Source organism: Clostridium fungisolvens (assembly GCF_014193895.1).
GTDB classification, from domain to species: Bacteria; Bacillota; Clostridia; order Clostridiales; family Clostridiaceae; genus Clostridium_AR; species Clostridium_AR fungisolvens.
Genome location: NZ_BLZR01000001.1, coordinates 4959739 through 5053474 on the forward strand (window position 1 = coordinate 4959739; position 93736 = coordinate 5053474).

General features: G+C 30.3%; 86 protein-coding genes, 3 tRNA genes and 1 other RNA gene (1 of these 90 cut by a window edge). 67 read left to right on the forward strand and 23 right to left on the reverse strand.

Going from position 1 to position 93736, the window contains the following annotated elements; genetic code table 11:
- From bsdtw1_RS22000 to bsdtw1_RS22020, 5 genes are all read left to right on the forward strand, one after another.
- Nucleotides 1-371: the end of an Nramp family divalent metal transporter gene (locus bsdtw1_RS22000; protein ID WP_183279604.1), read on the forward strand. 889 nt of this gene lie to the left of the window's left edge; only the last 371 of its 1260 coding nucleotides appear in the window; its start codon lies beyond the left edge, outside the window; its stop codon occupies nt 369-371.
- Nucleotides 372-519: 148 nt separating this feature from the next.
- A tRNA-Arg gene (locus tag bsdtw1_RS22005) sits at nt 520-596 on the forward strand.
- Between the two features lie 271 nt (nt 597-867).
- Complete coding sequence (locus bsdtw1_RS22010) at nt 868-1257, forward strand: MerR family transcriptional regulator (RefSeq protein WP_183279605.1); 390 nt, start codon at nt 868-870, stop codon at nt 1255-1257.
- A gap of 93 nt (nt 1258-1350) precedes the next feature.
- Entirely contained in the window at nt 1351-1635 is a 285-nt protein-coding gene (locus bsdtw1_RS22015; RefSeq protein ID WP_183279606.1) for a hypothetical protein, read from the forward strand.
- 278 nt (nt 1636-1913) lie between these two features.
- A complete protein-coding gene (locus bsdtw1_RS22020) occupies nt 1914-3095 on the forward strand; it encodes a cation diffusion facilitator family transporter (RefSeq protein WP_183279607.1) in 1182 nt (393 codons plus the stop codon).
- Between the two features lie 71 nt (nt 3096-3166).
- On the opposite strand, the gene bsdtw1_RS22025 is transcribed toward bsdtw1_RS22020, so the two are convergent.
- Entirely contained in the window at nt 3167-3958 is a 792-nt protein-coding gene (locus bsdtw1_RS22025) for a glycoside hydrolase family 16 protein (protein WP_183279608.1), read from the reverse strand.
- A gap of 548 nt (nt 3959-4506) precedes the next feature.
- Here bsdtw1_RS22025 and bsdtw1_RS22030 point away from each other — a divergent pair.
- Nucleotides 4507-5478 carry a polysaccharide deacetylase family protein gene (locus tag bsdtw1_RS22030; RefSeq protein ID WP_244638206.1) on the forward strand — a complete coding sequence of 324 codons (972 nt, stop codon included), beginning with the start codon at nt 4507-4509 and terminating at the stop codon, nt 5476-5478.
- Between the two features lie 339 nt (nt 5479-5817).
- Nucleotides 5818-8121 (forward strand): glycosyltransferase family 39 protein, encoded by a 2304-nt coding sequence (locus bsdtw1_RS22035; RefSeq protein WP_183279610.1) that lies wholly within the window; start codon nt 5818-5820, stop codon nt 8119-8121.
- An 89-nt stretch (nt 8122-8210) separates the two neighbouring features.
- Here bsdtw1_RS22035 and bsdtw1_RS22040 read toward each other — a convergent pair whose 3' ends face one another.
- The gene (locus tag bsdtw1_RS22040) at nt 8211-8444 is read right to left on the reverse strand and encodes a DUF1259 domain-containing protein (protein ID WP_183279611.1); all 234 of its coding nucleotides are present in this window, start codon (nt 8442-8444) and stop codon (nt 8211-8213) included.
- Nucleotides 8445-8693: 249 nt separating this feature from the next.
- Here bsdtw1_RS22040 and bsdtw1_RS22045 point away from each other — a divergent pair, with 249 nt between their 5' ends.
- Nucleotides 8694-10259 (forward strand): FAD-dependent oxidoreductase, encoded by a 1566-nt coding sequence (locus tag bsdtw1_RS22045; RefSeq protein ID WP_183279612.1) that lies wholly within the window; start codon nt 8694-8696, stop codon nt 10257-10259.
- A gap of 60 nt (nt 10260-10319) precedes the next feature.
- On the opposite strand, the gene bsdtw1_RS22050 is transcribed toward bsdtw1_RS22045, so the two are convergent.
- Nucleotides 10320-11054 (reverse strand): MBL fold metallo-hydrolase, encoded by a 735-nt coding sequence (locus bsdtw1_RS22050; protein ID WP_183279613.1) that lies wholly within the window; start codon nt 11052-11054, stop codon nt 10320-10322.
- Between the two features lie 461 nt (nt 11055-11515).
- On the opposite strand from bsdtw1_RS22050, the gene bsdtw1_RS22055 reads away from it, so the two are divergent.
- From bsdtw1_RS22055 to crcB, 3 genes are all read left to right on the forward strand, one after another.
- The gene (locus bsdtw1_RS22055) at nt 11516-11884 is read left to right on the forward strand and encodes a VOC family protein (RefSeq protein ID WP_183279614.1); all 369 of its coding nucleotides are present in this window, start codon (nt 11516-11518) and stop codon (nt 11882-11884) included.
- A gap of 130 nt (nt 11885-12014) precedes the next feature.
- Complete coding sequence (locus bsdtw1_RS22060; protein WP_183279615.1) at nt 12015-12422, forward strand: bacteriohemerythrin; 408 nt, start codon at nt 12015-12017, stop codon at nt 12420-12422.
- A gap of 86 nt (nt 12423-12508) precedes the next feature.
- A complete protein-coding gene (gene crcB, locus bsdtw1_RS22065) occupies nt 12509-12883 on the forward strand; it encodes a fluoride efflux transporter CrcB (RefSeq protein WP_183279616.1) in 375 nt (124 codons plus the stop codon).
- A gap of 83 nt (nt 12884-12966) precedes the next feature.
- Here the strand turns inward: crcB and bsdtw1_RS22070 are convergent, their stop codons facing one another.
- Nucleotides 12967-13200, reverse strand: coding sequence for a DUF1292 domain-containing protein (locus bsdtw1_RS22070; protein ID WP_183279617.1), 234 nt, complete (start codon nt 13198-13200; stop codon nt 12967-12969).
- A gap of 425 nt (nt 13201-13625) precedes the next feature.
- Between bsdtw1_RS22070 and bsdtw1_RS22075 the strand changes: the two genes are divergently transcribed.
- Together bsdtw1_RS22075 and bsdtw1_RS22080 are read left to right on the forward strand one after the other, a co-directional pair.
- Complete coding sequence (locus bsdtw1_RS22075; protein WP_183279618.1) at nt 13626-13862, forward strand: hypothetical protein; 237 nt, start codon at nt 13626-13628, stop codon at nt 13860-13862.
- 392 nt (nt 13863-14254) lie between these two features.
- Entirely contained in the window at nt 14255-15403 is a 1149-nt protein-coding gene (locus tag bsdtw1_RS22080; protein ID WP_183279619.1) for a Card1-like endonuclease domain-containing protein, read from the forward strand.
- Nucleotides 15404-15497: 94 nt separating this feature from the next.
- Here the strand turns inward: bsdtw1_RS22080 and bsdtw1_RS22085 are convergent, their stop codons facing one another.
- Nucleotides 15498-16385 (reverse strand): phosphatidylserine decarboxylase, encoded by an 888-nt coding sequence (locus bsdtw1_RS22085; protein ID WP_183279620.1) that lies wholly within the window; start codon nt 16383-16385, stop codon nt 15498-15500.
- Nucleotides 16386-16632: 247 nt separating this feature from the next.
- On the opposite strand from bsdtw1_RS22085, the gene bsdtw1_RS22090 reads away from it, so the two are divergent.
- The 10 genes from bsdtw1_RS22090 (at nt 16633) to bsdtw1_RS22135 (ending at nt 29921) form a co-directional block, all read left to right on the forward strand.
- The gene (locus bsdtw1_RS22090; protein WP_183279621.1) at nt 16633-17208 is read left to right on the forward strand and encodes a TetR/AcrR family transcriptional regulator; all 576 of its coding nucleotides are present in this window, start codon (nt 16633-16635) and stop codon (nt 17206-17208) included.
- 307 nt (nt 17209-17515) lie between these two features.
- Entirely contained in the window at nt 17516-20716 is a 3201-nt protein-coding gene (locus tag bsdtw1_RS22095) for a YhgE/Pip domain-containing protein (RefSeq protein WP_183279622.1), read from the forward strand.
- A gap of 136 nt (nt 20717-20852) precedes the next feature.
- A tRNA-Arg gene (locus bsdtw1_RS22100) sits at nt 20853-20927 on the forward strand.
- 170 nt (nt 20928-21097) lie between these two features.
- Nucleotides 21098-22612, forward strand: coding sequence for a sialate O-acetylesterase (locus bsdtw1_RS22105; protein ID WP_183279623.1), 1515 nt, complete (start codon nt 21098-21100; stop codon nt 22610-22612).
- A gap of 103 nt (nt 22613-22715) precedes the next feature.
- Complete coding sequence (locus bsdtw1_RS22110) at nt 22716-24107, forward strand: glycoside hydrolase family 1 protein (RefSeq protein WP_183279624.1); 1392 nt, start codon at nt 22716-22718, stop codon at nt 24105-24107.
- 303 nt (nt 24108-24410) lie between these two features.
- Nucleotides 24411-25289: an ROK family protein gene (locus bsdtw1_RS22115; RefSeq protein ID WP_183279625.1), complete on the forward strand. Its 879-nt coding sequence runs from the start codon at nt 24411-24413 to the stop codon at nt 25287-25289.
- A 328-nt stretch (nt 25290-25617) separates the two neighbouring features.
- Nucleotides 25618-26919, forward strand: a complete 1302-nt coding sequence (locus bsdtw1_RS22120) for an ABC transporter substrate-binding protein (protein ID WP_183279626.1) — start codon at nt 25618-25620, stop codon at nt 26917-26919.
- A 163-nt stretch (nt 26920-27082) separates the two neighbouring features.
- Nucleotides 27083-27964 (forward strand): carbohydrate ABC transporter permease, encoded by an 882-nt coding sequence (locus bsdtw1_RS22125; protein ID WP_183279627.1) that lies wholly within the window; start codon nt 27083-27085, stop codon nt 27962-27964.
- Between the two features lie 54 nt (nt 27965-28018).
- Nucleotides 28019-28855, forward strand: coding sequence for a carbohydrate ABC transporter permease (locus bsdtw1_RS22130; RefSeq protein WP_183279882.1), 837 nt, complete (start codon nt 28019-28021; stop codon nt 28853-28855).
- A gap of 136 nt (nt 28856-28991) precedes the next feature.
- Nucleotides 28992-29921 (forward strand): glycoside hydrolase family 113, encoded by a 930-nt coding sequence (locus bsdtw1_RS22135; protein WP_183279628.1) that lies wholly within the window; start codon nt 28992-28994, stop codon nt 29919-29921.
- A 94-nt stretch (nt 29922-30015) separates the two neighbouring features.
- Here bsdtw1_RS22135 and bsdtw1_RS22140 read toward each other — a convergent pair whose 3' ends face one another.
- Nucleotides 30016-30726 carry a GntR family transcriptional regulator gene (locus bsdtw1_RS22140; protein WP_183279629.1) on the reverse strand — a complete coding sequence of 237 codons (711 nt, stop codon included), beginning with the start codon at nt 30724-30726 and terminating at the stop codon, nt 30016-30018.
- 355 nt (nt 30727-31081) lie between these two features.
- Between bsdtw1_RS22140 and bsdtw1_RS22145 the strand changes: the two genes are divergently transcribed.
- Nucleotides 31082-31738, forward strand: coding sequence for a hypothetical protein (locus bsdtw1_RS22145; RefSeq protein WP_183279630.1), 657 nt, complete (start codon nt 31082-31084; stop codon nt 31736-31738).
- A 162-nt stretch (nt 31739-31900) separates the two neighbouring features.
- On the opposite strand, the gene bsdtw1_RS22150 is transcribed toward bsdtw1_RS22145, so the two are convergent.
- Entirely contained in the window at nt 31901-33628 is a 1728-nt protein-coding gene (locus tag bsdtw1_RS22150) for an MFS transporter (RefSeq protein ID WP_183279631.1), read from the reverse strand.
- A 77-nt stretch (nt 33629-33705) separates the two neighbouring features.
- Complete coding sequence (locus tag bsdtw1_RS22155) at nt 33706-34236, reverse strand: TetR/AcrR family transcriptional regulator (RefSeq protein ID WP_183279632.1); 531 nt, start codon at nt 34234-34236, stop codon at nt 33706-33708.
- A 374-nt stretch (nt 34237-34610) separates the two neighbouring features.
- On the opposite strand from bsdtw1_RS22155, the gene bsdtw1_RS22160 reads away from it, so the two are divergent.
- The 3 genes from bsdtw1_RS22160 to bsdtw1_RS22170 all read left to right on the forward strand — a co-directional run bounded on the left by bsdtw1_RS22160 (nt 34611) and on the right by bsdtw1_RS22170 (nt 37796).
- The gene (locus bsdtw1_RS22160) at nt 34611-35657 is read left to right on the forward strand and encodes a phosphodiester glycosidase family protein (protein WP_183279633.1); all 1047 of its coding nucleotides are present in this window, start codon (nt 34611-34613) and stop codon (nt 35655-35657) included.
- Nucleotides 35658-35837: 180 nt separating this feature from the next.
- Nucleotides 35838-37088 carry an HlyC/CorC family transporter gene (locus bsdtw1_RS22165; protein WP_443092663.1) on the forward strand — a complete coding sequence of 417 codons (1251 nt, stop codon included), beginning with the start codon at nt 35838-35840 and terminating at the stop codon, nt 37086-37088.
- A gap of 267 nt (nt 37089-37355) precedes the next feature.
- Complete coding sequence (locus bsdtw1_RS22170; RefSeq protein WP_183279634.1) at nt 37356-37796, forward strand: nucleoside deaminase; 441 nt, start codon at nt 37356-37358, stop codon at nt 37794-37796.
- Nucleotides 37797-37852: 56 nt separating this feature from the next.
- On the opposite strand, the gene bsdtw1_RS22175 is transcribed toward bsdtw1_RS22170, so the two are convergent.
- Nucleotides 37853-38998, reverse strand: coding sequence for an aminotransferase class V-fold PLP-dependent enzyme (locus tag bsdtw1_RS22175; protein ID WP_183279635.1), 1146 nt, complete (start codon nt 38996-38998; stop codon nt 37853-37855).
- Between the two features lie 453 nt (nt 38999-39451).
- Here bsdtw1_RS22175 and bsdtw1_RS22180 point away from each other — a divergent pair, with 453 nt between their 5' ends.
- Nucleotides 39452-39952: a hypothetical protein gene (locus tag bsdtw1_RS22180; RefSeq protein WP_183279636.1), complete on the forward strand. Its 501-nt coding sequence runs from the start codon at nt 39452-39454 to the stop codon at nt 39950-39952.
- A gap of 501 nt (nt 39953-40453) precedes the next feature.
- On the opposite strand, the gene bsdtw1_RS22185 is transcribed toward bsdtw1_RS22180, so the two are convergent.
- Nucleotides 40454-41992, reverse strand: a complete 1539-nt coding sequence (locus bsdtw1_RS22185; protein WP_183279637.1) for a P-loop ATPase, Sll1717 family — start codon at nt 41990-41992, stop codon at nt 40454-40456.
- Nucleotides 41993-42352: 360 nt separating this feature from the next.
- Here bsdtw1_RS22185 and bsdtw1_RS22190 point away from each other — a divergent pair, with 360 nt between their 5' ends.
- From bsdtw1_RS22190 to galT, 6 genes are all read left to right on the forward strand, one after another.
- Nucleotides 42353-43117, forward strand: coding sequence for a transporter substrate-binding domain-containing protein (locus tag bsdtw1_RS22190; RefSeq protein WP_183279638.1), 765 nt, complete (start codon nt 42353-42355; stop codon nt 43115-43117).
- 13 nt (nt 43118-43130) lie between these two features.
- Nucleotides 43131-43775, forward strand: coding sequence for an amino acid ABC transporter permease (locus bsdtw1_RS22195; protein ID WP_183279639.1), 645 nt, complete (start codon nt 43131-43133; stop codon nt 43773-43775).
- Nucleotide 43776: 1 nt separating this feature from the next.
- Complete coding sequence (locus bsdtw1_RS22200) at nt 43777-44499, forward strand: amino acid ABC transporter ATP-binding protein (protein WP_183279640.1); 723 nt, start codon at nt 43777-43779, stop codon at nt 44497-44499.
- A gap of 235 nt (nt 44500-44734) precedes the next feature.
- Nucleotides 44735-45895 carry a galactokinase gene (locus bsdtw1_RS22205; protein ID WP_183279641.1) on the forward strand — a complete coding sequence of 387 codons (1161 nt, stop codon included), beginning with the start codon at nt 44735-44737 and terminating at the stop codon, nt 45893-45895.
- Between the two features lie 65 nt (nt 45896-45960).
- A complete protein-coding gene (galE, locus tag bsdtw1_RS22210; protein ID WP_205245295.1) occupies nt 45961-46950 on the forward strand; it encodes a UDP-glucose 4-epimerase GalE in 990 nt (329 codons plus the stop codon).
- Between the two features lie 33 nt (nt 46951-46983).
- Complete coding sequence (galT, locus tag bsdtw1_RS22215; RefSeq protein ID WP_183279643.1) at nt 46984-48495, forward strand: UDP-glucose--hexose-1-phosphate uridylyltransferase; 1512 nt, start codon at nt 46984-46986, stop codon at nt 48493-48495.
- Between the two features lie 109 nt (nt 48496-48604).
- Here the strand turns inward: galT and bsdtw1_RS22220 are convergent, their stop codons facing one another.
- Entirely contained in the window at nt 48605-50632 is a 2028-nt protein-coding gene (locus bsdtw1_RS22220; protein ID WP_183279644.1) for a M4 family metallopeptidase, read from the reverse strand.
- A gap of 525 nt (nt 50633-51157) precedes the next feature.
- Here bsdtw1_RS22220 and bsdtw1_RS22225 point away from each other — a divergent pair.
- From bsdtw1_RS22225 to ffs, 8 genes are all read left to right on the forward strand, one after another.
- Nucleotides 51158-52126: a CobW family GTP-binding protein gene (locus bsdtw1_RS22225; protein WP_183279645.1), complete on the forward strand. Its 969-nt coding sequence runs from the start codon at nt 51158-51160 to the stop codon at nt 52124-52126.
- Between the two features lie 24 nt (nt 52127-52150).
- Nucleotides 52151-52750 carry a GTP-binding protein gene (locus tag bsdtw1_RS22230; RefSeq protein WP_183279646.1) on the forward strand — a complete coding sequence of 200 codons (600 nt, stop codon included), beginning with the start codon at nt 52151-52153 and terminating at the stop codon, nt 52748-52750.
- An 11-nt stretch (nt 52751-52761) separates the two neighbouring features.
- On the forward strand, nt 52762-53664 hold the full coding sequence (locus bsdtw1_RS22235; RefSeq protein WP_244638208.1) for a permease: 903 nt from the start codon (nt 52762-52764) through the stop codon (nt 53662-53664).
- Between the two features lie 11 nt (nt 53665-53675).
- The gene (locus bsdtw1_RS22240) at nt 53676-54419 is read left to right on the forward strand and encodes a TIGR03943 family putative permease subunit (protein ID WP_183279647.1); all 744 of its coding nucleotides are present in this window, start codon (nt 53676-53678) and stop codon (nt 54417-54419) included.
- A gap of 100 nt (nt 54420-54519) precedes the next feature.
- Nucleotides 54520-54993, forward strand: coding sequence for a hypothetical protein (locus bsdtw1_RS22245; RefSeq protein WP_183279648.1), 474 nt, complete (start codon nt 54520-54522; stop codon nt 54991-54993).
- Between the two features lie 88 nt (nt 54994-55081).
- Entirely contained in the window at nt 55082-55861 is a 780-nt protein-coding gene (gene lgt, locus bsdtw1_RS22250; protein WP_183279649.1) for a prolipoprotein diacylglyceryl transferase, read from the forward strand.
- A gap of 149 nt (nt 55862-56010) precedes the next feature.
- Nucleotides 56011-56100: transfer RNA gene (locus tag bsdtw1_RS22255), tRNA-Ser, on the forward strand.
- A gap of 3 nt (nt 56101-56103) precedes the next feature.
- Nucleotides 56104-56367: signal recognition particle sRNA large type (ffs, locus tag bsdtw1_RS22260), an RNA gene on the forward strand.
- Between the two features lie 308 nt (nt 56368-56675).
- Here ffs and bsdtw1_RS22265 read toward each other — a convergent pair.
- Genes bsdtw1_RS22265 through bsdtw1_RS22280 form a run of 4 tightly spaced genes read right to left on the reverse strand, consistent with a single transcriptional unit; the run spans nt 56676 to nt 59964 of the window.
- Nucleotides 56676-57806: an ABC transporter permease gene (locus bsdtw1_RS22265; protein ID WP_183279650.1), complete on the reverse strand. Its 1131-nt coding sequence runs from the start codon at nt 57804-57806 to the stop codon at nt 56676-56678.
- A gap of 2 nt (nt 57807-57808) precedes the next feature.
- Nucleotides 57809-58594 (reverse strand): ABC transporter ATP-binding protein, encoded by a 786-nt coding sequence (locus bsdtw1_RS22270; RefSeq protein WP_183279651.1) that lies wholly within the window; start codon nt 58592-58594, stop codon nt 57809-57811.
- Between the two features lie 11 nt (nt 58595-58605).
- Nucleotides 58606-59346 carry an HlyD family secretion protein gene (locus bsdtw1_RS22275; RefSeq protein WP_183279652.1) on the reverse strand — a complete coding sequence of 247 codons (741 nt, stop codon included), beginning with the start codon at nt 59344-59346 and terminating at the stop codon, nt 58606-58608.
- Nucleotides 59347-59358: 12 nt separating this feature from the next.
- Entirely contained in the window at nt 59359-59964 is a 606-nt protein-coding gene (locus tag bsdtw1_RS22280) for a TetR/AcrR family transcriptional regulator (RefSeq protein ID WP_183279653.1), read from the reverse strand.
- 340 nt (nt 59965-60304) lie between these two features.
- Between bsdtw1_RS22280 and bsdtw1_RS22285 the strand changes: the two genes are divergently transcribed.
- The 3 genes from bsdtw1_RS22285 (at nt 60305) to bsdtw1_RS22295 (ending at nt 63087) form a co-directional block, all read left to right on the forward strand.
- Nucleotides 60305-60928 carry a DedA family protein gene (locus bsdtw1_RS22285; RefSeq protein ID WP_183279654.1) on the forward strand — a complete coding sequence of 208 codons (624 nt, stop codon included), beginning with the start codon at nt 60305-60307 and terminating at the stop codon, nt 60926-60928.
- Nucleotides 60929-60968: 40 nt separating this feature from the next.
- Nucleotides 60969-62252: a helix-turn-helix domain-containing protein gene (locus bsdtw1_RS22290; RefSeq protein ID WP_183279655.1), complete on the forward strand. Its 1284-nt coding sequence runs from the start codon at nt 60969-60971 to the stop codon at nt 62250-62252.
- Nucleotides 62253-62436: 184 nt separating this feature from the next.
- The gene (locus bsdtw1_RS22295; protein WP_371874765.1) at nt 62437-63087 is read left to right on the forward strand and encodes a superoxide dismutase; all 651 of its coding nucleotides are present in this window, start codon (nt 62437-62439) and stop codon (nt 63085-63087) included.
- Nucleotides 63088-63179: 92 nt separating this feature from the next.
- Here the strand turns inward: bsdtw1_RS22295 and bsdtw1_RS22300 are convergent, their stop codons facing one another.
- Together bsdtw1_RS22300 and bsdtw1_RS22305 are read right to left on the reverse strand one after the other, a co-directional pair.
- Nucleotides 63180-63677: a dihydrofolate reductase gene (locus bsdtw1_RS22300; RefSeq protein WP_183279656.1), complete on the reverse strand. Its 498-nt coding sequence runs from the start codon at nt 63675-63677 to the stop codon at nt 63180-63182.
- Nucleotides 63677-64468, reverse strand: a complete 792-nt coding sequence (locus bsdtw1_RS22305) for a thymidylate synthase (protein WP_183279657.1) — start codon at nt 64466-64468, stop codon at nt 63677-63679. The genes bsdtw1_RS22300 and bsdtw1_RS22305 overlap by 1 nt, the downstream gene beginning before the upstream one ends.
- Nucleotides 64469-64869: 401 nt before the next feature.
- Here bsdtw1_RS22305 and bsdtw1_RS22310 point away from each other — a divergent pair, with 401 nt between their 5' ends.
- The 4 genes from bsdtw1_RS22310 to recR all read left to right on the forward strand — a co-directional run bounded on the left by bsdtw1_RS22310 (nt 64870) and on the right by recR (nt 68774).
- Nucleotides 64870-65781: a helix-turn-helix transcriptional regulator gene (locus bsdtw1_RS22310; RefSeq protein ID WP_183279658.1), complete on the forward strand. Its 912-nt coding sequence runs from the start codon at nt 64870-64872 to the stop codon at nt 65779-65781.
- A 151-nt stretch (nt 65782-65932) separates the two neighbouring features.
- Complete coding sequence (dnaX, locus tag bsdtw1_RS22315) at nt 65933-67576, forward strand: DNA polymerase III subunit gamma/tau (RefSeq protein ID WP_183279659.1); 1644 nt, start codon at nt 65933-65935, stop codon at nt 67574-67576.
- 164 nt (nt 67577-67740) lie between these two features.
- Nucleotides 67741-68085 (forward strand): YbaB/EbfC family nucleoid-associated protein, encoded by a 345-nt coding sequence (locus bsdtw1_RS22320; protein ID WP_183279660.1) that lies wholly within the window; start codon nt 67741-67743, stop codon nt 68083-68085.
- 92 nt (nt 68086-68177) lie between these two features.
- Nucleotides 68178-68774, forward strand: coding sequence for a recombination mediator RecR (gene recR, locus bsdtw1_RS22325; RefSeq protein WP_183279661.1), 597 nt, complete (start codon nt 68178-68180; stop codon nt 68772-68774).
- Between the two features lie 151 nt (nt 68775-68925).
- Here the strand turns inward: recR and bsdtw1_RS22330 are convergent, their stop codons facing one another.
- A complete protein-coding gene (locus tag bsdtw1_RS22330; protein WP_183279662.1) occupies nt 68926-69726 on the reverse strand; it encodes a transglycosylase domain-containing protein in 801 nt (266 codons plus the stop codon).
- A 379-nt stretch (nt 69727-70105) separates the two neighbouring features.
- Here bsdtw1_RS22330 and bsdtw1_RS22335 point away from each other — a divergent pair, with 379 nt between their 5' ends.
- A complete protein-coding gene (locus bsdtw1_RS22335) occupies nt 70106-70657 on the forward strand; it encodes a DUF1003 domain-containing protein (protein ID WP_183279663.1) in 552 nt (183 codons plus the stop codon).
- A gap of 111 nt (nt 70658-70768) precedes the next feature.
- On the opposite strand, the gene bsdtw1_RS22340 is transcribed toward bsdtw1_RS22335, so the two are convergent.
- Nucleotides 70769-72040, reverse strand: coding sequence for an amidase domain-containing protein (locus tag bsdtw1_RS22340; protein ID WP_183279664.1), 1272 nt, complete (start codon nt 72038-72040; stop codon nt 70769-70771).
- Nucleotides 72041-72572: 532 nt separating this feature from the next.
- Between bsdtw1_RS22340 and bsdtw1_RS22345 the strand changes: the two genes are divergently transcribed.
- From bsdtw1_RS22345 to bsdtw1_RS22405, 13 genes are all read left to right on the forward strand, one after another.
- A complete protein-coding gene (locus tag bsdtw1_RS22345) occupies nt 72573-72839 on the forward strand; it encodes a DUF2508 family protein (RefSeq protein WP_183279665.1) in 267 nt (88 codons plus the stop codon).
- A 61-nt stretch (nt 72840-72900) separates the two neighbouring features.
- The gene (locus bsdtw1_RS22350; protein ID WP_183279666.1) at nt 72901-73158 is read left to right on the forward strand and encodes a pro-sigmaK processing inhibitor BofA family protein; all 258 of its coding nucleotides are present in this window, start codon (nt 72901-72903) and stop codon (nt 73156-73158) included.
- A 438-nt stretch (nt 73159-73596) separates the two neighbouring features.
- Nucleotides 73597-74592 (forward strand): hypothetical protein, encoded by a 996-nt coding sequence (locus tag bsdtw1_RS22355; RefSeq protein WP_183279667.1) that lies wholly within the window; start codon nt 73597-73599, stop codon nt 74590-74592.
- A gap of 281 nt (nt 74593-74873) precedes the next feature.
- A complete protein-coding gene (locus tag bsdtw1_RS22360; protein ID WP_183279668.1) occupies nt 74874-75092 on the forward strand; it encodes a hypothetical protein in 219 nt (72 codons plus the stop codon).
- A 52-nt stretch (nt 75093-75144) separates the two neighbouring features.
- Nucleotides 75145-76650 carry a carboxypeptidase M32 gene (locus tag bsdtw1_RS22365; protein WP_183279669.1) on the forward strand — a complete coding sequence of 502 codons (1506 nt, stop codon included), beginning with the start codon at nt 75145-75147 and terminating at the stop codon, nt 76648-76650.
- A gap of 289 nt (nt 76651-76939) precedes the next feature.
- Entirely contained in the window at nt 76940-77755 is an 816-nt protein-coding gene (locus bsdtw1_RS22370; RefSeq protein WP_183279670.1) for a CsxC family protein, read from the forward strand.
- An 85-nt stretch (nt 77756-77840) separates the two neighbouring features.
- The gene (locus bsdtw1_RS22375; protein WP_183279671.1) at nt 77841-78710 is read left to right on the forward strand and encodes a hypothetical protein; all 870 of its coding nucleotides are present in this window, start codon (nt 77841-77843) and stop codon (nt 78708-78710) included.
- Between the two features lie 62 nt (nt 78711-78772).
- Nucleotides 78773-78958, forward strand: coding sequence for a hypothetical protein (locus tag bsdtw1_RS22380; protein WP_183279672.1), 186 nt, complete (start codon nt 78773-78775; stop codon nt 78956-78958).
- A gap of 499 nt (nt 78959-79457) precedes the next feature.
- Nucleotides 79458-80534: a pyridoxal-phosphate-dependent aminotransferase family protein gene (locus bsdtw1_RS22385; RefSeq protein WP_183279673.1), complete on the forward strand. Its 1077-nt coding sequence runs from the start codon at nt 79458-79460 to the stop codon at nt 80532-80534.
- A gap of 30 nt (nt 80535-80564) precedes the next feature.
- Nucleotides 80565-81485 (forward strand): D-2-hydroxyacid dehydrogenase, encoded by a 921-nt coding sequence (locus bsdtw1_RS22390; RefSeq protein ID WP_183279674.1) that lies wholly within the window; start codon nt 80565-80567, stop codon nt 81483-81485.
- Nucleotides 81486-81670: 185 nt separating this feature from the next.
- Nucleotides 81671-82915: a DUF1015 domain-containing protein gene (locus tag bsdtw1_RS22395; protein WP_183279675.1), complete on the forward strand. Its 1245-nt coding sequence runs from the start codon at nt 81671-81673 to the stop codon at nt 82913-82915.
- Nucleotides 82916-83111: 196 nt separating this feature from the next.
- Nucleotides 83112-83690 (forward strand): RNA polymerase sigma factor, encoded by a 579-nt coding sequence (locus bsdtw1_RS22400; RefSeq protein ID WP_183279676.1) that lies wholly within the window; start codon nt 83112-83114, stop codon nt 83688-83690.
- Nucleotides 83665-85194, forward strand: coding sequence for a hypothetical protein (locus bsdtw1_RS22405; protein ID WP_183279677.1), 1530 nt, complete (start codon nt 83665-83667; stop codon nt 85192-85194). Before bsdtw1_RS22400 ends, bsdtw1_RS22405 begins: the two co-directional genes overlap by 26 nt.
- Before the next feature lie 196 nt (nt 85195-85390).
- Here bsdtw1_RS22405 and bsdtw1_RS22410 read toward each other — a convergent pair whose 3' ends face one another.
- On the reverse strand, nt 85391-86083 hold the full coding sequence (locus tag bsdtw1_RS22410) for a 5'-methylthioadenosine/adenosylhomocysteine nucleosidase (RefSeq protein ID WP_183279678.1): 693 nt from the start codon (nt 86081-86083) through the stop codon (nt 85391-85393).
- Nucleotides 86084-86152: 69 nt separating this feature from the next.
- On the reverse strand, nt 86153-87079 hold the full coding sequence (locus bsdtw1_RS22415) for a CPBP family intramembrane glutamic endopeptidase (RefSeq protein ID WP_183279679.1): 927 nt from the start codon (nt 87077-87079) through the stop codon (nt 86153-86155).
- 238 nt (nt 87080-87317) lie between these two features.
- Between bsdtw1_RS22415 and bsdtw1_RS22420 the strand changes: the two genes are divergently transcribed.
- On the forward strand, nt 87318-88079 hold the full coding sequence (locus tag bsdtw1_RS22420) for a tRNA threonylcarbamoyladenosine dehydratase (protein ID WP_183279680.1): 762 nt from the start codon (nt 87318-87320) through the stop codon (nt 88077-88079).
- A 145-nt stretch (nt 88080-88224) separates the two neighbouring features.
- Here the strand turns inward: bsdtw1_RS22420 and bsdtw1_RS22425 are convergent, their stop codons facing one another.
- Both bsdtw1_RS22425 and bsdtw1_RS22430 read right to left on the reverse strand, forming a co-directional pair.
- Entirely contained in the window at nt 88225-88884 is a 660-nt protein-coding gene (locus bsdtw1_RS22425) for a DUF4230 domain-containing protein (protein WP_183279681.1), read from the reverse strand.
- A 278-nt stretch (nt 88885-89162) separates the two neighbouring features.
- A complete protein-coding gene (locus bsdtw1_RS22430) occupies nt 89163-90362 on the reverse strand; it encodes a class I SAM-dependent methyltransferase (RefSeq protein ID WP_183279682.1) in 1200 nt (399 codons plus the stop codon).
- A gap of 351 nt (nt 90363-90713) precedes the next feature.
- Between bsdtw1_RS22430 and bsdtw1_RS22435 the strand changes: the two genes are divergently transcribed.
- The 3 genes from bsdtw1_RS22435 (at nt 90714) to bsdtw1_RS22445 (ending at nt 93200) form a co-directional block, all read left to right on the forward strand.
- Nucleotides 90714-91649, forward strand: coding sequence for a GNAT family N-acetyltransferase (locus bsdtw1_RS22435; protein WP_183279683.1), 936 nt, complete (start codon nt 90714-90716; stop codon nt 91647-91649).
- Nucleotides 91650-91763: 114 nt separating this feature from the next.
- Nucleotides 91764-92372, forward strand: a complete 609-nt coding sequence (locus bsdtw1_RS22440) for a deoxynucleoside kinase (protein WP_183279886.1) — start codon at nt 91764-91766, stop codon at nt 92370-92372.
- A gap of 216 nt (nt 92373-92588) precedes the next feature.
- Nucleotides 92589-93200 (forward strand): superoxide dismutase, encoded by a 612-nt coding sequence (locus tag bsdtw1_RS22445; RefSeq protein ID WP_183279684.1) that lies wholly within the window; start codon nt 92589-92591, stop codon nt 93198-93200.
- The last annotated feature ends 536 nt before the right edge of the window (nt 93201-93736 follow it).

Below are 93736 nucleotides of genomic sequence, written 5' to 3' on the forward strand. Positions count from 1 at the left end.
CATTGCTTTTTGCAGGAATATCCTCAAGTGTAACTGCAGGAATGGCTGGAGCTTCTATATTTGCAGGATTATTTGATGAACCATACGATATTCATGATAAGCACACAAAAGCAGGGGTATTAGTAACTATAATTCCAGCACTTATAATAATATTTTTTGTTTCAAATCCATTCAAAGGGTTAATATATTCGCAAATGTTATTAAGTATACAGCTTCCAATAACAATATTTACTCAAATATACCTAACATCTTCAAAGGCGGTTATGGGAGAGTACAAGAATACTAGATGGGAGAATATAGTTCTATGGGTTATAGGTGCAATAGTTGCACTACTAAATGTAGCACTTTTAATAGATACTATAATTCATTAAAGGTATACTATATTGTAGAGAGTTAATAGATAAGCTATTAATTCTCCAAATTTTTCCTTTATAGATATCAACAAAATATGTACAATAGGTTAGTATTGATTTATGTAATCCTTTGTGATAATATTATAGTGTTGTTTAAAAAGAATATGCGGCGGTAGCTCAGTTGGATAGAGTAGCTGGCTACGAACCAGTTGGTCGGGGGTTCGAATCCTCTCCGCCGCACCAGATAAAAAGCTGTAATCATTATTGATTACAGCTTTTTTTGTTATATCCAAATTATAAACTTAGTTCAGCAAACACTTTCTTTAGTGTCCATAACTTCTTAGTAGTTTCTTCATCAATTTCCTCTGCATGAATGCTGCTACCTTTAGGTGATTGGTACATACTGCTTCAGCAATAATATCTACGTCCTTACAATAAACTCCATCCTCTCAATATAATTTTTTAAAACATTACAGCATATAATTAAAAAGCAAAATGTAAAGGGGAGTTTATCATGGGGTACTCCATAAAAGAGGTGTCAGAGAAACTTAATATATCACAATATACTTTAAGGTATTATGAAAAAGAAGGATTAATACCATATTTACATCGTAATTATAGTGGAAGAAGAGTTTATTCAGATAATGATTTGATTTGGATCAAGCTTATAGGATGTATGAAAGCTACTGGAATGTCCATTGCATATATAAAAAACTATGTAGAACTTACTGTTCAAGGAAAGAGTACATTGTTAAAGCGACGTCAAATTATAATTGAGCAAAAAGAAATAATTGAGACAGAAATAAAAAAATATAGTGATTTACTAGAGGTTGTAAATATAAAATTGCAGCGGTATGATCAGATAATTAGGAATGAGCATGAAGTCAATAGCAGTGAAGAGTAGCTTGGAGAGAGAGTCTAAGCTGCTTTTTCATTAGTGATTATATCTATTACTTGTAATATAATGTAAGTATATTGTATTGATGGTGGAGATATTATGAAGTGTTTTTTATTAGGTCTAATAGTTGAAGTTATTTTAATAATCATAAGTCTAATAACTAAACAAATGTGGATATTTACAAGAGGAAGTGAAGTTGTTTTGGGATTGACTGTTCTTCTTGGTGCTGCTGCAAGTAGGGCTGCACTTGGAGATACAGAAGGGATGCCAGCATATTCTAAAGTATCTCTTGAAGAGGTAAATATGTTTGGGATAGTTAAAAAATATATTTATTTTGGGATAACTAGTACTATAGCTATAATAATATCTTATTTATTCGTGTAATAGAAATTAATATAACTAACTATGCACTATAAGAGAAAAGTTATCTATATTTAGTAGTGTGGATGTTTATGGTATAATATTTAGGTGTATTTTGATTAGACAATTGTATTTTTTATTAATTTACATGTAAGGAAACACAAGATATATAGATGTATCACTTCGAACTGAAATATATTTTTAAAATTATCACGGCTTCTGGCGAGAGAATTTAAAAATAATAAGTTTTATTACGAAGTGGTACATCCATAGCAATAAAATAATAATGGAGGTGAGTCTTAATGAAATTTATCTTTGATTTTTTGATCAAGAGATTTGTAAAGGACTATGAGAATGTTAATTCACAAAATGTCAGACAATCCTATGGTTCGCTTGGAGGGAAAGTAGGCATTATAATTAATTCTTCAATTCTTATTTTGGAACTTGTAATTGGTCTGTTCCTTAATAGTATAGCTATTACTGCTGACGCTTTTCATAACTTAACAGATGCATTATCTTCACTTATAACCATAGTCAGCTTTAAGTTATCAAATCGTCCTGCAGATGATAAACATCCTTTTGGATATGGAAGAATAGAATACCTTACAGCACTTTTATTTGCAGCTGCAATACTTGTAGTTGGGGTTGAGTTTATAAGAAGCTCAGTTTTACGTATACTTCATCCAGTAGAGGTACCTTTTAATTTAGTAAGCTTTATTTGTATGGCCTGTGCTTTGCCACTGCAGATCTTTCTTAATAGATTTACTAACTATATAGGTAATAAGATTAATTCATCAGCTTTAAAGGCTTCGGCTTTAGAATCTTTTACTGATATTTTAGTGTTGTCAATGGTTACATTATCATTACTAATAACTAGGTTTACATCTTTCCCTATAGATGGCTACGTGGGAGTAATAGTATCACTATTTATTCTTCATTCAGGCTTTGAACTTGGAAAAGAAATGCTTAATACAATAATAGGATCAGCACCTGAAAAAGAATTTGTTGATGCTTTGATAAATAGTGTAGTAAGTTACAAGCCTATTACAGGAGTGCATGATTTAGTTATTCATAACTATGGGCCAGGCAGGTATATAGCTTCTCTACATGCTGAGGTTCCACATGATGTACCTATTATGGAAATTCATGATGTTATAGATAAAGTTGAGAAAGAGATAGGACATAAAATGAACGTATATCTTTCAATACACATGGATCCAGTGAAAGTAGATAGCCCAGAGGTTATAAAACTAAAGAAGAAAGTTTTTGAGCATATAAGTAAAATAGATGGCGTATTATCTATGCATGATTTTAGAGTTGTTGGTGATTGCGAAGAAAAAACACTTATATTCGATGTTGTATTAGATAAGCCTTATTTTAGTGAAGATAAGGAAAAAGAAGTTAAGGGCAAGATAGAAAGTTCTATAGAAAATTTATATCCATCATATAAAAGCATAATTAATTTTGATAGAGAGTTCTATTAAACAAAAAGTACCTAGGATGGTAAGCTTAAGAGATAAGCTGCCTTCTAGGTACTTCTTATTTTTGTTAAATGTTATTGATATACTCTAACGTAGTCAACAAGCATTTGTGCAGGGAATGCAGTTGATGTATTTGGGTTACCTGGCCAGGTTCCGCCAACAGCTAAGTTTAAGATTATAAAAAATGGTTTATGGAACTCATCAGTGCCATTTATATTGTTAGCTATATTTGCTTCATTGAATTGAACTCCATCAACGAACCACTTTATTGAATTAGTATCCCATTGAATTGCATAAGTGTGATATTGAGTTACATCGATATTTCCTGATGGGTTTCCATAGTATGCATGACCATTATTATCCCAATGTATAGTACCATGAATAACGTTTTCAAGATTGATATGTTCCATAATATCAATTTCTCCACATGCAGGCCAACCAACTTGAGTTATATTTTGTCCAAGCATCCAAAATGCAGGCCATAGACCTTGTCCTTGAGGCATTTTTATTCTAGCCTCAACTCTTCCGTAAGTCCAGTTCTTAAGACCTTGAGTTTTTAATCTAGCTGAAGTGTAAGCTGCACCACCATAACTTTCTTTTCTAGCTTCTATGATTAGGTTTCCGTTTGCTACTCTAGCATTTTCAGATCTATTAGTATAATATTGAAGCTCGCTGTTTCCCCAACCGCCTGCACCTGTATCAAAGGTCCAGTTTGAGGTGTTAATAGAAGTTCCGTTAAATTCATCACTCCAAACTAAGGTTGAAGCAGTAGCAGCTTTCACTGTTGTTGTATTAGTATAAGGCATGAATGATGCGGTAAGTGCAAGTATAGCAGGTATAGCAAGAAATTTTCCTATTTTAGACATAGTAATCCCCCTAAATTTTAAATTTTTATTAGATTAGCTTTAAAAATATGATTGGATGATTAGTTTGTAGAATGCCCCTTATTTATAGGGCGTTAGTAAAGGTTAAATCTCCCCCTTTTTCTGCTAAGATTTTGAGAAAAGTATAAAAGATAAGTTGAATTGATTTGATAAAGTAAAAATACTTTATATGATGAGTGATTAATGTTAGATATATTGTTACGTATATTTAGAATAGAAATAGAATATGTTTGAATATTTTAAATATTATAAACTTATTATACCATAATGTGTTAATAAATCCATAGATCAACATAAAATTATTAAAAATTATTATGTATATGTTTCACTCATAACTATATTGCGATTGAGTGCTTATTAGTTTTAACAATAAGAGATGAATAAACTATAAAAATTGCTCATATTTTATATAAGCAAATATTTGAAGGTTTTCAAAGCTCCTATGTGTTTTAACAAGAGAATTTGAGAATATAAATTTAAGTATGAAGTGGCTGATCTGTATAATTATTTATGTGCTGGGGGATTGTAGATTGAAGAAAAGATACAATAAAACCAAAAGTTTAAGGAAAAGAATTAGAGCTTTATTTTTTTGTGTTCTAATTTTAATGTCATCTATAATTATTACTAATAGGTACACACAAAGCGATTCAGAAAAAACAAAAGAAGTACAATCATATAGTGAAATAAAACAAGGAAATAGAAATGAAAATTTAGTTAATGTGGTTTATGAATCTTCCAGTGATAATAATGATTTGGTTGCTAATTCAAAAAATAATAATATAAAAAGAGAAAATGGTGGAGAAGTAGTTAACTCTGTAGATGAAGATTCAAACAGTTTTGATTGTGGAAAGATACAAGATTTTCTAACAAAAAATATTAGAATAGAAGATAATAAAAAAATTGCATTTTTAACCTTTGATGATGGGCCTTCTACCACTGTTACACCAAGGATTCTAAATATCTTAAAAGAGAATAATGTAAAGGCTACATTCTTTATAGTAGGAAAGCAATTAGAGGAAGCTCCTGAAGCAAAAAATATACTTTTAGAGACTTATAAGCAAGGTAATGCTATAGCTAATCATACTTATTCACATAATTACTCAAAACTATATCCCCATGGCATAGTTGATGTAAATAACTTTATGGCTGAAGTAGAGCAAAACAACCATATACTGAAAGCTGTGTTAGGTGAAAACTTTAATACAAAAGTAATAAGATATCCTGGTGGACATGCATCTTGGAAAGGTACTGAAGGATTAGATAAGAAGCTTGAAGATAAAAACTATAAATATATAGATTGGAATGCTTTAATAGGAGATGCTGAAGGTGGTGCAAAAACGAAAGATCAGCTTATAAAAAGATATCATCAAACTTTTATAGGACAGGAAAAGGTTGTTTTATTAATGCATGACACATATGGTAAGCAAAGTACTGCAGAAGCGCTTCCATATATAATTGGTGATTTGAAAAGCAAAGGATATGAGTTTAGGACATTAAAGTAAGCTTCTTTATAATAGAGAAGACAATTGATAAATAGTATGAATCTAATGTATATGTTAAGAATTTAGATAATTACAATGCGCTAATTTAAATATATAGGGACTGCTCTAGAACGATGTTGTGTTGTTTTAGAGCAGTTTTTATTATGTATGATTTTATACTTAAATAAGTATAAAAAATGTGAAGTTTAATCACACAAACTTCACATTTTGTTTTGATATTAGTTAGACTATTAAAATTTATAATTCTAAATATAGAAATGGAAAGTAAAAATACTATGGACTGTAGGGGTGATTAAGATGACTAATCACACTGGTTAGTCAATTAAGGGAGGATTAATGATGAAAAAAATAAAGGCTACTAAAGAAACTATTGCTTTAGTTTTAATTACAATATTATCGGCAGTACTTAACTTTGGTAATTTAGGGATTGAAGGAACAGCCAATGCTTATTATGCTGCAGCTGCTAAAAGTATGACTATGAGTTTTAAAAATTTCTTCTTTGTGTCTTTTGATCCAGCAGGATTTGTAAGTATAGATAAGCCGCCTCTAGGATTTTGGCTTCAAGCTATCTCAGCTAAGATTTTTGGGTTTAGTGGATGGAGTATAATACTTCCTCAAGCCTTAGCAGGGGTAATATCTGTTGTAATAATATATCATTTAGTTAAAAGATCTTTTGGAAGTGTTGCTGGTCTTATATCGGCATTATCACTAGCAATAACACCAGTTTTTGTAGCAGTAAGCAGAAACAATTCAGTTGATAATACATTGGTTATGGTGCTTCTACTAGCATGCTGGGCATTAACAGTAGCAGCAGAGAATGGTAAGCTTAAGTATCTTATACTAAGTATGGTTCTAGTAGGTATAGGCTTTAATGTAAAGATGCTACAAGCATATATGATAGCACCTGCTTTATATATAACATATCTTCTTTCAACAGCAACTACAATTAAGAAGAGAATACTAAATTTAATAATAAGCACTTTCATATTAATGGCGGTTTCTTTATCATGGGCAGTTATTGTTGACTTAGTGCCAGCAAGCAGCAGACCATACGTTGATAGTAGTACAAATAACACAGTTATGGAACTTATAGTAGGACATAATGGGATAGAAAGAATTAGCTTAAGCAGCAATAATAATGGTAATGGTGGCGGAGCACCTAGCGGAAATGGTCAACGTCCTTCAAGACAGCAAGATGGAACTGACGCTACTTCTAGTGCAACACAAAATAATCAAAATCAAAATACATCAAACAATACAAGCAGCAATACACAATATGGAAGTGACCAAATGGCACCTGGAGGAAATGGTCAATTCACACCACCAAGCGGTGATGGAGGATTTGGTCCAGGAGGTAACATGCAAGGTGGCGGCGGTCAAATGGGTGGAGGAAGTTCAGGACTTGCAGGTAGCTTTGGAGCTCAAACACCATCTAGCATTACAAGACTATTTTCAAAAAATATACTTTCAGACCAAATAGTTTGGTTTATACCACTTGCTATATTTGGATTTATAGCAGCGGCAATTAAAGAAAAGCTAAAATTCCGTTTGGATAATACTAAAAAACAAGCTTTAGCTTTATGGGGAATGTGGTTCTTACCAGTATTTATATATTTTAGTTTTAATACAGGTACATTTCATTCATATTACTTAACAATGTTAGCACCACCAACTGCGGCTTTAGCTGGAATTGGAATAACAACTATGTGGGAACTTTATAAAGAAGGTGGATGGAAATCATGGTTCTTACCAGTTGCTTTATTAGCTAATGGTTTAGTTCAAATGCTAATGTTATATTACTTTGTTGACACATCAAATATTATAAAAATATTAGCAGCATTAGTGATAGCATTATGTTTAGGTTCATCAATAATTCTTTTAATATTAAATCTTATGAATATTGGAAAGAAAGAATTAGAACATGAATTAAACAATGAAAGACATGGTAAAATGCTTAAACTTAAAAAGATAATAGTAAGTTTAGCGGTAGTAGGACTTATGGTAACTCCTTTTGCAGGATCAGCGGCAGCTTTAGTATATCCTTTAAATAATTCATTCCCAGCAGCAGGTTTAGAACTTTTATCAGGTAGTTCAACAGGTGAAGGCCAAATGGGTGGAAACATGAAAAATAGTAAAGATTCAGCATTAGTAAGCTTCCTAGAGAAAAATAAGACTGCTAATCAAAAGTACTTACTTGTTGTATCAAATGCTAACTCAGCGTCAGATATAATAATAAGCACTGGAGAATCTGTAATGGCTATAGGAGGCTTCCTTGGAAATGATAAGTCAATAACTTTAGATCAATTTAAACAATTAGTAGCTAAAGGTGAAGTAAGATATGTAATGACTGGCGGAATGGGTGGAGGAAATTCATCAAGCAGTGAGATAATGAATTGGGTACAGCAAAATGGTAAGTTAGTTTCCTCAAGTGAATATAGTGATTCTACTCAAGGAAATGTTACGGATGATGCAGCGATATCAGACCCATCAGGAACTACTAAAGCTACAGGTGATAATAATACTTCAACTGATAGTACATCAAATCAAGATGATCAATTTAGACAAAATGGTAGAGGTTTTGGTGGAAACTCGGGAGCATTGTATGATTTAAAAGCTTATACGGATAGTGTAGGATCAAAATAAAATATATTTACTGGGAAATAAATAAAACACCTTCTATAGAAAGATAGCTTCTGTAGAAGGTGTTATCTTTTATAATTAATGATAGTTATTTACTTTCTTAAACCCCTTAGGGCATCTGCTACCTTTCTTGCAAAAGCTAGTGGATTATCTATAGATTCAAAAGAAAACAATGCAGATAGAGCTAATGGGGAATGAATTGGTCTACCTAATGTTTCTGCAGGTATGTCTCTCATGAAAGTTACAGCACATACCTTATTATTAGAAGTAAGAATTTCTGCGCCAAGAATTTTTGCAAATTCACTGCAAATATTACGTCTTTCCATAATTAATTAAATCCTCCTATATCTTTAGAAATCAAATTGTTTGCTTCTTTACTCTACATAGGAAGGTATATTATAGTATGAAAGCAATACATAAAATGTGTACAAACTATACTTTGTATTAAAATTAATTATATAAAAGACCTGTTAGGAAAATTTATGAATATGCACATAATATTTCATCTAAGGTAAAAAATAATAATTGTTTATTCAAAAAGCATATTTTAAAAAGTTATTTTCAGGAGGTCGCAAATGGAGAATATAAATGGAAAAGAATTTGATGTGTTTTCAAGTAATCATGAACCTTATTGGATTGCGTCAACAAATAAAACTAATTATCCTAAGTTAGAAGACGATATAACAGTAGATGTAGCGATAATAGGAGGAGGTATTGTTGGAATAACTACAGCTTTCCTTTTAAAAAAACAAGGATTTAAAGTTGCTATCTTAGAAGCTAACAGTATTGCACATGGTACTACTGGACATACAACTGCAAAGATAACTTCTCAGCACGGTTTAATTTATGATAAGCTAACTAATAATTTTGGAGAAGAAAAAGCAAGAAAGTATGCAGAAGCCAATGAATCAGCAATTCAATTCATCCATAATTTAGCCAAGGAGAAAAATATTGATTGTGATTTTCAGTGGAATCCCTCTTATATATACACTCAATCAGATGAGTATATAGAAAAAATTCAAAATGAAGTAAAAGCAGCTTCTAAGCTAGGAATAAAAGCAACATATCTTGACTCAGTACCATTGCCTTTTAGTATAAAGGCTGCAGTAAGATTTGATGATCAAGCACAATTCCACCCATTAAAATATCTTCTTGCATTAGCTGGTGATATACCTGGAGATGGAAGTAATATATTTGAGAATACAAAAGTAGTTGATGTTGATGATAATGAAAAATGTGTAGTAAAAACAGATGAAGGTAAAAAGGTTACTGCATGGAAGGTTATAGTAGCATCACATTTTCCTTGCTATGACGGATTAGGGTTATATTTTGCAAGGATGCATGCAGAAAAATCATATATAATAGGGGTTAAGGCTAAGGACCCATTTCCAAAAGGTATGTTTATAAGTGCAGAGAAACCAGTAAGATCTCTTCGTTCCCAAAAGTTTGAAGATGGCGAGCTCATATTAGTAGCTGGAGAGCATCATAAAACTGGAAGTGAGACAAAAACTAATATTCATTATGAAAACTTAGGGAAGTTTGCAAAAGAAAACTTTAATTTAGAAAGTATTTTATATAGATGGTCAACACAAGATTGTGTAACAGTAGATAGTGTCCCATATGTGGGATATATAAATTCAAACACTTCAAATGTTTTGGTAGCTACTGGTTTTGGTAAATGGGGCATGACTAATGGCACTGTTTCAGCCATGATTTTGACAGATTTACTTACAAAAGGTGAAAATCAATGGGCATCAGTCTATAATCCATCAAGGTTTGATATAAGCTCTGTTCCTAATATAATTTCAGATAACTTAGATGTAGCTAAAAATCTTATATCAGGTAAGCTTTCACCGGTTCCTAATGATATAGATATTAAGAATGGTGAAGCACAAGTTATAGAAATAGATGGTCAAAAGATGGGAGCATATAGAGATGAAAATGGGGGTCTTCATGTAGTTGATACAACATGTACACATATCGGTTGTGAACTTCAGTGGAATGAAGCTGAGAAGACTTGGGATTGCCCATGCCACGGTTCAAGATTCAATTATGATGGTGGCAATGTTGAAGGTCCTGCGTTTAAAAGATTGAATTACCAAGGATGTGGACGTAACAAACCAGATCCAAATATATTTTAACTAGATCTATATAGAAATAACCTATTAATAAAAAATAGTATAGGTTATTTCTATATGGCATTATAGTTGTAATTCTTGCCCTCTATGTTTTATTTCTTTAACATCTACAGGTAGTGACGCAACTTTTTCTTTAAATTTAGTTGTAGTTGCATAATCTTCACCAAAATGCATCGGAATAAATATTTTTGGAGAGAGTTCTTTTATGAAGTATTCTCCACCAACACAGTAATTGTGTTCAAGCCTTGGATCTACAGGAAATAACGCTATATCTATATTATTGGCCTTTATCTTGGATATTTCAGCCTTGAACATCTGTTCAGCCTCTTTAATATCAGATTCTTCATCATCCCACCAATACCACCAATTTAAATCACCTGAGTGAAATATGTTGGTGCCATCAACCTTAACTAAAAAAGATATTCCGAGATCTGTTGAGCCAAAAGCCTTGATTTCCACACCTTGTATATTTAATGTTTCATAAGCTGATATTATATTTATATTTTTACTATTGCTATTAGGCTGTATATCACTGCTTAACACATAGCTAATGTCTGATCTTATGCCTTCCCATTCAAGAATAACTGGATTAAAGTGATCTGCGTGGCTATGAGAGGAAAATACTATTAGTTTTTTAGATATATTTAAGTCTTCTTCACTTATAGCGCCAGTTGTTCTATTTTTTATACAACTATCAACAGTATCCTTAAAGTAATCGAAGATTAAAAGATAGTTTTCAGTTTCTACTGAAAATCCGCTATTGTAAAGATAATTTATTTTTACATTAAATTTATTCATTTATATCCCCCGTTTCATGATTTGTTAAAGATTAGCTTACAATTATTACAAATTATAGACTTTATTATAAAATACTTCAATAATCGTAATACAGTTCTTTACTTAAGAAAGTAATAATTTAATTAGTTCTATTTATAAATATGTTTAACAAATTTAAAACATAATATGAGTTGGACCATACCTTTAATGGTTATAAAAATATTATAATATATTAGCTAATAATATATTATGGAAATAAAGTTTCATACATTGAATAAAAATATTGGAACGTATAAACATTATTTTCATATTATGATGTTCATTAAATATAAATTTTATAATATAATTATAATCAGGAAAATAATTTTATAGATGAGAATTATAATTTGCATTATAAAATTCAGAGTGTCTATATTGTGGAAAATAATAATTGATTAATAAAAGGTTATTTTATAATGCTTTATTTTTAAGGAGGTTTGAATATGAATTTTAGATTTGACCATAACAACATAAATGTTTTAAATCTTGAAAAGAGCTTGGCTTTTTACGAAAAGGCCTTAGGATTAAAGGAAGTTAGAAGAAAGGTTGCTGGGGATGGAAGCTTTATATTAGTTTATTTAGGTGACGGTGTATCAAAACATACTTTAGAGCTTACTTGGCTTAGAGATTGGAAGGAACCATATAATCTAGGAGACAATGAGTTCCACCTAGCATTAAAAGTTGATGATTTTGATGCAGCTCATGCTCTTCATGAAGAGATGGGATGCATTTGTTTTGAAAATAAGTCAATGGGAATATACTTCATTAATGACCCAGATGAATATTGGATTGAGATAATTCCTACAAGATAGTAATAAAACTTCAGGCTTAGTTCAGTAAACCTGAAGTTTTATTACATTATATAGAAATTAAACTACAAAACAATGGGAATACTTATTATTGTATTTTGATTTTAGATAAAACTAAGAAAGGAGAAGATTGATGTTTGAGCTTACAAAAGAGTATGAAACAGGCATAGATAAGATAGATAAAGAGCATAGAAGATTATTTGAACTTGCTGATGAGTGCTATAATCTTCTCAAGGAAGAGGTTTGTGATAATAAGTATGAAAAGGTGAAAAAGGTTATAAATGAATTAAAAGATTATGCCAAGTTTCATTTTAACGAAGAAGAAAAGCTAATGGAAAGTGTGAGACACAAGCAAATCTTTACACATAAACTACAACATGATTATTTTATTGAAAAAGTTGATGCTATAGATATTGATGATATAGAATCTAATCAAGATCAGTATATAATTGATATATTAACATTTATAGTTGCATGGATAAGGCAACATATACTAAGTAAGGATGCTCAATACGTACATGATGTAGAGCAAAGTTTGTAGTAATTTTAATGGGAAAGATTATAGCTATTATACATGATTTGATTTTTTGTTTTATTAAATAAATTATATTTTTAAGGTGGGAAACTATGCAAAAAGTATTATATGTAGGAATAGGTGGATTTATAGGAGCTGCCTTAAGATATATCATATCAATCCATTCTCCAAAACTGTTTGGTACTACTTTACCTTATGGTACACTAATTGTAAATGTAGTGGGAGGGGTACTTATAGGTTTTATAACACAACTAAGTATTAGCACACAAATGATTTCTCCAAATCTAAAGTTATTCTTAACTACCGGTATAATGGGTGGTTTAACTACATTCTCTACCTTTAGTTATGAAACAATTAATTTGTTTTCTGAAGGTTCATATATATTGGCCATGGTCAATATATGCTTAAATCTTTTTTTAAGTCTTATTGGAGTAGTACTGGGAAAAGGAATAGCACAAAATATATAAAAGGTTTTTATATTATAAATAGATACTTTATAGATGATTTAATTTATTAGCCCAGATTATCATTAATCTGGGCTAATAAGTTATTATAGGTGAGCAGTTTGTTTTACTTGATTAATTATATCTTGGCTTTCTACTTCTTCTAAGGATTCATTCCAATGTTTATCAAACTTTATCTTATATATTTCTACACTACTTTCATCATCAACAGGACACATAAGTACATATTCAGCCGAGTTAACTAAAACTTGATCTAAAATCTTATATTCAATTTTATTTCCATTTTCATCTCTAAAACTCATGATTTTGTGTTGAGCCATAATATATTTCTCCTTTCCATTTTATTTACGCTTTTATTATTTACATAAATATAAATTATATGAGAGGTAAATAATAAAATAAGATAGTTATAAATGATTTTTATGACTTAAATTTTAATATTTAGGGAACCCTTATACTGAAACTTTAATAAATTGGTCAATAAATTTGAAAGGAGTTGAAAAACCGTTTGTTTAGACTAATTTTACATAAAATTATGTCTTATGTAGGGTGAATACATCCGAAGTTACGCCTATGGAGTGTTAGACCAGACGAAACTATATGTTTTATCGGTATATAGATCGTGCACGGTGAAGTAGGAAGTAAACATAAACTTCTATAGCTTTTATAGAGTTTTTTAGTTTACATAACGGTATATATGAATAGGAGTGTAGGAGTAAACCTTAATAAAGAATTTAGACATCTTATGAAGTATAAAAGATCACCTTTTCCAAAGGAAGATTTAGAATCAGCTTATATGGAATATGATCATTGTGAACAAAAAGAATATGATCATCACCATAATAATGATAAACAACATGAAATGTTTGAAGATTGGGGAATGAAGGAATGTATATATGCTAGTGTTGGATTGGTGGTTTCAGTAGCCTCTTTAGCTTATGTACTAACAAGGCCTCATGGAAAGAAATTTAGCATGTTTTAATAAATAATGAGAGATTAACTGCTATAGGGTTTCTTCACTATAATAGTATTTTATATTGACTAATAATTTGTATGAGAATTAGTCTTGTAACTACGATTAGTGATGGACCCTATAAATTTTATCTTAATCATTGAAAATGTATTAGTTCAAACCGAAGCTTATTTTCAAAACTCTTTTGATTTCTAAGAGTAGGACTTGAAAATATAAGTTTAAATATAAGGTGGTTCATTTATAAATGTGGATTTTAACTTAAGTTACCAAGTTGGACGTGCTATATAATAAGGACAGATAATTATTGAAACTTATAGTTGGAGGGTCTAGCTTTTAGCTGTGTATATAAGCATGATTGTATTCACAATATATATAATAAAAAGATAATTTGAGGTGATCAAGTGGAATATAATACTTTAGTAAACTTATTAGACACCCATAATGAGGCTAATATAATAGCTACTGATAGATTTAAACCTAAAGAAGTTATATTTATATATAAGCAAGTTAAAGAGCAGCAGCTTCAATTAGATATTTTGAAAAAATATTATAATAGCAAATTTCCCAGTATTACATTTACTAGTGAATCTATAGATAAATTTAATGTTGAAAGTATTAAATCAGTGCTTGAAAAATATAAAAATAAAGGGTTATTGATAAACGTAACAAGTGGAGAAAGAATATATTCGCTAACCTTGCTCTATCTTGCACAAAAGTATAATATAAAATGTATTTATTTAGATGCTGAAAATAAAAAACTCATAAGTTTTAATGATGAGGGAATCGATATAACTGGTGAAAACTTTTATGATTTAAACATAGAAGAGATTATTGAAAGTTCAGGCGGATCTATAATAGTAGATTCCACTGAAAATAACAATAAGGCAATAATAGATCAGATAACCGACTTAATATCAAATAATTTAGGTATGTGGGAGCGTTTAAAATATAGATTATATGATTCTAAGGTATTTATCCATAATCAATTAGATCCTATGACTATAAAGCTTGATATGAATTATCTTACTAAAGAAGAAATCGATATATATAATTCTATGTTAGATTTATTGAAAAAGAATAATCAAATACAATATACCTTAGAACAACACAACCACATTACGATAAAGTTTTTGAACAATCACATAAAAAGCTTTATATTCAAAAGTGGTTCTTGGTTAGAAGCATATACAAAGCGAGTAGTAGATAACATACGACAGGTAGATGAGGTTAAAAGTGGTTTGTTATTTTTTTGGGATGATGAAAAGAATAGAGTTAAAAATGAATTAGATGTAGTTGCAATAAAAAACTCTACCCTCATATGTATATCATGTAAAGATACAGCAAAATATGATGAGATTGCCCTTAATGAGCTTAATGTGTATGCAGAACAATTAGGTGGAGAGAATGTAGTTAAGATTTTAGTAGCAACAAAAGTTCCATTAAAACATTCTGTACAAGAGAGAGCTAAAGAAATGAATATTGAGTTGGTTATTTATGATGGAAATAAGAAAGTGTTTGAAGAAAAGTTAAGAAAGATAATACTAAGATAGCTATTTATATGCTAAAAGCCTCTTCTGATAGTTAAGAAGAGGCTTTTAGCTCTATATTAACTTAAAGTATACTACTTTATTAATAATATATTATCTAAAGCTTTACTCCGATAGTTTCACCCATTGTTACTTTTGTTTCGTATCCAAGAGAAGTCTGCTGTATTATATCCTGATGTACTTTAGCTACACCTTTTTTCAAAAATAATATTGTAGTAGATCCACCAAACTTAAAGTAACCTTTTTCAGACCCTTTTTCAACTTTTTTATTAGGCGTGTAACTTTGAATTATAGTTCCAACACAAGTAGCGCCTACTTCAATGTGAAGTATATCACCAAAGTTTTCAGATTTAAATAATGACCATTCTCTTTTGTTCTGGCAGAAAAGTTTTGGAACTTTCTCTAAAGCTATTGGATTTACTGAATAGTATTTACCGTCTATTTTATTGGTCTCACCACATGTTCCATAGTCAATAAAGTGGAACCTATGATAGTCTGTAGGACACAAACGAAGCAGTATACAAGTTCCACCTTCATATTCATTTGCCACATTGTCATTGCTTATCAGTTCTTTTAAAGAGTAAGTAAGTCCCTTAACTTGAACTATATTATTTAAGTCTATATTTTCAAATACAGAAAGTCTTCCATCTCCAGGGGAAACTAAAGCGTTTTTATTCATATCTATAGGACGTGCTTCCTCTGTCAACTTTCTATAGAAAAAATCATTGAAGCTTGTAAATTCAGATTGTTTTTTTATTGATAAATTAGTATCGATATTAAATTCTTCTATAAATTCATTTACTTTACCTTTACTTAATGGTGAATCGCAATAGTAACCATATACCTTGGAAAAAAGCTTTCTTTTAATAAATAACTCAGTTATGCTCTTTCCAATAGGTGATTCATAACACCATTTTAAATAATTTAATCCAGCAACTTGCTCTTCTTCATAGGTTTTTGTTTTCCTATTGTATATTTTAATCATTGTTTACCTCACCTTTTTAAATATATAATAAAGCTAGAATTATTTTCATCTAATTGTATCACATCTAGCCTTTCGGTCAACGATTTGAAGTATAATATTTGAAATAAATATTGTTAATCATAGCTAAGTATTGTATATTTAACTTAAATAAGCTTAAGATATATTGAATTAATATTCAAGTATTATTAGTTTACCTAATTTATATATTTTTATTGGCTGGTCAATAAAAATTACGGAGTGATTTAACATGAATAAAACCAAAAGAGCAATCTTTGAAGCTGCGATAAGTATCTTTTCAAAGGCTGGTTATAATGGTGCTACAATGGATGAAATAGCATTAGAAGCTGGGGTAGCTAAAGGAACCTTGTATTATCATTTTAAAAGTAAGGAAGAGATATTCAACTTTATAATAACAGAAGGCATCAATCTTATGCATGATGAAATAAGTCAGGTTAATAATATAGATGGTGATGCATTAGTTAAACTGAAAGAAGTTTGTAAAATACAGCTTTCTTTTTTGTATAGAAATAAAGAGTTTTTCAAGGTTATAATGAGTCAATTATGGGGACAAGAACTTAGACAATTAGAGCTTAGAAATCAGATTCAACGATATATATATGGTATAGAAATATATATAAAAGAGGCGGCAGATACTGGTTTAATAAGAAAAGGTGATGTTTCTTTTATGGCCTATGCGTTTTTTGGAAGCTTAATATCTGCGGCTGTATATGAAATAATAAATATAGATAAGATAAATTTAGAAAATATTATTGATAATTTAATAGATTATAATTTTAGAGGGTTACAAAAGAGTGAACTTTAGAATGGTTTTTTAGAGTTTGATATTGATTCTAAAAATAGAGAGTAAAAATTTTTTACTCTCTATTTTTTTTGCCCTTAAAAACAATTTTTTAATTGATTAATACCTAGTAAGAAAGAGCACTAGTAAATATAAGTATGTAAAGAGTGGAATAAAATTGAGGATAATAGAGATAATTAAGTATATTTTCCATAATTAGCTGATTTTATTACATAAAATGCTATAAATGGCTTTTGCAAAAGATAATTAAAAATAGTATAAATAGAACTGACCAGTCAGTACAAAAACTTATGAAAAGCGGGGTGGATGTATGAAATTTGCTAAAATTGCTTGGAAAGATATTTCTAGCATATTTAGAAACAGATTGATAAGGGTTTCTGTAATAGCAATTATCATAGTGCCTTTGTTATACAGCTTACTTTATCTAGCTGCATTTTGGGATCCTTATTCAAGATTGGATAAGCTTCCAGTAGCAGTAGTAAATCTAGATAAAGGTTCTGAGAATGATGGGAAAGCTGTAAATTATGGCGATGATGTTGTAAAGGAACTTAAGGAAAACAAAGAAGTTGGGTGGCAATTTACCACTCTACAAGAAGCTAAAGATGGATTAGAGGGAAGCAAATATTATTCTATGTTTGTAATTCCTGAAGACTTTTCTGGTAAAATAATCAGTTCAAAGGATCACAAGCCTGAATCACCAGAGATTAAGTTTGTGCCTAATGACAAAAAGAATTTTCTTGCTTCACAAATAGGAGGAAAAGTTGAACTAGCTATTCAGCAAAAAATCACATCAAATATATCAAAAGAGTTTACAAAAGTTACTTTTGATAATATGTATGAACTAAAAGATGGAATGCAACAAGCAGCAGATGGAAGTAAGAAACTTTATGATGGTATAGATACCTTAGGTAGTAATGTACCAACTATGGCAGATGGTGTCTCACAACTTAAGGATGGTTCCAATAAGTTAAGTGACGGATTAAGTCAACTTAAGAACAAGACATCAGCAATGCCAAGTGGAGTTTCAGAGCTTTATAATGGATCAAATCAAATAACAGGGGGATTAGGACAGTTAAAGGCTTCAACAGGTATACCTGCATTACTTGATGGGTCTAATCAAATAACTAATGGTTTAGGAATGCTTAATGATAAGATCAAACAAGGGCAAGAAACAGTTATAAGCTTAGGACTTAATAAACTTGATCCAAGTAAGGTTTTGAATGTAGAAAATCTTCAAAAGATCAGATCAGTAATAGCCGCAGGAAAAAAACTATCTGATGCAGATCTTTCTGTACTTAATTCTTTAAATACTTCTAGTGTTAAACTAGTAGAGAGTACAATGAGCGACATAAAGCAGTTAACTAGTGATGAAGGAATAAAAGTATTAATGAGTAAACCATCTATACAACTAGTTTTATCACAGATGGATTTCTCAAAGCCTGAAAATCAACAGGCCTTAGCAACAAGGGTACAAAATGCAGACAAACTAGTTAGTGATGCGAACTCTATACAAGTAGCCCTATTAAAATTAAAAAATAATGAACCACAATTGTTTAGTCAGTTGCAAAGTATGGATATTAATAATGAACTAAAAACAATGCCTGTAATAATAAGTTCATTAAATAATCTAAGTTCTGCAAGCAAATTGATTACAAAGAGTGATGTTGCTCTTGTACAAGGGATTCTAAATAATCCTACACAATTGAGTAATCAGTTAGCTGCAATGGATAAAACAAAGAGTGATTTAAATGGTTTAATGAATCAAATAGCTACTATGCAAAGTAATGATGCTCTAAATAATGAACTAAAAACCATAGCGGTGAAGCTTGGAACTTCAAAAGCTCAAGGAGAACAAAGTGTTCAATTATCTGCAGCAGAAAGAGATACTATGCTTCAGTACATGAGTGCAGTAAGTAATTTGACTAATGGATTTGCACAGTACAAGCCAGAACTAGATGGAATGATGACACAACTAAACTCTTATGAGCAAATGGCTAAAGATAAGATGGCAGTTGTTCAAGCTAACCCTCAATCAGCGAATGCTCTAGGTAGCTTACTTACAAACTATGATGCAACAATGGGCTTAGTAAACTCTAAATTACCTCTATTAAATGCAGTTGGTGTAGCATTACAAAAGCCTGATAATGTTTCTGCATTGTCAACTTTAATTGGTGGTATAAATAGTATACAAACAGATTTAGCAAAGAATCAGGATAACTTAGCTTTAATAAATGACTTAATAACAAGTACTCAAGACCCTAAGGTTCAAGCGTTACTTCCTAAGGTTGCAAAAATTAAGAGTGATATTGATTCTGCTAAACCACTTATAGACAAACTAAATACTCCTGAAACTTTGGCAATGCTCGAAAAAGCACCAGAGCTAGCCACTCAAGTTAAGGGGCTTCAACAAGATATAAAAAATAATGCGGATATTTTAGAAATAGCAGATAGAACCTTAACACAAGGAAATCTTGAAACTGCTCAAAATTTATTAGCATCTATTCCAGAACTAACAAACGGAGTTCAAAAATTATATGATGGATCTACTCAGGTTACTGGAGGTCTTAATACAGTAAATGGAGCGGTAAATCAGTTATATGATGGCTCAACTCAAGTTGATGGAGGATTAGGACAACTAAACGGATCAGTACCTTCATTAATAAGTGGAGTAAATCAATTAAATGATGGAGCTGGTAAGTTAAGTAACGGACTTGGAGAACTAAATGGAAAGATGCCTGAACTTAAAGATGGTGTTGTAAAACTTACAGATGGTTCAAAAGAATTATCAGACAAACTATCAGATGGTTCAAACAAGCTAAATAATAATCTAAAGAATTCAAGTGAAGAGATGGGAACATTTATATCAGAGCCAGTAAAGGTTACTACAGAAGCTATAAATACAGTTAAGGATTACGGTACTGGATTTACCCCATACTTTATCCCATTATCATTGTGGGTTGGTGCAATCATGATGTTCTTCGTAATATCACCAAAGGTTGCAGATGGAATGAATGCAGGTTCTGCTTCAAGAGTTTTGGGTAAATACTTCTCATATACTTTTATAGGATTACTACAAGCTGTGCTAGTTAGTATAGTAGTTTTATTCTTAGGATTAAAACCAAATAATTTAATAGCATACTTTGGATTTAATATATTATTATCCTTTACTTTCATAGCGATAATACAAGCATTGATATCTTTACTTGGAGATGCTGGAAGACTCCTTGCAATAGTATTGCTTATATTTAACTTAACAACTTGTGCAGGTACCTTCCCATTAGAATTAGTACCTAAATTCTTTACAGTTTTAAATCCATATCTTCCATTTACCTATGCAATAGCAGGATTAAGAGAATCTATAGCAGGTTCAGATTTCTCAGTTATAGCTCAAAGTTCTTTATTCCTATTAGCATATCTAGTAGTATTTATAATAATAGCTGTTGTATTTATAGACAGAGGAGAAAAGTTTGTAAGACTTATAGAAGGTAAAAAAGAGGAATTAGCAGCATAGTTTTAGCATTTAATAGATATAATAATGATGCTGATAAACATGATTTATCAGCATCATTTCTTACAAAAATTTCATATCTTGACTTTAAGTTTATAAAGGTTTAAAATAGGAATGTATTTTTCATACAATTTAATATGTCCTCATAGTTAAATGGATAGAACAGTCCCCTCCTAAGGGACAGATGTAGGTTCGATTCCTACTGGGGATACCAGTTTGGTATAAAAAAAGCTTAATCTTAATGATTAAGCTTTTTTTGTGTAGAAATCAATTGAACAATGGGTATATTTATATAATAAAAGTATATACTTATATTAAGGGTTATGTTATTATTATAGATGTAAAGGAAATCATTTTTTATAAAGAAGATGAGAGGTGATAATATTGGAATTTAAATTAGCTCCAATCTTTTCTGACAATATGGTTCTTCAGAGAGATTCTGAGGTTGTTATTTGGGGGAATGCTGAAAATAATGATTTAATAATAGGTAAAATATGTGGACAAGAAATTAAGACCCATGCTAAAAATGGTGAGTTTAGACTAATATTTAAAAATCTTAAAGCTGGGGGACCTTTTGATATGGATATATTATCAAAGGGCCAAGAAATAATTTTAAAAAATATTTTGATAGGTGAAGTTTGGATTGCAGGTGGACAATCTAATATGGAATTTAATTTAAAGGATTCTATAGGTGCTGAGAAAGAAATAGAGCAGGCCAATTATCCTGAGATAAGATATTATAATGTGCCGGATATAGTGTACGAAAATGGTGATGAAGTTTTACCAGAGGGATTAATAGATACAGGGTGGAGTGTAGCATCACCAGAGACAGTAGCATATTACTCAGCGGTTGCATATCATTTTGCCAAGAATCTATATAATGATTTAAAGGTTCCTATAGGAATAGTTAACTGTAATAAGGGTGGAACCTCTGCATCTAGTTGGATGAATGAAAAATACTTATCTGATGATAATGAATTATCAGAAGTATACTTAGAGCAATATAAAAAAGCTATAGAAAAACTTACAGATGAAGAAGAAGATAGATTAACAGCTGAATTCTATAAATCACAAGAGGATTATAACAAAAGAGAAGAAGAATATAAGAAAAAGTATCCTGAAAGATCCATGGCACAGCTTCATGAAGAAATAGGCAGTGTTCCATGGCCACCTCCACTTGGAAAAAAGTCATATCAAAGGCCATGTGGATTATATAAAACAAAGTTTAGAAAGATAACTCCTTTTAAAGTAAAAGGTGTTATCTGGTATCAAGGTGAAGAAGATTCAGCAAAAGCACATTTATATAAGAAGCTTTTTCATAGACTTATAAAAAGTTGGAGAGAGGACTTGGAGAACCCAGAACTTCCTTTTATATTTGTGCAACTCCCTATGTTTAATGATGAAAAACTTGATACTTGGCAGATTATTAGAGATGCGCAGCTATATACTTATAAAAATATTAAAAACACATCTATGATAGTCACTGTAGATTTAGGAGAAGCAGAAGATGTTCATCCTAAGGATAAAAAACCAGTGGGAGAAAGGCTTGCTTTAGCTGCAAGGCAAGATGTATATAAGGAAAATATAAATGGACACTCTCCTATATATAACAGTTATGAGATTATTGATAACAAGATAAAGATAGGTTTTGATTATGTATTACCTGGTGAATTGATAGCGAAGAATGATATAAAATTAAAAGGTTTCGAGATATATGATAAAAACAAAATCTTACACCCTGCAAAGGCTTATATTGAAAAAGATAAAGTTATTGTTTATAGCGAGGGAGTAAATGAACCCATAGGTGTTGCTTATGGTTGGAAGAACTATGTTGAAATAAATTTATTTAATAATATAGGATTACCTGCCTCACCTTTTAATACTTTAAGTAAATATTAATAAAGATTTTATATATTTTACTATCTATAAATAATATAGATATGGAATTACAAACACATACAACTACGTCAAAGCAAAATATAATAAGGATAGGTGATATTAATTGAAACATGAATTTCCGCAAGATTTTTGGTGGGGGGCAGCTACATCTGGGCCTCAATCAGAAGGAAGATTTAACAAAAAACATAGAAGTGTATTTGATTATTGGTATGATATAGAGCCAGAAGCTTTTTTTGATAGAGTAGGTCCTAATGTAGCCTCAAACTTTTATAATAGCTTCAGAGAAGACCTGAAACTTATGAAATCTATAGGATTTAATTCTTTTAGAACGTCTATTCAATGGACACGTCTTATAAAGGATTTTGAAACTGCAGAAATTGAAGAAGATGCAGTAAGATTTTACAATGAAATGATTGATGAATGTATAACTAATGGAATGATACCAGTTATAAATTTACATCATTTTGATCTTCCGATAGAACTTTATGAAAAGTATGGTGGTTGGGAATCAAAGCATGTAGTTGAGCTTTTTGCAAAGTACTCTAGAGTATGCTTTGATTTGTTTGGAGATAGAGTTAAACATTGGACGACTTTTAATGAGCCAATAGTTATCGTACAAGGTGAATATATAAATCAGTTTCATTATCCTAATTTAATAGATGGTAAGAAAGCTGTTCAAGTATCCTATAATTTAAATCTTGCTTCAGCAAAATCTATAGAGCAATTTAGATTAAGTAAAAATAGTAATGATGGAAAGATAGGCATAGTATTAAATCTTACTCCTGCTTATCCTAGATCAAATTCAAAAGAAGACTTAGCTGCATCAGATTTTGCAAATAAGTTCCATAATAGAATGTTTCTTGATCCAGCGGTTTTAGGATGTTTTCCAGAAGGCTTAGCCGAGATTTTTATAAAAGATGGTGTCATGTGGCAGTATACAGATGAAGAGTTAGAGCTAATAAAAAATAATACAATTGATTTTCTTGGAGTAAACTTCTATCAACCATTAAGAGTTAAAGCGGTAGAACATGAATTTGATGAAACGAAGAATGGTTGGCTTCCTGATAAATATTACGAATACTATGAAATGCCAGGAAGAAGGGTAAATCCTCATAAAAACTGGGAGATATATCCTGAAGCTATGTACGATATAGCAATTAATATAAGAGATAATTATAAAAATATCCCATGGTATGTTTCTGAAAATGGAATGGGTGTGTATGGTGAAGAAAAGTTTAAAGATGAAAATGGAATGATTTTAGATGACTATAGAATTGAATTTGTTACAGAACATCTAGAATTTCTTCATAAAGGTATACAAGAAGGATCAAGTTGTTTTGGATATCACCTTTGGACTCCTATAGATTGTTGGTCATGGATGAATGCATATAGAAATAGATATGGTTTCATATCTTTAGATTTAGCTACTCAGATTAAGACTATAAAGAAATCGGGTTATTGGTTTAAAACGGTTTCACAAAATAATGGGTTTTAGTCCATATTTTATTAGTTTACCCTAAAACTAAACTCAAAATCAGAATGTGTTACCCTAGAGATTAAAAGGTTTTTAGGGTAAATACATCTGAATATTATTTAATGTAAAAAGTAAAACTTATTCTTCTGCCATATTTTCCTCATATACATTTGGAAAGGCAAATGCATAAAAAAACTCACTGAATAAGGTCGTTTCAGTGACTTTTTTATACACATATATCTTACAGATAAGTTATAGGGAAATTGATATTTATATAATAATAAATTTTAATTAATTCATTTTTATAGAAAGGTGAGTATATATATGAGCATATTAACCTTTGATATTGGTGGTACAACCATAAAATATGGGGTGCTAGATAGAAGTGGAAATATACATGAAAAAGGTAAGTTTAATACTCCAAAAGAAGATATAGATGCATTAATCTCTGGATTAGTAGATATTAAAGAAGCTTATGAAGGTAGGTATGATTTTGAAGGAATTGCAATGAGTTGTCCAGGTGCAGTAAATGATAGTGCTGGAATGATAGGTGGAGCAAGTGCAGTTCCATGTATACATGGATTTAATATTAAAGAGAAGATAGGAAAAGCTACAGGTATAACAAACATAAGAATGGAAAACGATGCTAACTGCGCAGCTTTAGCAGAGGTATGGGTAGGTGCAGCAAAGGACAATAAAGATGTTCTATTTGTAATACTAGGATCCGGTGTAGGTGGTGCTGTAATTAAGGATAAAAAGATTCATAAAGGAGCAAATCTACATGGCGGCGAGTTTGGATATATGATAACATCGGAAGAGTATACTACTTTGAGTTCAGTAGCTACACCGGTTCATATGGCAGCTAGCTATGCAAAGGCTAAAGGAGTTAATGAAAGCTCTATTGATGGTGAGCAGGTATTTAAGCTTGCTGAGGCTGGAGATAAAATCGCTAAATACGAAGTAAAAAGATTTTATAAGAACTTGGCAATTGGAATATATAACATTCAGTATGTTTATGATCCTGAAGTTATAGTTATTGGTGGTGGTATAAGTATAAGAGAGGATCTTATAGATAATATTGAATTGGCTATGGATGAACTTATGACTGCTGTAGAAATTGCGAAAGTTAGGCCAATTGTGAGGCGATGTGAATATATGAATGATTCAAATCTAATTGGTGCAGTTTATAACTACATTAATTAAGGAAGTAGTTCAAATAATTAATATATTAATAGATATAGGTTAAGCTTAATGAATTTAAATCTATTGATAGACAGGTATTAATTAGTATGTGTTAGAAAATGTAAGATATTAATGAAGTTTGTCAAAAACATATATCCTATGATATTCAAAAGTATATATTTTTATTTATAAGTATATAGACATATATATAAATATAGTTTATAATAATTTTGTAAGATATATGTAAACGATATTAAAGGTATATTAATAAAAAATGCTATGGAATTATAATTTTAAGAGATAACTATATATTCTTGAAATTATACAAATCAAAAGGGGGAATTTAAAAATGAATAAGAAAGTTTTAGCTGTAGTTATGAGTTGTGTTTTAGCAGCTGGTATTTTTACAGGATGTGGTTCAAAAAGCGACTCAAAGAGTGGAGACAAGATAACTCTTACGATTCTTACTCAAAAGACTGATTTTGTAAACACGAAGTTCAAAGAATATGCTGAAACCTATAAGAAGGATCATCCAAATATAGAACTAAAATTTGAAGCATATACAGATTATGATGCTCAGACTCAAACAAGAATAACTTCAAACGAATATGGGGATGTATTAATGATTCCAAATACTCTTCCTATAAGTGAAAGACCTAATTATTTTGAGTCCCTTGGAAGTGAAAAAGAGTTAGCTAATAAGTACTATGGGTTAGACGGAGTTGGAGATGAATTCGGTGGTAAGATATATGGCATACCTTCAGATATGAATGTAAGTGGTATGGTTTATAATAAAAAGGTATTCAAAGATGTAGGCATCACAGTGCTTCCTAAAACTCCAGACGAGTTTTTGAGTGATATGCAAAAAATAAAAGATAAGTTACCAGAAGTTACTCCTTATTATACAAACTATAAAGATGGATGGCCATTAGTACAATGGGAGCCAGATACATTATCTGTATTTGGAAAAAATACTTATACAAATCAAGAGATGGTAAACACTGATTCTCCATTTTCACCAGGAACTCCTCATTATATAGTATATAAACTTATGTATGATTTAGCTAATAAGAAGCTTATAGAAAAAGATCCAACAACAACAGATTGGGAACAGTCTAAGACTCTTATGGCTCAAGGTAAGATAGGTGCTATGGAGCTTGGAAGCTTTGCTATAGCTCAAATACAGGCTCAAGCATCAAATGCAGATGATATAGGATATATGCCTTTCCCTTATCAAGTTAATGGTAAGACATACTCAAACCTTTCAGCAGATTACCCAATAGCTGTAAATAAGAACAGCAAACATGTTACTGAAGCAAAAGAATTCCTTACTTGGTTTGTAGAAAAATCAGGATATGCACAAGATTGTGGTACAGTACCAACATTAAAAGGAGCAGAAATGCCAAAATCATTACAAGCATTTAAAGATTTAGGTGTTGAATATTTAATGCCAGCTTCTGCAAAAGAAGGTCAAGCCGGATGGAATGATAAGATAGATAAAGCTGCTGAAGTTGGTTTATGGCAACCAGACTTCAGAAGAAGAGTAATTGAAGCAGCAATAGGAAACTCAAAAGAAACTTATGACCAAATAATGAATGATTTGAATTCTAAGTGGAAGACAGCAAGAGCAAAGGTTGTCTCAGGAAAATAATTAAATATAATAGTGCTTCAGAAATCTTATTTTATAAGATTTCTGAAGTGAATTTTTAGTAAATAGGCAATGAGTTTTTTTTATGTTTTATTAAAATAGGAGCTTTGTAGGAGGAAACTGCAAAGTTCTTGTTTTAGCAAATTATATGAAGGGGGATATATTATTGTTTAAGGTAAGTAAAATGAGTTACAATGCTCAAAAAAAGCTAATAATTGTACTATTTTCAGTTGTACCAGTGGCTCTACTATTAATATTCTGCTATTATCCTCTAGTTAGAATGTTTGAATATAGTTTTACAGATTGGAATGGAATATCAAAAGATTTTAATATTGTTTTTTTCGATAACTATAAAACTATTTTCTCTAAATCAGAATATTTTAAGGTTTTTAAAACAAGTATTTATTATTTCCTAGCTACCTTTGTACAGATGGCAATAGCTCTTTATTTTGCTACTATATTGAGCTTTAAAGTTAAATTCAAGAATTTTTTTAAGGGTGCAATATTCTTTCCATATCTTTTGAATGGTGTTGCTATAGGCTTTATATTTTTATATTTCTTCCAACCCAATGGCACCCTAGATACTATAATGAAAGCTGTTGGACTAGGGAATTACACTCAGTTATGGTTAGGGAATCCTAATATAATAAATATATCACTAGCGTTTACATCGATTTGGAGGTATATGGGGGGTAACTTTATAATATTCCTTGGAACAATACAATCAATTGATGGAGAGATATACGAAGCAGCAGAAATAGACGGTGCAAATAGATGGAGACAATTTATAAGTATAATATTACCTAACATTAAGAGGATAGTTGTACTTAATATAGTTTTAGGTATAAATGGAGCTTTAAGTGTATTTGAAATTCCTTATATAATGACTCAAGGAGCAAATGGTAGTAAGACCTTTGTTATCCAAACTCTTGATACAGGATTTAAGTATCAAAAATTAGGACTTGCTTGCTCGATGGCAATTGTTTTATTACTAATCTCTATAAGCGTAACATTAATCCAAAAGAAGTTTTTAAGTGAGGAGGACTAATCAGTGGTAAATAATAAAGCTCTAAATATAAAAACAAAGTCACCTAAAAGCGGAATGGACATAAAATATAAAATTAAATATATAGTTTCCGATGTATTTAAGTATGCAACTTTAATCTTAGGAGCAGCGATAACTATAGTACCGATATTAGTTATACTTTTCACTTCATTTAAGACAAGTACTGAATATCAAACTACAGGACCTCTTACATTGCCTTCTAGTTTTAACTTTAATAACTATATCACTGCATTTACAAGAGGAAACATGGTTACTGGCTTTAAAAATACAGCTATAATACTTGTTATATCTTTAGTTGGTAAGATACTTCTTGGAACTATGATAGCATATGTATTACATAGATTTAAGTTCAGGGGTAAAAAGGTTATCTTGGGTTTATTCCTTTTTGCAATGCTGGTTCCTACTGTATCAAATCAAGTTGTAGTGTTTAAGATAATAGCAAAGATAGGATTATTCAATAAAATTGGATCCATATTGCTACTAAATCTAGGAACTGACGTAATATCAATGTATATATTCCTACAATTCTTAGATAAAATACCTGTAGCGCTAGATGAATCAGCTATGCTAGATGGAGCGTCATACTTTACCATTTATACTAGAATAATATTACCTCTTCTAAGGCCAGCAATAGCTACGGTGGTAATACTTAGCGGAGTAGGTATCTACAATGATTTCTATACCCCATTCTTATATATGCCAGATCCAAAACTAAGAACTATCTCTACAGCCTTATTTAACTTTAAAGGTCCTATGGGATCTCAATGGGAGATAATTGCTGCGGGAATAATGATTGTAATAATACCAACATTAATCATATTTATATCCTTGCAAAAACATATTTATAATGGTGTACAAGGATCAGTAAAATAAGAATAAAACTTATTCGCCTACCAAGTTTTCCTCGTATACATTCGGAAAGGTAGACGTGTAAAAAACTTCCTGAAGAAGCTTTCTTCAGCGGCTTTTTTATATACAGATAATTATATAACTTATAGGGAGAAAGTATATGGAATATATTAAAGGCTTTACCTTTGGGTTTATGGATAAGAGTTCAGACTTATCGTCTCAGAAAGGAAAAGAATCTCTAAGGTTGCTTAAGGAAAGGACTAACATAAGTCATGTTATTCTAGCAGTCGGGGCACTCCAAGATAATCCTCAAGCAATAGATATTTATTATAATACTGAAGATACTGTAAAGGATGAAGATTTATATGAGATAATAAGCTATGCAAAAGAATTAGATTTGAAGATAATTTTGAAACCTATACTAAATTGTAGGAATGGCATATGGAGAGCTCATATAAACTTCTTTGATATCGAAGCACCTTGTGAACCAAAGTGGAGCGATTGGTTTAAAAATTATAAAGAGTTCATAATTCATTATGCTAAAATAGCTCAAAAGATGAATTGTGATATGCTTATAATCGGATGTGAAATGGTGCAAACAGAAAGAAAAGAAGAATATTGGAGAAGCCTAATATCAAAAATAAGAAAAGAATATAATGGATTAATTTCATATAATACTGATAAATATCAAGAGAGTAATTTAAAGTGGTGGGATGCTGTAGATGTAATTTCTTCTAGCGGTTATTATCCTATAGATAAGTGGGAGCAAGAACTTGATAGAATAGAAGGTATAATAAAATTGTATAATAAACCATTCTTTTTTGCAGAAGCTGGATGTCCAAGTAGGTTAGGATCTTCTTTTATACCGAATAATTGGGAGTTAAAAGGAGAAGTTAATCTTGAAGAACAGAGGGTTTTCTATAACACTATGTTTGAAAAAACTGAAAAGAGATCTTGGGTAAATGGATTTGGTTTGTGGGATTGGAAAGCCAAGCTTTATGATAAAAAAGAAGCTTTTAATGATGATGGTTATAGTGTTTTTGGGAAGCCTGCTGAAAAAGTTATATATAATTTCTATAAAAATAAATAATACGTATTAAAATTTAACTTGTTAGAGTTCATTTAGTACCCTAACAAGTTAAGTTTTTTTATCAGAGAGTTTTAGTTATAGTATTATTTTATCTTTAACGTACAATTACTGTTTCAAATGCGAAACGATCATATCTGTGGATAGATATAGAATACTCAAATGCACTACCATTTTCAAAATAGGCAACTTGTTCTACCACTGCAACAGGATCATTAGGTTCTAATTCTAAGTGTTCCTGTTCTAACTCATTTGATTTTCTAACACGTATAGTCCTATGTGAGCTCTGAACCTTTAAACCTAAATCATTTTCTATGTAGGAGTAAATTGAGTCTAAAGCATGCTGTTTTTTTAGTCCTGGTATCAACCCTATAGGCATGTAGGTGTTTTCCATAACAAAGGGATTGTTATCTAGATATCTAACGCGAAGTATACTATAAACAAATTCTTCGTTTTCTAAATTGAGTTTTGATCTAATTTCTTCATTACTTGCTATAACTTCAAATTTTAATAATTCACTTGTAACCTTTCTAGTGCTATATAATGCAGTTAATCCCCTGAATTGATTTGAAACAAGTAATTTATTCATATCAGTATTGCTTATGCTTTTTACAAAGGTACCAGAACCTCTTCTTTTTACTATCAATCCTTCTGATACCAATATATCTAAAGCTTTTTTTACAGTCATTTTACTAGCATCATATTTTTCACAAAGATCTTTTTCAAATGGTAACTGTTCATTTGCCTGAAGAGTACCTTGAACTATTTGATTTCTTATATCATTTGCTATTTGCATATATTTAGTCATATCGTTCTCCCAAATTCAAAAAATAGGTATATACTTATATTATAGCATTTTATACTTATATAATATATAGATGTTTAATAAATTTTGAAAGGACTTTAAATATAGTATTTATAGTGATTTAACTTTATTTATAAATAGTTATCTAAATATGAGGGCTATACTTTTACTTTGTAGCAAGGTGTAAATTTAAATATTTAATTTTGTATAAGTATACAATAGAGTTACTTTGCAGTGATATATAAATATAGATATTTGAAAATGAATTAGATATAATATATTTAATAAAATTAGGGTGATTTATGGTCAGAGTAAGGTAGTTTTAGACAAGTAATATTATTAATGTAATGGAGGGTATATGGGGAAAAAAGAGAAGCTATTAATTATGGCAAACATAGTAGTTGGAGTTGCTACAATTTCAGCTATAGCTACAGGTATACATAAGTATGGAAATCTATCTAAGAAGGACGCCGTTATAAATAATGTAAACATATCAACTAAAAAAGATCAAACTTTACAGCCAGATGATAAGAGTGGGGTGAAAGATAATAATACAAGCTCACAGCAGACTGATATTAAAGTTAAGGACACTTCTGTAGATACTAGTACTACTAAAAAAAATGGTGCAGATACTAGTGGAATATCACAAACTACAAGTACAACCAACACTACAAAGGCAGTGACAGGTAGTAGTAAGAATAGTAACAAAAGTAATACATCAAAATCAAGTTCAAACACAACTTCTTTAACAAATGATAATTCAAATATAACCACAAACACAGAAAGTAAGAATACTCAACCTTCTAGCAGTAATAGTACAGTTGATACTACTAAGCAAGAAGCTTCTGCTAGTACAACTGAAAGCAGTGGGCAAACAGGTAATTCAACTACACCACCGTCTGGTACTAATGGTACAAGCAGTGATTCTACTAAAAGTAGTGATACTTCAAGCAATCAAACATCCTCAAATACTGCAGACTCAGGCAAACAGGAACAATCTTCAGGTACAAATTAGAATGTACATATAAATGTTAGGACATATTTAACAGCACCAATAAAGTAAGAAAGTCTACTAAATTATTTATCTCAAAATATTTTAGTAGACTTTTATTTGTTTGTTCTAATAAGAAGTTTATTTAATGAAGGTAAAGCTTTCTATTTTGATTTCTTAAAGTTATTAATTAGAACTTACAGGTTTTGTCTTCCTTGATAATAAAAGAGTGAATATCAAGCCTAATAGCGCTATTGCAGCTGCTCCTATGAATAATTTTGCAAAGCCTTCATTTAAGGTGCTTTGGAACATATTTTCTATTGAAGACCTAATTGCATCTATTTGAGCAAGATAGTCTGATTTCCATTGGGCAACCAAGGTATCTGCAGTGACTCCTTTTGGAAGCTTACTATTTTGTAATTGTTGCTTTAGCATTGGAGAAAATTTATCTATCATTGAACCGCTGAATTGTTTTAGTACATCAGTTATTGTTGTAACATCAGCATTTTGAAGAGCTGCTAGTTGATCAGGAGATATTGATGATGAACCTCCTTGAGTCATAGAAACTGCTGTATTGCTGCCTGGGATAGTTACCTTAGGAAGTATAGTCATTAATTTAGGTGATATATTTTTCCCAGCTTCAGATATAAATCCTATAAGTATATTAGGTGATATTGCAACACCTATAGATCTTATTAGAGATAGTGTTGATTGGGCTGATGCTGTTTCGCTAGGATCAACATTTGTTTGCATTAGATAATTAAGTGGTGTTCCCATGCAGAATCCCATTCCAAGACCTATAAAAGCTAACCCAATTAGCAAAGAAATAAAAGATGGATTTTTTGCTACAATGAAAGCTAAGGTTGAACTTCCTATCAAGGTGGAGGCAAATCCCATACTAAGTACTAGCTTAGGTGAATATTTGTCTACAAGTCTTCCGCCTAATGGTGCTGAAATACCTGAGAATATAGCCATAAGAGTTACCAGATAGCCACCTGAACCAGTTTTTAGCTTTAATGCATTTTCTCCAAATTGAGGCACAAACACTATTCCCATCATACCTGCTCCAGTTATGAAAGAAATCAAAAGTGTAAGAGCAATCTCTCTATTTGTAAAGTATTTAAGGTTTAAAATGGGATCTAAAGACTTTCTTTCAACTATTATAAATATAGGAAGTAGAATTATAAATGCTAGCAGGTAAGGCCAAACTTTGGTTGAAGCTATACTGTTTTTAAAGTCGTGAAATTGTAAGTTTGTAAGTGCATACATTAATGCAAGAATTAATAAAGTCACTATAATGCTACCCAATACATCCATCTTTTTAGGTTCTTTTACAATACCTTCATCTTTTACAATTAATGCTGTTATTATTACGCCAATACATATTGGAACATTAATTAAAAATAATACACCCCAATTAGAATTACCAACTAAATTAAGTAGTGCAGAGCCAACAGTTGGTCCTAATGTAGTAGAAACACCATATATAGCTCCTACCAATCCAAGAGCAGAACCTCTTTTCTCAATTGGAAAGCTTTCGCCTATATAAGCAGTGGCTACTGGCATTATTCCTCCTCCGCCCAATGCTTGGATCACTCTTGCTGCCAAAAGAAATGAAAAGCTGCCTGCATAATTAGAAACACCACAAAGTAATGATCCTATTCCGAATAAAGCTATGCTTAAAGTGAAAACTTTCTTTTTACCATACCTGTCAGAAAATTTTCCCGCTATAGGCATAGAAACGGCATATGCAAGCGTATATATAGTTACTATCCATACACTGCTGCTAGAAGATATTGATAGTTGAGAAGCTATTACTGTTCTAGCTGGAGATACAATACCAGTGTCTAAAGCACCTATAAAAATACCTAATAGGAAGATTATGAGTAATAGTGTTCGATTGTTTTTTGCCATGAAAAACTCCTTTCTGAACTGTGTTCATTTAAAATTAAAATAAAATCATTTAGTTTAGTTCAACTAAATGATATAAATTACATTTTGATTGAGTAGTATATTTCATCAAAGGATATGTCTTTTTGTTTTACTGCAAAGGTCATAGAGTTTATTATGAGCTTAGCTAACTTTTTAGTATTTATTAAAGGTTTTATTTCTCCTTTTTCTATTGCTATATTAATTGATTTTTCTAGAGCCTCATAAATTTGATCAAATATATATTGGTGTGGGCAACCTTTAGAACCATCCGCTGTCATCATCATAAAAGTATCTATATAAGTAGATAAAAATTTATCTATATCAGAATAAATTAGAAATAATTTATCTTTTATGTGGATATCTTTATATATAAGTGAATTAGAAAGTTCAATTACCTTATCCCAGTCATTAGTTATAATTTCTATAATTAAAGCATCTTTATTAGAAAAATAATTATAAAATGTTCCTATACCTATATTGCAGGATTTAGCAATATCTCTTATATTGAAATTATTATAGCCACTATTAGTAAGAACTAATCTACCTTCTTCGGTCAATTTATCTTTAATATTGAGTAATATCTTAGGCATTTTTAGGCTCCTTTGTTTTATGAACAATGTTCACTAATAATATTATTATATTGCAAATACTATAAAATGCAATATATAAAATAAAGTTTATAAAAATTTAATTTCAAATAGGAAAAAAATAGTTTATATTTAATGTAAGTTAATTACATAAGTCTTTTATTCTTTAGACCTTTTATAATTTAATTATATTTGTGGATATATATGAGTGACACTTAGAACATAACGTGATTTAAAGAATAAAAAATACGAATTGTCGCCTGCCAGATTTTCCTCATATGCATTCGGAAAGGCAGATGCGCAAAAAAATCACTAAAGAAAATCGTTTCAGTGATTTTTTCATATATAAATTAATTATTGTGAAGAGAGGGATAAGTATGAGAAAGACTCGTACAGAAAGAAGTAAAGATAGAAAGAAGAAAAAAATATTAAAAGTGGCGAAGCATGGATTAGCGCTTTTTTCAACCAATATTGTAATAGGACTAGCATTATCAATACCATTAGTTTACTATGGGCCTTTTGAAAATATAAAAGAATTTATAGTTACAACTGCAATGACAACTCTTAGACATCAATACATAGCAACGCTCTTTCTAAGCAATGAAGAAATAAATAAAATAATGGACAAACAAAAAATAGAGGATGATGTTAATAGTGACATATCTCAAATAGCAGTACAAACTATTGCTCCAGCTGTAAGTGATGTAAGTAGTGAACAACAAAAGAATAATAATGATCCTTACAATGGAATAAAGCTAATTGATATAAGCAATGATAGATATAAAGGATATGTATTAATAATTGATGATCCTAAAAGAATAACAGTGGCTTCTTCTACTAAACTCGGAAGCAGCGGTATGAAATTAGATGAGATAATGAAGGAAGAAAAAGCTCTAGTGGGTATAAATGCAGGAGGATTTGAAGATGAGAATGGTAAGGGGAATGGCGGAAAACCTTTAGGTGTAGTAGTTCATGAAGGAAAAGTAGTATACGGAAATGAAGGAGTAGATTATTCAGTAATAGGTTTCAATAACGATGGTGTTTTAGTACTTGGAAGATATACTTTAAATCAAATAAGACAAAATAATATTATGGAAGCTGTTTCTTTTTCTCCTTTTTTAATAGTGAATGGTGAACCTACAATAAAAAGTGGAAATGGTGGATGGGGTATTGCGCCTAGAACAGCTATTGGTCAAAGAAAAGATGGGTCTGTAGTTATGCTTGCTATAGATGGACGCCAGGTTTCAAGTGTGGGAGCAACATTAAGAGATGTTCAAGATATATTGCTTCAATACGATGTTTATAATGCAGCTAATTTAGATGGAGGAGCATCCACAACTATGTATTATAAAGATAAAATAATAAATAAACCGTCATCTCTAGCTGGTCCAAGAACTTTACCTACAGCATTTATAGTTAAATAAAGATGTACCACTTCGAATTGAAATCTATTTTTAAAACTCTCACGGTTTCTGGTAAGAGAATTTAAAAATATAAATTCTAATAAGGAATAGTTTATCTATAGCAGCCAATAATAAAAAACACCTAATAAGATATAATAAGCTGTATGGGATTTCTTGTACTATATGGGAGTGTGATGATTTTTGAACTCTAGTCTTATGTGGGACTTTATAATATTAGTAATTTTATTAGCTCTTTCTAGTTTTTTTTCGGCAGCAGAGACTGCATTAATGTCTTTGAGTAAGATAAGAATAAGACATTTAGTGGAGGAAAATATAAAAGGAGCTAAGTTAGTGGAAAAACTAACAGAAGAACCTAATAAACTTTTAGGAAGTATTTTAATTGGTAATAATGTTGTGAATATAGGAGCTTCTGCTCTTGCTACAACTGTAACTGTAAGACTTGTAAAAAGTGATTGGGGGGCTGCTATAGCTACCGCAGTAATGACTATCTTAATATTAATATTTGGTGAGATAACTCCAAAGTCATTAGCTAAACAGAAGTCTGAATCTGTATCTTTACATTTAATAGGTCCTATAAGTTTAGTAGTTAATATATTAAAGCCATTTGTTTGGATATTTAATAAAATATCTCTATTGTTTATAAAAATGCTAGGTGGAGAGACTACTATCAATCAACATTTTATAACGGAAGAAGAACTTAAGACAATTGTAAATGTAAGTGAGGAAGAGGGAGTACTGGAAATTGAAGAAAAGCAGATGATATACAATGTATTTGAATTTGGGGACCTTCAAGTAAAAGATGTAATGGTACAAAGGATTGATATAATTGCAGCAAGTGTTGAAGTGACCTATGAAGAAATAATTCAAATAATAAAAGATGAACAATTCTCTAGGATACCTATATATGGTGAGACTATAGATGACATATTAGGAGTTTTAAATGTGAAAGATTTAATACTGGCTGAGGATGTGAATAATAACTTTTCAGTCAAGGATTATATGAGGACTCCTCTTTATACTTTTGAATTTAAAAAAATAACTGAACTTTTTGGTGAAATGAAAAAGACTAGAAACCATATGGCTGTAGTTCTAGATGAATATGGTGGAACCGTGGGAATTGTAACCATAGAGGATTTAGTGGAAGAAATTGTTGGTGATATTGAAGATGAATATGATGATGAAACTGATAATCCTATTGAGGTAGTAAAAGAAGATGAATATATCGTAGATGGAAGTATGAGGATAAATGATCTAAATGAATTAATAGGAACGAAGTTAGAATCTGAAGAATTTGATTCTATAGGAGGCTTTATAATAGGACAGATAGGTAAGATGCCTGAAGAAAATGAGGAAGTATCCTATCTTAATACAAGATTTGTAGTTGAAGAAGTTGAACGAAATAGAATAAAGAAGGTTAGAATCTACACTTAATAAAGAATGATGAGAAGAAAGCTAATATTTAGACTAATAATAAATAAAGACCGTGCATGAAAGGAATTGTACTTCCTGGACTATGCATGGTCTTTGGCTTTATATATGAATTTAATAAATAAATGATTATTTTAAAGGTTTGAGCTAAAATATGAGATGGATTTATGATAACATTAAATAAGTATTATCAAGGGGTTGGTGTGATATCTAATATATACAATATTTTACAACAATAATTATATTGTTTAAAGATAGGAATGATAATGAATGAACTTTATGGAAGAAGCTCTTAAAGAGGCTATTATAGCTAAAAGTCTAAACGAAGTACCAGTAGGGGCCATAATTGTTAAGGATGGAATAATAATAGGAAGAGGGCATAATTTAAGGGAAAAAAGAAAATCTCCTTTGGCTCATGCTGAGATAATTGCTATTGAAGAAGCTTCCAGGAATCTTGGGTCGTGGAGATTAAGTGGATGTGAAATGTTTGTGACCTTAGAACCTTGTGTTATGTGCGCAGGAGCTATAATACAAAGTAGAATATCAAAACTCCATATTGGAACATTTGATCCAAATGGAGGGGCTTGTGGTTCTATTATAAATTTGACCCAAAACACAAATCTAAGCTTTTTTGTACAGGTTAATTGGTGCTATGATGAGAGATGTAGTTTAATAATAAGTGATTTTTTTAAGGAGAGAAGAAATAAATGACCTAGATAAATAGAGAATTAGCCTTTACTCTATTTATCTAGGTCATTTAATATTAATCAATAATATTTACTATTTCGAATTATATTATTAAGTTTATCCACTGTAATAATAATATCTTCTAATGTATTAAAATAGTTAAAACTCAATCTAACAAGTCCATTGGGAAAAGTATTTATTAATTTATTATGAGAGGAGTTGGAAAACAGGCCTACTCCTGTATAAATTCCGTCTTCTAAGAGTTTTTCGTGAACAGTAATAGGATTGAGAGAATTAAGTTTTAATGATACTATGCAGCTTCTATCGATATTATTAGATTTTCCTATAATTTGTATATTATCTATATTTAATAATTCATTTATAAGCAAAGAAGTTAATTCGTCGGTTTTAAATTTAATGTTATCTATACCTATATTGAGTAAAAATTTTAATGCAAGGTTTAATCCATATATACCAATATAGTTTAAGGTTCCTAGTTCAAGCTTTTCATTAATAGCACCCATACTATTAGGTGGAACCTGACTATTGATGTTATTTACTGAAGACATATTATTAATAAGTTTATCACTACCAATAAAGCCTCCTATGCCTTCTGGACCAAGTAAATACTTATTTCCACTAAAAATTATCGCATCTGCATGGATGTCCTCATTGTCTATGTTAATGGTTCCAAGACTTTGAGATGCATCAACTATAAAAAATAGGTTGTATTTAGCGCAAATATCACCAATTTGTCTTAACGGTAGGATTGTCCCAGATACATTCGAAACATGAGATAGGACAACTGCTTTGGTGTGCCTATTAATTAATCTAGGAATTATTGTGGTGTCTAGTTCACCTGATTCAGTACAAGGGATTTTTGAAATATCTAAACCATTATATATCATAGAATTTATGGGTTTCATAATAACATCATTTTCAACAGATGAAACAATAACATGATCATTTTTATTAAGTATGCCCTTAAGGATCATATTAATCGCAAGTGTGGAATTTGAGGTAAATACTACATTGCCATCCTTCTTAAAGTTTACCAATCTACATAAAAGGCCTCTTGTCTCTTCTATCATGGATTTTATTTCTTCTATATATCCTATAAAGTTTCTATTTGATTCTAGCATTCTAAAATATTTAAAGATATTTTCATATAGATTAGGTACCTTTGGGTAAGAAGCGAAGGCATTATTTAAATAAATCGTTCTCATTTCATACCTCCAAACTTTATAAAGCTACTTTCATATTAAATATATTATTGAAGGTGAAGTTTTATGAGATATAGATACAACAGTTCCAAATAAAATTTATTTATCAAGAAAAATACAATTAATAATTAATAAGATTATTGGTGTATTTTTAAATAATAGGAATGGAATATCTATAGGAATAATTTTAAAAGTCAAAGGGGAAATATTTTTGGGAATATATGTAATATTTATTGAAATGCAATAAAAAGTGTACAAACTATTTATATATAAGTGCTATAATTAAAGATGTACAGTTTTTATATTAAAGTATAAACGGTACAACCAATTTTATGTTTATAAAAATGTACGAGTTATATATATGATGTGGTTTTATGGTGCGATAAATTATTTTTAAAGAAATAACTTTATATAAATTAGTACCTATTTTTGAGGATATATGGAGGGAGAAGAGATATGGAGAAGGTAGAAATGTTAGTGGGTTATGATATGAACCTATTTGCTCAAAAATTTGAGGAGAATTCTAATAAGATTTCTGGATTTATGTACAATTACTTTAAATCTACTATAGGTGATAAGGTAGCTGGAATGAATTTGGAGGAAAATGTTCTTTTTGCATGGTCATATTATTTTGTTCAAATCGCCAATGAGAATTCTGAAGTTGGAGAAAAGATAATGCAAGGTATGTTAGCTCATTTCGACTACTTGATTAATTCAAAAGATGAAGTTGAGATAAGAGGTGCAGATGGAAATAAACCAGATGAAAACAGACCTAAATATCTTCTTTTGGATGAAAGCTTTTGCTCAATTTGGTTTAAGTCTAGTATATGTTCAATGTTATCATATATATATGGACAGGATAACTTTGAAAAAGCACATAAATTTTTAGAAGAGAATTATTACAGCAAAAATGAGAGATATAGAAGTATGATGCTGAAAACTGAAGATGAAGAATAATTTTGTAAGTTATTTAGTGATAGGAAGCTGCTATACTGGATTCAGGTGTAGCAGTTTTAATTTTTGTTTCTAGCAAATTATAATGAGATTTTATTATAAGCAATAGCGAAAAACTAATTAGTATAGGTATAAAATATTCATATTATAGTATTTTTAATAATATAAATGTAGAGTTGTGAGTTATAGAGTTCCCAGGTTAACTATTAATTTACCATGCTAAGAGTAATAAAATGTAAATTGCTATTGAATAAATTAATTATGCAGTGATATAATTTAAATTGGTTTGAGGTTAAATGTAAAGTTTCCTTAGTAAATATAATATAATATAATATAATATAATTATTTTAAAATTTGGTAACAATATAAAATGTACGAGAGTATATTGTATATAGATAAAACATTGAAGGATAATAACAATTATCCTGGGACGAATGAGCCCGTTAAAATTGGGACGAAAGAGCCCGTGAAGAAAGGCACCTGCCAAGGTGCCTTTTGTTATTTCTAAATACCAAAGTTCTTTCTCAAAGCATAATGAACTATAAATTTCTCTGAAAAGTTAGGGTTGGATGAGCCCCCATCTCCATAACACCAGGTTATCTTATACTTAGGTTTTTTGATATTTCTGCTTATATTCTTCGTGTTACCTAGAACACCAAACTTATATAAGAAGTTTAAACAATTATCTATGCTAGTTATGTTTGGATAATTTGCGACATTTTTATTATAGAAATTTTTTATGGTAGCATAGTCAAAGGTTTGATATTTAAGATCTCTTATTAGATTTAGAGATTCTTGTACTACTTTAGGGTTGTTATGAATAGATAATTCGTTCTCTAATTCATTTAAAAATTTACTTGAATAGGTTGGTTTACAACTAGTAAAAAGTTGAGAGCCAAAGTATTTTGCATTAGGATAGGTATTCTTTATAATGTTTAAGTAATTTATGATATCTCTTGGTCGCCCGAAGCTATAATCCATAAGGTAATCAGAGGCTTCTTGGTGATTTATTTTTTCAGGAAAAAGTCTTCTATAAATACACTCCTTGCTCATGTTGGAAAAATCCTTTACAGAAACAGAAATTTTAGATAAAACCATATCCATTAATGGATTGTCCCAAGGATCCTTATAGTTATTCTTTGGCCAATTTAGATTTACTTCTGAATCAACAATAAGCCTATTAAGATTAGCTGAGTATAAATGAAGCATGTTTAGAATATCATCTCGAAGTAATATGAGTATACGACTATTTGAGGAGTTAGTGTTTATAAGTCTTAAGTTTATATCATTACTAACAGCAATTAATGAAAGTAATAAGTCTATATATGAAAAATCATCTTGCATATTCCGTTGAAACTCATCTAAATCGTCATATATCAATATTAGATCATAGTTTGGCAAACATTTATTTAACAAACAATCTAGTTTATTAAGTAGATTATAATACTTATTTTTTTGAAAGTTTTTAGTTATGTTATAAGCTATTTCTGCAGAAGTGTTTATTTCATTTAAGGCGGTAGGGATTTTTACTATTCCACCAAGTTTATTATTGCTGCTTTTACTATAAGAATTTACTGTAAAAATACTATCTGAATAAAGATTGCAATAAAATCGTTTTAACCTATTATGGTAAAACACTGTTTTCATATTATGTGGATTTGGTTTACCTGATAATATTAACTTACATATCTCCAGAAGGATTGTCCATTTCCAAAACGCTGAAAGTTCACTTTTAGGAAGTACTGTTTCATTTAGGTCAATTAAGCTTTGGAGATTAAAATCACTTATTTTTCTAGTGGTGCATAGATACCCATTGGTTGCATAATTTTTTTCAATATATTTAGCTAGTATTGTTTTACCAGTTCCTTTGCGTCCTGAAATTATGAATTTGTTTTTATTTGATATTATTTCATCATAATTGCTATTTATATAAAATAAGTCCAAGAAATTCTTTTCAGTGGATTCACTTTCACCATTGGCATAACCGATAAATATATCTTTAAGCTTAATATTATCATTAAAGAGATTATTATTTTTAGACAATAAAATCACCCACTAAGTTTTAATATAAACATTAATAATATTATAATACAACTTCAAAAAAATTCCAATGAATTGTTACTGACAAAATATTATGTTGTTACTATACTCTAATATATATATAAAATAGGGAAAACATTCTAAATAAATACACAAATATCAATGCAATTGCATTTATACATATATGAAAATATTACTATAAGAAAAAATGAATAAATTACTTGACCAACTTGCACTTTGTAAATATAATATTATTATGTTAAGCAAAGAATTATAAAATATTATGAAGAACAATGGCGTTCTTTGAGGGGTATTCTATACCCTTTGAAGGGCGTCTTTTAAATTATGGAGGGGGAAATAATAATGTTAAAAAAAGCATTAGCACTGCTTACTGCAGTTACGATTTTAGGGGCTACTTTTGTTGGATGTTCAAAGAAAGATGAAGGAACAAGCAAGAAATATGTCATTGCAACAGATGCTACATTTGCGCCATTTGAATATGAAAAGGACGGAAAATACATAGGAATAGATATGGAACTACTTGAGGCTATATCAAAAAGTGAAAATTTTCAATATGAATTAAAGCCAATGAATTTTAAGGGTATAATTCCTGGTATGACTTCAAATCAAATAGATGCAGCAATAGCTGCTATGAGTATAACTGATGAAAGAAAAAAATCTTTAGATTTCTCAGACCCATATTTTGATGCAGGTATTTCAATAGTAGTTAAGGCTGATAATGATAAGATAAAATCAGCAGATGATTTAAAAGGTAAAATATTTGCTGTTAAAAAAGGTACAGCTGGTGCTAAATTTGCAGAAGAAAATAAAGATAAATATGGTGCTACTATAAGATACTTTGATGATTCTCCATCAATGTTCCAAGAAGTTATAAACGGAAATGCAGACGTTACTTTTGAAGATTATCCAGTTATAGCATATAAGATTTCAACTGATTCTACACCTACTTTAAAAGTTGTTGGTGATAGATTAACTAAAGATCAATATGGGTTTGCAGTAGTTAAGGGCAAGAACAAGGAACTACTTGATAAATTCAATGCTGGATTAAAGAAGCTTAAAGAAAATGGCGAATATGATAAAATACTAGCAAAATATATCAAAAAGTAATAGGAGGCTCTAAATGGATAGTTTTTCTATAATTAAAGATAGCCTTCCAAGTTTATTAAGTGGGTTAACGGTAACTATTAAGCTTACCGTTATCTCGTTATTTTTTGCATCTATACTTGGAATAGTATTTGGTCTTTTAAATATATCTAAAAATAAGGTATTAAAGACAATAGCAGTTATTTATATTGATATAATAAGAGGTACCCCTCTTATTGTACAAGCTTTCTTTATTTACTTTGCCATTCCAGGTGCTTTGGACATAAAAATCGGAGCTGAGTTTGCTGGATGTTTGGCATTGAGCTTAAATGCCGGAGCTTATATGGCAGAAATATTTAGAGCTGGTATACAGTCTTTGGATAAAGGTCAGATGGAGGCTGCAAGAAGCTTAGGACTTCCGTATTCTAAAGCTATGACTAAGGTAATTTTACCTCAAGCCATAAAGAGAATGACTCCTGCGATAATAAATCAATTTATAATATCCTTAAAGGATACTTCAATATTATCAGTAATCGGAATAAGAGAACTTACACAAAGTGGTGAAATAATAATTGCATCTAACTTTAAGTCAACACAAATATGGGGTACAGTAGCAGTAATGTATTTCTTAATTATAACATTGCTTTCAATCATCTCTAAGAGAATAGAAAGGAGCATGTAAAATGATAAAAGTTAATGGATTAAAGAAACATTTTGGAAAGTTGGAAGTGTTAAAAGGTATTGATTTGCATGTAAGTCAAGGTGAGGTGCTTTGCCTTATAGGTCCATCTGGATCAGGAAAAAGTACACTGCTTAGATGTTTAAACAGATTAGAAGATATAGATGGCGGAAGTGTATTGATAGACGAAGAAGCTATTAGTGATTTAAAAATTGATATAAATAAGATAAGAGAAAAGATAGGAATGGTTTTTCAATCATTTAATTTATTTCCTCATTTAAGTGTAATTGATAATATTACATTGGCACCTGTTGAACTAAAAAAGATGGGTAAGGCAGAAGCTAAGAAGAAGGCCTTAGAACTTTTGGAAAAGGTAGGGCTTGCTAGTAAAGCTAATGAGTATCCTGACAATTTATCTGGTGGCCAGAAGCAAAGAGTTGCTATAGCAAGGGCTTTAGCTATGAATCCAGAGATAATGCTTTTTGATGAACCTACATCTGCGCTAGATCCAGAAATGGTTGGAGAAGTATTGCAGGTTATGAAAGAGCTAGCTAATGAAGGAATGACTATGGTAGTAGTGACTCATGAGATGGGATTTGCTAGAGAAGTTGCTGATAGAGTGATTTTTATGGATGGTGGATATATTGTTGAACAAGGCGATCCTAAAGATATTTTCTCCAATCCACAAAATGCAAGAACTAAAGATTTCTTAAATAAGGTTCTATAGAATAAAATAAAGATTTATAAAAAAAAGTGGTTTAATACTGAAGTTAATTTTAGTATTAGATCACTTTTTTGCTATATAGAAAATTATAAAACTAGGTAAAAAATGAGTAAAAAAGTATTGAAGTTTTACTAAAAAAGATATACAATTTAATCATGATAACCTTTTCGGTTAGTATTTAGAAAATAAAATTGATGTAAGTTTATATATTTTTAAATTATTATGGGAGGAATTTATAATGGTAGAAAGTTTAAGACATGACTTTAAGGCTATTTTTGAAACTGAGGAAGAGGGGGTATACTTTGCTCCAGGAAGAGTAAACCTCATTGGCGAGCATACTGATTACAATGGAGGTAATGTATTTCCTTGTGCATTAACTTTTGGGACATATGCTATTGCAAAAAAGAGATCAGATAAAAAGGTGAGAATGTATTCTAAAAACTTTGAGAATCTTGGAATAATAGAGTTTGAATTAGATGAGTTAACTTATGAGAAAGAGCATGACTGGGTTAACTATCCAAAGGGTGTTTTATGGGCATTTAGCGAAAATGGATATAAACTAGATTGTGGATTAGATGTGCTTTTTTATGGAAATATACCTAATGGTGCGGGTTTGTCTTCATCGGCATCAATTGAACTTGCTACTGCAGTAATATTAAAAGATTTATTTGCTTTTGATTTAGATATGATAGACATGGTAAAGATTGGTAAGCAGGCTGAAAATAGCTTCATAGGAGTAAACTGCGGTATAATGGATCAATTTGCTATAGGAATGGGCAAAGAAGGGTGTGCTATTCTACTAGATACCAATACATTAAAGTATGATTATGCTAAGTTAGATATAGAAGGGTCATCAATCGTAATAGCAAATACAAATAAGAGAAGAGGACTAGCTGATTCAAAGTACAATGAAAGAAGAAGCCAGTGTGAAGAAGCATTAAAAGACTTACAAGTAGAATTAGATATAAAGTCCTTAGGTGAACTTAAGGAAGAAGAATTTGAAAAATATAAACACCTAATCAAAGATGAAGTTAATATAAGAAGAGCTAAGCATGCAGTTTATGAAAATCAAAGGACATTAAGAGCTGTTGAAGCCTTAAATAATAAAGATATAGAACTATTTGGTAAGTTAATGAATGATTCACATATATCGTTAAGGGATGATTATGAAGTTACTGGAATAGAGCTTGATACATTAGTAGAACTTGCATGGGCACAAAATGGTGTTATAGGTTCAAGAATGACTGGAGCGGGTTTTGGTGGATGTACAGTAAGTATAGTAAACAATGATGCGGTAGAAGAATTTATTAATAATGTAGGTTCTAATTACAAAGATAAGATAGGATATGAAGCAACCTTTTATGTAGCTCAAATAGGCGATGGTGCTAGAAAATTATAAGGACAACTGTTAAACTATTATAGAAGTAGTAAAATTTTAACTATAATATGTAGGAGATGATTGTTGTGAGTATATTAGTTTGTGGTGGAGCAGGGTATATAGGTTCTCATTGTGTGTACGAGCTTGTTGAAAGAGGAGAAGAAGTTGTCGTTGTTGATAATCTCCAAACTGGACATAAAGAGGCTTTACATCCGGAGGCTAAGTTCTATGAAGGGGATATAAGAGATTATAGTTTTCTTGATAAGGTTTTTAAAGATAATAATATAGAAGGCGTAATTCACTTTGCAGCAAATTCACTTGTAGGTGAAAGTATGCAATTGCCTTTAAAATATTACAATAATAATGTTTATGGAACTGAAGTTTTACTTCAAGCAATGGTTGATAATGATGTAAAGAAAATAGTATTCTCGTCAACTGCAGCAGTTTATGGTGAACCAGATATAATTCCTATAACTGAGACAAATAAGACAGAACCAACTAATACTTATGGTGAGACAAAGCTTGCCATGGAGAAGATGATGAAATGGGCTGATAAAGCATATGGACTTAAGTATATAGCACTTAGATACTTTAATGTTGCAGGGGCTCATCCAAATGGGTTAATAGGAGAGGCTCATAATCCTGAAACTCATTTAATTCCACTTATATTACAAGTACCTTTAAATAAAAGAGAAAAGATAAGTATTTATGGGGAAGATTATGATACTAAGGATGGAACATGTATAAGAGATTATATCCATGTAAAAGATCTTATAGATGCACATATATTAGCCTTTAATAAGTTAAGAGATGGATGGCAAAGTGATGTTTTTAACTTAGGGAATGGCAGTGGTTTCACTGTTAAAGAAATGATAGATGCAGCTAGAAAGGTTACATCCCATTCAATACCAGCAGAAGTATGTCCAAGAAGGGCTGGAGATCCAGCAGTTCTTATTGCATCAAGTGAAAAAGCTAAAAATGTTTTAGGCTGGCAGCCTAAGTATAATAATGTTGAAGAGATAATAGCAGCTGCTTGGAAGTTCCATGAGAGTCATGTAAACGGCTTTGAGGAATAAAAAGCTACTTTAAATTATAGGGGATATGAAGAAATGGATATAAATATTTCAAAAGAGATAGAAAGACTATTAGAATATGCTATAAATAAGGAATTAATTGATTCACTGGATAGGATATATACAAGGAATAGATTAATGGAAGTATTGCAGTTGCAAGAACTTGAGTGTATTGGAGCAGGCGAAGAATTTGAAGAATTAGAGCCTATATTAGATAACATACTCACTTGGGCATTGGACAATAATATTCTAAAAGATAGTGGGTTTGTTTCTAGAGATTTATTTGATACAAAAGTTATGGGATGCCTTATAGGTAGACCTTCTGAAGTAATACAAAAGTTCTACTCTTTATATGACTTAGATAAAAAAAAGGCTACTGAATTTTTTTATAATCTGAGCATAGATTCCAATTATGTAAGAATGGATAGAATCAAAAAGAATTTGAGTTGGAAGGTAAATACTGAATATGGAGATATAGATATAACTATAAATTTATCTAAACCAGAGAAAGACCCTAAAGAAATAGCAAAAGCTAAAAGTATTCCATCAAGCTCATATCCCAAATGTCTTTTATGTAAGGAAAATGAAGGCTATGAAGGAACATTAAATCATCCAGCAAGACAAAATCATAGAATAATTCCATTAGAGCTTAATAAAGAGACGTGGTACCTTCAATATTCACCTTATATTTATTATAATGAGCATTGTATTGTATTAAAAGATAAGCATGAAGAAATGAAGTTAACAAAAAGTACATTCGTAAGATTACTACAATTTGTTGAAAGGTTTCCTCATTACTTTATAGGTTCTAATGCAGACCTGCCTATTGTAGGAGGATCCATCTTAACACATGATCATTTTCAAGGTGGAAATTATGAATTTGCAATGGCTGTAGCTCCTATCGAAAAAAGTTATACAGTTAAGGGCTTTGAAGAAATATCAATAGGAAGGGTAAAATGGCCAATGAGTGTTATTAGATTACAATCTAATAGCATAGAGAAGCTAACGAAGTTTTCTGATTATATTTTTACTAAATGGAAAAGTTATTCTGATCAGTTAGTAGATGTTATTGCATTTACAGAAAATGTACCTCATAACACAATAACTCCTATTGCTAGAAGAAGAGGAGACTTATTTGAAATTGATTTAGTGCTTAGAAATAATAGGACTTCGCAAGAGTATCCATTCGGAATCTTTCATCCACATGAAGAGCTTCATCATATAAAGAAGGAAAATATAGGACTTATAGAAGTAATGGGCTTAGCAGTACTTCCACCTAGGTTGAAGGATGAGTTGAAGGAGTTAGAAGGGTATTTAATAAATAAAGAGAAAATACAAAGTGTTCAAGAGAATTCTAATATATTTAAGCATAAAAAGTGGGCAGAAGATATAACTTGTAAATATAGTAATATAGATGATACTAATGTTGAGAAAATAATTAAACAAGAAGTTGGATTAAAGTTTATAAAGGTTCTTGAGCATGCAGGTGTATTTAAGAGAGATGAAGCAGGTTTAAAAGCTTTTGATGACTTTATAATGAATTTATAGTATTAAATACGAAATTGAATTTATTCTCCTGACAATCTTTAAAGCATATTTAAAGAAATATAGAAAAACAAAAAGGCCGCTAATGAAATCACATTAGCGGCTTTTCTTGTTAAAAAGTAGCTTTTAAATTGTATTTAGTAGCAGTGCTATAAGCACTATTATATCCAAACACTAGTATATAGTAAGTACCAGATGCTGATGGAGTATAGCTTATACTCTCAGAAGTTGTGGAACCATTAATTGATTTTGCAACTAAAGTGCCACTGTTATTATATAGGTATAAATCATAATCCTTTGGTAAGTTTGTTAGGCTTATACTTATAGGTTTTCCAGCGGTAGCACTTAATTTATAGTAATCTTTATCAGTTGATGTAGCTATATATGAACTATAGGTTGTACCAGAAGTTATAGCATAGGCTTGGCTTGTAGAGTCATTTGGTTCATATGGATCGCTTACTGATGTAGAACCTATTCCAACAGTAGTAAATGCGTTATTTACTGCTGTTACTTCTGCACTAGAAGCTCCATATAAGTCGGTTGCAGCTTTTACCAGAGCATTTCTAGCACCAAGGAAATCTGTTGATGCAGTCATATAGGTAGTTAATCCTCTATAATATATCTTAGAAGTTTTTTCACAACCAAGAGCTTGAGCAACAAGATAAGCTGCTTTATTAGTTATACCACTGTTTGTATGAACTCCACCATAATCACTTGTAGTATGAACATAGTTACTATAGGTAGCTGGTTGTCCATATAACGTAGGGTCAGCTAGACTTCTTAACGCATCGCCAGCAGTTCCAGGAGTATATACATCATCTCCTACTACCCAATCAGCTGAGTTAAACTGCCATGTTCCTCCGCTTTTAACATTATATTTATCATATGTCTCAATTAACACACCCAATACGTCTGACATTGATTCATTTAAGGCACCTGGCTCATCCTGATAGTTAAGATTAGCTGTGTATTGAGTTACTCCGTGGGTTAATTCATGACCTATTACATCTAAATCTCCACTAAGGTAGGTAAAGGTAGTACCATCACCATCACCATAAACCATTTGGTTGCCATCCCAATAAGCGTTGTTATATGCAGTATCATAATGTGTTGTTGATATTATTGACATACCATTATTATCTATACTATTTCTTCCAAGAAGATTTTTGTAAAAATCATAAACTACTCCTGCAAAATAATGAGCACTTACAGATGCCTTAAAAGCAGTTGTATTGAATGTAGAAGAACTGTTAACTACTAGAGTACCTGGTTCTACTTGTTTGTTGTTTGCAGTATAAGTCTTTATTTGACCTGCCATTGGTTTAGTTGTATCTATCATTTGATATGATGATCCAGAAAGATATAAGTTTAATGCTTTAGTGCTTCCATCCACTGCAGTTCCTGTTCCGGTAGTAGCTCCATCAAATCTTATCTTGCTTTGTTTATCAATTACATTTCCAGAGGTTACATCAATAAATACATCCCAGTTAGCTATTTCTGGGTCTAAATAATAGATGTTAACTTTGTAGGTCTCATAAGCCTTACCATCTAATACAATTACTTGTTTTTCAACAGTAGGGTCTTTGCTTAAAGAGTTAAATTTAAATTGTTTTTTTGCTATATCAATAGCTTGTTTATCTGTTATGGTTGAGGTTACCAATGACTTTGGAGAATCTATATCATTGGCTACTGATCCAGATATATTAGAAACAATACCGTCTTTGTTAAATTGAACTAATATTTCTGCACCTCTTACAGGTATACCATTCATCAATTGAGCAACCTTTACATTGGTAAATCCTAAATTATCCTTATTGATTGATAAAATCTTAAAGTTATTAGAATCACCTTTTACACCAAACAAGGCTTTGTTGTCTTCAAGAAATGTTAAAACAGACTTTTCGTCAATATTTTGTTTCTCTGAAAGTTTTCCTGAAACAAAGACATGCAGCTTTCCATCCTTTTCATTACTTTTATGAAGATCAGCTTTTAACTTTCCTTCACTTAATTTAGAAAGCTTGTCCATTATCTCTGTTTTTTTGTCATTAGTATTGATACTTGGTTCTAATGCTTTAGCCTGTGCCGCATATGTGGTAATTACTGATAAAGCTATTAGAGATGAAATAATTTTTTTCTTCATTTTAGTTCCCCCTTTTTATAGACTTGTTTATAACTCTAAATAAATGTCCCTTAAACCAGAATTATTGCCCCAAAATTCTTGGCCAGAGAATATTTAAACCACAGTAATACAATGGTTTAAGTTAACAGATTAAAGAGTTTAATTTATATTATATCTTTCGAGTAAATATATAAAGTTTCATTTTTTTGGGAATTTGGTTAAAAAAGGCGAAATATCTTTGTGGACGTAGGAAAAGCTTTAATTATCTCATATTTACAATTGTTGAATTATTTTGTTAATAAAATAATAAAATAATTAAAATAATAAAAACTATTGAATGATAACTGAGTTACATAATGTTGTTATTAGGGCTTTGTATTTAATAATATATAATTTAAAATCCATTAGATAAGTATAAATAATTATATAAGATGAATATAATTATTAAGGCAATAAAATGGGCAATTGTGGATATGTATAAATTTTAAACTTAATTTATATTTAAGACTTCTATTTCCTAAGAAATATATAAGGGGGACATTATAAATGAAGATTGACATAATTTCAGGCTTCTTAGGGTCAGGTAAGACTACATTGATAAAAAAACTCATTAGCGAACAATTATATAAGGAAAGAGTAGTAGTTATAGAAAATGAATATGGTGAAGTAGGTATAGATGGTTCTTTACTCTGTGAAAATGATATAAAAGTAAAAGAACTTATATCTGGTTGTATATGCTGTAGTATAGCTAATGATTTTGTTGAAAGTATTGATGACATATTAAAAGAGTATAATCCAGATAGATTAATCATAGAGCCATCAGGTGTAGCAAAGCTATCAAAAGTAGTATCACTTGTTAGAACACGTGGGACTATAGGAAATAAGAAAATTAATATCCAAGCTGTGGTGGTTGATATAAAAAATTTTGATATGTATATAACAAATTTTGGAGAGTTTTATACAAATCAGATAGTTAATGCTAGGACTGTAATACTCAGTAGAACTCAAAATACAAGTGATCAGGAACTTACTCATGTAGTTATGGCCATCAGAAAGATAAATCCAAGATGTTCTATAATAACAACACCGTGGGATAGATTGTCTTCTCAAAGAATACTAACCGTTTGCGAACAAAGACTAGAAGATTTAATGAGAGACTCTAATCAAGCAAGAAAAACTTTAAACGTTACGCATGTTATAAGAGATTCTAGAATAACTACCAATAGTGCTGCAAAGGATGTATTTGAAGTCTGGTCTAAAGAAATTACAGATAGGTTTAGTATTGAGCAGATCAAGATTATATTAGATAAATTAAAAGATGAGAGGGTGGTTGGACTTATTATACGGGCTAAAGGAATTATTGAATTAGATGATGATAAGTGGATTCAATTTGATTACATTCATGACTATATAAATATAAATTATATAAAAGCTAAAGATTCAAGACGAGTTTCTGTAATAGGAATTGATTTGAATATACCAATGATAGAAGAACTATTTTCTTCTCATTTATAAATTTGATTGCTCTAGGAGGGAATAATGCTAAAGAAAATTGAAGTAGAACTTATTACTGGTTTTTTGAGTGCTGGAAAAACGTCGTTTCTCCAGTCATTTATAGATATATCAAAGAAAGAAGGGTCTGAAACACTAATAATACAATGTGAGAATGGCAGAGCTCAGCTGTCTGAACAATTCTTAAACAAGAAAAAGCTTGTACTAAGGAAGTATAAAAACAATCAAGATTTAGATTATAAAAGTTTTTTAAATAATATAAACTTTCATGATCCTAAAAGGATTGTAATTGAATGCAATGGAGTCTGTAATCTAGATGAGTTTCTAATCTTCTTAAATTCGGATAATTTAAGAAAAAGAATAAAAGTTACAGGAATAATTACAGTAGTTGATTGCGTCACAATGAATATGTTTTTAAAGAATATGCCATCTATGATCCTTCCAAATCTTAGAGCTGCTGATTTAATAGTATTAAATAATTGTGATTCTGTAGGGCTAAAGAAAGCGGAAGAAATGGAACAAACATTAAAAGATATTAACCTTCATGCACATATATTAAGATGTCATAGTTCCATCAATCTTGATGAAGATGTAAGAAATTGTGCTATAATTAAAAAATTTATTTAAAGAGGATTAAAATGAATAATGTTATTGGAATAGTTCAATATTTTTCACTTATTTTTGCTAGCATATTTTTAGAGGCATTGCCATTCATAATAATTGGTGCACTAGTATCTGCCTTTATCCAAACATTCTTAGATGAGCAGCTTATAAAAAAAGTTATACCTAAGAATAAAATATTAGGTGGAATAATAGCTGCTTTGGTAGGAATGATTTTTCCGGTATGTGAATGTGCGACGGTACCAATTGGGAGAGGATTAATAAAGAAAGGAGTGCCTCTAAATGTTGCTGTAACATATATGCTTGCAACTCCTATAATAAATCCTGTTGTTTTGATGTCTACTTATTATGCCTTTAATGGAAGTATAAAAGTATTACTTTATAGAGCTGGATTTGGGCTCATAATAGCAATTACAGTTGGATATATAATAGATATATTAAATGGAGATTCAAATGTTCTATCTGAAAGAGGGGTCTTTGTAGAAGATAAATGCAATTGTGGATGTAGTGGATATCAAAGTAATAAATCGAAATTGTTAACTATTTTGAACCATTCATCCAAGGAATTATACGATATAGGAAAGTACTTCATAATTGGTGCAGCATTAGCTGCATTATGCCAAGTACTCATTCCAAGGGACAAGCTAACTATGGTAGGACAAAATATCCCTATATCAATAATTGTAATGATGCTTTTTGCATTTTTATCATCACTATGCTCAGAAGCTGATGCCTTTGTTGCAAGTACATTTTTAGGTAGCTTTAGCCTAGGTGCAGTTATGTCATTTTTGATTCTTGGCCCAATGATAGATTTAAAAAATACAGTAATGCTGTTTTCAACATTTAAGAAAAGTTTTGTATTTAAGCTGCTATTTTGCATATTTTCACTTTGTTTTATAGCTGCCTGTTTAATATATTAGGGGGTGAAGCTATGAAAAAATTTAATATCAATGAACTTATATGGTTTTTAATTTTGGTTCTTAGCTCTCTACTGTTAATGTATCTTTTAAAAACATCGAGTATAGCTAATTTTGTGCATCCTAAAATGAATAAATACTTGATTTTCGCCATAGGAGTACTTCTAGTTATAGCTTTCATACAATTTTTTAAGATATTTACTGTACCTGATAGAGGGGGAATAAGAAAGGATTATTTTATATTTATAGCTGCCATTCTCGCAATAGGATTAGCTACTAATAAGGACATGGGAACTGAGGGTATAAATTTAAAGGGAATAAAGCTTTCGACAAGGAGTTATTGGGATGTAACTGGAGATAATCATCATCATTTTGATAAGATTCCTGATGGTGTGATAGAGTTAATTGGTGAGAATTATTATTGTTATTTAGAGGATATAGAAAAGAATATGGATAAGTTTAAAGGTCGTAAGGTTTTAACAGAAGGACTTGTATATAAGAATAGTAGCATGAATAAAAATGAGTTTATAATAGCTAGAAGTGTAATGAGTTGCTGTGCAGCAGATTCTCAAATAATTGGCATAAAGATTATATCTCAATTTGATAAAACATATGATGGACAATGGGTTCGGATTAAAGGTACATTAAGTAGTACTACAGTTTATGAAGGTAATAAACTTATTGAAGTACCTATTATTAAATCTGAGAGTATTGAAGTGACTAAAAAACCTTCTAATCAATATATATATCAAAATTAAAAGTAAATATATAAATAGATGTTAATCTCAGTGACTTAATTACGATATTAAAGTAATAGAATAAATTAATTATTATAAGCGGAAATACGATGAGGTTAAGATGAGAAAAATAAAGTTTGTATGGATAGTTTTTTGTCTATTTATTATATGTTTAATATCTATAAGTCTTTATCCTGCGATACCTAGACCAGATGAAATAGTAGTTCATAAAATGCAAAAATCAATAACCATATCTAAGCAGGACAAGCGGTATAACGAGATATTAACATTAACAAATAAGAGATTTACGATCAGAAATGCTCAATCTGATATAAGTAATAGTGAAAAAGAAAGTTTTATAAAAAATAGCTCAGAGTCTTTAGAGTTTATATATAACCGACCACAATCATACAGATCCAAGAAAGGTTTTATATATTCTATAACTTATGATAGATTGTTTTTTCCTATTGAGTCTTCAGATAAAATCGAATCAACATATGTATTTTTTGGTTCATCAAATGGATATTACAATATTACAGTTAAGGATTTATTAAAAGCAGATAAGCTTGTAGACACCCTAAAAGATATAAATTAGTTCTCAAAATAATAGTTAACAGTTTTATTGTTTTTATGATAAAATTAATATAAACTTTGGCTATGTATTTTAAAGAGGAGGGGTTATAATGAATCCAGTTGCATTTAATATATTTGGACTTGATATCAGATGGTATGGTCTTTTAATTTCATTTGGAGTTCTTGCGGCTTTAACATTAGCTTATTTCACCTGCAGACTAAAAGGAACAGACTTCGATAAACTTATGGATATTTTTATCATAGCATTCCCGATGGCTATTATAGGAGCAAGATTATACTATGTAGTATTTGAATTTGATTACTATAAAAATAATTTAAATCAGATAATAAATATTAGGCAAGGTGGTCTTGCGATTCACGGAGGGGTAATTTTTGCTCTAGTTACTGCATTTATATATACCAAGGTAAAGAAGCTTGATTTTTTTGAATTTGCAGATATTGCTGCACCTTCAATAATATTAGCTCAAGCCATAGGAAGATGGGGTAATTTCTTTAATAGTGAAGCACACGGGGGACCGGTTACTAAGGAATTTATAAGTAAGTTTCCTGCATTTATACAAAAAGGTATGCTTATAGACGGGACCTATTATCATCCAACCTTTTTATATGAATCTTTATGGAATGTATTGGTTTGCTTGATTTTATTATTTATACTTTACAAGAGAAATAACAACCATAAAGGCATAGTACTTGGTAGCTATATGATTTTATACTCTATAGGAAGATTTTTTATAGAAGGATTAAGAACAGATAGTCTTTATATGGCTTATGGTTTAAGAACTGCTCAAGTAGTCAGTGGTTTAGGTGTGGTTTTCGGTATAATCATGATAACTGCAATAGTGAGAAGAAAAAAGGGAATATTTTATTAGAATATAATGGGGCATTATCTACATGCCTCATTTTTAAGCAACCTATACTAATAGAGGATAAAATTTGTCTGTTGACGAATTTTATATAAACAGATATAATAAAAATCGTGACAACTAAATAATATATATTCAGATTACATCAATAGTATGGAGAGATGTCCGAGTGGTTGAAGGAGCACGCCTGGAAAGCGTGTGTAGGGGAAACTCTACCGGGGGTTCGAATCCCCCTCTGTCCGCCATAGTCGTGCTAGACGGGGAGTTAGCGGTGCCCTGTACCTGCAATCCGCTACAGCAGGGTTTAATTCCTCATCGAGGCCTTAATCTGTGAGGCCTGCCCCATGTAAGTGGTGTTGATGGCTGGGTCCCACGCAACGGCAGCCCGTGAACCTCGTCAGGTCCGGAAGGAAGCAGCGATAAGCGGTTCCTGTCGTGTGCCGTGGAGCAGCCTGGCCTGAGCTAACTGCATGGGTAACGCTCATAGATTATTGTCGACATGAGGTGCACGACTTTTAATCTGAATGTAAAAGCCTTTCAGCATTTATATGCTGAAAGGCTTTTTTTACTTTAAAGAAAGATATAAAACTTCTATTCGGATTAAACCTATATATTTCAACGCTTTCAGAAGTTTTTATGGCGATACAGTAAAAAAATAAAACTTATTCGCCTGCCAAATTTTCCTCATATACATTCGGAAAGGCAGATGCGTTAAAAAAGCTCACTGAAGAAAGTCGCTTCAGTAAGCTTTTTTATTCTTTAGAAATTTATACATCAATTACATCTGCGTGTAATTATGCGAACAGACTTAAGAAATAATCTAATCTAGTTTTTTTCTAAATCGTACTATACTAAGTGTTAAAAGAACTAAACCAAGTATAAATAATAAGGTTACATCTTGGACTAAATAGTTTATGGTCAAACCTTTCAGTACAATACCTCTTATTATATTTAGGAAATAAGTTAATGGAATAACATTGCCTATATACTGTATTACCTTAGGCATAGCCTCTCTTGGAAATACAAACCCAGATAGTAGGACGCTTGGAAGAAGCGCAAGGAAAGCCATTTGCATAGCTTGAAGTTGGGTCTTGGCTATAGTGGATATCAATATTCCTATTGCTAGAGCACAGATAACAAAGCCGAAACCTAAGAATATTAATAGTGGAATGCTTCCTGCAACAGGTACGTTAAACCAGTATATACCTAGGATTAAAGCATATATAAAGTCTGCAAATCCAATAACTATATAGGGAACAAGTTTTCCTAAGATTATTTCAGGAGACTTCAAAGGAGAAACTATAAGTTGCTCTATGGTACCTCTTTCTTTTTCTCTAACTAAAGCAAAAGCAGTTAGAATTATAGTTATATTCTGCATTATAAGTCCTATAAGTCCAGGGATGGTATAGTTTTGGTTTCTCAAGGTTGGATTAAAAAGGACTTTAGTACTAATATCTATGCCAGAAATATTGTTAGTAACAAGTGTTTTAGAGGTTACCTTTTCTATCAACTTAGAACTTTGACTTTGAGCTGCCATTACACCACTGCTAAAAGCTGTTCTTGCTGTGGTTGGATCAGATCCATCTACAATAAATTGAACAGTAGGCTTCTCGTGCTTAGCAATTTTATCTGCGTAATCCGGAGGTATTATTAGAGCTGAATGTGCGGTACCATTATTAATAGAATCATCGATAATATCTATATTTTGAGCCTTTCCTATCACTTTAAAGTAAGAAGTGTTCTCGAAGCTTTTTATTAGTTCTCTGCTTTCTGCAGTATTACTTTGGTCGAGTACAAGCATAGAGATATCCTCTAGTTGAGTAACTACAGCATAGCCGAATAATAATATCATCATAAGAGGCATCATTATTGCTATAGCAAAGCTTGCTTTATCTCTTTTTATTTGTATGAACTCCTTTTTTACTATTGATAAAAATCTCTGCATATTCATAGCTAAGACCTCTCTTCACCGATTAAAAATTTTAAATCTTCGAAAGATGATTGAACTTTTTGATTAGTTGATTTCTCTACGTATTTGATAAAAACATCTTCTAGGTTAGAGGCGTTTTCTTGTTTTATAAGTTCTTCAGGAGTACCTAAAGCTATGAGTTTACTATTGAATATAAATGCTATATTATCACAGCTTTGAGCTTCATCCATGTAGTGAGTAGTAACTAGTATTGTTATACCCTGCTTAGCTAGTGTAAATATCATTTGCCAGAATATTCGTCTAGATACTGGATCAACTCCAGCAGTAGGTTCATCTAAGATTAGTATTTTAGGTTTATGAATTAAAGCACATCCTAAAGCAAGCCTTTGTTTCCAACCACCTGATAAGTTTCTAGTTAGTACATTTTCTCTTCCAGTCAAACCAGCCATAGAAATTATACCTTTTTTTCGCTCATTTCTCTGTTTACTTGTAAGCCCGTAGATACCTGCGTAAAAATCTAGATTTTCATTAACTGTTAGATCTTCATATAAACTGAATTTTTGAGACATATATCCTATATTTTGTTTTACTTTTGCAACATTTTTGGCAACATCATAATTTAGTATTCGAGCAGATCCATCAGTAGGAGTCAGTACTCCGCAAAGCATTCTTATTGTAGTGGATTTGCCAGAACCATTTGGTCCTAAAAATCCAAATATCTTTCCTTCTGGTACATTAAAGCTTATATTATCAACGGCAATATAGTTTCCAAATTTTTTAGTTAGACCATTAACTTCAATAGCATTCATATATATCACCTCTATTCTAGAATAACATCTGCCATAAGTCCTGGAGTAGCTGTACTGCTATCATCAAGTTTTAGTTTTACTTCGAATAATGTTTTTTCTTTATCATCTTTAGTCTCAACATTTTTTGGAGTGAATTCAGATTGATCTGATATATAAGTTATCTTACCTTTTTCTGTTTTATCATTAAATTTTATAGTTAAGGAGCTATTTAACTTTACCTTACTTCTCTTAGATTCTTCTATATATATTTTTATATATTTATTTTTTAAATCAGTGACTTTTGCTACATTCATGCCAGGAGTAACCAAGTCACCCTTATGAACTAATATTTCAGTTACATTGCCATCAATAGAAGATGTTATAGATGTTTTTTCAATTTGCAGTTTTGCTAAATCAACGGATGCTTGAGCTTGATCTATTGCACCTTGTGCTTCTTCTTTGATAGAAGTTTTTGCGGTGTCAGGTATATCTGATTGTTTGGCTTTAGCAATCCTTAGTGCTGCTTCAGCTTGCTGTTTTTGGAGTTCATAAGATTTTGAATCTACTTGAATGACTTTATCACCAGACTTTACTGGAGAGCCATCTGATATGTTGATTTCATTTACCTTTCCGGTTACTTCTGAAGATATATTAAAGTTTTCTGATTCTACAGTACCTGTATAAATATTGTTGTTGGAAGTTTTATTTGTGCTACAACCTGCTAGACTTAATGTTGTTAATAATAAGATAAAAGAAAAAATTTTTTTAATCATTTTACAATCCTCCTATTTTTTGTTTAAGCCGTTTAAGAACAAATCTATAATGAGATCAATTTGTTCATCATCATTCATATTTACAAGGCTAGGAATTAGTTGTCTTTGAATAATGTAAATACTAAGAGTGCCTACTAATGCTCTCGCTGCTATTGTAGGATTAATATCTCTAAATACGCCTCTAGCTATACCGGATTTTATAAAGTCTTCTAATAGCAGTTTTCCTTTTGAAGCCATATCCACTAGAAATGAATTTCTTAAATCTTCATGAAACTGCAATTCTGTGATGACTACTTTAATTAAGTCCCAATGCTTATCTATTATATCTAATCTATCCTTAGCAATGGCTTTTAATGTGATTTTTGGATCCATTCCTTCATGATCTTTAAGAATCTTATTGATTCTCGAGGTTATAAACATTTCGCTAAAAACCTCAATAAGTTTTACCATAGCACCGGTTAATAATTCTTTTTTTGTTTTAAAGTATCTAAATATAGTGCCTTCAGCGACTCCTGCGCTTTTAGCTATTTCACTAGTTGTAGCTGCACTAAAACCTTTTTCAGAAAAAATCTTTATTGCAGCTTCTAAAATTATTTGTTCCTTATTTTCTTTAACCATTATACCCTCCTTTAAAAATGAGTGATTACTCACTTTTATATTATGCCTTTTTATCAATTTTGTAAACAACAATTAAAGAGTTCTTTAGAGAATAATTAAGTTAGATTTATTTGAAAAGCTAAGGATTTAAGAATTTTATGTCATACATAGGTCAATAATTGTATATAGGAATATTTAATAAGGCTGTACCACTTCGATCCAAAATAATAAGTTTTAGTACGAAGTGGTACATCAATAATAAATTTTACACATAATCATCCCATATTCTTTGATTAAAGCTAAAGTTTGTGGCATAATATTTCTAGAATATTTGTTAAATTTAAGTATAAGGAGATAATAGATGATAGAATTCATAGTAAGTTGGGCTATATATGTTTTGGGTAAACTTGGGTACTTTGGTGTTTTTTCATTAATGGCGTTAGAAAGTGCATGTATTCCTATACCAAGTGAAGCTATATTGCCTTTTGGAGGATACCTAGCTTCAAGTGCCTATACTGGCAATAAGCTAAACCTTATCTTAGTTATAATAATTGGAACTTTAGGTGGAACTTTTGGATCAGTATGTATTTATTATATTGGAGCTAAAGGGGGAAGACCTTTAGTTGAAAAATATGCAGAGAAGTTAAGGTTATCAAAATCTCATTTAGAAATGAGCGATAATTATTTTAATAAATATGGGGAAAAGATAGCATTTTTTTCGAGACTTTTGCCTATAATAAGAACTTTTATATCTCTACCAGCAGGAATAAGTAAAATGAATTTTAAGAAGTTTGTATTTTATACTTTTGTTGGATCTTTAATATGGAGCATAATTTTAGGCTATGCGGGATATATGATGGGTGAAAATTGGACTAAGATTCGTTCATGGTTACATATTGCAGATTATATAGTTGTAGTTGCAGTTGTAGTTTTAATTGGATATTGGATTGTAAATAGAAGAAGAAAAGCTGTTACAGAAGAATAGTAAATATAATTATTTATTTAAGATATACGAGGTGATTAATTTGAATTTCTACGATCCTGGTGCAAAGATAAGGCTTATGAGAAAGAGATTTCATATGAATCAATCAGAATTAGAAGATAGTAATATGACTAGAGCATTCATAAGTATGATGGAAAGCGGTAAAAGAAGAGTAAGTAAGTCAAGTTCAAAGATATTAGCTGAAAAGTTTAATGACAAGGGAAGAGAAGTAGGTTTAGAGCTAAAATTAGATGATGACTATTTTTCTAGGGAGCCCCATGAAGATGCAAGGGTCTATTGTAGTAACGAATTAATGAAAGATAATAATAGACATGGTCAATTTGAAGAATTATTGTTCATATCCACTGAATTTAATTTAGACGATATAACGGCAGAAATCTATAAAAAGGATGCAGATAAGTATTTAGAAGAGGTTGATTATTCAAAGGCATTTATAAATTATTCAAATTCATTAGGAAAACTTAAAGAGTTAAAATTAAAAGAGTTACAAACATATGTATATAAGCAAATGGGTGTTTGTAAACTAAAAAGAAATGAATATGATGATGCTATATTTTATTTTAATCAAGCTATGTATTATGCCAAAGATCTAGGTGATGAAGCCTGCTTTGTTGACGCTAGCTACAACCTTGCTCTCACATATTTCGATATGCAGAAATATAATGAGAGTATAGAAATTTTGGACAAGTATATTGTGTTTAATGACAATATTGAACGTGGTTTGAAGATAGATTCAAGAGTTTTGAAAGCAAATTCATTCTATAAACTAGGTAAAAGAAAAGAAGCTGTAGATGATTACTTTTTAATAATACAAGAACTTTCAGAAGGAGAGCAATACTTGCTAGCTATGCTGTATAGTAATCTAGGTGAGTATTATTACGAGAGTGGTGAATTACAAGAGAGTATAAAATATATAAATTTAGCTCAAAAAATAAAAAATAGGACAGATAAGAAAACTCTTCCTTATGTATTAAATATAAAAGGTAAGGTGTTTTTCAAGCAAGGACTTGTAGATGAAAGTATGATGATAATGGAATTAGCTATGAATATGGCTGAAGAATATAGTAATTATTCCATTCTTTTTGAGACATATAAGGATTTGATTAATATATATGAATCTATAGAAGATATAGAAAAGATAAAGGATACTTCTTTGAACTTCTTAAGCATACTAGATAAAAATAGCATAGATGATGGTAGAAAGTATGCATTAACGAAGTTAGTTGAGGTTGAGCTAAGAAGAAGTAATACTGAAGAAGCTATAAAGCTTTTGGCTCAGCTAGGTAATGCTATTGAAAACAATTAAACTGCCATAATATAAAATAAAGGTTGATTACTTGCCGAATTTTCCTAACATATGTTCGGGAAAGCAGGTGCGTAGAAAATATAATATATTTGAATAATAAAACACCTCTTGTAAGAGAATACTACTCTCATAAACAGGAGGTGTTTTTGTGAAAAAAATTATATCTATAACTTTACTAATTGTAATGATTTTTTCTATTAGCGTTAGTGCATTTGAGCAAAACATGAAAAAGTTTGAAGTACCACCACTAAAATATGATTATAAGGCACTTGAACCATATATAGATGAGCAGACTATGAGATTACATCATGATAAACATCATCAGGCTTATGTAGATAATCTTAATAAGGCACTAGATAAGTATCCAGAGTTATATGGCAAGTCTTTAGAGGAATTATTGTCTTCTATTGATACCTTACCAAGTGATATTAGAGCTAGTGTAAAAAATAATGGTGGAGGTCATTATAATCATACGTTTTTTTGGGATATAATGGCTCCTAATAAAGGTGGTAATCCAAAAGGAAATGTAATGAAAGCAATAGACAGAGATTTTGGTTCCTTTATTAACTTTAAGAAGGAATTTAAGCAAGCTGCCCTGGATAGGTTTGGTTCAGGATGGGCATGGTTATTGAAGGACAATAATGGAAAGTTGTCTATAGTTTCTACTCCAAATCAAGATACGCCAATACCTTTAGGGCTTAAGCCAATTATAGCTTTAGACGTATGGGAACATGCTTATTACTTAAAATATCAAAATAAAAGAGCAGATTATATAGATGCTTGGTGGAATGTAGTTAACTGGGATAAAGCTGAACAATTATATAATCAAAGTTGAAAATTAAATTATCTATTGGTGAAAACAAACATAGCTGTATCAATATAAATAATCTTATATCGATACAGCTATGTTTTTACTAGTAGAATAGCCTAGCGTATCTTTCTTATTAAAGAAATAAATTCGTAAGGTATTGTATTTCTTTCATCCTCAACACCGATTTCTTGTTCTATAATGTCCCAGTCAGAATAATCTATTTTTGGAAAAGTGGTATCTCCATCGAAGTGTTTTTTTACTCTTGTTATATAGAGTTTACTTGTGTAAGGAAGAAGTTGCGAATATATTTCTCCTCCACCAATTATGAAAACCTCATCCTCAATGTTAGAGAATCTAGTAATAATTTCATCAAGTGAATTAACCACTTCTACATTTTCGTCTTCAATAAAGAAGTTTTTATCTTTTGTTATAATAACATGATATCTATTTGGGAGAACACCTGGAAGCGATTGGAAAGTCTTTCGTCCTAAAATAACTGTATGTCCAGAGGTTATTTTTTTAAATCTTTTAAGATCTGCGGGAAGATGCCAGATTAGGTCGTTGTTATTTCCTATTACTCCATTTTCTGATATAGCTGCTATTATAGAAAGCATTAAATTGCCACCTCCATGTTTATTTTTGAATGATGTTTATAATCTATTAATTTAATGTCATCTGCTGTGAAATCATAAAAGTTATTAATTTCAGGATTTATCCAAAGTTTAGGTGCATCATAAGAACAATCTTTTCTCAAAAGCTGTTCTTTTAATCCATTAACGTGATTTTCATATATGTGAGCGTTATTTATAACATGTGTGAATAAACCAGGTTTTAGATTTGTAACTTGAGCTATAAGGTGTACCAATACAGCATATTGACTGGAGTTAAAAGGAACTCCAAGTCCCATATCTCCACTCCTTTGTACTAGCATGCAGTTAAGTCTCCCATCAGTAACATCCCACATGGTTAAGAAACAGCATGGATGAAGCGGTCCACCATTTAAATATGGAATTTGCCATAAATTTATCATCATTCTCCTATCTTGAGGATTGGTTTTTAAGGTTTCGATAAGATTATCTATCTGATCAAATTTTTTTACAATCCAACCATATGAAGTACCGATAGTTCCGTCATCCATCATCCATTCATCCCATATATGAACATTTTCTTCTTGAAGCTTTCTTACATCATTAGATCCATCTTTGAATATCCACAATAATTCTTTAACTGCAGTTTTAAAAGCTACAAATTTTGTTGTTAGGATAGGAAATTCTTTTTGTAAATCAAATTGCATTATTTGGTGAGGAAGTTTATATGTTCTTACACCAGTTCTATTAGTATCAAAATAACCATTTTCCAAAATATCTTCTACAATAGAAAGATATTTTTTATCATAAATGCTCATATTCTCCTCCTGTGATTTAGTGATAAGTAATATTAAAATATAAGTTTTATAGTTATGCTTATAGGATATTTAAGATTATAAATACAAGTTTCTTATATATGGATGTATCACTTCGTATTTGAATATATTAAAATAAAAATTCATAGAATCATCGAAGTTTTTATTTTGAGTCTACGATTAAAGTGTTTCATCTTCATACATATTTTACTCTTTTAGTACACACTTTAAAAATCGTAAATTATGCTATAATATGGAACTATCACAAAATGTATAGGTTTTTAATTTAAGCTTTTACCGTATACATACTTATTACTAAATATATAAACTTAAGGATATGTTTAATGGTGCCAAGGTTTAAAGTAATAAAAATATAGTAGCTAATTAATAAAGGAGATAAAGATTTGAAGATTGATAGATTAATTACAATAATTATGATGCTTATAAATAAAAAAAGAGTTACGGCTAAAGAATTAGCAGAGTTTTTTGAGGTATCAGTAAGGACTGTTCAAAGAGATATAGATGCAATAAATATTGCAGGTATACCAATAGTTTCATATAAAGGGTATGAGGGTGGATATGAAATACTAGAAGGCTACAAGATAGATAATAATTTTGTGACGGAAAAAGAATATGACTTGCTACTGAAGTTGCTTAAGGGGTTAGAAAATGTCTATGATGATCCTGTGGTGAAAGGCATGGCTGAAAAATTAAAAGCAGTTAAGGCTAATGACAACGTTAATATAGATAAGAATCTTATAATGGATTTTTCTCATTGGGGAAACTCAAAAAGAATCAAAAGAAAAGTATCACTAATAAGAGATGCGATAGATATAAAGTGTACCATAAAGTTTTACTATGTAGATCTAAATGGTAAAGGAACAGAAAGAGAGATTGAACCCCATACCCTAATACTAAAGGTTAATACTTGGTATGTTTATGGATTTTGTAAATTGAGAGGAGATTTTAGGTTATTTAAGCTTACAAGAATAGATAAGTTAGAAAGAACTGAAAATGTCTTTATACCTAAGGATATTGAAAATCATAGTCTGCTTACTGAAAAGGGAAGTAATTATATTCACTTGAAACTAAAATTTCATCCTTCATGTATGAATAGATTGGATGATTATTTTGAGATGGAAGAAATGAGTTTTCAAGAAGATGGAGATATACTGGTTGAGGTTAGTTATCCAGAAGATGAGTGGGTTTATAGCATGCTATTAAGCTTTGGGGATAAGGTTGAAATACTAGAGCCAAGTCATGTTAAGGATATAATTCTAGAAAGAGTGAAAAATATTTTAGATAAATATAAGTAATATGAAAAGCGCATGTGTTATTAATAGCGAAAAGACTTTTAAAGTTCAATTTATATATTCCTAAATAGGAAATAAACAATGGTTGGTTTAATCTCTATCATTGATGTATAATATTAAGTAGGATTTAGGAATGATAGTGAGGTGGTTAACCTTGGCATATACAGCTTTATATAGAGAATGGAGACCTAAGAAATTTGAAGATGTTGTAGGTCAGGAACATATAACAACAACTTTAAGAAATCAAATAATAAATAATAGAATAGCACATGCATATCTATTTTGTGGAACTAGGGGTACTGGTAAGACCTCAAGTGCAAAGGTGTTTGCTAAGGCTTTAAATTGCTTGGATTTACATGATGGAGAACCTTGTAATCAATGTGAGATGTGTAATAAGATCAATAATGGTCTTGCTATAGATATAACAGAGTTAGATGCAGCGTCCAATAATGGTGTAGATAAGATCAGAGATATAATAGATGATGTTCAGTATCCTCCACAGGAAGCTAGATTCAAAGTTTATATAATGGATGAGGTTCATATGCTTTCTCAAGGTGCAGTAAATGCATTTCTTAAGACTCTTGAAGAGCCCCCTAAAAATGTTATATTTATTTTGGCTACTACTGATCCTCAGAAGCTACCTATAACTATTTTATCAAGATGTCAGAGATTTGACTTTAAAAGAATAGGTAAGGATGATATAGCAGGGCATTTAAGACGAATAGTGAAAGAACAAGGTGTTTATGCTGATGATAAGAGTTTAGATTTAATATCAAGAGTTTCAGATGGAGCACTTAGAGATTCACTTAGTATATTAGACCAGGCAATTTCAATGGGAAACGGTAAGATTGCATATGAAGGGCTTGTATCAATGCTAGGACTTGTAACTAATGAGTACTTATTCAATATAACTGATGCTGTAGTTGAGAGAAATATTGAAAAAACTATGAATATAATAGAGGAAATAGTCTTCTCTGGTAAGGATGTACACTTATTTATAAAAGATCTAATATCTCATTATAGAAATCTGCTTATGGTAAAAGTCACAAACACCCCAGAAGAAGTATTGGATATGTCTGTGGAGAATATTAGTTTTCTTAAGCAGCAGGCTTCAAGGATGAGAGTAGAAGAGGTAATGAGAGCAATAAGAATACTTCAAGAAGCTGAGGAAAGTTCTAAACAAAGTAAGCAGGCGAGAATATATTTGGAGTTAGCTTCAATTAAATTATGTAAAATAGAATATGATACTTCAAAAGAAGTGTTGTTATCAAGAATAAATAAGCTTGAAGAAATAATAAAGAGTGGAAAGATAAAAGTGGCGGCACCTGCTTCCAGCGGTGTAGCAAACAATGAAAAGAGCCAAGGAGTATCCTCAGAGAGAAGTAAATTAAGCCCGTCTAAAGTGCAGCAAGAAGTGCATCATAGTGAAGGTTCTTCTAATCATAATGAACATTCATCAGTTACAATAGATGATGTAAAGCGAGCATGGAAGGATATTATGGAAGGCTTCAAAGCAAGAAGGGCTATGGTAATGTATGCTTCATTACTAACAGGAAAACCAGTTGATGTAAGCAATGGTGTTATAACTATAGAATATGAAGAGCAGTATGCATTTAATAAAGTTAGATTGGAAAAAATGGAAGTAAGAAGTACTGTAGACGATGTGTTTTCTGAGATATTAAAGGATAAAGTGAGAGTTATATATAAGGTTAACAAAGGTGAGGAAGAAACTAAAGACACAGAGGAGATATTAGTTGATATATTAGGAGAAGACATTCTTGAGATATTAGATGAATAATATAATTGATAATATTTGAGTATGCAAAGAAATATAAATAAAAATTAATTTATATACCTATAAACAATTAGAGATTTTACACATAATATTAACTATGAGGATATAGTATTGAATAAAAAAATACTATATAATATATACAGACTAAATGTGAGGAGGAATATCAAATGGCAAAAGGTGGATTTCCAGGAGGCTTCGGCGGAGGAAATATGAATAATCTTATGAAGCAAGCACAAAAGCTTCAAAAAGATATGGAAGATATGCAAAAAGAACTTGAAAACAAAGAATTCGAAGCTTCAGTAGGCGGCGGAGCAGTTGTTGTAAAAGTTAACGGGAAGAAAGAAATAAAGAGCATAAATATAAAACCTGAAGTTATTGATCCAGATGATGCTGAAATGCTTGAAGATTTAGTATTATCAGCAGTAAATGAAGCTTTAAGAAAAGCAGAAGATGAAACTGCTAATAAGATGGGTAAACTAACTGGTGGATTAAATATGCCAGGATTATTTTAGTAGATAAGTTTACGAAAGATATAATAAAGCTTATTTAGGCATACAAGGGATACAGTCCCCTGTATGCCTAAAATATTAGAGGAGGAAAGAAAATGGATTTTTACCCAGTTGCCATAGAGAAACTCATTGAAGAATTTGCAAAGTTACCAAGTATAGGACATAAAACTGCGCAAAGATTAACATTACATATACTTAACTTACCTAAAGATGAGGTAGAAGAATTTGCAAAGGCACTTGTAAAGGCCAGAGGAACTATAAAATACTGCTCTGTCTGTGGAAATTATACAGATAAGGATCCTTGTGCTATATGTTCTAACCCAAATAGAGAAAAGAATATGATTTGCGTTGTAGAACAACCTAAAGATATTATGACCATGGAAAAGGTGAAAGAATTTAATGGAGTATACCATGTACTTCATGGTAATATATCGCCGATGCAAGGAAGAGGTCCTCAGGATATAAGAATAAGAGAACTAGTGTCTAGAATGACAGGAGACATAAAAGAAGTAATTGTTGCGACAAATCCTACTATAGAGGGAGAGGCGACAGCAATGTATATATCTAAAATATTAAAGCCTCTAGATATTAAAGTTACAAGGATAGCAGCAGGTATTCCGGTAGGTGGAGACCTAGAGTATGCTGATGAAGTTACTCTTTCAAAGGCATTGGAAGGAAGAAAAGAAATATAATCTATTCTATATTATTATGACGAAATAGTTTTTTCACCAATAAATATTATAAAGAAAATAAAATTTTATCAAAAATCATGGTTCTCAGAATTGTCTACAGTTTGAACCATGATTTTTTATGTATGGTGTTAATTTTCAATTAAATATGTAATTAGTTACCAGGTTTTAAAACTATTTTATAATTAATGGCAGTTTGATATTGTTCATTGGTAATATAGCCATGCTCTTTCATTTTTTCTAGAACTAAATTTCTTCGTTGTAAGGTGTTGTCTAGGTGTTTTATTGGATCAAAATACTCAGGATCGTTAGGAATTGCAACTAAAAAACATATTTGTGAAAGGTCTAATTTTCTACAATCTTTATTAAAAAATTTTTTTGCAGCAGTATTTATACCATAAGCATTATTGCTAAAGTAAATATCATTAATATAAAACTCCAATATTTGATCTTTTGTAAATTTTTGTTCTAACTTAATGGCTATAAACATTTCTTCGACTTTTCTTTGATAATTTTTATCAAAGTTCAAAAAAACATTTCTTGCTAATTGTTGAGTAATAGTGCTTCCCCCTTGTGTTACTCTCCAATCATTTGTGAATATTGAATATATTGACCTAAAAATAGCTTTTATGCTTACGCCTCCATGATTATAAAAATCTTTATCTTCAATAGCGATAAAAGCATTTTTTACATCTTGTGGAATAAGTGTGGATTCAAGATATAAAGGATCTTTATTATTTAAAGTCTTTACATCTCTGGATTTATTCGTATCAAAGGTATTTATCGTACAGTTATTAACCTTTGTAGTTGCATCGTCATATAAAGATGAAATGGTAGGCCAATATTTAAAATAAATAAATCCACTAATAATAATTAGTATTATAGCAATGGAATATAAGCTTCTTAATAATATTATGCTTTTAAACTTACTGTGTTTAATTTTTTTGTTTTTCATTTAAAAAGTCCTTTCTTTAAACTCATTTCTACTGATATTGATACTGTTAATATAGTGTAAATTTTTTGATTGAATAGTGTACTGACAATAAATTAATTGTTATTATAACATAGTTATTAAGTTATTTTAATGATCAAGACTAATGAAAATAAGACGGCATAAAATCGAAGAGTACTATGGCAATAGAAGCACTTCTATGGAAAAGTAGAACCTATAAAGGTTGTTATGGCATATAAATTGTTCGGAAGTATAGAGAATGTTTTATTTAGTAAGTTTTTTGGAGATGATTAAAGTGAATGATAATAAGTGGGAGTAAAGGGGTAAAAAAGCTGTAAAATATGTAAGATAAAATAGAAAATGTGAGTAGGAGAGATCAGTTATGAATGATAAGGAAAAGTTATATTATAGTAAGGAAGATTTAGTAAGGCAGATATTAGAAAATGATAAGGATTTAAAAGGTAGTAATATTAATGAAGAACTGCTGCATGAACTTATTAGTGGAAAAATATCAAAAAATATAAATGAAACAAATGATGAAAATTCAACATTGGGTCAAAGAGTTGCAGATAAGGTAGCAGCATTTGGTGGCAGCTGGGCATTTATAATAAGTTTTGGTTTGGTGATATTAATTTGGATCATAGGGAATGTAGTTGTTTTGAGCAATAAAGCATTTGATCCATATCCATTTGTGTTTTTAAATCTTGTATTATCATGTCTCGCTGCAATACAGGCTCCCATAATAATGATGTCACAAAATCGTCAATCAGAAAAAGATAGACTAACAGCTGCTAACGATTATCTTATTAATTTAAAATCTGAAATTATAGTAGAAGATTTGCATTATAAGATTGATATGTTAATTAAGCAACAAGCTGAGAATACTAAAAATATAGAGATGTTATTAAAGACAATAGAAGAATTAAAAAAATAATATTAATTACGTTTAAATTTCATGTTTATGTCTTGCATTCTATAAATCATATAATTATTAGCGATTATAAGAGTAGTAATATATAACGGATAAGATATGTAAAAAAATGTCTTATCCGTTTATATGTATAAGAAAAAATCTGATTTTAGCATCCCCCCATCCTAAATCCCAAGGGACATGATACCTATCTGTCGTATGGGAATTTACTAATGGATAACCATGAGAGTCAAAGCCTGTTATAACTGCAAAGTGATCTATATTGTTTGGACCTTTCTCATATGCGATTAAATCTCCAATTTGCAAGTTGCCAATTATACCTTTAGCAGAAGTTTTTGAAGGCTTGGTTAATTCCTTAAAGGTGCCAACATTAATCACAGTCCCCTTACCGCTATTTATTAAGTAGTTTTTTAAACTATTTGCATTAACCCAAGTTTTGCTACTAGGAGTCCAAATGCCTCCCAAAGGCATGCCTCCCCCTTCTTTATCTGCTAATACTTGAGATATATAATTAGTACAGTCTCCACCTCTGCCGTTATAGTCATTATACTTTTCATTGTATTTTAAATCATTATTGGTTTCAAAAGCGGCGCCACAATATTTATCAGCATAATATACAGCTTTTTGTCTATCATAAAAAACTTTGCAATAATTTACTGTCTGATAATTATTATTTGTATTATGAACAGATGATGGCTTTTCTGGCAGTTTAGCAACTACATTAGTGTATCTATGTAAGGCATCCTCAAAGCAGTCAGTGTATCGATCACTATAAATAACCCACTTTTCATTCTTTTTAATCAAGCTTGTAGTATGTCTTATTCCAATCCTAAAAGAATCAATTGGAGAGTTAATATCTTTATCATAAACATAGTCAAATTTATATGATTCATGCAAATACACTTTTAGTATATTATCTTGGGGGTACACCTTCTTTATTGACACAGAAGATCCTATTGTACCAAATGTTATATTTCTTTCACTGGACCAATCGTTGAGATATTTTACACGTTTAATTTCATGTTCTAATGCCAGTTGGCCATATTTTTGCGAGGTATCAAAAAGTGCGTTTAAAGATGCTATATCACCAGATACAAGAGCTGTTGAGCGTTCATTATATATTCTCTCTAATTCGGATTTTAATTCATTCATATCAACATTGTTGATTGAATTTTCTTTATTAGACTCTACTTGGTTTAGATTTTTATCATTAACATGAATATCATTTTTATTCGAACTACTTTCAGTGGAGTCTGTAATCGCTTCTTTTGAAAAACTTTTTTGTTGAGTATCTTTAGCATCTTTAATTCCATTTTCACAGCCTAACATAAGGTTAACAAATATAATTAAAGAAAAAGAAACTATAGAAATACGATTTTTTATCATTACTAGTAAAACACCTTCTTTATCTTAAGCTATTTACTAATTAGATTTTCCTAGTGATACAAGAATAATGCACATTAATTTTACATCTATTATTAATCGATAAATAAAGATATATAAATTATTCTTATATTGGTGTCTAGCTTAAAGTTATTATATTAAATAAGGTGTATTAAAGTGCAAATAACTTACTGTATTTTATTTTAAATCTAATGTTTCTAACATAGGCTATATAAAATCCAAAATAAGAAAAATAAAAGGGTAGGATTAAAAGTCAGTTTATTAGCTTCTTAATATCTGTAGCAAGAAGTAAATCTTAAGGTAAAATTAAGTTGTGTAAATTTATGTAAAGTTGTAAAATATGGAATAATATCACTGTGCTAAAACTATAATAATAACCTCAAATAGATTAAAAAGATACAAATATAAATAAAAATATTCTAATAAAAGTTTCAGTAAAAGAATAAGTGTATGAATATATAATCCATAATATGTAAATAATTTAGATAAAATACAAGCATATTTGGAGGAGTATATGAATAAAAATTTTATATTAGAGTATGTTAAAAGTAAGGTTGACTCTTCAAAGGAAAAAAATGATTTGTTACGTCAGATTGAAGATGCTAGATTAGAGTTGGAATGGGCTTGGGAAGTATTTAATTATGTCAATGACCCTAAGCTTATAGAAGTTGCTATATTCTCTGAACAAGCAGCTAGAACACGATATGAGTTTCTTATAAGTGAGGCTAAAAAATTTGGTATAAAAGCAGATACAACATTAAATTTAAGAGTATGTAAATAAGTATACTTATAAGGATTTATACTAATTTAAGTTTATGTATATAAATTAAGGGGTTGGGAGTATGGATGCATTAATATTTGGTGCCATAGGTTTAATTTTATTGGTTATTTTAGTTAAATTTTTTTCGTGGCCATTAAAAATACTGATGAAGTTATTGATAAACGGGGTATTAGGAGTTATTTTGCTTCTAATAACTAACTACGTAGGACAACAATTTTTTCATTTCACTATAGGTATAAATGTCATAACTGCATTGATTGCAGGTTTTTTTGGAATACCAGGAGTTATATTTTTAATAGTTTTTAAGTTATTTCTTTAAATAAAAAACAGGTGATATTAAATTACACCTGTTTTTTTACCGTATAGTAAATTATAAAATTTTTAATGCAAAAAAACCGCCAATGAAAGCACATTAGCGATTTTTTATTAATAGATGGGAGCGGTAATTTCAATATTATAATTATAGGGATGTATTAAAACTTACTCAGATTCATAAAATGTTATATATAGAATCTGAAGAATCTTCTTTATAGGATTATTATATGTGTTAACAATAAAAGTGTTACAGATTAAAAAAATAAATTTTAAAATTTTTTTAAGTTGCTAGTAAAAGTTTTCACAGTAATGGTTTTAAGACCATAATATTGTGGAATATAAATAAAAGAATAATTTTAAGGAGGGAGTTATAACGGGTAGTATAAAGAAATTATTTAAGGAAGAATGGAAAGGGATAAGTGTAGTAGCAGGTATTATATTCTTGAGCTTATTCTTTTTAACTAATACACATCAGATGATATCTTATGTTAGAAAACCTCCAGAACCTGTGGATTGGCTAACTGGCGAAGAGCTTATAAATAGCTTTTTGTCGCTGGGAATTTTAAAATCAATTATTATATATTTGATTTGTGGTATATTGATATCGATATATTTGAAAGACAAAAAAGAATACTTTTCTTTTAAAGAAGGAGAAGAAATATCTAAAAAGTATTTAAATAAAAGTGCATTTTTTACTATATCTAGCTTTATAGCTATATTCACTTTATTTATAGTAAAACTAATATTGTTTGTTGTTGGAAGTAGATTGTTTTCATTATATGGAAAATTAACATTAGGACAAGTTATCTTATTCTTCTTCATATACTTTTCAATGTTGTTAATGATCAATAGTGTAATATTACTTACAAATATGTTCTTTGAAGAAAAGGTATTGGCTATGTTAAGTCCACTTTTTTTTATTGAAACAGTTATAGCTGTTTTTGGTATAACTAGTATGTTTATAAGTGATAAATTAAGTTGGCTTGCTGATTTTTTAAACTTTATAAATTATAGTACTATAGACAAATTAATTTATAGTTATGTATATGGTTATAGGATTGAAAGTTTAGATATAGGAGCTCAAGTTCTTTATATAGTAGTTACTTTAGCTTTTACAGTTATATTCACTATTTTGTCCTATATAGGATATAAAAGCATAAGCATAAAAGGTAGTAAAGATCTATACTATTATGAAGGTGCTAGAGTATTTTGGTATGTAATCTTTGGAACTATGGTTTGCTATTTTATAGCATTTACCATATCAGCAGTATTGGCTCTTTTTCAAAAGGATACTTCCATTGAGAAAGGCAAGTATATATTTAATATAGCTTTTATGGTAGCTACGCCGATATTTATAATATTAGAATATATAATATATAAACTAATAAGTAAAAAAGCAGCTCTTGTAGTAGAGGAAAATGAAGAGCTTACAGTATAAATTTTTAAATTATATTTTAGGTGGGAAATTGATAAGATTGTTTAACAATTCTATTAATTTCTTATTTTTTTTACAAACAAACGTGAGGATAGTAGAAATATACAATCTTTAAATATTGCCTGAGCAATTGCCGTTATAGGCGTAGTATCAATAGTATTTTGTGCTGTTTTTAATCTTATGTTCACTAAAGAAGAGTGCTTCAACGAGATTTTTATGTGCATATGACTATTAAATATTAAAGTGGTATAATATGCTATATAAAATTAGTATGGAGGTTAATTATGCCTATAGGAACAAAATTTAATTGCAGTTATTGTCCGGATTTCAAGAATGGTAATTGTGATGGTGAAGATAAGAACTGTTTGTGCAGAGAATGCCCAAGAAATTTAGGACAATGTATTTGTGTTAAATATTGCAGAGAAACTGAATCAATATTGACTTTTGATGAGGAAGTAAGTGAAATAAGAGCAGAAGACCCAAGAAAAATGTATGAAGACTAAGGGGTATTACATAAATATATAAATATATATAAATTTGAAGGGGGCGTGTATTGTGAATTTAAATGAGAAGCTTAAAGAGGTAAGGGAATATATTAAGACAAAGGAACTTTTAGATCAAGCAACTGGTTTAGTGTACTGGGATATGAGAGTTGGTATGCCTAAAAAAGCTGTAGAGCAAAGAGCTGAAGTTGTAGGATATCTTTCTAGCGAAGGATATAAGTTTACTACATCAGAGAAAGTTAAAGGGTTTATAGAGTTTTTCAAACCACATCTAGATGAGCTAAATGTTATAGATAGAGCTATGATAGAAGAGCTTAGAAGACAATATGATGAAATAAAAAGGATACCTGAAGATAAATATAAGGAGTATGTAATATTGTGCTCCAAATCAGAAGCTGCGTGGGAAGAAGCCAAAGAAAAAAATGATTTCAGTATATTTAAGCCATACCTAGGAAAAGTCATAGAGTACCAAAAGGAATTCTTAGAGTATGCTGGATATACTGAAACCAAATATGATAGTTTGCTAGATAAGTATGAAAGAGGAATAACAGTAGAGAAACTTGATGAAGTATTTGGAGAACTAAGAGATGCCATAGTGGATTTATTGAATAGAATAAAGAATAGTGGAACAAACATAGATGATTCATTCTTTAAAAATAAATTTACTAAAGATGAACAAGAAGAGTTTGGATTATTTGTCTTAAGGAAAATGGGATATGATTTTGATGCAGGAAGATTAGATGAAAGTGTTCATCCTTTTACTATTAACTTTGGAAATAAAGATGTAAGAATAACTACAAATTATCACGAAAATGAATTTAGAAGTGCTTTGTTTAGTAGTATTCATGAGGGGGGTCATGCACTATATGAGCAAGATATTCCTGATGAATTAATGGGAACAGGCCTAGGAACTGGAGTATCCATGGGTATACATGAATCTCAATCAAGATTTTATGAAAATATTTTAGGAAGAAGCAAAGCATTTTGGAAGTACTTCTTTCCGGAAGCAAAGAAGAGATTTAATCAGTTAAAGGATGTAAGCTTTGAGGAGTTTTATAAGGCTATCAATATAGTTGAACCTTCGCTTATAAGAACAGAGGCAGATGAATTGACTTATAGTCTTCATGTAATTATAAGATATGAAATAGAAAAGCTGATATTCAATGGTGAAGTTAACTTGGAGGATTTACCTAAGATTTGGAATGAAAAGTATAAGGAATATCTAGGGGTTGAACCATCGAATGATGCAGAAGGGATACTTCAAGATATGCACTGGTCTGACGGTTCCTTTGGATATTTTCCTAGTTATGCATTAGGTAATCTTTATGGTGCTCAAATGCTTAAAAAAATGCTTAATGATAGTCCAGCAATTTTCGATGAGGTTGAAAATGGAAATCTTGATACGATACATCAATGGCTTAAAGAAAATGTGCATAAACATGGAGCAGTATATAAACCTGCTGATCTTATTAAATTAATTTCTGGTGAAGAATTAAATGCAAAGTATTTTATAAAATACTTAAATGATAAATATAAAGAAGTCTATAATTTAAAGTAGAGAATTATGTATGTTATAAGGTAACTCATTGAAAGAAGTGAGTTGCCTTTTTTGCTTCTATATATGAAAATGCACAATTGGTGGATTAATATGAGGTTTCCAATTGAAATATGTATATTAATATCATACATATAAATGGATGGTAAGTTCAAATTGAATTAATTTGGCTTTATTTACAATATAATAGAATTAAAGGAAAATAAAAGCAGAAAATTTTTAAAATACAGTCACATATTTTCGACAATATTAGTATTATATATTAAGTTCATACTCAAATGGAGGTATTAATATGGCAGAGAATAATAAATATAATTGTGGATGTGCAAAATCAGAAACTTTGGTTCAAGCACATGGTTCTAATAGTTGTGTAAAAGGAATAAAACCACCATTCTTTAGCAGACTTCCTGTAGTTATAGCTGCAAAAGAAGTAGAAATAGGTATTGAATCTTGTATAAGTCTTCCTTATGCTGAAAGATACTATGAAATTAAGAGAACAAAGAAGAATTTATTTGTAACTCAAGCTAGAGTAGTAAGCTTAAACGACAAATGCGGAAAACTATTCTTACAAGGTTATATTGAAAAGAATATAGAGTATGCTACTGCAGATTGCGTAAGCAAAGATAAGGGAGTAATAAACGGCGATATAAGACATCATACTGTAAAGGTTCCTTTCCATGTTATAACTGACATCGACTTCCTATTAAAACCAGTAAATAAAGATAGAACAAGTTTAACTGAATCTGATCTTTATTGTGATGCATCTGAATACGATAGCTGTAACTGCTCTTGTGACGGAGTAAAAGGAAAAGCTTATTGTGAATCAGATTTTAAAGAAGGCACAACTTACAATAGCAGACCATTTATAAAACTTGATGGATTCAAGATAATAGAATTAGATATGTACAAAGATCCATCTCCATTAGGCTGCGAATATGATGGTTGGGAAGAGCATAAAGATGATAAGAAACCAGTGCCAGAACATGAAGATAAATGTAATTGTACTCCTGAATATGAAGGTACTTTATATTCAAAGATAGTTGAAAAAATGGTACTTTTCTTAGATATAAAAGTTCTTCAAGAACAGTATGTATTAGTAGAATGCTAATAACTTAATGCTTTGAGTGCAAAACTGTATCAGTTTTGCACTCTTAGCTTATAATAATATATAACAATTTTTAGGGTATGTTATTATGAATGAATATATAAACGAGGAGCTATTATTTAAAATATTTTCTTCCTTTTTATTAGCACATTATTATAGTGAAGAGGATGGATTAGATAACTTTGATGAAGTACATAAGGATAAAAGTACAGTGTATTTACATAAGAAGTTTACTGATTCAACAGAAGGCAGACTATTTAATAAGAGATATAGCAGTTTATATAAAGATTACAGTTATAACAATTTTACAAACATTAAAAAACCTCAAATAAGTAGTGAAGTTCTTAAGACAAAAACAGTTGAAAATAATATATATAAATTATATAAATCTAATGATGTTGAAGATGATAAATGGAGTAATGATAACAATGAAAAATTAGTCAAAGTAGCTGATATAGATGTATTAATAGCTATACTAAAGATACCTATCTCAATAAGCAAAATCATTAATCTAAATAATGATAAGATTTATAAGATAGAGAGTATGAACTGCAGTTTAAAGAAAATATCGGGTAATCTTTTATTGCTTAATAACACTGAAGAACAAGTTAAGGTGAAGTTATTTTATGAAGGTGAGGTCAGAATACAAGCAAAACTACTATGTGTTGATCATATAAATAAAGAGGTTCTATATTGTAATACAAAAGACTTAGTTTTTTATTCTGACTTTAATGGAACAATTAATACTTATATAGAACAACGATTTGTACAAGAGATAGAAAGTGTGAATATACCTATAAAGATTGATTTAGTAAGCAATGAATTTAACTTAAAAACTATACTAGAAGAACCTGTATCTATCTTTGGCTTGGAGGAAGAGTATTACAAGTCACTTGCAGTTATAGGTAACATAGATTCGGAAATCACACTTTTAAGTAAAAGATATGCAGATATTTAAGTTGAATATTATAACACTCCTAAACAAATAATAGAAATATTATTGTTTAGGAGTACATAGATATGGAATATAGTGAGTTAAGAGGTATAATAGGTGCAAATTGTAAGGAGTATACAGCCAAAGATGATATATTAATGATGAGCATGAGATTAGCATCCGTAAGTTGCGACAACTGTTCACATTATGTTGGAGGTTCATGCAATAAAGACTCATTTGAGAGACTTAAACAAATAGCACAAAACAATTAATTAATATGCAAAATTATATGTATATGTTTTAATTACTTAAAACTTCTGTTTCTATAACAGAAGTTTTTATTTATTCTTTTTTAGCGAATTTTTTAGGCTATGTTTAGTATTATTGTTAAAATTACAGTATCGGAGGAGTGATACCTTAATTTCAATGCAATGTTAAAACACAGCCTATATTTAATATATGGTTAATTGATAAGGTGGTTACTGATGAATCACTTCATAATTAAATTTATATTTTCAAATTCTCCTCTCAGAACCTAGAGGAGTTTTGAAAATAGATTTCGGAGTGAAGTGTTTCGTTTTTAAAAGTGAATTTTTAACAAATGATAAAAATATTTGTATTTGTAGACATTTTCATTAACATTAAGCAAATTTTTTAATAGATTATTATATAAACAGTTGTTTTTTTAAAAGATTATTGTATAAATATTTTGAAAATGATAGAATTTATAATAACACATGGGAGTATATAATTTATTTTGGGGGTGTCTTTATGCACAAAAAATTATTTATTCCCGGACCAGTAGAGGTAAGACAGGAAGTTTTAGAACAAATGGCAAAACCTTTAATAGGTCATAGAGGAAAGGAAGCTTCAGAGCTTCAAAGAAGGATAAGTAACAATCTTAAAAAACTTTTTTATACAGAAAGTGAGATATTACTTTCTACTAGTTCAGGTAGCGGACTTATGGAGGGCGCCATAAGATCATGCACATTAAAGAAAGCAGCTGTCTTCTCCTGTGGGGCTTTTGGAGATAGATGGTATGAAATGGCTTTACACAATAATGTGCCTGCAGATAAATTTCAGGTTGAGTGGGGCAAAGCTATAAAGGCAGAAGTTGTAGAAGAAGTACTTTCTACAGGTGAGTATGACTTAATAGCTATTACTCATAATGAAACATCAACTGGACTAATGAACAATTTAGAAGAAATTTCAAAGGTAGTGAAGAAGTACCCAGAAGTGGTTTTCTGTGTAGATACAGTAAGCTCAGCTGGTGGTACAAAAATAGAAGTTGATAAATTAGGTATAGATATTTGCATAACTTCAAGTCAAAAGGCATTGGGCTTGCCTCCGGGACTCGCAGTGTGCACATTCTCAAACAAGGCTAAAGAAAGAGCTGAAAAGGTTCCTTTTAGAGGCACTTATCTAGATTTATTAGCAATTTATAAATATATACAGAAAAAGGATTATCAATATCCATCAACACCATCATTATCTCATATGTTTGCTTTAGATTATGAACTAAATTATATAGTAAATGAAGAAGGTATTGAAAATAGATTTAGTAGACATTTAGAAATGGCAAATATAGTTAGAGAGTGGGCGAAAAAATATTTTAACATTTTCCCTGAAGAAGGTTATTGGTCAGATACCGTGACTAATATAACTAACACAAGAGGTATTGATATTGGAGCACTTAACAAAGAGCTAGGCAATAGAGGTTTTCAATTATCTAATGGATATGGAAAGCTTAAAGATAAGACTTTTAGAATAGCTCATATGGCGGATTGCAGTGTAGATGATATCAAAGAACTTTTATTTAATATTAATCAAATCTTAGGACTTGAATAATTATTGTTTTTATATGAGGGGGAAAGTGAAATGTATAGAGTATTGGTGACAGATGGACTAGAAAAAGAAGCTATTTTAAAACTTAGAGATTTAGGTTTTGAAGTAGTAGAAGAGCACTATGTACCAGAAGAACTTGGTGTAATACTAAGAGAGTTTGATGTAGTGGTTGTTAGGTCAGCTACTAAGATAAATAAGAGAATAATAGATAAGGCCAGTAAGACTGGAAGGTTGAAGGCCATTATTAGAGGTGGAGTAGGAGTAGATAATATAGATGTTTCCTACGCTTTAGAAAATGGAATTCAGGTAATGAATACACCCAATGCAAGTTCAGCTTCAGTAGCAGAGCTTACTATAGCTCATATGTTTGCACTTGCAAGGTTTATAAATATATCAAATGTAACAATGAGAAACTTAGAGTGGAATAAAAAGAAATATGAAGGCATAGAACTAAGTGGAAAAACCTTAGGAATAGTAGGTATGGGTAGAATCGGAAGAGAAGTTGCTAAGAGAGCCTGCTGCTTAGGTATGAATGTTCTATATTTTGATGGACTAGGTGAATTAAATGATCTTGAAAAATATGAATATGGATATAGAGATTTTGATGAACTTTTAAAAGAGTCAGATTTTATAACTCTTCATGTTCCGTTTGATAGCTCAAAGGGTCCTTTAATAGCTAAAAAAGAATTTGAATTAATGAAAGATGGAACTTATATAATTAATTGTGCAAGAGGTAAGGTTGTTGATGAGGCTGCTTTACTTGATGCACTAAATAGTGGGAAGATAGCGGGTGCAGGTATAGATGTATTTGAAGAAGAACCTACAAGAAATAAGGAGTTAGTAAACCATCCTAGAGTTAGTGCTACTCCGCATATAGGTGCAGCTACTAGAGAAGCTCAGACAAGAATAGGTAACGAAATTGTTGAAATTATAGGAGATTTCTTTCATAAATAAGATTTATTAAGATGAATACCCAATTTCAAAGCTTAGATTATGCCAATGTTCATTCGGTTATATTTTAAATTGGCTTTATGAAATTGGGTGTTTTTCTAGCTTAAGGGGTATAAAGTTTTAATTATAATAAATAAAAACTTTACAGCTAATATACTAGGAATCTGTTTACAATGAGGAGGATAAAAATGGCTATAGTAAGACCTTTTAAAGCAGTTAGACCAATGCCGGAACTAGCTGCAAAAGTTGCTGCACTTCCATATGATGTTATGAACTCTGATGAAGCTAGAGAAATAGTACAGAAAAATAAATATTCCTTTCTTCATGTGGATAAAGCTGAGATAAACTTAGATTCATCTGTGGATATATATGATGAGGCTGTGTATAAAAAAGCTAAAGAAGTCTTGGATAGGATGGAAGAAAGCAAAGTTTTTATTCAAGATAATGACGATTGTCTCTATATATATAAACAAACAATGAATGGGAGAAGTCAAATTGGTTTAGTTTCTTGTGTTTCTATAGATGATTACATTAATAATGTTATAAAGAAACATGAGTTTACAAGGCCTGATAAAGAGCAAGATAGAATAAAACATGTTGATTACTGCGATGCAAATACAGGTCCTATATTTTTAACTTATAGGGATAATGAAAACATCTCAAGTATAATAAACAATTGGATTAAGAAAAATCCAGAGTGTGATTTTATATCTGAAGATGGGGTAGGACATGTTGTATGGAAAGTAGACGATAAAAGTACTATAGACTCTCTAAGTGAATACTTTAATAGAGTTGATTATCTTTATATAGCAGATGGACATCACAGAGCAGCTTCTGCTGTAAAAGTGGGATTAATGAGAAGAGATGGCTGTAAGGATTTTAGCGGGAAAGAAGAGTTTAACTTTTTTCTCGCAGTATTATTTCCAGAGTCTGATTTAAAAATTATGGACTATAATAGAGTAGTAAAAGATTTAAACGGATTAACAAATGCTGAATTTCTAGATAAGATAAGTGAAAGCTTTTATATAACACCTCAAGAAAAAGGTGAAAAGTATAAACCAGAACAAAAGCATACCTTTGGAATGTTTCTTGATGGACAGTGGTTCAAGTTAGAGGCTAAGGAAGATAGTTTTGATAACTTAGATCCTGTAAAAAGCTTAGATGTATCTATACTCCAAGACAATTTATTATCACCTATATTGGGGATAATAGATCCTAGGAGTGACAAGAGGATAGATTTTGTTGGTGGCATAAGAGGTCTGGATGAATTAGAAAAAAGAGCTTCATCTGATATGAAAGTAGCATTTTCAATGTATCCAACTTCAATTGATGAAGTAATGAGTATAGCAGATAAAGGAGAAGTTATGCCTCCAAAATCTACATGGTTTGAACCAAAGCTAAGAAGCGGATTATTTATTCATAAATTGAAGTAGGTTTTATTTGTAAAATGTAAGTTAAGCCATGAAGTAATTCATCTATTGATATTAAGAGTAAATAGGAAAGACTTGTAGAGTATTAATTCTCACAAGTCTTTTTTTGCGGACAAATGGTTATCGCCTTCAAATATCTTTTGTGTTAGTATAATATTGGAATATTTGTAACTTACATCTTTTTGGGTGGTGAAAAGGTTTGGAAGATAAAGATATAGTAGAACGTGTTTTACAAGGCGAAGCATTATATTTTGAATATATTATTGATAAATATGAAATTCCTATTTTAAAGTACATATATAGTTTTATAGGGGATAGAACTATGGCTGAGGATTTATGCCAAGAGACCTTTATATCAGTGTATAATAAGTTATACACCTATAATAATGCTAATAAGTTCTCTACTTGGATATATTCTATAGCACATAATAAGTCTATTGACTATTTGAGAAAGATAACTAAAAATCGTGAAATCGCAATTGATAACATTAAAGATTCACTTTCTAGAGAGAAATCGCCTCAGGAGGTAGTAGAATATAAGGAAACATTAGATTCAATAGAAGATTTTATAAAAAAACTAGACATTATAGATAAGCAGATATTATATTTACGTTATGCCCACCCTGATGTAAGTTTTAGGGATATATCAAGTATGATGGGGATGAATGAATCTACAGTGAAGAAACGGTACTATAGATTGTATGATAAATATGAAGTTTATCTAGATAGGAATCTTAAAGGAGGTGGTAGTCTTGGATTGTCAAAAATTCAGAAATAGCGTTATAGATATGTTAGAAAATCAAGTGAGTGATGTTGATAAGTCGAGTTTAGAAGATCATATAAGAAATTGTAAAGATTGTAAGGATTATTATGATAAGATGGCTCATATAAAAATTGGATTATTTAGAGAGATTGAGAATGATCAAATCCAATATTTCAGTAGAAAAGAATCTATAATGAACTCTATAGATTTGGATAAGTACAATAGAAAATCCACAAAGACTATTAACTTTATAAGAATTAATAAGGATAAATTTTTGATTTCAGTTTTATCTATTGCTGCAATAATGACTTTAATTGTATTAATTCCCTCCTTCTCAACATATAAATTTCATAACAATGCTACTAAAGCTAATAAGAGTTTGGCTATAGATAAAAAAGATGAAGCTATTTCAAACAGCTATAATATAAAGTCCAAGTCAGATGCTTTAACAGGTTTAATAATTGAGGATGAAGACAAGACTGTTAATTATATCGTAAAGCCAATAGATGCTAAAACTGAGATGAGTAGACATCAAGATCAGAATACTACTCTTATTGAATTAGATAAAGATAAACTAGTTCTGTATAACGGTGATGTAGTATATTCTTCACTAGAGAATAATGTACAATTTTATATGAAGGCAAATGAGTTTGATTTACATAATAAAAATAAATATTTACTAAGTTCAACTAAAAACTTTATGTTACTGCCTGATTCGAAGCATTCTAATTTATATATAGTGAATATTATAAAAAATAGAATACTAAAAATCAATATTGATATAAGTGGCGCTTCTATCAATGCAGTTTGGTCAAGCAATGATGTGTATTTATGCCTACAGATTAACAAAGATATCTATTTATTTAATAGTGACAATGAGAAAATTAGTTATGTTGGAAATGAAAATAACTATTCAATAAATTATGTTACCGATGAGGGGATAATAATAACATCAAACAATAGATTGTTACCTGCTGACAGAACTGTTGAAAATATAAAACCGTATAGGCTGTTTGCATATAATAATTATATATATGCACTATGCTATGATAATGAAAAGAATACAGAACTTTATAAGTATGATTATAGTAACGATAAGCTGGTAAATATAATGAACTTAGGTAAAAGAGAATATATTTATGATAAATCAGATAGTCCATTTTTAATAACTAAAAAGGATAAAAGCAATAGTGGAGTAATAGTTAATATAAATACTTTACAAAGCTACAGTTATAATGGTGATGTAAATATTCTAGATGATTTTAAAAATTCCATATCGCCAAGTGGAAATAGATATATTAGCAAGGTTAGTACTGATAATGGTAAGCAGGTGTTCAGTATACACACGGCAGGATCAAAAGTTATGAAAGATGTTTACGTCAATAATTACATAGGTGCATTTATTGATGACGATACTTTAGTATACTGCATTAAAGGTGATGAGGATAATAAGGTTAAACTTAAGATTATTAAGGAAAACTTAAATAGTGACGAAAAGAAGGTTATATTAACTAAATAGAGTATAGGATTTTTGTATCTAAGCTTAAGTTATAATTGTTTAATAATACTGCACCTATAATTTTTAACATGTAAAATTAATGGTTACACTAGAAACTCTAGAAATGATTAATAATATATGAAGATATCAGTGCTAATGAAAATCCCCTCTTGTTAAAAACAGGAGGGGATTTTGAGTTATGTAATATATTTTAATACTAGATTCTTTCTATCATAGCTTTTAATATAGATGTTGAGTTTTTTACTCCAATAGGAATAAACTTTTCATAATCCATATGAGCTCCATTGTTGGCATTATCTGATATAGATCTTATAACCACAAATGGAACATGATTTAAATAAGCTACATGTGCTATACTTCCGCCTTCCATTTCACATGCAGATGCATCAAACTCTTTTGCAAGCCATTGGATTTTTTCTAAACTTGCTATGAATTGATCTCCAGATACTATTCTTCCGGTAAATGTATTTATCTCCGGAAGTGATTTGCAAGCCTCTTGAGCTATAGCTACAAGTTTTTCATCGCATTTAAAATCAAAGGTATCCATTCTTGGTATTTGCCCAGGTTTATCGCCAAAAATAGTAGTATCCATATCATGTTGAACTAGAGAGTTACCTATAACTACATCTCCAGGGTAGATATCTTTACCTATACCACCTGCAACACCAACGTTTATAACCATATTGACTTTATATTCACTAATTAGTATTTGCGTACATACAGCAGCATTAACTTTACCTATGCCACAAACCACAGCAACTACATTCTTGCCCCATAATTGTCCACGGTGAAAAGTCATATTTGCCTTCTTTTCAGTGTTTTCTAAATTCATATCCTTTAGAAGAATCTCAAGTTCTTCAGTCATTGCACCAATAATTCCTATAGTCATTGCGAAAGCCTCCATATAAATTGATAATTTTAATTATACTTAATCTGATGAAATTTCTCAATTAAAGTCTTATATATTAATATTGAATTCATCATCATAAGTATTATCTTTTCTTAATGTGTCAAAATAAATTTGTCTATTCTTTAAATCTAATCTTTTTAATCCAATTTTAAATAGGACTGCACCAAGCACTACAACTACTATTGATAGAGATACTAATAAATATATATTAGACAAACTGTCTATATCAGGCATGAAAGCAAGTATATTATTTATAGAGTGACACATCATGGATAAGAATATAGACTTTGTTTTTAGATAAATATAACCTAGTATGAGACCAAGAAGGAAGGCGTTAATACCTTGAGGTAAGTTCATATGCATAGAAGCAAATATTAGCGAAGATACAATTAAAGCTACCTTTGAAGAGTATTTTTTTGAGAGGCCATTTAATATTATGCCTCTATTTACGAATTCTTCTTGAATTGGAGCTATTACAATAGCAGTGATAAGTCCTATAAGAGGATTTTGAAATATATTATTAAAGGCATCCTCTATAGATTTAGGAAGAGGTATTAAGCTTACTACATGATTTAATGAGCCGGAAAATAATAATCTAAATCCTAGTATTAAGCAGATGATTCCTATTATGTCGGATTTATTGAATTTTCTTTCTGGAAAAGCTAAATTAGTTTTTATCGCAAAGAATCTGCACATCACAAAGATTGTTGCCACTAAAGTAAATATAGAGGATATTAAAAAAAAGTATTCTGATTTAGAAGCAGAGGTTATGCTATTGATACCTCCATATGAGGATAAGCTTGCTCCTACGATGGCACAGGCAATCAATAATATAAATTGTACTACTACAGGTATAATTAGAGAGAATAACAAAGCAATCCATATTGCTTTTAAAATTCCTATTTTTTTTGAATCCAATAATTCTTCTTCTAAATCAATTAGTGGATTAAATATAATTAATTTTCTAAGTTTCATATGGCACCTCAATTATCACAAAGTATAATCATTATACTAGCATAAAATACAATTTATGTAAAATAGGTACAGGATTAATGGAAAATATATTTGGTGATAATCATTATTTACCTATTGAAGCGATAAGATTTATGGTATATTATTATATGAGTTGTTTTAAGAATAAAAAAGATGAACAGAGTGTTTAATACAATGTTTACTAATGAATATAGATTTGTTGAAAAGGAGAGTAATATTAATGCTACAGCATTCATTATCAAGAACAGAACTCCTTATAGGAAAAGAGGCATTACAAAAATTAAGAGATAGTAAGGTAGTTGTATTTGGTATAGGTGGAGTAGGTAGCTTTACTGCAGAGGCATTAGCAAGAGCGGGAGTAGGAACCTTAGTGCTTATTGATGATGATACAGTATGTTTGACTAATCTTAATAGACAAGTACACGCTACATATAAAACAATAAGTAAGAACAAAGTTGATGTGATGAAGGAAAGAATTGGAGAAATAAACAGACAGTGTGAAATTATAACACATCAAGTATTTGTGACAGAAGAAAATATATCAGAGATAATAACACAAGATGTTGATTACGTAGTTGATGCAATTGATACTGTATCAGCAAAGATAGCTTTAGCAATATACTGTGAAAATAACAATATAAAAATTATGAGTTGTATGGGGACAGGTAATAAGCTTGATCCAACTCAATTCAAAGTTACTGACATATACAAAACTAAAGTTTGTCCTTTGGCTAAGGTAATGAGATATGAACTTAGAAAAAGAGGAGTAAAGAAACTAAAAGTTGTCTACTCAGAAGAAGTTCCAAGAAAACCAAGAATGGATGAAGTAGTGACTTGTAAAGAAGGCTGTGTATGTACAGGTGGAAGTAAAAAATGTGCAGTAAAGAGGCAGATACCTGGAAGTGTATCTTTTGTTCCGCCAGTTGCAGGAATGATTATAGCTTCTCAAGTTGTTAATGATCTAATAGAAGAGTATATATAAGCATAAAAATAAGCTGACAGGATAGTCTATCCCGTCAGCTTATTTCTTGATGTATAGTAAAGTATAAAGTTTTTATACCTGTCAATCCTATATATTTAAATGGCTTTAGAAGTTTTTTGCGATTATTTCCTGGAAATACTTTAGTTTATTCAAAAATGATATTAATTTTCACGTTATCATCGACAATTGGTTTAATTAAGCCTTGTACTGTATCTTGGCCATTTTTTATAGCTTCATCATAGAGCGTTGTTTCTTTTAATTTAGTATCCATTCGTGATATCACTTCTTTATCAATTACAGCACTTTCATCCTTAGTCAATTTTATATCACCAAAACGAAGTAATCCTTTTTCTGTTGATTCAAAGGTCGTCTTATCATAATCTATAGTTGGAGTATTAGCTGCTGGCTTAGGTAAGTGAATAGTAATTTCTTTGTTTAGCTTGTCTATTTTAACCTTAGAGCTATCAAGTGAAGATAAATCAATAGAGTAAGAACCCTTACCATAATAATCTACTCTCTGAAGCTTTTTAAAAATATCCCAGTCACCCCAACTATTATCGATCACCATCTTTTCATTAAGATCCACTTCAACTACTACTAACTTTGAAACTTTCTGTATTTTATCTATTATACTTTCCTCAGTAATAAATGATAATTTAGTATTTGAGCTTGACGGTAAAATTTTTGTTATTTTTGGGGTCTCTTTATCTTTTATAATCTTGTAACTTATGTAGCATCCAAAAGAGGTGAATACTAGGAAGGCTAGTACAATATTAAATGTTTTTTTTCTAAGTTTTTTGAACATCGTGCACCTCCTAAAATGTTATAGTGAGATCACTATAATGTGTTTTCCTTGATATACTTATAATATACATGATGATTTAAATGTTAGCATTTTGGTTGTCTCTCTAAATGATTATTATAATTTTCCTAATAATATTACCTTTTGTCAAGCATCAAAAATATAAAGCTTATCAGCCTATAAGTTTCCTCATATAAATTCGGAAAGGTACATGCAAAGAAATCGCTGAAGAAGTTGGTTTCAGCGATTTCTTTATTATATTTAGTTTACAATTGAGTAATTTAAGCTTCCCAGCCTTCATTTAAAAATTGATAAAGAGCAGGGTAAGCATTGAATGCTGCCATTAAAGATATATATTCATCCATGAGCTCAGGTTTTTCTTTTCCTGTTCTAATTGCTCTTATCATTAAATTTTTAGGTGTCTCTAATGGAGAGATATATTCAACAATGGAAACATTATATCCTTTGCTTTCTAACATCATGCTTCTCATACCATCTGTTAAGGCGTCAGCCATTCTAGCTTTTAATATTCCATGTTTAAATATGCTCTTGAAAGGTTCATAATCGTACTGGTTTAGGAGCTCTCTATGACAGCAAGGAACTGCTATAATTGAATCACTATTTACCTTGATTCCTAGTGCAATAGCCATATCAGTGGCAGTGTCACATGCGTGAAGAGATATAACCATGTGAATCTTTCTGCTTGGATTGAATTTCTTTATGTCTATAGCATGAAATTCCATGTTTCTGTAACCTAAGTTTTGTGCCATTTTTTTTGAACTATTAATAACTCCTTCAGAGATATCTAATCCTATGAAGTGGCACTTTCTCTTTTTTACTTCTGTTAGATAATAATTAAGAACAAAAGTAAGATATGATTTTCCACATCCACAATCTAATATAGTTAAGACTTCATTTTTAGGAAGTGAATCTAAGGTTGCTTCTAAAATTTCAACATAATGATCTATTTGATTATATTTTCTTATCTTATCATTTTTTATTTTACCCGATTGAGACATTATACCTATCTCTTTGAGCAAGGAATCTGCTTTTCCAACTTTAATTAAATAATTTCTATTTAATAAGGTAGATGTTTCGTTAATATTATGATCTGAAGACTCTTGTTTTTTTATAGCAAGAGGGGAACTTTCTTTTACTTCAGTATTATTCATTTTTACGTTTTTGTTGTCTCCAGTTATAACTATGTCAGTACCACGTTCTCTATAAAGGATTGTAACTGTCTCATAATTCTCACATTCAGAGCTTATTCTTTCAAAAAGATCTAAAACGCCAAAAAGTTCGGTTTTACCATTGAAATTATACTTTATTTTTCCATCTTCAAAGCCGCCATTGCCTTTGAATTCCTTTAATCCTGCAGTATAAGTTACATATATATTTTTAAATGTGCTTGAATCTTCTAAGAATCTATTGCTTATTCCCATCAAAAATAATTTTATTTTAGTAATACTTTGTTTATTCATTACATCACCATAAGCCTTCCTTAAAACTACCGAAATACATAAAATAGTATAAACACAATGTAAAGGAAATATCAATAGTAGTATTGCCGTTTTTTATGGTTTGGTAACTTTTTCACAGTTAATTTACTTAAAGTTTCCTATAAACAACCAGCATATTTATGTTATAATTAATAAGATTGTTTAGGTGTAGCTTTACTTTTTAAAACTCTCCTAAGATAAAGAAAAGGAAGTTTGAAAATATGTATTAATATTGTAATGATACATATATCTTGAACTCATGGGTATAGTTTAAGGTGCTATATCTATAAAACTTAATACTTGATAAAATTAATTAATCAGGGGATGGACTTTATGGCTGAGAGGAAAAATATATGTATAGAACTAATAAGAGGCACTGATAAAGACTATATAATAAAGGATTATAACGGTATAACTGTTGGTAGGTTTAATACTATTGAGTGGGATACTGAAAATAAAAGGGCAACTATAAGATTTAAGTTTTACAGAAATGATAATTATCAGATGATGAAACGAGCATTGGAACAATCCTTAGAAGGTATCTTTAAAGGTAAGAAAATATATAAAATTAATGTTTTAGTAAGTGAAAGCTCTAATATATCTCCGTTTTTTAATTTAGGATTTATTCTTGAAGGAGTATTGTCTAATAATTTATTGCAAAATGATTATTATAAAGATGAATTGCTATTTGGTATAACACTAAATGATTTCAGAAACTATCAAAATATAACTTTGTTAAAACTTAAAAGCAAAAGAATAGAACTAAGAAATCTTACACCAGAGCATACGTCGCAGCTTTTAGAATATTATATAAGAAATGAAAAACATCTTGAGACTTTTGAGCCTTCTAGAGATAGAAGTTTTTATACTTATGAGACACAATTATCTATATTGCTTGAGAGTTATAAACAATTCATGAGTGGTACTAGCATTGATTTTGGTATATTTTTAAATGATAATCTTATAGGGAAGATAAAACTTTCTAATATCGTATTAGGAGTATTTAAAAGTGGTATATTAGGATACTCTATGGATGAGAAACATTGTGGGATGGGCTATATGCAAGAAGCTGTAAAGTTAGTTATAGACTATTGCTTTAATGACATGGGACTTCATAGATTAGAAGCGTCTACTTTAGTTGATAACATGAAATCTCAAAGTGTTTTACTCAAATGTGGTTTTAATAAGCTTGGTTTGAATGAAAAATATCTTTTTATAAATGGTGAATGGAGAGATCACATAACCTTTTATAAAGTGAATAATATATAGGTTTCCATTTTAGTTCATTGGATTTGCCTTAAGGAGGAGTTTGGCTTGCCTTACCAGAGTGATAATTTATATGAAGAGATTCTTAAAAGAATAGATAGAAAAGGAGTTTGGGACATGATAGTTGTTGATGGAGTAGTAGGAGTTGGAAAGAGTACATTGATGGGGTTGATAGCAAAAAGAGGTTATGTATCTTTTGAAGAACCGGTTGTGGACAACCCTATTTTAGAAAAGTTTTATTACGATAGAGAGAGGTACTCTTTTCCTTTGCAAGTTTTCTTTTTAAATAAAAGATTTAAACATATAAAAGAAGCTTCATCGATAGCCAATTCTGTTATGGATAGAAGTATTTATGGCGATGTTATATTTGCAAAGATGCTTTGTGATAAAGGGGAAATGTCTGTAGAGGAATTTGATTTATATAAGGAACTGCTAGAGAACATGCTTGAACATGTTCAACCTCCTAAGTTAATGGTGTACTTAGAAGTTTCAGTAGATGAAGCTATGTCAAGAATAAAGAAAAGAGGAAGAGACTACGAGCAAGTAGTTGAAAGAGCATACTGGGAGAAACTTAATGAAGAATATAGGAAGTATTTCTATAGTTATGATGTGTCACCTATACTTAAGATAAATGTTGACGGATTAGATTTCGAAAACAATGAAAAAGATAGAGAGTATGTTTTAGGACTTATAGAGCAACAGTTAAGAGAGATAGAAGAAAAGTAGAATTAAAATACATATAGTTAAATATATGCTACATATTAAAGAAGAGATTTAGCTTTTATTAATGCTAGATCTCTTTTTTTTATAAAATTTCTTTTAGTTAATATAAGCTAATGAAGAGTAAAAATAGATAAAATATTTTATTATTTAATATTGATTATTGTTATCAATAGTGATAACATAAAATTATAGAAATAAAGATTTTGGAGGTATAAGAAAATGAAACATGAATTACCAAGTTTAGAGTATGAATATAACGCATTAGAGCCATATATAGATGAAATGACAATGACAATACATCATTCAAAGCATCATGCAACATATGTAAATAATTTGAACGCTGTTCTTGAAGCATATCCAGAACTTCAAGACAAAACAGTTGAGGAGTTAGTTAGGAATTTAGAAGATTTACCTACTGATATAAGGACAGCGGTTAGGAATAATGGGGGTGGACACTATAACCACTCGCTATTTTGGAAGTTGCTTTCTCCTAAAGGAGGAGAGATAAAAGGAGCTTTAGCTGAAGCTATAACTGCGAAGTTTGGAAACTTTGATTCCTTCAAGGAATTATTTGCAAAAGCAGCGGCCACAAGATTTGGTAGTGGTTGGGCTTGGCTGGTGGTTAATAACAACAAGGAGTTAGAGGTATTATCCACTGCAAACCAAGATACTCCAGTAAGTGATGGTTTTAAACCGGTATTGGCTTTAGACGTTTGGGAGCATGCATATTATCTAAAATACCAAAATAGAAGACCAGATTATGTTGGGTCATGGTGGAGTGTAGTTAATTGGGATTATGCTAATAAATTATATGAAGAGGCATTGAAATAAAGGAGATTATAAGTTTTTTCATGTAAGATGCTACCTAACTGTTATTGTTAGGTAGTTTTTTTGTGGTGAATATAAATGACTTACGATTTTGTATTATAGCTAGAATATAGCCTCATCTCGTCTTTCAGTTAATTATAAAAAATAAAACTTCCTTTATGTACAAAAGACGTGTTTACAATATGAAATAGGTAGCTCGTATTTTGGTTAACATTTTTAGAAAAGTGTATATTTTTGCTAGTTTGCACATATAATAAACAATAATCGTTGCCAGGCGTGTCCTGTGCAGATATAAGTTGAATTTTGTAGTATTTTGTAGGAGACTATAGTTATAGTTGCAAATTGGATGTTTTTTTATAAACTTACCACTTTGTATATGTTAATATAGTCCTTGTCGCTAACGCAACTGCGACAAAGAGATCTAAAAAATCTCAACAAATATCTTGACAAGTAATCAATAAGATGATAAACTTGTAGAAGTCGTCACGGTGGTTGAAAGAAACTTTTAAAAAAGTATTGACAACAACTTGAGATGATGA

Coding starts and splice junctions, on each gene's coding strand:
- bsdtw1_RS22140 (WP_183279629.1), bottom strand. CDS start 30,726: ATGACTAAATATATGCAAATAGCAAATGATATAAGAAATCAAATAGTT.
- bsdtw1_RS22270 (WP_183279651.1), bottom strand. CDS start 58,594: ATGAATGCTATTGAAGTTAATGGTCTAACTAAAAAATTTGGAAACTAT.
- bsdtw1_RS22360 (WP_183279668.1), top strand. CDS start 74,874: ATGCCTATAGGAACAAAATTTAATTGCAGTTATTGTCCGGATTTCAAG.
- bsdtw1_RS22380 (WP_183279672.1), top strand. CDS start 78,773: ATGGAATATAGTGAGTTAAGAGGTATAATAGGTGCAAATTGTAAGGAG.
- bsdtw1_RS22070 (WP_183279617.1), bottom strand. CDS start 13,200: ATGGCTCAACACAAAATCATGAGTTTTAGAGATGAAAATGGAAATAAA.
- bsdtw1_RS22220 (WP_183279644.1), bottom strand. CDS start 50,632: ATGAAGAAAAAAATTATTTCATCTCTAATAGCTTTATCAGTAATTACC.
- bsdtw1_RS22435 (WP_183279683.1), top strand. CDS start 90,714: ATGGCTGAGAGGAAAAATATATGTATAGAACTAATAAGAGGCACTGAT.
- bsdtw1_RS22395 (WP_183279675.1), top strand. CDS start 81,671: ATGGCTATAGTAAGACCTTTTAAAGCAGTTAGACCAATGCCGGAACTA.
- bsdtw1_RS22060 (WP_183279615.1), top strand. CDS start 12,015: ATGTTTGAGCTTACAAAAGAGTATGAAACAGGCATAGATAAGATAGAT.
- bsdtw1_RS22155 (WP_183279632.1), bottom strand. CDS start 34,236: ATGCCTAAGATATTACTCAATATTAAAGATAAATTGACCGAAGAAGGT.
- crcB (WP_183279616.1), top strand. CDS start 12,509: ATGCAAAAAGTATTATATGTAGGAATAGGTGGATTTATAGGAGCTGCC.
- bsdtw1_RS22375 (WP_183279671.1), top strand. CDS start 77,841: ATGAATGAATATATAAACGAGGAGCTATTATTTAAAATATTTTCTTCC.
- bsdtw1_RS22420 (WP_183279680.1), top strand. CDS start 87,318: ATGCTACAGCATTCATTATCAAGAACAGAACTCCTTATAGGAAAAGAG.
- bsdtw1_RS22230 (WP_183279646.1), top strand. CDS start 52,151: ATGCTAAAGAAAATTGAAGTAGAACTTATTACTGGTTTTTTGAGTGCT.
- bsdtw1_RS22045 (WP_183279612.1), top strand. CDS start 8,694: ATGGAGAATATAAATGGAAAAGAATTTGATGTGTTTTCAAGTAATCAT.
- bsdtw1_RS22445 (WP_183279684.1), top strand. CDS start 92,589: ATGAAACATGAATTACCAAGTTTAGAGTATGAATATAACGCATTAGAG.
- bsdtw1_RS22145 (WP_183279630.1), top strand. CDS start 31,082: ATGGGGAAAAAAGAGAAGCTATTAATTATGGCAAACATAGTAGTTGGA.
- bsdtw1_RS22415 (WP_183279679.1), bottom strand. CDS start 87,079: ATGAAACTTAGAAAATTAATTATATTTAATCCACTAATTGATTTAGAA.
- recR (WP_183279661.1), top strand. CDS start 68,178: ATGGATTTTTACCCAGTTGCCATAGAGAAACTCATTGAAGAATTTGCA.
- bsdtw1_RS22095 (WP_183279622.1), top strand. CDS start 17,516: ATGAAATTTGCTAAAATTGCTTGGAAAGATATTTCTAGCATATTTAGA.
- bsdtw1_RS22205 (WP_183279641.1), top strand. CDS start 44,735: ATGGTAGAAAGTTTAAGACATGACTTTAAGGCTATTTTTGAAACTGAG.
- bsdtw1_RS22160 (WP_183279633.1), top strand. CDS start 34,611: ATGAGAAAGACTCGTACAGAAAGAAGTAAAGATAGAAAGAAGAAAAAA.
- bsdtw1_RS22040 (WP_183279611.1), bottom strand. CDS start 8,444: ATGGAAAGACGTAATATTTGCAGTGAATTTGCAAAAATTCTTGGCGCA.
- bsdtw1_RS22090 (WP_183279621.1), top strand. CDS start 16,633: ATGAATAAAACCAAAAGAGCAATCTTTGAAGCTGCGATAAGTATCTTT.
- bsdtw1_RS22175 (WP_183279635.1), bottom strand. CDS start 38,998: ATGAGAACGATTTATTTAAATAATGCCTTCGCTTCTTACCCAAAGGTA.
- bsdtw1_RS22335 (WP_183279663.1), top strand. CDS start 70,106: ATGAATGATAAGGAAAAGTTATATTATAGTAAGGAAGATTTAGTAAGG.
- bsdtw1_RS22020 (WP_183279607.1), top strand. CDS start 1,914: ATGAAATTTATCTTTGATTTTTTGATCAAGAGATTTGTAAAGGACTAT.
- bsdtw1_RS22225 (WP_183279645.1), top strand. CDS start 51,158: ATGAAGATTGACATAATTTCAGGCTTCTTAGGGTCAGGTAAGACTACA.
- bsdtw1_RS22295 (WP_371874765.1), top strand. CDS start 62,437: ATGATTTTTTCTATTAGCGTTAGTGCATTTGAGCAAAACATGAAAAAG.
- bsdtw1_RS22430 (WP_183279682.1), bottom strand. CDS start 90,362: ATGAATAAACAAAGTATTACTAAAATAAAATTATTTTTGATGGGAATA.
- bsdtw1_RS22280 (WP_183279653.1), bottom strand. CDS start 59,964: ATGGTTAAAGAAAATAAGGAACAAATAATTTTAGAAGCTGCAATAAAG.
- bsdtw1_RS22425 (WP_183279681.1), bottom strand. CDS start 88,884: ATGTTCAAAAAACTTAGAAAAAAAACATTTAATATTGTACTAGCCTTC.
- bsdtw1_RS22130 (WP_183279882.1), top strand. CDS start 28,019: ATGGACATAAAATATAAAATTAAATATATAGTTTCCGATGTATTTAAG.
- bsdtw1_RS22195 (WP_183279639.1), top strand. CDS start 43,131: ATGGATAGTTTTTCTATAATTAAAGATAGCCTTCCAAGTTTATTAAGT.
- bsdtw1_RS22015 (WP_183279606.1), top strand. CDS start 1,351: ATGAAGTGTTTTTTATTAGGTCTAATAGTTGAAGTTATTTTAATAATC.
- bsdtw1_RS22170 (WP_183279634.1), top strand. CDS start 37,356: ATGAACTTTATGGAAGAAGCTCTTAAAGAGGCTATTATAGCTAAAAGT.
- bsdtw1_RS22320 (WP_183279660.1), top strand. CDS start 67,741: ATGGCAAAAGGTGGATTTCCAGGAGGCTTCGGCGGAGGAAATATGAAT.
- lgt (WP_183279649.1), top strand. CDS start 55,082: ATGAATCCAGTTGCATTTAATATATTTGGACTTGATATCAGATGGTAT.
- bsdtw1_RS22350 (WP_183279666.1), top strand. CDS start 72,901: ATGGATGCATTAATATTTGGTGCCATAGGTTTAATTTTATTGGTTATT.
- bsdtw1_RS22190 (WP_183279638.1), top strand. CDS start 42,353: ATGTTAAAAAAAGCATTAGCACTGCTTACTGCAGTTACGATTTTAGGG.
- bsdtw1_RS22135 (WP_183279628.1), top strand. CDS start 28,992: ATGGAATATATTAAAGGCTTTACCTTTGGGTTTATGGATAAGAGTTCA.
- bsdtw1_RS22050 (WP_183279613.1), bottom strand. CDS start 11,054: ATGAATAAATTTAATGTAAAAATAAATTATCTTTACAATAGCGGATTT.
- bsdtw1_RS22075 (WP_183279618.1), top strand. CDS start 13,626: ATGAAGTATAAAAGATCACCTTTTCCAAAGGAAGATTTAGAATCAGCT.
- bsdtw1_RS22025 (WP_183279608.1), bottom strand. CDS start 3,958: ATGTCTAAAATAGGAAAATTTCTTGCTATACCTGCTATACTTGCACTT.
- bsdtw1_RS22340 (WP_183279664.1), bottom strand. CDS start 72,040: ATGATAAAAAATCGTATTTCTATAGTTTCTTTTTCTTTAATTATATTT.
- bsdtw1_RS22440 (WP_183279886.1), top strand. CDS start 91,764: ATGATAGTTGTTGATGGAGTAGTAGGAGTTGGAAAGAGTACATTGATG.
- bsdtw1_RS22265 (WP_183279650.1), bottom strand. CDS start 57,806: ATGAATATGCAGAGATTTTTATCAATAGTAAAAAAGGAGTTCATACAA.
- bsdtw1_RS22085 (WP_183279620.1), bottom strand. CDS start 16,385: ATGATTAAAATATACAATAGGAAAACAAAAACCTATGAAGAAGAGCAA.
- bsdtw1_RS22235 (WP_244638208.1), top strand. CDS start 52,762: ATGAATAATGTTATTGGAATAGTTCAATATTTTTCACTTATTTTTGCT.
- bsdtw1_RS22285 (WP_183279654.1), top strand. CDS start 60,305: ATGATAGAATTCATAGTAAGTTGGGCTATATATGTTTTGGGTAAACTT.
- galT (WP_183279643.1), top strand. CDS start 46,984: ATGGATATAAATATTTCAAAAGAGATAGAAAGACTATTAGAATATGCT.
- bsdtw1_RS22200 (WP_183279640.1), top strand. CDS start 43,777: ATGATAAAAGTTAATGGATTAAAGAAACATTTTGGAAAGTTGGAAGTG.
- bsdtw1_RS22330 (WP_183279662.1), bottom strand. CDS start 69,726: ATGAAAAACAAAAAAATTAAACACAGTAAGTTTAAAAGCATAATATTA.
- bsdtw1_RS22345 (WP_183279665.1), top strand. CDS start 72,573: ATGAATAAAAATTTTATATTAGAGTATGTTAAAAGTAAGGTTGACTCT.
- bsdtw1_RS22410 (WP_183279678.1), bottom strand. CDS start 86,083: ATGACTATAGGAATTATTGGTGCAATGACTGAAGAACTTGAGATTCTT.
- bsdtw1_RS22055 (WP_183279614.1), top strand. CDS start 11,516: ATGAATTTTAGATTTGACCATAACAACATAAATGTTTTAAATCTTGAA.
- bsdtw1_RS22300 (WP_183279656.1), bottom strand. CDS start 63,677: ATGCTTTCTATAATAGCAGCTATATCAGAAAATGGAGTAATAGGAAAT.
- bsdtw1_RS22390 (WP_183279674.1), top strand. CDS start 80,565: ATGTATAGAGTATTGGTGACAGATGGACTAGAAAAAGAAGCTATTTTA.
- bsdtw1_RS22180 (WP_183279636.1), top strand. CDS start 39,452: ATGGAGAAGGTAGAAATGTTAGTGGGTTATGATATGAACCTATTTGCT.
- bsdtw1_RS22240 (WP_183279647.1), top strand. CDS start 53,676: ATGAAAAAATTTAATATCAATGAACTTATATGGTTTTTAATTTTGGTT.
- bsdtw1_RS22305 (WP_183279657.1), bottom strand. CDS start 64,468: ATGAGCATTTATGATAAAAAATATCTTTCTATTGTAGAAGATATTTTG.
- bsdtw1_RS22370 (WP_183279670.1), top strand. CDS start 76,940: ATGGCAGAGAATAATAAATATAATTGTGGATGTGCAAAATCAGAAACT.
- bsdtw1_RS22245 (WP_183279648.1), top strand. CDS start 54,520: ATGAGAAAAATAAAGTTTGTATGGATAGTTTTTTGTCTATTTATTATA.
- bsdtw1_RS22385 (WP_183279673.1), top strand. CDS start 79,458: ATGCACAAAAAATTATTTATTCCCGGACCAGTAGAGGTAAGACAGGAA.
- bsdtw1_RS22120 (WP_183279626.1), top strand. CDS start 25,618: ATGAATAAGAAAGTTTTAGCTGTAGTTATGAGTTGTGTTTTAGCAGCT.
- bsdtw1_RS22115 (WP_183279625.1), top strand. CDS start 24,411: ATGAGCATATTAACCTTTGATATTGGTGGTACAACCATAAAATATGGG.
- bsdtw1_RS22035 (WP_183279610.1), top strand. CDS start 5,818: ATGAAAAAAATAAAGGCTACTAAAGAAACTATTGCTTTAGTTTTAATT.
- bsdtw1_RS22275 (WP_183279652.1), bottom strand. CDS start 59,346: ATGATTAAAAAAATTTTTTCTTTTATCTTATTATTAACAACATTAAGT.
- bsdtw1_RS22010 (WP_183279605.1), top strand. CDS start 868: ATGGGGTACTCCATAAAAGAGGTGTCAGAGAAACTTAATATATCACAA.
- bsdtw1_RS22150 (WP_183279631.1), bottom strand. CDS start 33,628: ATGGCAAAAAACAATCGAACACTATTACTCATAATCTTCCTATTAGGT.